The organism is Streptomyces sp. A0592 (genome assembly GCF_004795115.1).
GTDB classification, from domain to species: Bacteria; Actinomycetota; Actinomycetes; order Streptomycetales; family Streptomycetaceae; genus Streptomyces; species Streptomyces erythrochromogenes.
On the sequence record NZ_SSBM01000007.1, the window covers coordinates 1 to 112,204 of the forward strand.

The 112,204-nt window shown below is 72.3% G+C and carries 105 protein-coding genes, 1 tRNA gene and 1 pseudogene (1 of these 107 cut by a window edge); 55 read left to right on the top strand and 52 right to left on the bottom strand.

The features are described from left to right. Positions 1-74 precede the first annotated feature (74 nt). The 4 genes from E6U81_RS12595 (at position 75) to pucL (ending at position 6,425) form a co-directional block, all read left to right on the top strand. On the top strand, positions 75-446 hold the full coding sequence (locus E6U81_RS12595) for a hypothetical protein (protein ID WP_031155755.1): 372 nt from the start codon (positions 75-77) through the stop codon (positions 444-446). Positions 447-486: 40 nt separating this feature from the next. Continuing rightward, positions 487-3,783 carry a BTAD domain-containing putative transcriptional regulator gene (locus E6U81_RS12600; RefSeq protein WP_136230186.1) on the top strand — a complete coding sequence of 1,099 codons (3,297 nt, stop codon included), beginning with the start codon at positions 487-489 and terminating at the stop codon, positions 3,781-3,783. Positions 3,784-3,895: 112 nt separating this feature from the next. Beyond that, positions 3,896-5,245 (top strand): aspartate aminotransferase family protein, encoded by a 1,350-nt coding sequence (locus E6U81_RS12605; protein WP_136230187.1) that lies wholly within the window; start codon positions 3,896-3,898, stop codon positions 5,243-5,245. Positions 5,246-5,507: 262 nt separating this feature from the next. Next, positions 5,508-6,425: a factor-independent urate hydroxylase gene (pucL, locus tag E6U81_RS12610; protein WP_136230188.1), complete on the top strand. Its 918-nt coding sequence runs from the start codon at positions 5,508-5,510 to the stop codon at positions 6,423-6,425. 61 nt (positions 6,426-6,486) lie between these two features. On the opposite strand, the gene E6U81_RS12615 is transcribed toward pucL, so the two are convergent. Further along, positions 6,487-6,951 (bottom strand): histidine phosphatase family protein, encoded by a 465-nt coding sequence (locus tag E6U81_RS12615; RefSeq protein ID WP_136230189.1) that lies wholly within the window; start codon positions 6,949-6,951, stop codon positions 6,487-6,489. Positions 6,952-7,140: 189 nt separating this feature from the next. Here E6U81_RS12615 and E6U81_RS12620 point away from each other — a divergent pair, with 189 nt between their 5' ends. From E6U81_RS12620 to E6U81_RS12645, 6 genes are all read left to right on the top strand, one after another. Further along, positions 7,141-7,356 carry a CbtB-domain containing protein gene (locus E6U81_RS12620; RefSeq protein WP_031156410.1) on the top strand — a complete coding sequence of 72 codons (216 nt, stop codon included), beginning with the start codon at positions 7,141-7,143 and terminating at the stop codon, positions 7,354-7,356. Between the two features lie 63 nt (positions 7,357-7,419). Next, on the top strand, positions 7,420-8,175 hold the full coding sequence (locus E6U81_RS12625) for a CbtA family protein (RefSeq protein ID WP_136230190.1): 756 nt from the start codon (positions 7,420-7,422) through the stop codon (positions 8,173-8,175). Positions 8,176-8,195: 20 nt separating this feature from the next. After that, entirely contained in the window at positions 8,196-8,438 is a 243-nt protein-coding gene (locus tag E6U81_RS12630) for a hypothetical protein (RefSeq protein ID WP_030838987.1), read from the top strand. Positions 8,439-8,672: 234 nt separating this feature from the next. Then, positions 8,673-9,272, top strand: coding sequence for a class F sortase (locus E6U81_RS12635; RefSeq protein WP_136230191.1), 600 nt, complete (start codon positions 8,673-8,675; stop codon positions 9,270-9,272). A gap of 103 nt (positions 9,273-9,375) precedes the next feature. Further along, positions 9,376-9,753 carry a hypothetical protein gene (locus tag E6U81_RS12640; RefSeq protein WP_136230192.1) on the top strand — a complete coding sequence of 126 codons (378 nt, stop codon included), beginning with the start codon at positions 9,376-9,378 and terminating at the stop codon, positions 9,751-9,753. A gap of 57 nt (positions 9,754-9,810) precedes the next feature. Beyond that, entirely contained in the window at positions 9,811-10,029 is a 219-nt protein-coding gene (locus tag E6U81_RS12645; protein ID WP_136230193.1) for a hypothetical protein, read from the top strand. Between the two features lie 96 nt (positions 10,030-10,125). On the opposite strand, the gene E6U81_RS12650 is transcribed toward E6U81_RS12645, so the two are convergent. The 3 genes from E6U81_RS12650 to E6U81_RS12660 form a co-directional block, all read right to left on the bottom strand. Then, positions 10,126-10,530: a hypothetical protein gene (locus E6U81_RS12650; RefSeq protein ID WP_136230194.1), complete on the bottom strand. Its 405-nt coding sequence runs from the start codon at positions 10,528-10,530 to the stop codon at positions 10,126-10,128. 66 nt (positions 10,531-10,596) lie between these two features. Further along, positions 10,597-10,995 (bottom strand): Rid family hydrolase, encoded by a 399-nt coding sequence (locus E6U81_RS12655; protein WP_136230195.1) that lies wholly within the window; start codon positions 10,993-10,995, stop codon positions 10,597-10,599. A gap of 47 nt (positions 10,996-11,042) precedes the next feature. After that, complete coding sequence (locus E6U81_RS12660; RefSeq protein WP_136230396.1) at positions 11,043-11,525, bottom strand: Rrf2 family transcriptional regulator; 483 nt, start codon at positions 11,523-11,525, stop codon at positions 11,043-11,045. 125 nt (positions 11,526-11,650) lie between these two features. Here E6U81_RS12660 and E6U81_RS12665 point away from each other — a divergent pair, with 125 nt between their 5' ends. The 4 genes from E6U81_RS12665 to E6U81_RS12680 all read left to right on the top strand — a co-directional run bounded on the left by E6U81_RS12665 (position 11,651) and on the right by E6U81_RS12680 (position 16,548). Further along, complete coding sequence (locus E6U81_RS12665; RefSeq protein ID WP_136230196.1) at positions 11,651-12,478, top strand: hypothetical protein; 828 nt, start codon at positions 11,651-11,653, stop codon at positions 12,476-12,478. Positions 12,479-12,558: 80 nt separating this feature from the next. Next, a complete protein-coding gene (locus E6U81_RS12670; RefSeq protein ID WP_136230197.1) occupies positions 12,559-14,553 on the top strand; it encodes an FUSC family protein in 1,995 nt (664 codons plus the stop codon). Between the two features lie 37 nt (positions 14,554-14,590). Further along, on the top strand, positions 14,591-15,292 hold the full coding sequence (locus tag E6U81_RS12675) for a hypothetical protein (protein WP_276615805.1): 702 nt from the start codon (positions 14,591-14,593) through the stop codon (positions 15,290-15,292). Further along, the gene (locus tag E6U81_RS12680; protein WP_136230198.1) at positions 15,280-16,548 is read left to right on the top strand and encodes a HAMP domain-containing sensor histidine kinase; all 1,269 of its coding nucleotides are present in this window, start codon (positions 15,280-15,282) and stop codon (positions 16,546-16,548) included. The genes E6U81_RS12675 and E6U81_RS12680 overlap by 13 nt, the downstream gene beginning before the upstream one ends. Before the next feature lie 59 nt (positions 16,549-16,607). On the opposite strand, the gene E6U81_RS12685 is transcribed toward E6U81_RS12680, so the two are convergent. Beyond that, the gene (locus E6U81_RS12685) at positions 16,608-18,695 is read right to left on the bottom strand and encodes a PhoX family phosphatase (RefSeq protein ID WP_136230199.1); all 2,088 of its coding nucleotides are present in this window, start codon (positions 18,693-18,695) and stop codon (positions 16,608-16,610) included. A 294-nt stretch (positions 18,696-18,989) separates the two neighbouring features. On the opposite strand from E6U81_RS12685, the gene E6U81_RS41705 reads away from it, so the two are divergent. Continuing rightward, on the top strand, positions 18,990-20,885 hold the full coding sequence (locus E6U81_RS41705) for a VWA domain-containing protein (RefSeq protein ID WP_136230200.1): 1,896 nt from the start codon (positions 18,990-18,992) through the stop codon (positions 20,883-20,885). A 60-nt stretch (positions 20,886-20,945) separates the two neighbouring features. On the opposite strand, the gene aspS is transcribed toward E6U81_RS41705, so the two are convergent. Continuing rightward, entirely contained in the window at positions 20,946-22,763 is a 1,818-nt protein-coding gene (aspS, locus tag E6U81_RS12695) for an aspartate--tRNA ligase (RefSeq protein ID WP_136230201.1), read from the bottom strand. A gap of 156 nt (positions 22,764-22,919) precedes the next feature. On the opposite strand from aspS, the gene E6U81_RS12700 reads away from it, so the two are divergent. Further along, positions 22,920-25,091 (top strand): SpoIIE family protein phosphatase, encoded by a 2,172-nt coding sequence (locus E6U81_RS12700; protein ID WP_136230202.1) that lies wholly within the window; start codon positions 22,920-22,922, stop codon positions 25,089-25,091. A gap of 105 nt (positions 25,092-25,196) precedes the next feature. Here the strand turns inward: E6U81_RS12700 and E6U81_RS12705 are convergent, their stop codons facing one another. From E6U81_RS12705 to E6U81_RS12730, 6 genes are all read right to left on the bottom strand, one after another. After that, positions 25,197-26,192, bottom strand: coding sequence for a pirin family protein (locus tag E6U81_RS12705; RefSeq protein WP_136230203.1), 996 nt, complete (start codon positions 26,190-26,192; stop codon positions 25,197-25,199). A gap of 129 nt (positions 26,193-26,321) precedes the next feature. Next, the gene (locus tag E6U81_RS12710; RefSeq protein WP_136230204.1) at positions 26,322-26,723 is read right to left on the bottom strand and encodes a hypothetical protein; all 402 of its coding nucleotides are present in this window, start codon (positions 26,721-26,723) and stop codon (positions 26,322-26,324) included. A 101-nt stretch (positions 26,724-26,824) separates the two neighbouring features. Next, positions 26,825-27,775: a helix-turn-helix domain-containing protein gene (locus tag E6U81_RS12715; RefSeq protein WP_240803796.1), complete on the bottom strand. Its 951-nt coding sequence runs from the start codon at positions 27,773-27,775 to the stop codon at positions 26,825-26,827. Between the two features lie 222 nt (positions 27,776-27,997). Further along, entirely contained in the window at positions 27,998-28,453 is a 456-nt protein-coding gene (locus E6U81_RS12720; protein WP_136230206.1) for an SseB family protein, read from the bottom strand. Positions 28,454-28,535: 82 nt separating this feature from the next. Then, entirely contained in the window at positions 28,536-28,739 is a 204-nt protein-coding gene (locus E6U81_RS12725; RefSeq protein WP_136230207.1) for a DUF397 domain-containing protein, read from the bottom strand. Beyond that, entirely contained in the window at positions 28,720-29,571 is an 852-nt protein-coding gene (locus tag E6U81_RS12730; protein ID WP_136230208.1) for a helix-turn-helix transcriptional regulator, read from the bottom strand. Before E6U81_RS12730 ends, E6U81_RS12725 begins: the two co-directional genes overlap by 20 nt. Before the next feature lie 116 nt (positions 29,572-29,687). Between E6U81_RS12730 and E6U81_RS12735 the strand changes: the two genes are divergently transcribed. From E6U81_RS12735 to E6U81_RS12760, 5 genes are all read left to right on the top strand, one after another. After that, positions 29,688-29,894: a hypothetical protein gene (locus E6U81_RS12735; protein ID WP_136230209.1), complete on the top strand. Its 207-nt coding sequence runs from the start codon at positions 29,688-29,690 to the stop codon at positions 29,892-29,894. Then, positions 29,891-30,301, top strand: coding sequence for an ATP-binding protein (locus tag E6U81_RS12740; RefSeq protein ID WP_240803780.1), 411 nt, complete (start codon positions 29,891-29,893; stop codon positions 30,299-30,301). Before E6U81_RS12735 ends, E6U81_RS12740 begins: the two co-directional genes overlap by 4 nt. Before the next feature lie 67 nt (positions 30,302-30,368). Beyond that, a complete protein-coding gene (locus E6U81_RS12745) occupies positions 30,369-32,195 on the top strand; it encodes an acyl-CoA dehydrogenase (RefSeq protein ID WP_136230210.1) in 1,827 nt (608 codons plus the stop codon). Between the two features lie 158 nt (positions 32,196-32,353). After that, the gene (locus tag E6U81_RS12750; RefSeq protein WP_136230211.1) at positions 32,354-33,082 is read left to right on the top strand and encodes a hypothetical protein; all 729 of its coding nucleotides are present in this window, start codon (positions 32,354-32,356) and stop codon (positions 33,080-33,082) included. Positions 33,083-33,639: 557 nt separating this feature from the next. Next, positions 33,640-34,932 carry a M18 family aminopeptidase gene (locus E6U81_RS12760; RefSeq protein ID WP_136230212.1) on the top strand — a complete coding sequence of 431 codons (1,293 nt, stop codon included), beginning with the start codon at positions 33,640-33,642 and terminating at the stop codon, positions 34,930-34,932. 52 nt (positions 34,933-34,984) lie between these two features. Here the strand turns inward: E6U81_RS12760 and E6U81_RS12765 are convergent, their stop codons facing one another. The 6 genes from E6U81_RS12765 to E6U81_RS39780 form a co-directional block, all read right to left on the bottom strand. After that, on the bottom strand, positions 34,985-36,829 hold the full coding sequence (locus E6U81_RS12765; RefSeq protein ID WP_136230213.1) for an NHL domain-containing thioredoxin family protein: 1,845 nt from the start codon (positions 36,827-36,829) through the stop codon (positions 34,985-34,987). 572 nt (positions 36,830-37,401) lie between these two features. After that, positions 37,402-38,250: a helix-turn-helix transcriptional regulator gene (locus tag E6U81_RS12775; protein ID WP_136230215.1), complete on the bottom strand. Its 849-nt coding sequence runs from the start codon at positions 38,248-38,250 to the stop codon at positions 37,402-37,404. Positions 38,251-38,262: 12 nt separating this feature from the next. Then, positions 38,263-38,781 (bottom strand): DUF6879 family protein, encoded by a 519-nt coding sequence (locus tag E6U81_RS12780; protein WP_168714620.1) that lies wholly within the window; start codon positions 38,779-38,781, stop codon positions 38,263-38,265. After that, the gene (locus E6U81_RS12785; RefSeq protein WP_136230400.1) at positions 38,762-39,034 is read right to left on the bottom strand and encodes a hypothetical protein; all 273 of its coding nucleotides are present in this window, start codon (positions 39,032-39,034) and stop codon (positions 38,762-38,764) included. The genes E6U81_RS12780 and E6U81_RS12785 overlap by 20 nt, the downstream gene beginning before the upstream one ends. Before the next feature lie 481 nt (positions 39,035-39,515). Further along, positions 39,516-41,063, bottom strand: a complete 1,548-nt coding sequence (locus E6U81_RS12790; protein WP_136230216.1) for a recombinase family protein — start codon at positions 41,061-41,063, stop codon at positions 39,516-39,518. Between the two features lie 42 nt (positions 41,064-41,105). Further along, positions 41,106-41,267 (bottom strand): hypothetical protein, encoded by a 162-nt coding sequence (locus E6U81_RS39780; RefSeq protein ID WP_168714618.1) that lies wholly within the window; start codon positions 41,265-41,267, stop codon positions 41,106-41,108. Positions 41,268-41,383: 116 nt separating this feature from the next. Here E6U81_RS39780 and E6U81_RS12795 point away from each other — a divergent pair, with 116 nt between their 5' ends. Beyond that, the gene (locus tag E6U81_RS12795; RefSeq protein ID WP_136230217.1) at positions 41,384-41,938 is read left to right on the top strand and encodes a Uma2 family endonuclease; all 555 of its coding nucleotides are present in this window, start codon (positions 41,384-41,386) and stop codon (positions 41,936-41,938) included. A 21-nt stretch (positions 41,939-41,959) separates the two neighbouring features. Here the strand turns inward: E6U81_RS12795 and E6U81_RS12800 are convergent, their stop codons facing one another. Together E6U81_RS12800 and E6U81_RS12805 are read right to left on the bottom strand one after the other, a co-directional pair. After that, entirely contained in the window at positions 41,960-42,493 is a 534-nt protein-coding gene (locus E6U81_RS12800; protein ID WP_136230218.1) for a DUF4240 domain-containing protein, read from the bottom strand. Between the two features lie 28 nt (positions 42,494-42,521). Beyond that, positions 42,522-43,322 (bottom strand): hypothetical protein, encoded by an 801-nt coding sequence (locus E6U81_RS12805; RefSeq protein ID WP_136230219.1) that lies wholly within the window; start codon positions 43,320-43,322, stop codon positions 42,522-42,524. Between the two features lie 32 nt (positions 43,323-43,354). On the opposite strand from E6U81_RS12805, the gene E6U81_RS12810 reads away from it, so the two are divergent. Together E6U81_RS12810 and E6U81_RS12815 are read left to right on the top strand one after the other, a co-directional pair. After that, a complete protein-coding gene (locus E6U81_RS12810) occupies positions 43,355-43,858 on the top strand; it encodes an LURP-one-related family protein (protein WP_136230220.1) in 504 nt (167 codons plus the stop codon). Positions 43,859-43,985: 127 nt separating this feature from the next. Next, positions 43,986-44,348, top strand: coding sequence for a hypothetical protein (locus E6U81_RS12815; protein ID WP_136230221.1), 363 nt, complete (start codon positions 43,986-43,988; stop codon positions 44,346-44,348). A gap of 3 nt (positions 44,349-44,351) precedes the next feature. Here the strand turns inward: E6U81_RS12815 and E6U81_RS12820 are convergent, their stop codons facing one another. Beyond that, complete coding sequence (locus tag E6U81_RS12820) at positions 44,352-45,131, bottom strand: carbon-nitrogen family hydrolase (protein WP_031155846.1); 780 nt, start codon at positions 45,129-45,131, stop codon at positions 44,352-44,354. Between the two features lie 163 nt (positions 45,132-45,294). On the opposite strand from E6U81_RS12820, the gene E6U81_RS12825 reads away from it, so the two are divergent. Beyond that, positions 45,295-46,125, top strand: a complete 831-nt coding sequence (locus tag E6U81_RS12825; protein ID WP_136230222.1) for a maleylpyruvate isomerase family mycothiol-dependent enzyme — start codon at positions 45,295-45,297, stop codon at positions 46,123-46,125. 67 nt (positions 46,126-46,192) lie between these two features. On the opposite strand, the gene E6U81_RS12830 is transcribed toward E6U81_RS12825, so the two are convergent. Together E6U81_RS12830 and E6U81_RS12835 are read right to left on the bottom strand one after the other, a co-directional pair. After that, on the bottom strand, positions 46,193-47,581 hold the full coding sequence (locus tag E6U81_RS12830) for an MFS transporter (RefSeq protein WP_206309923.1): 1,389 nt from the start codon (positions 47,579-47,581) through the stop codon (positions 46,193-46,195). A 44-nt stretch (positions 47,582-47,625) separates the two neighbouring features. After that, entirely contained in the window at positions 47,626-48,276 is a 651-nt protein-coding gene (locus E6U81_RS12835; RefSeq protein WP_136230223.1) for a GntR family transcriptional regulator, read from the bottom strand. 218 nt (positions 48,277-48,494) lie between these two features. On the opposite strand from E6U81_RS12835, the gene E6U81_RS12840 reads away from it, so the two are divergent. After that, complete coding sequence (locus E6U81_RS12840; protein WP_136230224.1) at positions 48,495-49,694, top strand: DUF418 domain-containing protein; 1,200 nt, start codon at positions 48,495-48,497, stop codon at positions 49,692-49,694. On the opposite strand, the gene E6U81_RS12845 is transcribed toward E6U81_RS12840, so the two are convergent. From E6U81_RS12845 to E6U81_RS12855, 3 genes are all read right to left on the bottom strand, one after another. Next, positions 49,666-49,989, bottom strand: a complete 324-nt coding sequence (locus E6U81_RS12845) for a hypothetical protein (RefSeq protein ID WP_136230225.1) — start codon at positions 49,987-49,989, stop codon at positions 49,666-49,668. The genes E6U81_RS12840 and E6U81_RS12845 overlap by 29 nt on opposite strands. 15 nt (positions 49,990-50,004) lie before the next feature. Beyond that, a complete protein-coding gene (locus E6U81_RS12850) occupies positions 50,005-51,882 on the bottom strand; it encodes a C1 family peptidase (RefSeq protein ID WP_240803781.1) in 1,878 nt (625 codons plus the stop codon). A 212-nt stretch (positions 51,883-52,094) separates the two neighbouring features. Next, positions 52,095-52,370 (bottom strand): glutaredoxin domain-containing protein, encoded by a 276-nt coding sequence (locus tag E6U81_RS12855; RefSeq protein WP_136230227.1) that lies wholly within the window; start codon positions 52,368-52,370, stop codon positions 52,095-52,097. A gap of 104 nt (positions 52,371-52,474) precedes the next feature. On the opposite strand from E6U81_RS12855, the gene E6U81_RS12860 reads away from it, so the two are divergent. Beyond that, on the top strand, positions 52,475-53,680 hold the full coding sequence (locus tag E6U81_RS12860) for a DUF1266 domain-containing protein (RefSeq protein ID WP_136230228.1): 1,206 nt from the start codon (positions 52,475-52,477) through the stop codon (positions 53,678-53,680). A gap of 74 nt (positions 53,681-53,754) precedes the next feature. Next, a complete protein-coding gene (locus E6U81_RS12865) occupies positions 53,755-54,171 on the top strand; it encodes a PPOX class F420-dependent oxidoreductase (RefSeq protein WP_136230229.1) in 417 nt (138 codons plus the stop codon). Positions 54,172-54,250: 79 nt separating this feature from the next. On the opposite strand, the gene E6U81_RS12870 is transcribed toward E6U81_RS12865, so the two are convergent. The 6 genes from E6U81_RS12870 to pdhA (E6U81_RS12895) form a co-directional block, all read right to left on the bottom strand. Then, complete coding sequence (locus E6U81_RS12870; RefSeq protein ID WP_168714621.1) at positions 54,251-56,992, bottom strand: right-handed parallel beta-helix repeat-containing protein; 2,742 nt, start codon at positions 56,990-56,992, stop codon at positions 54,251-54,253. Between the two features lie 167 nt (positions 56,993-57,159). Further along, positions 57,160-57,924, bottom strand: a complete 765-nt coding sequence (locus tag E6U81_RS12875) for a hypothetical protein (RefSeq protein ID WP_136230231.1) — start codon at positions 57,922-57,924, stop codon at positions 57,160-57,162. Between the two features lie 283 nt (positions 57,925-58,207). Next, on the bottom strand, positions 58,208-59,143 hold the full coding sequence (locus tag E6U81_RS12880) for a GNAT family N-acetyltransferase (protein WP_136230232.1): 936 nt from the start codon (positions 59,141-59,143) through the stop codon (positions 58,208-58,210). A gap of 112 nt (positions 59,144-59,255) precedes the next feature. Next, positions 59,256-60,677, bottom strand: a complete 1,422-nt coding sequence (locus E6U81_RS12885) for a dihydrolipoamide acetyltransferase family protein (RefSeq protein ID WP_136230233.1) — start codon at positions 60,675-60,677, stop codon at positions 59,256-59,258. Between the two features lie 13 nt (positions 60,678-60,690). Further along, positions 60,691-61,671, bottom strand: a complete 981-nt coding sequence (locus tag E6U81_RS12890; RefSeq protein ID WP_136230234.1) for an alpha-ketoacid dehydrogenase subunit beta — start codon at positions 61,669-61,671, stop codon at positions 60,691-60,693. Beyond that, positions 61,671-62,879 carry a pyruvate dehydrogenase (acetyl-transferring) E1 component subunit alpha gene (pdhA, locus tag E6U81_RS12895; protein ID WP_136230235.1) on the bottom strand — a complete coding sequence of 403 codons (1,209 nt, stop codon included), beginning with the start codon at positions 62,877-62,879 and terminating at the stop codon, positions 61,671-61,673. The genes E6U81_RS12890 and pdhA (E6U81_RS12895) overlap by 1 nt, the downstream gene beginning before the upstream one ends. 326 nt (positions 62,880-63,205) lie before the next feature. Between pdhA (E6U81_RS12895) and E6U81_RS12900 the strand changes: the two genes are divergently transcribed. Beyond that, positions 63,206-63,865: a response regulator transcription factor gene (locus E6U81_RS12900; RefSeq protein WP_136230236.1), complete on the top strand. Its 660-nt coding sequence runs from the start codon at positions 63,206-63,208 to the stop codon at positions 63,863-63,865. 140 nt (positions 63,866-64,005) lie between these two features. Next, on the top strand, positions 64,006-64,428 hold the full coding sequence (locus tag E6U81_RS12905; protein WP_136230237.1) for a pyridoxamine 5'-phosphate oxidase family protein: 423 nt from the start codon (positions 64,006-64,008) through the stop codon (positions 64,426-64,428). Between the two features lie 78 nt (positions 64,429-64,506). Here E6U81_RS12905 and E6U81_RS12910 read toward each other — a convergent pair whose 3' ends face one another. Then, entirely contained in the window at positions 64,507-66,099 is a 1,593-nt protein-coding gene (locus tag E6U81_RS12910) for a protein kinase (protein WP_136230238.1), read from the bottom strand. Positions 66,100-66,329: 230 nt separating this feature from the next. Between E6U81_RS12910 and E6U81_RS12915 the strand changes: the two genes are divergently transcribed. The 10 genes from E6U81_RS12915 (at position 66,330) to E6U81_RS12960 (ending at position 78,097) form a co-directional block, all read left to right on the top strand. Further along, a complete protein-coding gene (locus E6U81_RS12915) occupies positions 66,330-67,988 on the top strand; it encodes a protein kinase (protein ID WP_136230239.1) in 1,659 nt (552 codons plus the stop codon). A 147-nt stretch (positions 67,989-68,135) separates the two neighbouring features. Continuing rightward, complete coding sequence (locus tag E6U81_RS12920) at positions 68,136-68,684, top strand: hypothetical protein (RefSeq protein ID WP_136230240.1); 549 nt, start codon at positions 68,136-68,138, stop codon at positions 68,682-68,684. Positions 68,685-68,755: 71 nt separating this feature from the next. Then, on the top strand, positions 68,756-69,406 hold the full coding sequence (locus E6U81_RS12925; RefSeq protein WP_136230241.1) for a PadR family transcriptional regulator: 651 nt from the start codon (positions 68,756-68,758) through the stop codon (positions 69,404-69,406). A gap of 25 nt (positions 69,407-69,431) precedes the next feature. Then, on the top strand, positions 69,432-70,178 hold the full coding sequence (locus E6U81_RS12930; RefSeq protein WP_136230242.1) for an ABC transporter ATP-binding protein: 747 nt from the start codon (positions 69,432-69,434) through the stop codon (positions 70,176-70,178). Positions 70,179-70,279: 101 nt separating this feature from the next. Beyond that, a complete protein-coding gene (locus E6U81_RS12935; RefSeq protein WP_136230402.1) occupies positions 70,280-73,039 on the top strand; it encodes an ABC transporter permease in 2,760 nt (919 codons plus the stop codon). A 101-nt stretch (positions 73,040-73,140) separates the two neighbouring features. After that, entirely contained in the window at positions 73,141-73,680 is a 540-nt protein-coding gene (locus E6U81_RS12940) for a bacterial proteasome activator family protein (protein WP_030014634.1), read from the top strand. A gap of 157 nt (positions 73,681-73,837) precedes the next feature. Next, positions 73,838-74,713, top strand: coding sequence for an NTP transferase domain-containing protein (locus E6U81_RS12945; RefSeq protein WP_136230243.1), 876 nt, complete (start codon positions 73,838-73,840; stop codon positions 74,711-74,713). Further along, complete coding sequence (locus E6U81_RS12950; protein ID WP_136230244.1) at positions 74,710-76,005, top strand: molybdopterin molybdotransferase MoeA; 1,296 nt, start codon at positions 74,710-74,712, stop codon at positions 76,003-76,005. Before E6U81_RS12945 ends, E6U81_RS12950 begins: the two co-directional genes overlap by 4 nt. Further along, complete coding sequence (locus E6U81_RS12955; RefSeq protein WP_136230245.1) at positions 75,993-77,093, top strand: potassium channel family protein; 1,101 nt, start codon at positions 75,993-75,995, stop codon at positions 77,091-77,093. The genes E6U81_RS12950 and E6U81_RS12955 overlap by 13 nt, the downstream gene beginning before the upstream one ends. Positions 77,094-77,119: 26 nt before the next feature. Then, positions 77,120-78,097: an NAD(P)H-quinone oxidoreductase gene (locus E6U81_RS12960; protein WP_136230246.1), complete on the top strand. Its 978-nt coding sequence runs from the start codon at positions 77,120-77,122 to the stop codon at positions 78,095-78,097. Between the two features lie 79 nt (positions 78,098-78,176). Here the strand turns inward: E6U81_RS12960 and E6U81_RS12965 are convergent, their stop codons facing one another. The 3 genes from E6U81_RS12965 to pdhA (E6U81_RS12975) are packed head-to-tail and all read right to left on the bottom strand — an operon-like array spanning position 78,177 to position 81,669. Beyond that, positions 78,177-79,517, bottom strand: coding sequence for a dihydrolipoamide acetyltransferase family protein (locus E6U81_RS12965; RefSeq protein ID WP_136230247.1), 1,341 nt, complete (start codon positions 79,515-79,517; stop codon positions 78,177-78,179). After that, positions 79,517-80,485: an alpha-ketoacid dehydrogenase subunit beta gene (locus tag E6U81_RS12970; RefSeq protein WP_206309924.1), complete on the bottom strand. Its 969-nt coding sequence runs from the start codon at positions 80,483-80,485 to the stop codon at positions 79,517-79,519. The genes E6U81_RS12965 and E6U81_RS12970 overlap by 1 nt, the downstream gene beginning before the upstream one ends. Positions 80,486-80,532: 47 nt before the next feature. Continuing rightward, entirely contained in the window at positions 80,533-81,669 is a 1,137-nt protein-coding gene (gene pdhA, locus E6U81_RS12975) for a pyruvate dehydrogenase (acetyl-transferring) E1 component subunit alpha (RefSeq protein WP_136230249.1), read from the bottom strand. A gap of 178 nt (positions 81,670-81,847) precedes the next feature. Here pdhA (E6U81_RS12975) and E6U81_RS12980 point away from each other — a divergent pair, with 178 nt between their 5' ends. Continuing rightward, entirely contained in the window at positions 81,848-82,417 is a 570-nt protein-coding gene (locus E6U81_RS12980; protein WP_240803782.1) for an Lrp/AsnC family transcriptional regulator, read from the top strand. Between the two features lie 10 nt (positions 82,418-82,427). Here the strand turns inward: E6U81_RS12980 and E6U81_RS12985 are convergent, their stop codons facing one another. Further along, on the bottom strand, positions 82,428-83,015 hold the full coding sequence (locus E6U81_RS12985) for a TetR/AcrR family transcriptional regulator (protein ID WP_136230250.1): 588 nt from the start codon (positions 83,013-83,015) through the stop codon (positions 82,428-82,430). Further along, positions 83,012-84,523, bottom strand: a complete 1,512-nt coding sequence (locus E6U81_RS12990) for a 3-hydroxyacyl-CoA dehydrogenase (protein ID WP_136230251.1) — start codon at positions 84,521-84,523, stop codon at positions 83,012-83,014. The genes E6U81_RS12985 and E6U81_RS12990 overlap by 4 nt, the downstream gene beginning before the upstream one ends. A 124-nt stretch (positions 84,524-84,647) precedes the next feature. On the opposite strand from E6U81_RS12990, the gene paaN reads away from it, so the two are divergent. Continuing rightward, entirely contained in the window at positions 84,648-86,330 is a 1,683-nt protein-coding gene (gene paaN / locus E6U81_RS12995) for a phenylacetic acid degradation protein PaaN (RefSeq protein ID WP_136230252.1), read from the top strand. 15 nt (positions 86,331-86,345) lie between these two features. Here the strand turns inward: paaN and E6U81_RS13000 are convergent, their stop codons facing one another. Continuing rightward, entirely contained in the window at positions 86,346-87,008 is a 663-nt protein-coding gene (locus tag E6U81_RS13000; protein ID WP_136230253.1) for a MerR family transcriptional regulator, read from the bottom strand. 108 nt (positions 87,009-87,116) lie between these two features. Between E6U81_RS13000 and E6U81_RS13005 the strand changes: the two genes are divergently transcribed. Further along, entirely contained in the window at positions 87,117-88,133 is a 1,017-nt protein-coding gene (locus tag E6U81_RS13005; RefSeq protein WP_240803783.1) for a hypothetical protein, read from the top strand. Here the strand turns inward: E6U81_RS13005 and E6U81_RS13010 are convergent. The 3 genes from E6U81_RS13010 to E6U81_RS13020 are packed head-to-tail and all read right to left on the bottom strand — an operon-like array spanning position 88,017 to position 90,675. After that, on the bottom strand, positions 88,017-88,799 hold the full coding sequence (locus E6U81_RS13010) for an RNA methyltransferase (RefSeq protein ID WP_136230254.1): 783 nt from the start codon (positions 88,797-88,799) through the stop codon (positions 88,017-88,019). The two genes, E6U81_RS13005 and E6U81_RS13010, sit on opposite strands and share 117 nt — an antisense overlap. Further along, a complete protein-coding gene (locus E6U81_RS13015; protein WP_240803784.1) occupies positions 88,796-90,016 on the bottom strand; it encodes an HTTM domain-containing protein in 1,221 nt (406 codons plus the stop codon). The genes E6U81_RS13010 and E6U81_RS13015 overlap by 4 nt, the downstream gene beginning before the upstream one ends. After that, the gene (locus E6U81_RS13020) at positions 90,013-90,675 is read right to left on the bottom strand and encodes a DUF5819 family protein (RefSeq protein WP_136230255.1); all 663 of its coding nucleotides are present in this window, start codon (positions 90,673-90,675) and stop codon (positions 90,013-90,015) included. Before E6U81_RS13020 ends, E6U81_RS13015 begins: the two co-directional genes overlap by 4 nt. A 213-nt stretch (positions 90,676-90,888) precedes the next feature. Between E6U81_RS13020 and paaA the strand changes: the two genes are divergently transcribed. From paaA to E6U81_RS13050, 6 genes are all read left to right on the top strand, one after another. Beyond that, positions 90,889-91,869 carry a 1,2-phenylacetyl-CoA epoxidase subunit PaaA gene (paaA, locus tag E6U81_RS13025; RefSeq protein WP_136230256.1) on the top strand — a complete coding sequence of 327 codons (981 nt, stop codon included), beginning with the start codon at positions 90,889-90,891 and terminating at the stop codon, positions 91,867-91,869. Continuing rightward, on the top strand, positions 91,866-92,150 hold the full coding sequence (paaB, locus tag E6U81_RS13030) for a 1,2-phenylacetyl-CoA epoxidase subunit PaaB (protein ID WP_030026914.1): 285 nt from the start codon (positions 91,866-91,868) through the stop codon (positions 92,148-92,150). Before paaA ends, paaB begins: the two co-directional genes overlap by 4 nt. Continuing rightward, positions 92,147-92,884, top strand: coding sequence for a 1,2-phenylacetyl-CoA epoxidase subunit PaaC (gene paaC, locus E6U81_RS13035; RefSeq protein WP_136230257.1), 738 nt, complete (start codon positions 92,147-92,149; stop codon positions 92,882-92,884). The genes paaB and paaC overlap by 4 nt, the downstream gene beginning before the upstream one ends. Beyond that, positions 92,878-93,387: a 1,2-phenylacetyl-CoA epoxidase subunit PaaD gene (gene paaD, locus E6U81_RS13040; RefSeq protein ID WP_136230258.1), complete on the top strand. Its 510-nt coding sequence runs from the start codon at positions 92,878-92,880 to the stop codon at positions 93,385-93,387. The genes paaC and paaD overlap by 7 nt, the downstream gene beginning before the upstream one ends. Beyond that, positions 93,388-94,494: a 2Fe-2S iron-sulfur cluster-binding protein gene (locus E6U81_RS13045; protein WP_136230259.1), complete on the top strand. Its 1,107-nt coding sequence runs from the start codon at positions 93,388-93,390 to the stop codon at positions 94,492-94,494. 99 nt (positions 94,495-94,593) lie between these two features. Continuing rightward, positions 94,594-95,736 carry an acyl-CoA dehydrogenase family protein gene (locus E6U81_RS13050; protein WP_136230260.1) on the top strand — a complete coding sequence of 381 codons (1,143 nt, stop codon included), beginning with the start codon at positions 94,594-94,596 and terminating at the stop codon, positions 95,734-95,736. Positions 95,737-95,813: 77 nt separating this feature from the next. Here E6U81_RS13050 and E6U81_RS13055 read toward each other — a convergent pair whose 3' ends face one another. The 6 genes from E6U81_RS13055 to E6U81_RS13080 form a co-directional block, all read right to left on the bottom strand. After that, on the bottom strand, positions 95,814-96,158 hold the full coding sequence (locus E6U81_RS13055; protein WP_078094686.1) for a rhodanese-like domain-containing protein: 345 nt from the start codon (positions 96,156-96,158) through the stop codon (positions 95,814-95,816). 85 nt (positions 96,159-96,243) lie between these two features. Continuing rightward, complete coding sequence (locus E6U81_RS13060) at positions 96,244-97,005, bottom strand: hypothetical protein (RefSeq protein ID WP_240803798.1); 762 nt, start codon at positions 97,003-97,005, stop codon at positions 96,244-96,246. Between the two features lie 187 nt (positions 97,006-97,192). After that, positions 97,193-98,620: a DUF2252 domain-containing protein gene (locus E6U81_RS13065; protein ID WP_136230262.1), complete on the bottom strand. Its 1,428-nt coding sequence runs from the start codon at positions 98,618-98,620 to the stop codon at positions 97,193-97,195. 57 nt (positions 98,621-98,677) lie between these two features. After that, positions 98,678-99,337, bottom strand: a complete 660-nt coding sequence (locus E6U81_RS13070) for a response regulator transcription factor (protein ID WP_136230263.1) — start codon at positions 99,335-99,337, stop codon at positions 98,678-98,680. Between the two features lie 9 nt (positions 99,338-99,346). Beyond that, positions 99,347-101,044 carry a sensor histidine kinase gene (locus E6U81_RS13075; protein ID WP_136230264.1) on the bottom strand — a complete coding sequence of 566 codons (1,698 nt, stop codon included), beginning with the start codon at positions 101,042-101,044 and terminating at the stop codon, positions 99,347-99,349. A 254-nt stretch (positions 101,045-101,298) separates the two neighbouring features. Further along, positions 101,299-101,381, bottom strand: a tRNA-Leu gene (locus E6U81_RS13080). A 292-nt stretch (positions 101,382-101,673) separates the two neighbouring features. Here E6U81_RS13080 and E6U81_RS13085 point away from each other — a divergent pair. From E6U81_RS13085 to pknB, 6 genes are all read left to right on the top strand, one after another. After that, positions 101,674-102,495 (top strand): DUF3662 and FHA domain-containing protein, encoded by an 822-nt coding sequence (locus E6U81_RS13085; RefSeq protein ID WP_136230265.1) that lies wholly within the window; start codon positions 101,674-101,676, stop codon positions 102,493-102,495. A 10-nt stretch (positions 102,496-102,505) separates the two neighbouring features. After that, positions 102,506-103,009 (top strand): FHA domain-containing protein, encoded by a 504-nt coding sequence (locus E6U81_RS13090; RefSeq protein ID WP_030839213.1) that lies wholly within the window; start codon positions 102,506-102,508, stop codon positions 103,007-103,009. A gap of 147 nt (positions 103,010-103,156) precedes the next feature. Next, positions 103,157-104,620 carry a PP2C family serine/threonine-protein phosphatase gene (locus E6U81_RS13095; RefSeq protein ID WP_240803785.1) on the top strand — a complete coding sequence of 488 codons (1,464 nt, stop codon included), beginning with the start codon at positions 103,157-103,159 and terminating at the stop codon, positions 104,618-104,620. Between the two features lie 28 nt (positions 104,621-104,648). Then, positions 104,649-106,073: an FtsW/RodA/SpoVE family cell cycle protein gene (locus tag E6U81_RS13100; RefSeq protein ID WP_136230267.1), complete on the top strand. Its 1,425-nt coding sequence runs from the start codon at positions 104,649-104,651 to the stop codon at positions 106,071-106,073. Then, a complete protein-coding gene (locus E6U81_RS13105) occupies positions 106,070-107,536 on the top strand; it encodes a penicillin-binding transpeptidase domain-containing protein (protein ID WP_136230268.1) in 1,467 nt (488 codons plus the stop codon). Before E6U81_RS13100 ends, E6U81_RS13105 begins: the two co-directional genes overlap by 4 nt. Positions 107,537-107,729: 193 nt before the next feature. Next, on the top strand, positions 107,730-109,769 hold the full coding sequence (gene pknB / locus E6U81_RS13115; RefSeq protein ID WP_136230269.1) for a Stk1 family PASTA domain-containing Ser/Thr kinase: 2,040 nt from the start codon (positions 107,730-107,732) through the stop codon (positions 109,767-109,769). 230 nt (positions 109,770-109,999) lie between these two features. Here pknB and E6U81_RS13120 read toward each other — a convergent pair whose 3' ends face one another. From E6U81_RS13120 to E6U81_RS39785, 4 genes and pseudogenes are all read right to left on the bottom strand, one after another. Then, complete coding sequence (locus E6U81_RS13120) at positions 110,000-110,722, bottom strand: class E sortase (protein ID WP_240803786.1); 723 nt, start codon at positions 110,720-110,722, stop codon at positions 110,000-110,002. A gap of 14 nt (positions 110,723-110,736) precedes the next feature. Continuing rightward, positions 110,737-111,540 (bottom strand): annotated as a pseudogene (locus E6U81_RS13125) (class E sortase); the annotation flags it as partial. A gap of 14 nt (positions 111,541-111,554) precedes the next feature. After that, a complete protein-coding gene (locus E6U81_RS13130) occupies positions 111,555-112,193 on the bottom strand; it encodes an aminodeoxychorismate/anthranilate synthase component II (RefSeq protein ID WP_030839242.1) in 639 nt (212 codons plus the stop codon). Beyond that, positions 112,190-112,204: the end of a hypothetical protein gene (locus tag E6U81_RS39785; RefSeq protein WP_030011120.1), read on the bottom strand. 162 nt of this gene lie beyond the right edge of the window; 15 of the gene's 177 nt are visible here — the last part of the coding sequence; its start codon lies beyond the right edge, outside the window; it ends in the stop codon at positions 112,190-112,192. Before E6U81_RS39785 ends, E6U81_RS13130 begins: the two co-directional genes overlap by 4 nt.

Consider the following 112,204-nt stretch of genomic DNA (forward strand, 5'->3'; position numbering starts at 1 on the left):
GCCCGTCGGAAATCGGCCGCCGTGACGACGGAAGCAACGCCCGGAGCCGGGCCCGCTTGCTAGAGTCCCTGCCCATGTCGATCCCTGACGACCTGCTCCGTGACATCGCCGCCATGGTCGAGTCGGAGCAGACCAATCAGATGTCCCTGACGGTCGTCGTGAACGGCGCCGTCATCACCGGCCGCCTCGCCCCCGAACGCGTCTGGCGCCAGCGGGTGGCGGAGGTCCTGCGGGACTCCGACCAGCTGGGGCCGTTCGCCGAGGTGTTCAGCTCCGCCGGAACCACGGCCGGTCATCCCGCCGACCCGCCCTCACACCTGCACTTCCACGTGGCACGCATCCTCCAGGGCCCGGTGGGCATCCCCGAGACCGGCGGGATGTACCGGATCGCCCTGGGCGACGTCAGCGCCTGGACCGTCGGGGACTTCAGCTACTCCGACAAATAAGCCGCCGCCCCGGCCCCCGCCCGCATCGCACAATGTCCGCATGCGGATCTCGATGCTGGGGGCCCTGGACGTACGGGGCGAGGACGGAAGCGGCGTCGCAGTCGCAGGGGCGCGACTGCGGGCACTGCTGATCCTGCTGGCGCTCGAACCGGGCCGCGTGGTCGCCTCCGAACTGCTGATCGACGGGATCTGGGCGGAGGAACCGCCGGCGGGCGCCGCGAACGCCCTGCAGGCGCTGGTGTCCCGGCTGCGCCGGGCCCTGCCCGGCGCAGCCATCGAGTCGCATCCGGCCGGATACCGCCTCGTCGTCGAGCCCGACGCGGTGGACGTGGTCCGCTTCGAGCGGCTCGCCTCCGAGGGCCGCGGGGCGCTGGCCCGGGACCCGGAGGCCGCCGCCCGGATGCTGCGCGAGGCCCTGGGGCTGTGGCGCGGTCCCGCCCTGCTCGACGTCGCGGGCTCCGACTTCTTCCGGGCGCCGGTGACCCGGCTGTCGGAACTGCGCACGGCGGTCCTGGAGGACCGGATCGAGGCGGACCTGCGCGTGGGGCGCGGCCGGGAGCTGACCGCCGAGCTGACCTCCCTCGTCGCCGAAAACCCCCTGCGCGAAAGGCTCGTCGGCGCGCTGATGCGGGCGCTCGTCGCGGCCGGACGGCCCGCCGAGGCGCTCACCGCGTACGCGGCCGCCCGCGGGGCCCTCGCCGAGGAGCTCGGCGTCGATCCGTCACCGGAGCTGTCAGCCCTGCACACCGCTGTCCTGCGCGGGGAAGTCCCCGCCGGCGCAGCACCGGCGCCGACGGCCGCGGCCGAACCCCCTTCGCCCGCAGCGCCGTCGGCGCCGACCGCGCCGGTCCCGCCCACCAATCTGCGCTCCGGACTGGCCAGTTTCGTCGGACGCGACGACGATCTCGCCCACGTCGCCTCCCTCGTAGGGGCGTTCCGGCTGACGACGCTCACCGGCCCGGGCGGCGCCGGCAAGACCCGGCTGGCCGTGCAGAGCGCCCGGCCGCTCCTCGACCGGTTCCCCGACGGTGTCTGGCTGGTGGAACTCGCGCCGCTGGGCGCGGAGGCCGACGTGGTGCCGGCCGTCCTGAACGCGCTCGCCCTGCGCGAGCCCGGGGCGGCGGGCGACCCGCTGGACCGGCTCGCCGCCGCGCTGCGCACCCGTACGGCCCTGCTCGTGCTGGACAACTGCGAGCACCTGATCGAGGCCGCCGCGTCCCTGGCCGACCGGCTGCTCGGCGAGTGCCCCGGGCTGCGGATCCTCGCGACCAGCCGGGAGCCCCTCGGCCTGACCGGCGAGGCGCTGTGGCCGGTCCACCCGCTGGCGCTGCCGCCCCAGGGCGCCGATGCGGCGCAGGCCATGTCCTACGCCGCGGTCCGGCTGCTGAACGACCGTGCGGTCGCGGCGCGTTCCGGCTTCGCCGTCACCGAGGAGACGGCCGCGGCGGTCACCCGGATCTGCCGGGCCCTGGACGGGATGCCGCTGGCCATCGAACTGGCCGCGGCCCGGCTGCGCACGATGAGCGCCGAGCAGCTCGCGGCCCGGCTCGACGACCGGTTCCGGCTGCTGACGAGCGGCGCGCGGTCGGCTCCGCGCCAGCACCGCACGCTGCGGGCGGTGGTCGACTGGAGCTGGGAGCTGCTGACCGGGCCGGAACGGGCGCTGCTGCGGCGGCTCGCCGCCTTCCCCGGCGGCGCCACCGTGGAGGCGGCCGAGGGGGTGTGCGTCGGCGGCCCGGTCGAGGCGTACGACGTGCTCGGCCTCGTCACGTCGCTGGCCGACAAGTCCCTGCTGGTGACCGACGGCGACGGGCGCTACCGGATGCTGGAGACGATCCGGGCGTACGGCCTGGACAAGCTCGCGGAGGCCGGCGAGGAGCGGGCCGTCCGCCGCGCGCACGCCGCGTACTTCACCGAGCTGGCCCGGGCCGCGGACCCGTACCTGCGCCGGTCCGAACAGCTGGAATGGCTCGCACGGCTCACAGCGGAGCACGACAACCTGTCCGCGGCGCTGCGCGGCGCGATAGCGGCGGGCGAGGCGCGGCCCGCCGTACGGCTGGTGGCGGCGGCCGGTTGGTACTGGTGGCTGAGCGGGCACAAGGCGGACGGCGCCCAGCTGGCGGCGCAGGCGCTGGCACTGCCGGACCGGGCGGGGGACGGCCCCGACCCCGCGGACCCCGACGGCGCGGACCCCGACGGCGCCGAGGACGCACAGGGCCGGTACGAGGAGTCCCGCGCCGTCGCGTGCGCGCTGGCCGTGCTCTTCGCGACGGCCGGACTGGGCGACGACCGGCAGACCGCGAAGCTGCTGCGCGAGGGGGTGCGGCTCGCCGGGCGGACGGAGAGCCGGCATCCGGTGGTCCGCTTCCTGGACCCGCTGGACCGGATCCTGCGCAGTGCGGCCGCGGGCGAGGCCCCGCCGGCGGACGCCTGGGAGGGTGCCCAGTCCGACGAGGACCCCTGGGTACGGGCACAGGGCCTGCTGGAGGGGGCCAAGACCCTGCTCGGGGCCGGCGGCCGTCCCGAGCGGGCGGAAACCGCGATCGCGGCGGCCCTGGCGGGCTTCCGCGGGCTCGGGGAGCGCTGGGGGACCTCCTTCGCGCTGACGCTGCTGGCCGACCTGGTGGCCCGGCGCGGCGATCACACCGCGGCGATCGGCCACTACGAGGAGGCCGTCGCGGTCCTCGGCGAGCTCGGGGCCGTCGAGGACCGGCTGTACGCCTGGGTACGGCAGGCCCAGCTGCGCCAGCTGGCCGGGGACCCGGCGGGCGGCGCCGCGACGATGGAGCGGGCGCAGCGGGCCGCGGCGGCGGCCGGATGGCCGGAGGCACTGGCCATGGTGGCGCATGGCAGGGCCGACCTGGCGCGCTGGAACGGCGAGCCGGACCTGGCCCGGTCGGAACTGGCACGGGCCCGGGAGGCGATCCGCGAGGTCGCCGTGCACCCGGTCTTCCGGGCGGTGGTCCTCGACTCGCTCGGGTACCTGGACGCGGCGGAGGTCGGGCCGGCGGCCGCCCGCGCGCACCGGGCCGAGGCGCTCGACCTGGCCCTGGCCGCCGGGCACGCCCCCACCCTCGCCCAGGTGCTGGTCGGCGTCGCGGACCAGGCGCTGCGGCTGGACCGGCCCCGGGAGGCGGCGCGGCTGCTGGCGGCGGCCCTGGCCGTGCGCGGCGGCCCCGACCACTCGCGGGCGGACGCCGCCCGGGTGGAGGACGCGGCGCGCGCCGCCCTCGGTGACGCGTACGCGAAGCACGGGGACCGCACGGGGCCCGGGGACCCCGCCGGGGCTGCCCCGGAGGCCGTACGGGAGCTCGCGCGGGGCGTCCTGGTCGGCTGATCCCGCGGCCGCGGGTTCCGCTTCCGGCAGGCGGTCGCGGGGCCGGCGCGCGCCGCGGGAGGCGCGGGGCGGCCCGCGCCGTGTCCACATCCTGGACGACTACTCTCGTTTCATGAACGCAGAAGCCGACGCCCTCACGACCGTGAAAGACGCTGACCGGAAGCACGTCTTCCACTCCTGGTCGGCGCAGGAGCTCATCGACCCCCTCGCCGTCGCCGGCGCCGAGGGGTCGTACTTCTGGGACTACCAGGGCAACCGCTACCTCGACTTCTCGAGCGCCCTGGTCTACACGAACATCGGCTACCAGCACCCCAAGGTCACCGCGGCCATCCAGGAGCAGGCGGCCAGGCTCTGCACCGTCGCGCCCGGCTTCGCCGTCGACGTGCGTTCCGAGGCGGCCCGGCTGATCGCCGAGCGCACCCCGGGCGACCTCGACAAGATCTTCTTCACCAACGCCGGGGCCGAGGCGGTGGAGAACGCCGTCCGCATGGCCCGGCTGCACACCGGGCGGCCCAAGGTCCTGTCCGCGTACCGCTCGTACCACGGCGCCACCTCCACCGCGATCAACCTGACCGGTGACGCCCGCCGGTTCGGCAACGACTCCGCGACCGCCGGCGTCGTGCACTTCTGGGGGCCCTTCGCCTACCGCTCGCCCTTCTACGCGACGACGGAGGCCGAGGAGTGCGAGCGGGCCCTGCGCCACCTGGAGGACACCATCGTCTTCGAGGGCCCGCAGTCCATCGCCGCGATCATCCTGGAGACCGTCGGCGGCGCCCCCGGCGTGCTCGTGCACCCCGACGGCTACCTGGCCGGGGTCCGAGCACTCTGCGACCGCTACGGCATCGTCTTCGTCCTCGACGAGATCATGGTCGGCTTCGGGCGCACCGGTACATGGTTCGCCTCCGAGCACTGGCACGTCACCCCCGACCTGATCTGCTTCGCCAAGGGCGTCACCAGCGGCTACGTACCGCTCGGCGGTGTGGCCATCTCGGCTGCCATCGCCGAGACCTTCGCCCGCCGGCCCTACCCGGGCGGGCTGACGTACTCCGGGCACGTGCTGGCCTGCGCGGCCGCCGTCGCCACGATCAACGTCATGGAGGAGGAGGGCGTCGTCGACCAGTCCGCGCGCACCGGCTCCGAGCTCCTCGGGCCCGGCCTGCGCGCGCTCGCCGAACGCCACCCCTCGGTCGGGGAGGTCCGCGGCCTCGGCACGTTCTGGGCCCTCGAACTCGTCCGCAGCAAGGAGACGCGCGAGCCGCTGGTCCCGTACAACGCGGCCGGGGCGGACAACGCACCGATGGCGGAGTTCGGGGCCGCCTGCAGGAAGGGCGGGCTCTGGCCGCTGATCGCGGGCAACCGGATCCACGTCGCCCCGGCCTGCAACATCGCGCCGCAGGATGTCGCGAAGGGGCTGCGGATCCTGGACGAGGCTCTGACGGTGGCCGACGCACACACTGTCTGACCTGCGGATCTGTGGGGTCGCCCAATCCGCTGGTGCCGGTGTTCGGAGGATCCGTGCGGTGGCTGACCCGCCGTGCGCATGCTGCAATCCGTGCAGGCCGCGAACGCAAAACAGGCCAAGCACCTACGGACCGGGATGCACGTCAGTCCCGGGGCGGCCCCCTCGGGGCCGAACGGCGGGGAGCGGGACGACCGCTGGACGCCGGGCGTACGGGATCCAGAAGTACGGACTCCGTGTTCCCGAGTACCCGAAGGAAGACAGCATGAGCAAGCACGTCCTGGCCCAGAACCAGTACGGCAAGGCCGAGAACCGCATCGTGAAGGTGACCCGCAAGGGCAACGACGGTTCCTGGCACGAGATCCGCGACCTCAACGTCTCGGTCGCGCTCCGCGGTGAGTTCCGCGACGTCCACCTCACCGGCGACAACGCCAACTGCCTGCCGACCGACACCACCAAGAACACGGTGTACGCCTTCGGCAAGGAGCACGGCATCGAGTCGCCGGAGGCCTTCGGCATCCTGCTCGCCAAGCACTTCGTCTCCTCGCAGGCGCCGATCCGCGAGGCCCAGATCCGTATCGAGGAATTCGCCTGGGAGCGCATCCCGGTCCCGACGCGCAAGGAGCAGCACTCCTTCGCCCTCAAGGGCCAGGAGGTGCGCACCGCGCAGATCACCTACAGCGAGACGACGGGCCTGCAGGTCATCTCGGGCCTGAAGGACCTGACGGTGATGAACTCGACGAACTCCGAGTTCCACGGCTACATCAAGGACAAGTACACGACGCTCAAGGAGGCGTACGACCGCATCCTGGCGACCAAGGTCACCGCGCGCTGGGCGCACTCGGCGCTCGCCGCCGACGACCCCGGGTACGACTGGGACCAGGCGTACAAGAAGGTCCGCAAGAACATGCTGGAGGCCTTCGCGGAGACGTACTCGTACTCGCTGCAGCAGACCCTGAACCAGATGGCCGAGCGGGTGCTCGACAACTGCCCCAGGGTCAACGAGGTGCGGCTCAACCTCCCCAACAAGCACCACTTCCTCGTCGACCTGGAGCCGTTCGGCCTCAAGAACGACAACGAGGTCTACTTCGCGGCGGACCGCATGTACGGCCTGATCGAGGGCACCATCCACCGTGACGGCGTGCAGCCGGTGATCGCGACGTCCGACTGGATCGTGGCGTAGCGGGCCCGCGCCCGTCGTGAGCCGGGCCCGGACCGCGTCGCGGGGTCCGGGCCCGGCCCCGTTACGTCCCGGGCAGCTCGTCCTGCGGCCGGCCGACGAGGAGGTTCCAGCGCCCGGCCCGTCCGGTCAGGGTGGTGACCCACTCCGGCCGCACGTCGAGCCGCCAGAAGGCCGCCGCCGGGAGCTCCAGGGCATGCACCACGGCCGCCCGTACGACGGCCTGGTCGACCTCCGCCCGGTGCGTGCCGGGGGCCAGTGCGGCCAGCTCCGCCCCGACGCGGGCGATCAGCGCGTCCACGGACTCCCCGCCCGGGGGTGCGTACCCGGGGTCCGTCAGCCAGGCGCGCAGGGCCTCCGGGGCTTCGGCCGCCACCTCGTCCAGGGTGCGTCCCGCCCACTCCCCGGTGTCCTGACCGCGCAGGCCCTCGTAGCCGGGACAGGGCCGTGCGTGACCGAAACGGCCCTGTCGGGCCGCTGCGTCCAATGGGGGGCGCACGAGGTGAACACGCACCGACTGACTCTTCATAAGGGGAGCGTAAGCGCGGTACCGTCACGAACGAGACAAGTCCACGACGACGGTACGACGGAAGATCCGGTGAGAATCCGGCACGGTCGCGCCACTGTGAATCCTCCCGGAGGGGGAGGCAAGTCAGACCCGCCACCGTCGTCGAGCGCACCACTGACCGGGACGCGTGTTCCCTCTGGAGGTTCTGCAATGGCCAACTCCGCCGTGCCCACGACGAACGCCCCCGCCATCGCCCCCATCTCGCTCTCCGCACTCGCCCCGTGGGCGGTGTTCGTCGGCGTCCTGATGCTGGTCCTGCTCTACTTCGTCGGCGCCGAGCAGGGCGCCACCGCCGTCTTCGAGGGCGAGACCATCCACGAGTGGCTGCACGACGGCCGCCACCTGCTCGGGTTCCCCTGCCACTGACCCGCTTCCCCTGCCACCGACCGCCCCTCGGCAAGGGATCCGTCCCAGCAAGGGAACCGAACCATGAACTCCGCATCCCCCCGCGCCCTGCTCGTCCGGGGCATGCTCGCCGGCCTGCTGGCCGGCGTGGCCGCCTTCCTCGTCGCGTACCTCCTCGGTGAGTCCAAGGTGGACGCGGCCATCGCCATCGAAGAGGCCGCCGCCGGGGCCGGACACGACCACGGCGGAGAGGCCCCGGTCAGCCGGACCCTCCAGGCCACGGCGGGTCTCGGCACCGGCGTCGTGCTCTACGGCGTCGCGCTCGGCGGCATCGCCGCGCTCGTCCACTGCTTCGCACTCGGCCGCATCGGCCGCTTCGGTCCGCGGGCCACGGCCGCGCTGGCCACCGCGGGCCTGTTCGTCACCGTGACCCTGGTGCCCTTCTTCAAGTACCCCGCCAACCCGCCGGCCGTCGGCGACCCCGACACGGCGGCCCGGCGGACCGCCCTCTACCTCCTGATGATCGTCCTCAGCGCGCTGCTGGCCGCCGGCGCGGTGATCCTCGGGCGGCGGCTCGCGCCGAAGCTCGGCCACTGGAACGCGTCGGTCACCGCCGGTACGGCCTTCGTCGTACTCATCGGAATCTCATACGCGGTCCTGCCCGGCATCAACGAGGTCCCGGCCGGCTTCCCGGCCGCTCTGATCTGGGACTTCCGCCTCGCGTCCCTGGCCATCCAGACCACCTTGTGGACGACTTTCGGCCTGGCCTTCGGTTTTCTAGCCGAACGGGCCCTTGTGCCCGCCCCCGCACCCAAGGAGGCTGTGCAGCCGACGAGTTGACGATGAAAGGCCGATAGTCCATGGCGACGGCGATCAGGGAATGGCGGGGCTGGACGGGTGCCGCACCCTTCTGGCTGAATTCCTTCCTGCTGCTCCTGGCTCCCTGCTGCGCCGTGACGCTGTTCGGCCAGATCGGCATCATCGCCGCCCTGGCCGCGCTCGGCGGCCTGGCCCGCCACCTCTGGTACGGCGACTACGGCCATCCGGCCATGCACCTGGCCGCCGCGCTCATGGGGGCGGGCACGGCGGCCGTCGTCCTGTGACCCCGCCGGCCGGGGTCACCGGGCAGCACTGACCCCTCACCCGTTCGGGCGTACCCGCGCCGACCCCGGCAGCCGGTGCGCCCAACCGGTGCGAGCTGCGAAGACTCCCCGATCGTGCGAAGACACGCCCGTGACTCCATGTCAGTCCCTCGTGTTTCACGGTGTGCCGATGGGCAGAGGAAGTGTCCACTGCTCACATGACCCGGCCGCACGAGCCGGACAGGAGGGAATCCCATGCCCCGCGCCAAGTGGGTCGTCGCCTCTCTGACGGTGGCTCTGCTGACCACCACCGTCGTGGTGTTGCAGCGGACCGAGGGTGCCGCGCCCGCAGCCGCGACCACCGACGACGCACTGCCCTCGCGGGCGCTGGGCCTGTCCGGCCACCGCCGCCTCGTACGGGAACTGGAGCAGTCCGGCGCGGGCCGGCCCGGGGCGGCGACCCGGCCGCGCAGGGTCGCCGCCGGACCGCTGAGGACCGTATCCGGACCCCTGCGGGCGGCCCGGCCACTGCGGTTGCGCATCCCCGCCCTGGACGTCGACGTGCCGGTCGGCGGTGAGGGCGAGGAGGCGTCCTGGGACTCCGCGGGGCCGGCGCCCGGCTCCGCCGGCACCGCCGTGGTCACCGGAACCGGGCTCCGGCTGGGGGAGTTGCGCCGGGGCAGGACCGTCGAGATCCTGCGCACGGACCGCCGTACGGCCGTGTTCACGGTCGTACGGGTCTCGCCCGGCAGGGCGTCCGGGCGGGAGGAGCCGCCCGGACGCGCCCAACTGCGGGTGATCGACGGGGAGACCGCCGTGCTGGCCCGGCTGACCGGACACCGCAGCACCAGTTGACATCTGGCGGACTGTCAGCCGAGGGGAGTGTCTTCGTCCCCCGGTCGGGGGCTTATCGAGGTCCGTCCGGGAGTCTTCCGGCGTGGCGGGGCACACCCCTCGCATGACCTGGAGGCGACACGCACGCACGGCACTGACGAGGGCGCTCACCGCGGCCTGCGTCGTGCTGCTGTGTGTGTTCGGTGCCGGTCCGGCCGGTGCGGCCGCGGCGGAGTACCGCCCTGCGTCCTCGGCCCCCGTGGAGCCCTCGGCCCCCGGCGAGCCCGCCGAGCCCACGGAGGGCCAGTCCGATCCCGCGGCCGATCCCGAGGCACGCGCGGCCGTACGGTCGTCCGCGCGCGGGCCGGTCTGCGCGCAGCGGGCCCCGCGCGCGGTGTTTCACGTGAAACAGGGCGATGCCCCGGGGCGCGGACCGCGCACGGAGGCGGCCGAACCGGCCCTGTCCCTGCGGACGGTGCGGAGCGTGGTGCTGCGCTGCTGAGCGGACCGAGTCCCCAGCGCACCCCCCACACCCCCCTGAGCACCGTGAGGTTCCGCCATGCCCATCGATCCGTACGCCGCACTGAACGCCATGCTCCGCGCCGAGGTCTCCCGCTTCGCGCCGCCCGTCCGCCAGTCCGAGCCGATCGCCCCGCCGAAGACCCCGGCACCGTCCGTAGAGGACGAGAGTGAACCGCAGCAGGCCATGGCCGCGCAGACGGCCGTGGCCTCCCGGACGGTCGGTGCGAGGACGGCGGCCGGCGACTCGGCCGCCTAGCGATCGCGCGCGGAGATGGAGGGGCGCCGGCTCCCCCGCCCTCGACCGCGGGCGGGGGAGCCGGCGCCCCTGTGAAAGCCGGGCGGGCGGTCCTGCTCAGTCCTCGTGCGTGTAGTAGCGGTAGAAGGCGGTGGCGCCGACGCCCACGGCGACCGCCAGGCCTATCACCACGGACGTGAGGATGGACTCGTCGGTGAGGCTGTGCAGGTAGCCCACCGCGATGCCGCCGAAGGCTCCGTACGCGGCGGCGTGGAGTTCGCGCATCATCCGCGGGCCGACCCTGGCCAGGCCGAACATGATCCCCGCGAAGATCACGCCGCAGAGGATGCCGTAGAAGACGTTGGCCGCGGTGACCGGGCCCTCCTGGCGTTCGATGAACGCGCACCAGACCCCGTAGACCAGTCCGAGGAGCAGCGGCCTCACGTAGGCGCCCTTGCTCAGGTGGGTCATGTCCGCCATCTGCCGGTGCTGCCTGGGGGCAGCGGGTGCCGCATGTGCCATGACGGGCTCCTCTCTCCCATCCTCCAGGGCACACCCGCCGCCTCCGACCGGCAAGTGGATCAGCGGTCAGGGCGTGCGCACCGCCACGGCATCGATCTCGAAGAGCATGCCGGGCAGGGCAAGGGAGGCGACCCCGATGAGGGTCTGGGCGGGGAGCTCGGTGCCCCAGGTGGCGTGCAGGTGCTTCAGGAGCACCTCCAGCTTCTTCTGGTCGTGGCCGACGATGTAGGTGCCGATGCGGACCACGTCGGCGGGGCCGAGGCCGGCCGCGGCGAGGGCGGTGCGGAGGTTGGCGAAGGCTCGTTCCACCTGGTCGGCGAAGTCGTCGGAGACGACGTGGCCGCTTTCGTCGGAGCCGTACTGGCCGGCTATGAAGACCTGTTCGCCGGGGGCGGAGACGATGTGGCTGTAGCCGTAGCCGGTCGGGGTGTGGAGTCCTGCCGGGTTGATGATGCTGCGCGTCATGCCGAGCTCCCTGTTTCCGTGTCCGTGCGTGCGTGCGGTGCCTGCTGCTACTGCGCGGCGAGCCAGGCGCGGAGCCGCCGCGGGGCCTCCGGGGCCTGGCGTTCGGCCTGCTGTCGGATCTCGTCGAGGTTCTGGGCCGCCAGCGCCTTGCGCCAGGCCAGTTCGGCCCGGGTCATGGCGTGCGCGATGGCGCAGTCGGCGCCGGCCGCGCCGTCGGGCGCGGGTTCGCCAGCCCCGGGCCCCTGCCTGCGGATCTCCGCGCACCGGAAGGCCTCCTCGGGCCCCTCGACGGCGGCGACCACGTCCATGAGCGAGACGGCGGCGAGCGGTCGGGCCAGCCGGAAGCCGCCGCGCGGCCCGGGGCTGGAGCTGAGGATGCCCGCCCGGGCCAGGGCCTGCAGCTGCTTGTTGAGGTAGGCCGCCGGCAGGTCGTGCCAGGCGGCGAGCCGCGCCGCCGAGACCGCACGGTCCGGTCCGCTCCAGGCCAGGTTGACGCAGCTGTGCAGCGCCCACTCGACGCCCTCGCTCATCTTCATAATCTGGATATTAGATATCCAGGATAAGGAAGGCAAGGATCCCACGCCGTCGGGCGGCCCACCACCCGCCCGCAGCAACACCGCTCGCGCCCCGGACCGTCCGCGTTTTCCCTGGTGACGTGCGCACCATCCTGTCGGCGGTACTCATCGTGCTCGTGGCCCTCCTCGTGCCCGCGAGCGCCGTCGCGTACTGGGCCGACCGCGATCTGGGCAACGCGGACCGCTACACCGCGGCCATGTCCCCCCTCGCCGAAGACCCCGCCGTGCAGGAGGTCGTCGTCACCCACACCGCCCGCGCCCTCACCGGGCAGATCGACGCGGGCCCCTTCCAGGCCGGGGTCGACGCCCTGCTCGGCGAGGCCCTGCACTCCTTCGCCGACACCCCCGCCTACCGCACGGCCTGGGACGCGGCCAACCGCGCCGCCCACGCCGCCTTCCTCCACGCGCTCACCACCGGCCGCGGCAACGCCGTCACCATCGACCTCGCGCCCGTCGTCGCCCAGATCAAGAGCGAACTCGTCGCCGACCAGGTGCCCTTCGCGGACCGCATCCCCGTGACACGGCTGTCCGTGGAGGTCATGGAGTACGACAACCTCGGCGCCCTCCGGAAGGGATTCCGCATGCTCCAGATCGCCGGCGTCTGGCTGCCCGCACTGACCGTGGTCCTGGCCGTGTCGGCCGTCGCGGTCGCCGTCCGACGGCGCCGCGCCGTCATCGCCACCGGGCTGGGACTGGCGGTCGGGGCCGGCCTGCTGTGGCTCACGGTGGAGGTGTGCCGCCGCCTCACCCTGGACGATCTGCCCGCCGACATCGACCGCGCGGCGGCCGGCGCTGTGTACGACGCCCTCACCGCGTTCCTGCGGACCACCGCCTGGGTCGTACTGCTCATCGGGCTCGCGGCGGCTCTCACCGCCTGGGTGATGGGACGACTGCGCCGCACCCCATAAGCTCGGAAGGTACAACACGCGCAGAACGGCGCAGAAGAGCCCAGAAGAACCGATTCGCGAGCGGCCGCACGGAAGCGGGAATGAGCACCGAACGCACCGAACACATATCGTCGCGGCGAGCCCGGCACCATCCGCTGGCTCCGCCCGGCTGGCTGCTCGAAGGGCTGAAGCCGACCACCGCGCCCGTCCCCTGGGCCGCCGCGGCACGAGCGGGCGTCGCCCTCTCCGTCCCGCTCGCCGTCGGCTTCGCCCTCAACGAACCCGAATACGGCGCACTCGCCTCCATGGGCGCCCTGTCCGGAGTCATCGGCGACACCGCCGACGCCTACCGGATGCGCGTCCTGAACATCGCCGTCCCGCAGTTCTTCGGCGCCGTCGGCGTGGCCCTGGGCACCCTCGTCTTCGGGCACGGCTGGGTGGCCGTCGGCGTGCTCACCCTCATCGCCCTGGTCTCCGGGATGATCTCCTCCATCGGCACGGTCGCCTCCGTGTCCGGACTGCTGCTCCTGCTCAACGCCGTGGTCGGCGCCGGGCTCCCGATGCCGCAGCCCTGGTGGATCGCCCCGCTGCTCCTGGCCGCGGGCGGACTCTTCGTCCTCGCGCTGACCCTGCTGGGCTGGCCGCTGCGCGGCCGCCGGCCCGAACGGTCGGCGGTCGCCGCCACCTACCGGGCCCTGGCGGACGCCCTGGAAGCCGCCGGCGGCCCGGGCGACCTCTACGACGAGCGGCGCCGCCGGGTCACCAAGGAACTCGACCAGGCCTACGACCTCATCCTGGGCCGCCGGGCCCGCGTGCACGGACGCAGCCAGTCGCTCGTCCGCATGCTCGCCCAGCTCAATGTGGTGATCCCGCTGGTGGAGGCCGCACCCGCCGCCCACCTGCGCGGCCGGCCGCTGCCCCCCGAGATCCCCGCCGCCGTACGGGAACTCGCGACGGCCGTGGAGGAGGGCCGCACCGCAGCGCCCGTACTCGACCTGCCCGAAGCCCGCACCCCCGCCGAACGGGCCGTCGACGCGGCGCTGCGGCACGCCGCGAAGATCGTGCACCTCGCCGAGGCGGACCCGTACAACGTGGACGACCGCCTCGGCCGGCCCGCCGCACTGAAGGTGCGCGCCCGGCGGGCCGTGCGCGACATGATGATGTCCGAGGCCTCCTGGCGCTACGGCCTGCGGCTCGCGCTGTGCATCGGCCTCGCCCAGTCGCTCGTGTCGGTCGTCGAGCTCGAACGGTCCTACTGGATCGCCCTGACCGTCACCTTCGTCCTCAAACCGGACTTCGGCTCGGTGTTCTCCCGGGCCCTGCTGCGCGCCCTCGGCACCGCGATCGGGCTCGTCGTCGCCGCCGCCGTGCTCGCCGAGGTACCGCGCGGCTGGTGGGACGTGCCGGTGATGGTGGTGCTCGGCGCGCTGATCCCGGTCTTCTCCGCCAAGGGCTACGCCTTCCAGACCGCGGCGATCACCCCGGTGATCCTGCTGCTCTCGGACCTGCTCAACCACCAGGGCTTCGACCTGATCCGCCCCAGGCTGCTGGACAGCCTGATCGGCTGCGCCATCACCCTGATCGCCGGATACCTGCTGTGGCCCGAGAGCTGGCACACCCGGATCGGGGACCGGCTCGCCGAGACCGTGGACGACGCCGCCCGCTACGTGGAACGGGCCTTCGCGCCGGCCGCGGACGAGGCGGCGCTCGCGGCGGCCCGGACCGCCCGCCTCCAGGCCCGGCGGCGGCTCTACCGCGACCTGTCGGGCGTACGCAGCGAGTTCCAACGGGCACTGACCGAGCCACCGCCGACCGGCACCCGGGCCGCCGCGTGGTGGCCGCTGGTGGTCGCCGTCGAGCGGATCGTGGACGCGTCCACCGCCGCCCGGGTCCGGGTCGACCACGGCGCACCGCCCCCCGCGGCCGAGGAGGTGGCGGCCATCGCGCGACAGTTGCGCGAACTGGCCGACCGGGTCCGCAGCAGCACCACCCCGGTACGGGTCGAGGGCGAACCGGAAGGCGACGGGGCGGGCGTCCTGGCACCCGTGCACCAGGAGCTGGCGGCGGCCCGCGCCATCACCCAGCCGGAGCGCTGACCGGGCCGGGTGGGAGCGGACGGGGGAGCATCGGAGCATGTACCGCGCCCCGGCCGTCCTGGTCCTCGCCCTGGCCCTGGCGGGGTGCGCCGACGTGGAGGGGCTGCAGAGCGAGGGCGACCTCGGCACGGTGCACGCCCCGCAGAGCCTGTGGAAGGACATCCGCCCCGACCCGCCCGACCCGGCCCAGAAGCCGGGCACGGCCTCCGTGGTGCCGGACCTGCCCAAGGTGGCGGGCCTCAGCATGCGCACGGTGAACCCGGTGAGCGTCGTACGCGCCGACGTCACCTCCGCCACCGAGCAGGACGGCGGCACGGGCCGGCTCGTCGATCCCCGGGGCGTCCAGCGGCTCGCGCTCTGCACACAGGCTGTGGACGGCGGCCCCGACTGCCCGGTGCGGCCCCCGGTCTTCCACGACCTGACAGGCAACGGCCGGGAGGAGCTGATCACCGCCCTCGACATCGACGGCCGGCTCAGCGAGCTGCGCGTCTACACCGTCCAGGACGACGGGAGGATCGCCCGCATCCTGTCAAGACGGGCAGTGCTGGAGGGGGTGGAGGTCGCCGCCGAGCACCTGGCGGTCCGAGAGCCGACGTCGAACCCCGCCTACTTCGCCGTCTCCGACTACGTGTGGGACCCGAAGGCCGGGATCATGAACCTCAGCCAGCTCACCCTCGACGACTGCGCCTCCATCAGCGGCGTACCGCTCGGCCAGGACGCACAGCGATGCACGCGCTGAGCAGCCTCCGCTGGAAGATCGCCCTGACCACCACGGCGGTGTGCTGCACGGTCGCCGCCGCACTCGGGATCCTGGTGCACAACGTGGTCGCGGCCCAGATCGTCGGCGAGGTCCGCAAGGACGCGGGCGCGGCCCTGGAGCACGCCCTCAGCCACTACGAGTACGGCACCACGCACGGCGACGTGAACATCGTCCTCGACCCGCCCCAGCTGCCCCGCCCGCTGCGCGACCTGGTCGCTCGCGGCGACACCGGCAGCATGGTCGGCGCCTACGACGGCAAACCCGTCATGTGGGGCGCCGCCCCCGCCGACAAGCAGGCCCTCGCCGTCTGGATCCCCTTCGAGGGCACCCGGGACCGGCTGCGGGACATCGACACCGCGATCCTCGCCTCCGCCGTGGTGGCCGCCGGCGTGGTGGCGCTGGCCGGCCTCTTCCTCGCCGACCGGATCAGCCGACGGCTCGCGACGACCGCCGCCGTGGCCCGCCGGATCAGCGCCGGGGACCTCGACGCCCGGGTCGGCTTCCCCACCCGCGCGGACGACAGGCGGTCGGGCCGCCGCTCCCGGGACCGCGACGAGGTACGGGACGTGGCCCAGGCACTGGACCTGATGGCGGCGTCGCTCCAGGAGCGGCTGGAGGCGGAGAAGCGCTTCACGGCGGACGTGGCGCACGAGCTGCGGACCCCGCTCACCGGCTCGCTCGCCGCGGCGGCCCTGCTGCCCGAGGGCCGCCCCAAGGAGATGATCAACGACCGGCTGAAGGCCCTGCACCTGCTGACCGAGGATCTGCTGGAGATCTCCCGGCTCGAATCGGGCGTGGAACAGGCCGATCTCGCCCGGGTGGAACTCGGCCGGGCGGTGGAGCGGGCCGTGGCGGGAGCCGGGCCCGCCGTCTCGGTACGGGTGATCCGCGACGCGGCGGTACTCACCGACCGGCGGCGTCTCGACCGGATCCTGACCAACCTGCTGGTCAACGCCCACAAACACGGCCGGCCGCCCATCGAGGTGACCGTGGAGGGCCCGGTGGTCACGGTCCGCGACCACGGGCCCGGTTACCCGCCCGAACTGATCGAGCAGGGTCCGCAGCGCTTCCGCACCGGAGACCCGGGGCGCGGACGCGGCCATGGACTGGGTCTGACGATCGTGGCGGGACAGGCGGCGGTCCTGGAGATCGCGCTGAGCTTCGCCAACGCCCCGGACGGGGGCGCGTCGACGACGCTCAGGCTTCCCGTCGGGCGTCTACCGGAGGGAAGTTGACCACGGAGGGGCGGTGTTTCACGTGAAACACCGCCCTCCGCACGGAATCAGGATCGGGATCAGACGCCGATGTTCTTGCCGTCCTTGCGCCAGACCGAGACGACGGCCGGGCGGACGATCTTGCCGGGTCCGTCGGGCCACACCGACTGCGGCTTCTCGACGGACGCGCCGTCGATCTCGCCCGGGTGCTGGACGGCCACCAGGACGCGCTTGTCCTGGATCAGCGGGCCACAGGTCTCGGCGCCGCGCGGCACGGTCAGGAACTGCTTCAGCTCGCCGCGGCGCTCACCGCTGGTCGCGACGCCGAACAGGCCGTCGTGGGAGCCGAGCTGGTTGCCGTCGGTGGAGATCCACAGGTTGCCGTGCGGGTCGAAGGCCACGTTGTCCGGGCAGGAGATCGGGCTGACCTTGTCCTTGGGGAAGCCTGCGAAGTAGGTCGCCGGGTCGTTCGGGTCGCCGGCGACCAGGAAGAGCCGCCAGGCGAAACCGTCGCCGGCCGGGTCGTCGAAGTTCTCGGCGAGCTCCAGGATCTGGCCGTGCTTGTTCAGGTTGCGCGGGTTCGCCTCGGTGGCGCCTTCCTTGCCGGGCTTGCCGCGGTCGGTGTTGTTGGTCAGCGCGACGTAGACGCGGCCGGTGCGCGGGGAGGGCTCGACGTCCTCGGGGCGGTCCATCTTGGTGGCGCCCACCTTGTCGGCGGCCTGGCGCGTGAAGACGTACACCTCCTCGGCGGTCATGCCCTCGACGTGCGAGACATTGCCGGTGGCCAGCTTGATCCAGACGCCGGATCCGTCGAACTCGCCGTCGGAGGGCAGCTTGCCGGTGCCGTCGAGCTCGGCGGCCGGGGTGTCACCGGTGAGCTTGGCGACGTAGAGGGTGCCCTCGTCGAGCAGCGTGAGGTTGTGCTCCTTCGCCGCGCGCGAATTGCCCTTCTTCATCCGCTTCGAGGAGACGAACTTGTAGAAGTAGTCGAAGCGCTCGTCGTCGCCCATGTAGACGACCGGGCGGCCGTCCTCGGTCAGACGGGGCTGCGCGGCCTCGTGCTTGAAGCGGCCCAGCGCGGTGCGCTTGCGCGGCACGGAGTTCGGGTCGTACGGGTCCAGCTCGACGACCCAGCCGAAGCGGTGCGACTCGTTGGGCTCCTGGGCCACGTCGAAGCGCTTGTCGAAGCGCTCCCACTTGCGCTCGGTGGCGCCGGTGGTCATGCCGTAGCGCTTCAGGCGGGCGGCGGCGGTGGGGTCGGTGACCTGGCCGGCGTTGCCGAAGTACTGGTTGAAGTTCTCCTCGCCGTGGAGGGTGGTGCCCCACGGGGTGGTGCCACCGGCGCAGTTGTTGAGGGTGCCGAGCACCTTGGTGCCGGTGGGGTCGACGGAGGTCTTCAGCAGCGCGCCGCCCGCGGCCGGACCGGTCATCCGGAACTCGCTGGTGGCCGTCAGGCGGCGGTTGAGCTGGTGGCGGGAGACCGCGGTCAGCTTGCCGCTGCGGTGGTCCTCCTGCACGACGACCACGGACAGGCCGTGCGCGGCCCAGGCGATCTCCACCTGCTCGCGGGTGGGGTTGGCCGGGTCGTACGCCTTGAACATCAGGACTTCGTCCGTGTACTCGTGGTTGGCCACGAGCAGCTGCTGGCGCTCGTAGTCCCCGCCGAGCGGGAGGAGGCTCAGGAAGTCGTTGTTGTAACCGAACTGACCGGCCTGCGCGGCCGCGGTCTGCTTGTCGGCGTTGAAGCCCGGGGCGCCCTTGATGATCGGGTCGCCCCAACGGATGACCACGTTCTGCTCGTGGCCCTCGGGGATGGTGACCTTGTCGTCGGTGTTCGGCGCGACGGCCTTGAAGCGAAGGCCGCGGGCGGCCTCGCCGCTCTTGCCCGCACCGGCCGCCGCAGCGTCGACGGCGGGGGCCGCGCTGGCGGTCTGCCCCGAGGCGCTGAGCGCGACGGCGGAGCCGGCGGCGGTGGCGACCGTCACGACGGCGGCGGAGCGCAGCATCGAGCGGCGGGAGTAGGCACGGGCTATGACATCGCCCGCGTACTCGTTGTCGCTTGTGTTCGGCACCTCGTGGAAGCAGGCGTCGCCACAGCGGTAACGACAGGTGAGAGCGGAACGGCCGCTCCCATGCGGGTTGCCGATGAACGGCAGAAGCTTGCGCACGAGTTTCCTCCGAGTAGCTGCGTGGCCGCCGACAACGTGTCGGAACAATCCAGCCGCGACGGTAGGCCCGGGTTGCGCCGAAGCGGCGGCGCGGGGATGAACGATTGGTGAACCCGGCACGTCGGGGCGGCAGTTCGGGAGCCGCGTGATCACCTCTGGGAGCCGGGCGCCACGAAAGGCGCCCCTGCCGAAGATCCAGCCGGGCGGCCGATAACCTTACGTGTCCACTCTGGGCAGGGATCAACCGCGCAGCACGGACAAATGACGCACGCACTCATGCGAAAGGCCTGGCCCATGGGTATTCGGAGCTTGTTGCGCAAGGTGTTCGGACGGTCTGCGGAACCGGTTCCGGAAAATTCGGACGCCACTTCGGCGGCTGTACCGAACCAGGCGGAACGCACCCCCCTGGACGTCGCCGCCGACCTCGTGGCGGCGTCCTTCGACAATCCGACGGTTCCTCCGCAGTCCTCGCGGGATCGCGAGCCCGGCACGGTCCTCACGGCCCCTGCCCCGGCCGCCGACCCCACGGTCCCGGAGGCCCGCCGCCCCTCGCCTTCGGCGAACCCCGGCCCGGAATCCCCCGCTCCCGCGGAGCCCGCTGAGGCTGCCGCCCCGGCGGAGCCGGCCGAAGCCGCCACCGCGGCAGAGCCGCAGGCCGAGGCCGCCATCGCCGCAGAGCCGCAGGCACAGGACCAGCCGGAGGCCGAGGCCGCCGCGGCGGAGCAGGCGGAGACCGCCGAGCCGGCGGCGGACGCCGCCGTTCCCGCGGAGCAGGACGAAGCCCCGGCGGAGCCGGACACGGCGCCCGCTGCGGAGCCCGCCGAGGCCGCTGTCGCGGACGAGCCGGACGCCGCCCCCGTTGCGGAGCCCGCCGAGGCCGCCACCGCGGCAGAGCCGCAGGCACCGGTGCAGCCGGAGGCCGAGGCCGCCGCCGCGGAGCAGGCGGAGAGCGCCGAGCCGGTGGCGGACGCCGCCGCTCCCGCGGAGCCGGAGGCTCGGGACGAGCAGGCCGCCGCCGATGCGCCGCAGGCGCAGGACCAGCCGGAGGCCGAGGCCGACGCAGTCGCCGGCACGGAGCCCCAGGCTGCGGAAGCCGGCACCGACACCCCGGCGGAGCCGGACACCGCGCCCGCTGCGGAGCCCGCCGAGGCCGCTGTCGCGGACGAGCCGCAGGCCCAGGCAGAGGTTGCCGCTCCTGCGGAGCAGGACAAGGCCGAGGCCGCCGCTGCGGAGACCGCCGACCCGGCGGCGGACGCCACCGCTCCCGCGGAGCAGCCCGAGGCCGCCGCGGCGGAGCCCCAGGCCCAGGGCGAGGCCCCGGCGGAGCCGGACACCGCCCCCGCTGCGGAGGAGGCCGAGGTTGCCGTCCCGGCGGAGCCGGAGGCGCAGCCCGAGGCCGACGCAGTCGCCGACACGGAGCCCCAGGCTGCGGTGGCCGACACGGACGCGCCGCAGGCGGAGGCCGGCACCGACACCCCGGCGGAGCCGGAGGCGCAGGACGAGGCCGGGCCGGAGGCCGGGGTCCAGGCCGGGCCCGCTCACGCGGCGGCAGCCGTGCGGCGGCGGGCACCCGAGGTCGCCACCGCGTACAAGGCCGCCGGCCAGGTGCTCCGCGGCAAGGGGAAGGCCGGCGCCCGCGCCAAGGTCTACCTGGTCCTCGACCGCTCCGGGTCGATGCGCGGCTTCTACAAGGACGGCAGCGCCCAGTACCTCGCCGACCACGCCCTCGCCCTCGCCGCGCACCTCGACGACGAGGCGACCGTGCACACCGTGTTCTTCTCCACGGAGGTGGACGGCACGGCCGACCTGACCCTCGACACCCACTACGGCTCCTGGGTCGAGGGCCGCCACGCCGAGCTCGGCCGGATGGGTCGCACCAGCTACCACGTGGCCGTCGAGGCCGTCGTCGAGCACTACCGCAAGGACGGCGGCGAGGGCCCGGCCCTGGTCGTCTTCCAGACGGACGGCGCCCCCGACAACCGCCAGCCCGCCCGGCAGGCGCTGACCGACGCCGCCACCGCGGCCCCCGGCATCCACTGGCAGTTCGTGGCCTTCGGTGACCACGACTCCAAGGCCTTCGACTTCCTGCGCAAGCTGGACGCCGAGAACGCCGGCTTCTTCCACGCCGGTCCCGCCCCCGCCGAACTGACCTCCGCGGCCCTCCTCAAGGGCGTCCTGGAGAAGTTCTAGCCACGGCATGAGGAAGGGCCCGGGGTCGTCGACCCCGGGCCCTTCTCGTATGCCTGCCGCTTAGCGCGCAGCGTCCGGGTGCACGGACTCCGCGACCGGCTTGGCGTCGGCCGCCTTCGTCTCGACCGGCTTGCGCAGCGCGATGTTCAGCTCGCGCAGACGGGCCTCCTCAAGGACCGTCGGCGCGCCCATCATCAGGTCCTGCGCGTTGCCGTTGAGCGGGAAGGCGATGGTCTCGCGGATGTTCGGCTCGTCGGCCAGCAGCATCACGATGCGGTCCACGCCCGGGGCGATGCCACCGTGCGGCGGGGCGCCGAGGCGGAAGGCGCGCAGCATGCCCGCGAACTCGCGCTCGACGGTCTCGGCCTCGTAGCCCGCGATCTCGAAGGCCTTCAGCATGACCTCGGGCTCGTGGTTGCGGATGGCGCCGGAGGACAGCTCGATGCCGTTGCAGACGATGTCGTACTGCCACGCCAGGATGTCGAGCGGGTCCTTCTCCTCCAGGTCCCTCATGCCGCCCTGCGGCATGGAGAACGGGTTGTGGGAGAAGTCGATCTTGCCGGTCTCCTCGTCCTTCTCGTACATCGGGAAGTCGACGATCCAGCAGAAGCGGAAGACGTTGTCCTCGAAGTGGCCGGCGCGCTTGGCCGCCTCGACGCGGACGCCGGACATGATCTTGGAGACCTCGTCGAACTCGCCGGCGCCGAAGAACACGGCGTGGCCGGGGACCAGGCCCAGGCGCTCGGTGAGGACCTTGACGTTCTCCTCGGTGAGGAACTTGGCGATCGGGCCGGTCAGGGCACCGTCCTCGCCCACGCGCACCCAGGCCAGGCCCTTCGCGCCCAGCGAGACCGCGTAGTCGCCGAGGCCGTCGAAGAACTTGCGCGGCTGGGCAGCGGTGTCCGGGACGGCCAGGGCGCGCACGTGCTTGCCGGCGAACGCCTTGAACTCCGAGCCCTCGAACACGTCGGTGATGTCGACGAGCTCCAGCTTGGCGCGCAGGTCGGGCTTGTCGTTGCCGTACTTCAGCATCGACTCGCGGAACGGGATCCGCGGGAACGGCGAGGTGACCTCGCGGCCGCCGCCGAACTCGGTGAAGAGCTCGGTCATCAGGCGCTCGATCGGCTGGAAGACGTCCTCCTGCTCGACGAAGGACATCTCCACGTCGAGCTGGTAGAACTCGCCCGGCGAGCGGTCGGCGCGGGCGTCCTCGTCGCGGAAGCAGGGCGCGATCTGGAAGTACCGGTCGAAGCCGGAGATCATCAGCAGCTGCTTGAACTGCTGCGGGGCCTGCGGCAGGGCGTAGAACTTGCCCGGGTTCAGGCGGGACGGCACGACGAAGTCACGGGCGCCCTCGGGGGAGGTCGCGGTGAGGATCGGGGTCGCCATCTCGTTGAAGCCGAGGGCCACCATCTTCGAGCGGATCGAGGCGATGACCGCCGAGCGCAGCATGATGTTGCGGTGCATGCGCTCGCGGCGCAGGTCGAGGAAGCGGTACTCCAGGCGGCGCTCCTCGTTCACACCGTCGTCGGTGTTGATCGTGAAGGGCAGCGGGGCGGCCGCGCCGAGCACCTCGACCGCGGAGACCTCGATCTCGACCTCGCCGGTCGGCAGGTCCGGGTTCACGTTGTCCGCACCGCGGGAGACGACCTTGCCGTCGATACGGACGACGGTCTCCTTGGAGACGCTGCTGAGGGCCTCGTTCGCGGCGGTGCCGGGGCGGGCGACCAGCTGCGTGATGCCGTAGTGGTCACGCAGATCGATGAAGAGGATGCCGCCCAGGTCTCGACGGTTGTGCAGCCAGCCGCTCAGTCGGACGTCGGCGGCGACGTCAGAGGCGCGGAGCTCGCCGCAGGTGTGGGACCTGTACCGATGCATCAGTCATCCAGTTCTTCGCGATACCAGGGTGGATTCAACCGTCCCAAGGTTACCGTCCGGGAGGATGGCGGGTCGGGCACTACCGTCAGCCTGCGCAAATGCGTCCGGTCACCGGCGAACAGGCACGTAACGGATATGACCTGTAAAGATGACCGGGTGCGTACCGAGGATGTCCTGGCCGCAGTCGCGACGGGTCTGTGGCGATGGGACAACGCCTCCGGGACGGTCTCCCTCGACGGGGAGGCCGCCCGGCTCCTCGGGCTGCCCGCCGAACCGGTGGTCCTGCCGGAGGTGGCCGTGCGGTCGCGCTTCCACCCGGTGGACTGGAACGAGATCAACGGAATCGTGAACCTGGCCGTCGCCGAGGGCACCCTCGCCGAGGCCCGGCTGCGGATCATGGACGTGGACGGACGCGTCATGCGGACCGTGCGCAGCCGCTCCAAACCGCTGGAGCGGTGGTCGGCCGACGGAAGCCTGGACTACGAGCTGATCGGCACCATCCAGGAGATCGCCGAGCCGCAGCCGGGCACGACCGCCGTGCACACGCCCATCACGGGCGACTGGCGGCGCTCCCGCGAGGCCTTCCTGCTGGACGCCGGCCGGGCGCTGGCGGAGGCCCGGTCCACGGCGGAGGTACTGCGGGTCGCGGCCTCGCTGTCCATGCCGGGCTTCAACCCCGACGGGCTGGCCGTCTTCGGTGTGGCCGGGGACCGGCTGTCCGTCATCGGGCACCACGGGCACGACGCCGGGGACGAGGGCCCCTTCACGGACATGCTGCTGGACACGGACTATCCGGCCGCGGAGGTCGTCCGTACCGGTCGGGCGATCTACCTGCCCACCCCCGACGACTACAAACGGCGCTTCCCGGCCACCTGGCCGCTCGCACAGCGCTTCGACCGGGTGTCCTGGGCCTTCCTCCCGCTGATCGTGGCCGGGCGCACCATGGGCGCCTGGATGGCCGCCTTCAAGCAGCCCGCGTCCTTCTCGCCCGACGAGCGGTCGGTCCTGACGACCGTGGCCCGGATGCTGGCCCAGGCCCTCCAGCGGGCCGGTGTGGCCGAATCCGAGCGGGAACTCACGACCGGCCTGCAACGGTCGATGATGCCGCAGCTCGGCCCGGAGATCCCCGGCATGCGGATCGCCGCACGCTACGTCCCCACCGGCGGCGGGCTCCAGGTCGGCGGCGACTGGTACGACATGATCCCGCTGCCGTCGGGCCGGTTCGCGCTGGTCATCGGCGACGTGCAGGGCCACGACGTGCGCGCGGCCGGGCTGATGGGCCAGCTGCGGATCGCCGTACGGGCCTACGCGTCCGAGGGGCACCGGCCGGACGCGGTGCTCTCGCGCGCCTCCCGCTTCCTCGCCGGACTGTGCGCCTCCCAGGAGTCCGGCGGCGCCGAGGACGACTCCGACGCCCAGAGCCCGAGGTTCGCGACCTGCCTGTACGTGGAGTGCGACCCGCAGACCGGAACGCTGGAGGTGGCCCGCGCCGGCCACCCCGACCCCGCGGTCCGGATGACCGACGGCACCGTCCTGATGCGGCCCACCGCCGGCGGGCTCCCCCTCGGGATCGTCCCCGACACCGACTACCCGACCACCCGGTTCACCCTGGAACCCGGCGAGACGATGATGCTCTGCACCGACGGGCTCATCGAGACCGGCGGGCACGACCTGGACACCGGCTGGGCCCGGCTGCGCGCCGTCCTGGAGGCCGACACCCACGAGGCCGGCGGCGGCCACCCGGCCGGGCACCTCGAAGCGCTGGCGGACCTGCTGGTCCAGGCCGTGCACGGGCCGTCCTCGCACCACACCACCGGGCCGCTGGCCGACCGCCGCGAGGACGACATAGCCGTGGTGCTGCTGTGCCGCGAGGGCGCGGGCTGCGGCTGCGGGACGCCGGTGGCGCACCCGGTCCGACCGGCCCGCCGCACGATGCTGACCGTGGCCCAGGCGGAACCGGAACGCATCGCGGGCGCCCGCCGGCAGGTCCGGGAGCTGCTGCACGACTGGGCCGACGAGGAGCAACTGGACTCGGTGGTCCTGATGGTCTCCGAGATGGTCACCAACGTCCTGGTGCACACGGACGGCGACGCCCTGCTGGTGGCCGAGGCGGTCGGCGAGCTGGGCGAGCGGCGGCTGCGCGTGGAGGTCGCCGACTCCAGCGACGAGCTCCCGCACAAGCGGCACCCGGGCGAGATGGCCTCCAGCGGCCGCGGGGTGCTGCTGATGGAGATGCTGGCCGACGCGTGGGGCGTGGACCCCCGCGGCGAGGGCAAGTCGACCTGGTTCGAGCTGTACGAGCAGTCCAAGCAGCCGGACACGGCCTAGCGCTGCGGCCGGAAAGGCCGCCCGACGGGACGCCGCCGGTACGACGGCACGGGCCGCGCCCCCGGGAAGGGGGCGCGGCCCGTGGTGCGTCGAGGCCCCGCGGGCCTACTCCTCGTCCGCCTGGCCCGCGCCGCGGTGGCCGAGACCGGTGCGGGCGGTGGTGGGGATGCGGCCCAGCCGACCCGCCTGGAAGTCGTCGAAGGCCTGCTGGAGCTCGTGCTTGCTGTTCATGACGAACGGCCCGTAGTGCGCCATCGGCTCCCGGATCGGTCGCCCGCCGAGGAGGACGATCTCCAGGTCCGGGGCGTTGGAGTCCTGGGACTCGTCCGCCCGCACCGTGAGGGATCCGCCCTCGCCGAAGACGGCCGTCTGCCCGGTGTGGAGGGGCCTGCGGTCCTCGCCGACCGACCCGCGCCCGGCCATCACGTACGCCAGGGCGTTGAAGTCCTCGCGCCACGGCAGGGTGATCTGCGCTCCCGGGGCGACGGTCGCGTGGATCATCGTGATGGGCGTGTGGGTGATGCCCGGGCCCTCGTGGCCGTCGAGCTCACCGGCGATCACCCGGAGCAGGGAGCCGCCGTCCGGGGTGGACAGCAGGGTGACCTTGCCGCCGCCGATGTCCTGGTAGCGCGGGGGCATCATCTTGTCGGAGGCCGGCAGGTTCACCCACAGCTGGAGGCCGTGGAAGAGGCCGCCGCTGACGACGAGGGACTCCGGCGGCGCCTCGATGTGCAGCAGGCCGGAACCTGCCGTCATCCACTGCGTGTCGCCGCCGTTGATGACTCCGCCGCCGCCGTTGCTGTCCTGGTGGACGAAGGTTCCGTCGATCAGGTACGTGACGGTCTCGAAGCCTCGGTGCGGGTGCCACGGGGTGCCCTTCGGCTCGCCCGGCGCGTACTCCACCTCGCCCATCTGATCCATCATGATGAACGGGTCGAGGTACTGGTAGTTGATCCCGGCGAACGCGCGCCGCACCGGGAATCCCTCACCCTCGAACCCACTCGGAGCGGAGACGACGGCCAGCACCTTGCGCGGGGCGACGGCCTGCGGCTCGGCCACGCGCGGAAGCGTCAACGGGTTCTCAACAGTCACTGCGGGCATGGTCAGGACCTCCTTCTGATCCGAGTTTAGTTGAAACTCGAACTTTCTGCCACACCCCACAGAACAGAGCGGCCCCCGGGGACATTCCCCCGGGGGCCGCTCTCGCCCCGACCTGCCGTTTTCCTCCGACTACGGCGTGTCGAGGCGGATCGAGTTGAACGGCGTGAGGTTGACCAGGTAGGTCACGCCGGGCGGGATCCGGTAGTTCTCGCAGTTGTCGCCGGCCGAGTCCCAGCACAGGGACCCGGTCCAGCGGTCGGTCTGATTGTTGACCACGTAGTGCCAGTTTTCCTGGTTGTAGAGGGCGTGACCGCCCCACCGGGTGTACCGGTTGGAGGGGCGGTCCCCGTTCCAGGTGGCGTTGCCGTTCGCGTCCGTCGGGTAGATGCAGACCTCCCCGGAGTTGCAGCCGTGGATCGGCGCCCGCCACTCGGCGTGGGCCGGAGACGCCGCCAGGACCCCCGTACCCAGCGCCATCACCCCCGTCGCCGCCACGGCCCCGACCTTCGTGCGTAAGGACGTACGCGCCATCGTGCTCTCCCCTGATCGGTGGGTGCGGGTTCTCCCGCAGCACCGATACTCGGCAGCCGCCGGCCCGCCCGCGATCCTTTCGGGCAGGGCCGAAGGGAGGGTCAGCCGCCGCTGTGCAGGAGGTCGGCGCCCAGGCCCGTGACCGCGTGCAGGACCGCCTTGCCGTCCCGCTCGGTGGTGATCAGGCCGGCCTCGCGCAGGGTGCGGGTGTGCTCCGAGACCGAGGGGAGGCTGATGTCGAGTTCCCGGGCCAGCTCGCTGGTCGTGCGCCGCTGCACCAGCCTCTGGAGCACCGCCGCCCTGGTCCGGCCCAGCAGCGCGTCCAGCGCGCCTTCGGCCGGGCCCGGGGAGGTCAGCGGCAGCGGGGTCATCGCCGGGTAGAGCAGGACGTGCGGCCCGTCCGGGTGCTCGGCCACCAGCGGCCGGCCCGTCCAGAACGGCGAGGGCATCAGGATCAGCCCGCGCCCGCCGAGGTGGACCTCGTAGTGCGGCGGCCGGGCCACCTCGAAGACGGTCCCGGACCAGTCGGCCGCCGGGCGCGTACTGGCGAGGCACGCCCTGATGCCATGGGCGGCCAGCAGCCGCGTGCGCCAGGCGACGTCCGCCTGGAAGGACTGCCGGATCCGGGCCCAGTGCGGGGCCACCAGGCTCTCGTGGGCCGCCGTGAGCGCGCCGCCCAGCTGGTCCCACGCCTCGCGGTCCAGGCCCCACAGCGCCCGCAGCCAGGAGTCGGGCCCGGGCGCCCGGGCGGCGGCGCGGGCCAACTCCTCGCCGGTCAGCAGCGGCGCGGCCGCCCGTACCGCGGCCAGGCCCTCCTCCAGGGTGCGCGCGTACGGCTCGACGAACGGCGGGTTGTCACCGTCCGGACGCAACAGGTCCAGCAGGGGCCGCACCCGGGAGGGGAGCTCCTGGCCGACATGCGCCCGCCAGCGGCCGAAAACCGCCGCCTGGTCGGTGCGCTGCCAGGCCACCAGGGCCATCGCCAGCTCCACCATGGGGAGCGGCCCGTCGGCGAAGGTGACGTTGAACAGGTCCTCGGCCGTGAAGTGCACCCTCAGCAATGCCGCCCCCCGTCAGGCCCGGCGCCTGGGCCGTCTCTTTCGGATCTTGTCGGTCGAGCCCGTCGTCCGGTGCCGTGCCTCGCAAGGCGGAGGGGCGCCCGTGTACTGGACGTACTCGGGTGCCCCGACAACCTGGGGGTCCCCCGGACGGAGTCCGGGGGATGAGGTGCGGTGCCGGGCGGCGCGGGCCCGGCAAGATCGGAAAGAGACGGCCTAGCCGTACATGCGGCGCATGGCGAAGTCGACCATCTGCTCGACCGCCTTCGCGTCGAAGACCATCCGGTGGTCGCCCTCCATGTCGAGGACGAAGCCGTAGCCGGTGGGCAGCAGGTCGATCACCTCGGCGCCGGTGATGACGAAGTACTTGGACTCCTTGCCGGCGTACCGGCGGAGCTCCTTGAGCGTGGTGAACATGGGGATGACCGGCTGCTGCGTGTTGTGCAGCGCCAGGAACCCCGGGGTCTCGCCGCGCGGGCAGTAGACCTTCGACGAGGCGAAGACCTGCTGGAAGTCCTCGGCCGAGAGGGATCCCGTGGTGAAGGCCCGCACGGCGTCCGCGAGGGACGGCGGGGACGGCTCCGGGTACAGCGGCGCCTGCCCGTACCCCTGCGGGGGCTGCTGGGGGGCGTACTGCTGCTGGGCACCCGGGTTCTGGTCATAGCCGTACATGGGCCGAAGCCTACCGAGCGCCTGCGACCATACCGGCCGGTACCGGCCACGGATCCCCTGCGGCTCCCCCTGCGGGGTGCGGTCAGGGGCCCTTGAGCGAGGCCACGAAGGGCCCCCAGGCCGCGGCGCCGATCATGACGACCCCGCCGTCCGGCCGCTTGGAATCCCGCACGGGGACCACCCCGGTGAGGCCGTCAGCCACCTCGACGCAATCGCCGCCCGTGCCGTTGCTGTAGCTGCTCTTACGCCAGGTCGCGGCGCTCAGGTCAATTCCGCTGCTTGCCATTTCGGTAGTCCTCTGCCGCGGCGTCGAGGAGGGCCAGGGACGCCTCCGGCGGCAAGGCGGCGGCCCTCAACAGATCGTAGGACCTGCGGTACTCCTTCACGAGGGCCGGAAAGTCGATGAGTTGGCCGCTGTGCAGGCTCTCCACGTAGACCAGGGGCGGCGCGTCCGGGAAGGTCATCAGCTTCGCCATACCCATCATGAGGGCGTGCGCGGTGGTCGTTTCCGGGACGATCTGCAGAATGGACCTGGTCCGGCGGACCACGGCCGCGATGTGCTCCAGCAGCTCCGCCATCTGCGGCGCGGGCAGGGCCGGCCGGCGGATCACCGACTCGTCGAGCACCACCCAGAAGTCGGGCGGGCACTCCCTCTCGAAGAGCTTCGCCCGGCCCATCCGGGCCGCCACCAGCGTCTCGATCGTCTCGTCGGCCGCCCGGGGCATGGCGGCGCGGCTGATCGCCCGCGCGTACGCGGGGGTCTGGAGCAGCCCCGGCACGAGCATCGGAGCCCACTCCTCGATGGTCTCGGCGAACGGTTCCATCTCCGCGACGTCCGCGAAGTACTCGGCGTACCCCGACTGCCTCGCGCGGCGCGCGTCTTCACAGCGGCGCTCGAAAAAGCCGTCCGTGCCCAGCTTCGCGTCCACGTGCCGGGCCAGGTCCAGCGGCATGCGCCGCTCGCCGCGCTCGATCTGGCTCAGGAACGGCACGCCCCGGAAGCTGCCCTCGGCCAGCTGGTCGAGGGTGAGCCCTGCGGATTCCCGTTTGTAGCGGAGTTCCGCGCCGTAGAACGACGGCACGTTCGCCGAGGCATCCGTGTCCTTGCGAGCCGGCACAACCCACCACCACCATTTGCCACTTGTCCAGCGCAACCGGAAACCCTTCCCACGGTAGGGGGTGCGGCGCCAGCCTGTGAGGGCTTCGTCACACTCCGCACAGGAACGGCAACCGCATGAGCGACCATCCCCACGACCGCGAGGCGACCGCGGCCCTCACCGCACTGCGCGGCGCGCTCGCCGCGCACGGGATCACCCTGCCCTCGCTGGACCTGCACCTCCCCTCCTACGCCGCCCGGTGCGGCCCGCCGCCCCTGATCAGCCTCGGCAACTGCAACCCGGCCACCGCGCAGCGGATCGCCGCCGCTCTGGCGCAGCCGTGAACGAGCTCGTGATCCGGCTGCCCGCCACCGCCCGGGCGGCCCCGATGCTGCGGCACGCCGTGCGGGAGCACCTCGGCGCAGGGTCCGGCGACGCCGAACTGTGCGTGACCGAGCTGCTGGCCAACGTCGTCCGCCACCTCGGCGAGGGCACGCCCGTCACCCTGCGCGTCACCGGGAACGGAAGGGCAGCCCGTACGCGGGTCGAGCTCACCGATCCCGACCCGCGCGCGTGGCCCGTACCGCGGCCGGCGGGCGAGGGCGACGAGTCGGGGCGGGGGCTCGCCCTGCTCGACGCGGTCGCACTGCGCTGGGGAGTCACGCAGGGGCACGGCGCCAAGACCGTGTGGTGCGAGCTTGACCCTGGTCACAGTCCGCACGGAAGGGTTGCCGTTATTACCGGCGGGTAGCATCATGTTGTTACCGATTGGTATGTACGAGGAACCTGTCTCCCCGAGCCTTAACGGAGCCGTCGCCATGGGGCACTACAAGTCGAATCTCCGCGACATCGAGTTCAACCTCTTCGAGGTGCTCGGCCGCGACCAGCAGTACGGCACCGGTCCGTTCGAGGAGATGGACACCGAGACCGCGAAGAGCGTCCTGTCCGAGATCGCCCGCCTCGCCGAGAACGAGCTGGCGGAGTCCTTCGCGGACGCCGACCGCAACCCGCCGGTCTTCGACCCGGAGACCAACACCGCCCCGGTCCCGGCCTCCTTCAAGAAGAGCTACAAGGCCTTCATGGACTCCGAGTACTGGCGTCTGGGCATCCCCGAGGAGATCGGGGGCACCGTCTCCCCGCGCTCCCTCGTCTGGGCCTACGCAGAGCTCCTGCTCGGCTCGAACCCGGCCGTGTGGATGTACTCCTCCGGCCCGGCCTTCGCCGGCGTCCTCCACGAGGAGGGCAACGACGCGCAGAAGAAGATCGCGCAGATAGCCGTCGAGAAGCGCTGGGGCTCCACCATGGTCCTCACGGAGCCGGACGCCGGCTCGGACGTGGGCGCCGGCCGCACCAAGGCGATCCAGCAGGCGGACGGCTCCTGGCACATCGAGGGCGTGAAGCGCTTCATCACCTCCGGTGAGCACGACATGGAGGAGAACATCCTCCACTACGTCCTCGCCCGCCCCGAGGGCCACGGCCCCGGCACCAAGGGCCTGTCCCTCTTCCTCGTCCCGAAGTTCCACTTCGACTGGGAGACCGGCGAGCTGGGCGAGCGCAACGGCGTCTACGCCACGAACGTCGAGCACAAGATGGGCCTGAAGGCCTCCAACACGTGCGAGATGACCTTCGGCGACCAGCACCCCGCCAAGGGCTGGCTGATCGGTGACAAGCACGACGGCATCCGCCAGATGTTCATGATCATCGAGTTCGCGCGCATGATGGTCGGCACGAAGGCCATCGCCACGCTCTCCACCGGCTACCTGAACGCGCTGGAGTACGCCAAGGAGCGCGTGCAGGGCCCGGACCTGGCGAACTTCATGGACAAGACCGCGCCCAAGGTCACCATCACGCACCACCCCGACGTGCGCCGCTCGCTGATGACGCAGAAGGCGTACGCCGAGGGCATGCGCGCCCTCGTCCTCTACACCGCGACCGTCCAGGACGAGATCCAGGCCAAGCAGGCCGCCGGCGAGGACGCCTCCTCCCTCATCGGCCTGAACGACCTGCTCCTGCCGATCGTCAAGGGCTACGGCTCGGAGAAGTCCTACGAGCAGCTCGCGCAGTCCCTGCAGACCTTCGGAGGCTCCGGCTACCTGCAGGAGTACCCGATCGAGCAGTACATCCGCGACGCCAAGATCGACACCCTGTACGAGGGCACCACGGCCATCCAGGGCCAGGACTTCTTCTTCCGCAAGATCGTCCGCGACCAGGGCGCCTCGCTGAACATCGTCTCCGAGACGATCAAGAAGTTCCTGGCCGAGGCCGTCGGCGGCGAGGAGCTGGCCGGCGCCCGCGACGCGCTCGCCAAGGCCGCCGTGGACCTGGAGGCCATCGTCGGCCAGATGATCGTCGACCTCACCGCCACCGGCGAGGACGTCAAGAACATCTACAAGGTCGGCCAGAACACCACCCGCCTGCTGATGGCCTCCGGCGACGTGGTCGTCGGATACCTGCTGCTCAAGGGTGCCGCCGTCGCCGCCGAGAAGCTCGCGACGGCCTCCGCCAAGGACGTCCCGTTCTACACCGGCAAGATCGCCGCCGCGAAGTTCTTCGCCGCGGAGGTCCTCCCGGGCGTCTCCGTCCAGCGCCAGCTGGCCGAGGCCGTCGACAACTCCCTCATGGAGCTCGACGAGGCCGCCTTCTAAGGCGCCCCGCCCCACCCGCAGCACTGCTGCGCCGCACCCGCACAGCGGCCGGGTCCCCCGCACAGGGACCCGGCCGCTGCCGCGTGCCCGGGCACCGTCACAGGGGCCCTGTACTGCGGCTTTCCCCGATGTCAGTCGTTCATGGGACGCTCGTACACATGAGTCCACAGGATCAGCACGGCAGCAGGGGGTACTCCGTCCCCACCGGGCGGCCGTACGCCCTCAAGGAGCTGCAGGCGAGCCTGGGCAGCCTCGGCGACCACCTGCGCGAGCTCTACGACGGTGCCCACCCCGCCGAGTACGACACCATCGCCGATGCGCTGTACGTGGCCTTCCAGACGGCCGCCGGACTGGCCCCCGCCAAGAGCTACACCGGCTGCCCCGAACACCCCAACGGCGCCCTCGACCCCGAGGCCCCCGACGGCTGGGGCCGCTGCCTCATCTGCAACGACCGCCGACGCCTCGGACAGCGCCACCGCGGCGGCCCCGCCGCCGCCCCCGCCGGCGAGCAGCGGCGCCTGGGCTACCCCGTGCCGGAGGGCCCGTACACGCTCCACGTCCTGCGCGCCCACCTGCGCACCGTCGAGGACCAGCGGTTCCATCTGAGCCTGTCCTCACCCGCCGAGGACTTCGTCCGCATCGCCGACGACCTCCACCGCGCCTTCATCGTGGCCCGCGAACTGTCCCGCCCGCGCAACGCCTCGGGCTGCTCCGAGCACCCGGGCGCCCCCATCGACCCCGACGCGCCCCCCGGCGAGGCCTGTATCTTCTGCGCCGGACGCAGGAGACGCGCGCAGCGCTCCCCGCAGACCCCGGAGATGCTCCCGCGCATCCGCCGGGGCGAGCGCAGGCAACTGCAGCGCAGATTCGAGCGGCCGCCCGGCTGAGAACCGACGGGACCGCGGATCACCCGCCCGGCACGGAGCCGGTCTCCCCCGGCGACCCGCCCGGTCCGGCCATGACGAACACGCACCCGACCCTCGTTAAGGTGAACCACTCGGCTTCCTCCCTCCCCTGACGGGGGCGAGTCCCAAACTCACGCGTGAGGATCCCTGTTCCGCCACGAACCGCCCCGCCCGAGAGGAGGACTCCCGATGAGGTCACACACCCGCTCCACCGGCAACAGCCGCCCCGGCGGCCCGAGGACCGGTCGCGGCGTTCCCGTACCGGCCGGGAGCGGTCCCGCGGACCGAGCGCAGCGACCGCAGCCGTCCGAACGTCCGCGACAGTTCCACAGCCTGCGCGTCCGTCGGATAGAAACGGTACTTGCACGACCGCCGCGCGGAGGGAACACCCACACCGCCGACGCGACGGTCGGTCACGATCCGAACACCAGCACAGGTCACAGCCTCACGCCGCGGCACACCACCGCAGCGAGGCTCCGAGCCGGAACTGCGTTTCCTCACCCGGCTGAAGCCGGGGGCTTCCACACAAGGGAAATACGATGAGCTCTCCCGCCCGCTTCGACCGCGGCCACACCGACGATCTGATGACCTTCCTGACGGCCAGTCCGTCGCCGTACCACGCCGTGGCCAACGCGGCCGAGCGGCTGGAGAAGGCAGGCTTCAGGCAGTTGTCGGAGACGGACGCCTGGGACTCGGGCACCGGGGGCAAGTTCGTGCTCCGCGGCGGCGCGCTCATCGCCTGGTTCGTCCCCGAAGGCGCCGCGGCACACACCCCGTTCCGCATCGTCGGCGCCCACACCGACTCGCCGAACCTGCGGGTCAAGCCGCTCCCCGACATGGGCTCACAGGGCTGGCGGCAGATCGCGGTCGAGATCTACGGCGGCACCCTGCTCAACACCTGGCTGGACCGCGACCTGGGCCTGGCCGGGCGGCTGACCCTGCGCGACGGCACCGAGCGCCTCGTCAACATCGACCGGGCGCTGCTGCGCGTGCCCCAACTCGCCGTGCACCTGGACCGGTCGGTGAACAGCGACGGACTCAAGCTCGACAAGCAGCGGCACATGCAGCCGATCTGGGGTCTGGGCGATCCGCACGAGGGCGACCTCATCGCGTTCCTGGAGGAGGAAGAGGGCCTGGAACAGGGCTCGGTGGCCGGCTGGGACCTGATGGTCCACTCGATCGAGCCGCCCTCCTACCTGGGCCGGGACCGCGAGCTCGTGGCGGGCCCCCGCATGGACAACCTGCTGTCCGTGCACGCCGGGGTCGCCGCACTGGCCGCCGTGTCCGGTGCCGGGAAGCTCGACCACATCCCGGTGCTGGCCGCCTTCGACCACGAGGAGAACGGCTCGCAGTCGGACACGGGCGCGGACGGCCCGCTGCTGGGCAATGTGCTGGAACGTTCAGTCTTCGCCCGCGGAGGTTCGTACGAGGACCGCGCGCGGGCCTTCGCCGGCACCATCTGCCTGTCCTCCGACACCGGGCACGCCGTGCACCCCAACTACGGTGAGCGGCACGACCCGACGCACCACCCGCGCGCCAACGCCGGCCCGATCCTGAAGGTCAACGTCAACCAGCGGTACGCCACCGACGGCAGCGGGCGCGCGGTGTTCGCCGCCGCGTGCGAGCGGGCCGGCGTCCCGTGGCAGACGTTCGTCTCCAACAACTCGATGCCGTGCGGCACGACGATCGGCCCGATCACGGCCGCCCGCCACGGCATCCAGACCGTGGACATCGGCGTCGCGATCCTCTCGATGCACAGCGCGCGCGAACTGTGCGGCGCGGACGACCCGTACCTCCTCGCCAACGCCCTGGTCGCCTTCCTGGAGGGCTGAGCCGGCGGGCCGGGCCCGCAAGGTCGCTCCTCCAGGAAGGCGGGGAGCGGTCTCAGCCCTCGTCGTCCATGCCGGCGAGGACGAGGGGCAGCCGGGCGGCGCCGTCCGCGGTGACCTTGACGGGCACGCCCCAGTCCTGCTGGTGGACGTGGCAGGCCGGGTATTCGTTGGCCGGGTCGTCGTCGCAGGACGCGGCCATCGCCGAGACGTGCAGCACGCCCTCGGTGACGTCCGGGTTCAGCTCCAGCTCGCGGAACAGGTCGGTCCCCGCGCCCTCGCCGGCCGCCAGCAGCTCCGGCGGGGTCGAGGAGACCAGCAGGCGCGTGGAGGGCCCGTACCGGGTGTCGAGCTTTTGCCCGCTCGGAGCCCGGAAGACCACGTCGAGGCGCAGCGTGCCGGGTGCCACCTCGGTGGCGGCACGCTGGGTGCGGTGGGCGACCGCGTCCACCCGTACCGCCTCCTCCGGGAGCCGCAGCCGGGTCAGGCGGTGCCGGGCGGACTCGACGACCACGATGTCCTCGCCGACCAGCACGGCGTCGCTGGGCTCGCGCAGGTCGGTCGCCAGGGTCGAGACCTGCCCGGTGGCGGGGTCGTAGCGGCGCAGCGCGTGGTTGTACGTGTCGCACACCGCGACCGAGCCGTCGGGCAGGGCCGTCACCCCGAGCGGGTGCTGGAGCAGGGCCTCGGCGGCGTCCCCGTCCCGGTGCCCGAAGTCGAACAGGCCGGTGCCGACGACGGACGTGATCGCGTAGCCGTCGTCGGTGGCGTGGACGTAGCGCAGGGCGCTGGTCTCGGAGTCGGCGATCCACAGCCGGTCCCCGGCGGCGGCGAGCCCGGACGGCTGGGCGAACCAGGCCTCGGCGGCCGGCCCGTCGTGGAGCCCCTCGTTGGTGGTGCCGGCGGCGACCTCGACGGTCCCCTCCGCCGGGTCCCAGGTCCACAGCTGGTGGACACCGGCCATGGCGATCCACACCTTGCCCTGCCACCAGGCCACGTCCCACGGCGAGGACAGGTCCACCTCCAGGGCGGGGCCGGAGGTCGGCGAGCCCTGCCACCACTGGCGCCCGGTGCCGGCGACCGTCTCCACGGCCCCGGTCTCCAGGTCCAGGACGCGCAGCGCGTGGTTGACGGTGTCGGCGACGACCACCCTGTGGTCGGGCAGCAGCGCCAGCCCCTGCGGCTCGCTGAAGCTGTCCCCGGCGAAGCCGCGCACGCCGCTGCCGATGCGGCGCACGACGCTCTCCCCGTCGGCGGCGAGCTCCACCAGCTGGTGCCGCGTCGAGTCCGAGACCAGGAAGTTCCCGCTGGGCAGGAGCAGCGCCTTGCCGGGGAAGCGCAGGTCGCTCGCGACGGGCTCGGGCGCCACGTAGGGCCCGTCCCCGCGCCGCAGCGTGCCCTTGGCCTCGTGCTCGGCCTCCAGCTCCTCGACCAGCTTCGCGATGGCGTGCGCGTGCCCCTCGCCGGCGTGCTGGGCGACGACGTACCCCTCGGGGTCGATCACGACGAGCGTGGGCCACGCGCGCACGGCGTACTGCTTCCAGGTGGCGAGCTCGGGGTCGTCCAGGACGGGGTGGTGCACCTCGTAGCGCTCGACGGCGTCGACGACGGCCGCGTGATCGGCCTCGTGCACGAACTTCGGCGAGTGCACGCCGATGATCACGACGGTGTCGCGGTGCTTCTCCTCCAGCTCGCGCAGCTCGTCGAGGACGTGCAGGCAGTTGATGCAGCAGAAGGTCCAGAAATCCACAACAACGCACTTACCTCGCAGGTCAGCGAGGGTGAGCTCCTTCCCGCCGGTGTTGAGCCAGCCGCCCTTGCCGATCAGCTCGGGGGCACGGACACGGGCACGCTTGCGGGGTGCGGGCGCAGGGGTGGGCGCCGGGGCAGCATCGTTCATCCTTCAAGCTTGCCATCCGCCCGTGAACGCAGGATCACGCCGGTGCGAACCGCCTGCTCAGGGCATGTGCTCCACCACGGCGACTTCCGAGAACTCCCGCAGGAAGGTCATGTGACCGGTCCGGCCCGTGTGCTCGATGCACATGTCGGTACACACGTCCGCGTTCCCGGTCGGCGCGGCAGTCCACTGACAATCCGGGTTCAGGCACCGTGCCGTCGCCGTCGTCTCCGCCGAGGGGTGGCGGTGCATGACGTAGCTGACGTACCGGAGCACGGCCCTCACGGTCATGTCGCTTCCCCGGGGTGCGGGTGGTTCCGGAGCTCCACGTTGCAATCACTGGCCGTGGAGTGGTCGCGCCGGTGACGGGCGTCCCGGCGCTGTGCGGCCAGGGCGGCGCAGACCCCGCAGCCAGCCGCCGGTACGGGGTCCGGGGCTGCTCTCAACGGCAGCTCTACCGTGGGTTGCGCGTACGTGATCGTCTTCACGGCCCCGCTCCTCGTTTCGTCGTGTAGCGACCACGCTAGGAACGGCGGGCTGCGACTCCCAGAAGATTGCATGAGGTTGCACGGTCGTCACCTGAGCGTCTGAATGGCGCTGGTGATCAGCGCGCGGGCCTTCGCCCCATGGACGGCCATCTCGGCCAGTTCGGTGAACGTGTCCGCGTACGCGGCAACCTCGCTCGGCTGGGTCAGCGTGAGGTAGCCGGAGACCAGCTCGACGTTGACCTGTGCCGTGTCGAAGATCCAGAACCCTTCCGCCGGCATCCGAGACCGATCGGTCCGCGTGGGCACCACGCCCAGGCTGACGCTGGGCAGGGAGCCGACCGTGAGCAGGTGGCTGAGCTGTTCCTCTTGGACGTCCGGCCCACCGAGACCGTTACGCAAGACCGACTCCTCAACCAGGAACGCGAACCGGCGGTCGCCCTCGTAGAGGACGCGCTGACGCTCCATGCGCACGGCGACGGCATCGGCCACGTCATCGACCTCGACCCGCCTCCGCTGAACGGCACGCAAGACGGCTTCCGTGTAGCCGTAGGTCTGGATCAGGCCCGGAACGAACCACGAGGAGTAGGCGCGGAACCGGCGGGTTCGCTCGAAGAGCGGGAGACGGGCTTCCTGGGCCTGCTTGAGCCCAGTGCGCTCCATGCGCCGCCACCCGACCCACATGCCTTCGACCGTTCGCAGCGAGGCGATCAGGTCGTCCGTCTGCCCTTCGGCCCCGCACGCGCGGCACCAAGCCCGGATGTCGTCGGCGGACGGAGGCGTACGGGCGTTCATGATCCGGGATGACTTGGACGGGTGCCATCCGCAGAGCCGGGCGAGATCGCGCCCGTTCAGGCCGGAGTCCCGGCATAGCTCAGCGAGTCGGTTCGCCAGCGCCTGCCGGGCCTGCTGAGCACTCGAAGAGGGAGAGACAGCCATGGTGGTGACCGGTCAGCGCGGCTTGTACTCCTCGTGCGGGATGGCGCGTTGCCAGACGGCCTCGAACGCCGTGGTGCACAGGTGGACCCGCGCAGGATCGTCGGTGTACTCCCGCCCGTCTTCGTCCAACTGGCCCTCTCCGGTGAAGTGGTGGAAGAGCGCTTGGCTGCCGTCGAAGACCCAGAAGTCCGTACCTGGCAACGCCAAGTCCGTCGTCTGCCGGCGGGGCAGCCACCGGACCATCTCACCCGCAGCGAGATTGGTGAAGGTGCAGTCGTACTCATAGCGCACGTAGTCACTGATCGGCTCGGACACGATGCGGACCCGGCGGACCGCCACTCCGCGCGCCGTGGCAGCACTCACCGCGTCGTGCCAGCCGCCCCACCACGACGACCGATCAGCCGGGTCCAGCCGTTTACCCTGCTGCCAGGCAAGGAACTCCGGGTCATCGAGCATGTAGCTGTCACGCAACTCAAGATGCACGGCCGAGTGCTGCGCGCGGGCCAGTGCGTTACGCGCGGGTGGCTGCACTTCCGGCTTCTCCGTTCTCGTCCGGGCGCGGGATGTACTTCAGCATCACCGCAGGGAGCCTGATGATCGTCTCGTGGTCCGGCACGTCCGTGGAGTGCCCGGGGATCGAGCCAATCTCCTGGCAGGCCTTCACCTCTTCCGACGTCGCTTTGTACGACTGGATCAGCAGGTCATTGGTCTCCTCATCAAGCCAGATCGTCGGGGACTCGTCGGTCGGCGTGTTCGGGATGATGCCGAGGAACCTTAGGTTCACGATCACTCCAGGTGTCGAGTCGGTTGCACGAACGTGCACGAGCCTCACTCCTGTGGCTGACCGGCGCAAGAGGGCGTCAGGACAAGCTTGTTGGTTCACGGCGCGGGTACGACGAAGCCCCCGACAGCCACCCAGCACGGGCAGCCACCGGGGGCTCCAGCAACCCTTCGCACAGCCTATCGAACCCTTAACGGGGGCGTTCCCAAGGTCTCAAAGAGGCCCTTTCCCAGTGGCCGCAAGCGTCGGCAGTCCAAAAACGGAGCCGCACCCAGGGCGCATTTTCCGAGCTGGGGCCGGGGTCGCGGTGAGGGCTGCGCCTGAACTTTGGACATCCCGGGTGACGAAGTGACGGAATGACGATTAGTTCTGATCCACTCATGGAAACAACAACACTTCTATAAGAGGTAACCGGGGGAGAGCATCATTTCGTCGCTTCGTCACGCGTGTCCGCTGCCGGCAGCTGGAGGGGTTACGCCGGTGCTCAGGTGGCGCTGTCGGTACGCAGCTCCGCCCAATGGATCTGGATGCGTTGCTCAGGGATGATCCGCTGTCCGCGCACTCCCTTGGTCACTTCAACCCGGTCTATGGCGAGTGACAACCTGCCGCGCCGGTCTTCGTTCGTCGCCTCAGCCCACGCCTCACGCAGGATGAGTCCGTCGAGCATCGGTGACACGTCCACAGACGGCATGGGCAGCTTACGAAGATCGGTGCCAAGCCCTTCGATGCGCCCCCTCAGGCGCTCTGCAAGCCGGTTGTAGCGCTCCACGGCTGCGGGGCCACTGAACTCACCGCGCACGTATCGCGCGTCCTCCAGGTCGGCGAGGCGGGCTTCCTCATCCTGGATCTCAGCAGTAAGCGCATCACGTTTCGCGAAGGTCTCCGGGTCTACACGGTGCACCCAGCGATCTGCGATCGCGACAAGCAGCGGGTCGTCCGGTTCGAGCGCTGGGAGCTTGGTGAGGAACTGTTCCGTCACGTACTGGTCAACCGCCTCAGCCAGCGCCGACGCTCCGATGCACTGATTGCCCGCGCGGCGAGCCATGCACTGGTAGCTGCCTCCCACACGGTGCATCCGGCGACCGCAGCCAGGAACCGCACAGAAGACGAGTCCCGTGAGCAGCGCCGTTCCCTCGGGCTTCGGCCGCCGCTTTCCTGCGTGCACGAACGTCCTGGATTCCAAGGTGCGGATGATCTGTTCACGCTCTCCGACCGTGATGATCCCCTCGCCGATCTCGACGGTGTCCAGAGTCTCGGGATCGCGGTACGGAAAGACCCTGCCCGTGTACTTCCGCTCACCGTCGTCTGTCTCGACGGTCTCAGTCTCCGGCATCAGGCCGGCGAGCGCAGGAGAGCGCAGGAGCTGCATGATGCTGGCCGCGTTCCACTGCCCGCCCCTGGGCGAGAGGATCTCGTACTCGTTGAGGAGTCGGGCGATCTTGACCAACGATGTGCCGGCAAGCGCTTCATCCGCGATCAGCCGGGCGTAGACGGCGTGCTCCGGGTCGTGGACGAGCTTCTTGCTCTTCGGGTCGATGAGCAGCCCGTACGGAGGCTGACCGCCGATCCACTGCCCCTTGCTGCGGAGGTAGCGCTTCGCGTGCCCGACACGCGTGCCGAGATTCTTCGACTCGGACCGGGCGAACTCGGCGAGCATCGCCACGACCATGCGCGCCGAGTCGTTCGAGGTGTCGAGACCGTCCACGACTGATACGAGACGGCAGCCGGCCTTCTCGATGTCGTCCAGCACCTTGCCGACCTGGCCGATGCCCTTGCGGGACAGGCGGTCCAGTTTCCAGACGATCAGCGTGCCGACAACGCCTGCCGTCACGGACGCCAGCGCGGCGTCGAAGCCCTTGCGCTCAACGGTCTTGTATCCGGAGCGCCCTCTGTCTATGTGGACCTTGCGGACGGTCAGTCCGTTGTGTTCGGCCCAGGCACGGCAGTCGGCTTCCTGCCGTTCGATTGCGGTCTTGCCGTCCCGGTCAAGAGACAGGCGGAGGTACAGGTCACAGATCGTGTCTTGGTGCACACACTCAGTGTGAAGAAGAGTTCGGTGGTTCGTTGTCGATTTTCAGAAATCGAGAATGGTGATACGTCCCCGCAGGTCGGCGAGGGTCAGGTCCTTCCCGCCGGTGTTGAGCCAGCCGCCCTTGCCGATCAGCTCGGGGGCACGGACACGGGCACGCTTGCGGGGTGCGGGCGCGGGGGTGGGCGCCGGGACAGCATCGTTCATCCTTCAAGCTTGCCACTCCTCTCCCCCCACCCCCACGGGTGACCGCCCGCCGCCACACGGTCGCAACGAACGGGTGTGTGGGAGCCTGGCGACGGGCGGCGAAGGAGGCTTCCGGCATGACCACCGCGCACGACTACAGCGAGGGCATCGATCCCGAACGGGCGCTGAAGTACGCCATCCAGCACCACAGCGGAGACCGCACTGAGATCGTCGAAGGGGTCATCACCAACGTGACGCCGAGCTGGGACCACGAGCGGGCGGCGAAACTCGTACGTCGCCAGATCGCAGCGAGGGTGGACGATCTCGGCTGCGTCGAGGGCTCCGGCAACCTGGATCTGCCCGGTTCGGCCAACTGGTACGTCCCGGACATCGCCGTGGTGCCGGAAGATCTCGCCCAGGGCGGGGGTGCACTGCTGCCCGATCAGACCCTGCTGATCGTGGAGATCACGTCCAAGTCCAATGCCGAGACCGACCGGGTCGTGAAGCGCAGGCGGTACGCCGAGTACGGGGCGCCGCTCTACCTGCTCGTCGACCGGCTGGAGCGGTCCGTCACCGTGTTCGCCGAGCCCGGGAGCCTTGGGTACACCAAGGTGGACGGCCCGCATCCGTTCGGGACGGTCGTGCGGCTGCCGGAGCCGTTCGGGATCGACCTCGACACCGGTGGGCTCTGAGCAGTCGCAGCCGCCGTATCGCTACGCGTCGTCGAACAGGGCGCTCAGGCGGGGCAGGCGGGTGGCCAGTTCGGCCGCGTCGTCGAAGTCGAAGTCCCAGGACGGGTCCAGCGGCGGGTAGCTGATCGTGAAGGAGTCGGCCGGGAGCTCGCGGCCGGTGGCGCTCCTGTACGCGCTCCAGGCGATCGAGAGGGCCGCCTCGTCCCACAGTTCCAGGCCCTCGGCCGCCGCCTCGCGGACCGCGGGGTGCTCCGCGAGGGAGTCCGGGTCGGCCAGGGCGGCGTCGAAGACGGCCCGGCCCTGGGTGAGGAGCCAGCCCCGGAAGTAGTCGAAGCCGTCGTCCGAGCAGCCGCCGTTGATCATGTAGGCCGCGGCCCAGAGCGGGCTGCGGTAGGACTCGGCGAGCAGGTCCCACAGCACCTGCTGGGCCGCGGCCACCTCCGCCTGCGGACGCGCCGCGAGCAGCTCCGCGGCCCGCTGCGCCACCACGTCCCCGTCTTCGCCCTCGCCCTCGCGGGCCGTCTCGATCAACTGCCAGAACGTCTGCTTGTCCATGGGACGAGCCTGGCACCCGGCACTGACATCAGCCGAGGAAGGAGCGGAGTGATCCGGTGAGCGCGGTGACGAAGGCGTCCTGGACGGCCGCCGGGAGCAGGTCCAGGGACAGGTACGGGTTGAGGTCCTCCAGCTCGACGAGGAGCAGTTCGCCGGAGGGCGCCCGGCAGGCGTCCACGCGCTGGATGCCGTGGGAGAGGGTGTTCCACTCTACGAAGGCGCGGGCGAAGGCCAGGTCCTCCCCGGTCGGTTCGTAGACGCTCAGCTCCCAGCGGCGGGCCGGATCCGGGGCGTGGAGCGCGTACTGGAAGGTGTCGTCGACGAAGTAGAAGGACACCTCGTACGCGAAGTCGATGCGCGGCTGGATCAGCACGGCCCCGGCCTCGCCGGCCGGTGCCGCGGTGAAGGTGAGGCCGATGGAGTCGGCGCCCTGCTTCGGCTTGACCACGTACTCGGGCACCTGCGGCAGCTCCGCGAGCCGGGCCGGGTCGTCGACGGTCGGGATGACCGGGTAGCCGGCGGCGGTGAGGTCGAGGAGGTATTGCTTGCCGGCCATGTCGGCGCGGCCGGTCAGGGGGTTGTAGACGGGCGTACCGGCGGCCAGGGCGGCGGCGCGGAAGGCGTCGTACTCCTCCTGGTAGTGCAGGACCGGGCCGCTGTTGCGGACGATCACGGCGTCGAAGCCGGGCATCAGGGCGCGGGCGTCGGCGGGGTGGCACAGGGCCAGATCGAAGTGCTCGCGCAGGCGCGAGGTGAGGAATATGTCCTCGTCGCAGTAGCGGCGGCCGCGTGCGGGGTACGCCAGGTCGGTCACATAGAGGAGTGGCATGAGGGAAACCTATCGCGGGCACTGATCAGCGCATGAAATACCTCGTTCGGGACAAAATGCTGGCCATCGGGGACGACTACTGGATCGAGGACGAGGACGGGCGGCACGCCTTCCTCGTCGACGGGAAGGCGCTGCGGTTCCGGGACACGCTGGAGCTGAAGGACCCGGACGGCCGGATCCTGATCACCCTGCGGGAGAAGCTCTTCGGTTTCCGCGATGCGATGACCCTGGAGCGGGACGAGCAGCGGCTCGCGGTGATCCGCAGGAAGCGCTTCTCGCTGCTGCGCAACCACTTCCGCGTGACGCTGGTCGAGGGCACGGAGCTCGACGTGAGCGGGCGGATCCTGGACCGGGAGTTCAAGGTCGAGTACGACGGGGAGCTGCTCGCGCTGGTCTCCCGGCAGTGGTACCGGGTGCGGGAGACGTACGCGGTGGACGTGGTCCGGGAGGACGCGGACGCGGCGCTGCTGGTCGCGGTCGCGGTGTGCGTGATCCGGATGGCGGAGAAGGAGCGGGAGGACGCCCTCCCGGACTGAGCGGAAGTGAGTACGCGGCCTGCGGGGGAATGAGCATCCGCGCTCATGCCGCGGTGGCGGGCCGGCGGCGAGGATCGTGTACGTCCGACAGACCACGGCCAGCCCGGCACGGCGGAAGGAACTCACGGTGAACCCCAGCACCCACGCGGCCCTCTACGGTCCGTGGCAGCCCGCACAGCCCCCGCGCAGGGAACGGCCGGTCGCCGTCGTGCTCGCCGCCCTGCTGTGGGTGGTCACCGCCCTCTCGGTCTCCTTGATCGGCGGCCTCGCCTGCATCGTGCTGCTCTGGACCGCCGCGGCCGGGGAGCCCGCCGCGGGCGCGGTCGTGCCGCTCCTGCTGATCCCGGCGGGGGCGGGCGCGCTCATCGCCCTGGCCCGCACGTCCCGTCTCCGCGCAATGGCCGCGTCCACGCGGATGCTGGTCCTCGGCGCCGTCGCCTGCCCAGTCCCGGCCGCCCTCGCGCTCTGGTTCTGGACCCTGACCGGCTGACCGTCAGCGGCCCAGGCGGCGGTCCTTGAGCGCCGGGAACTGCGCGCGGGTGTCGGCGACCTTGGCCGGGTCCAGGTCCACCGTGAGGACCTCCTCGCCCGGGCCCGCCTCGGCCAGCACCTCGCCCCACGGGTCCACGACCAGGCTGTGTCCGGCCTGCTCCACTCCCGCGTGCGTGCCGGCCAGGCCGCACGCCAGGACGTACGACTGGTCTTCCACGGCGCGCGCCCGGCTCAGCAGGGTCCAGTGGGAGCGGCGGCGCGCGGGCCAGCCCGCAGCGACGATCATCGTGGTGGCCCCGGCGTCGACCAGGCCGCGGAACAGTTCCGGGAAGCGCAGGTCGTAGCAGGTGGCGATGCCGAGCGTCTGTTCCGGCAGCTCCACCGTGGTCAGGGAGTCGCCGGCGGACATGAGGACCGCCTCGCCCTGGTCGAAGCCGAAGCGGTGGATCTTGCGGTAGGTGGCGGCCAGCTCGCCGGCCGGGGAGAGGACCAGCGCGGTGTTGTAGAGGGAGCCGTCGCCCGCGCGCTCCACGACCGAGCCCGCGTGCAGCCAGACCCCGGCGTCGCGCGCCGCCTTGGCCATGACCTCGTAGGTCGGCCCGTCCAGCGGCTCGGCCTCGGTCTCGAACTGCTCGTAGGCGAAGGCGCCGACCGTCCACAGCTCGGGCAGCACGACGAGATCGGACTCGTCCTGTTCCCGTACGAGATCGGCCACGCGGGCACGTCGGGAAGACACCGACTCGCCCTCGTTCACTGCGATTTGGATCAGCGAGGCGCGCACATTACCACCGTCCTGGCGTTCAAGCCGTCAACTCGGGCCTACGAATCGTCACACGAAAGCACTGCCGGGGTGCTCACAGGCAGCGTAGTTTTGGAAACTGAGTCCACTGCATCCGAAACGCGCCACTGCACGACGCCACTGAACAGCACCGCGAGGGGTCCCGTTGACCGTCCATCCGCATCCCAGTCTTCAGCCCTATGCCGACGCGTGGACGCACTCGATCGAGGCGATATCCGAGCTGGTCCTCCCCCTGGCGGAGGGCGAGTGGAACCGGGCGACGCCGTGCCCGGGCTGGTCGGTCCGCGACGTCGTCTCCCACATCATCGGCATCGAGTGCGAGCAGCTCGGGGACCCCCGGCCGATCCACACCGTGGCTCGGGACCTGCGGCACGTGGTGGACGAGTTCAGCCGGTACATGGAGGTGCAGGTCGACGTACGGCGCCACCACACCGCGCCGGAGATGACCTCGGAGCTGGAGTACACCGTCATCCGCCGTGCGCGGCAGCTGCGCAACGAGAAGCGGGACCCGGACACGATGGTGCGCGGTCCGCTGGGCGACCAGGTGACCCTGGAACAGGCTCTGCGGCTGCGGGCGTTCGACGTGTGGATCCACGAGCAGGACCTGCGGTGGGCCCTGGGGGCGCCGGGGAACTGGGACTCGCCGGGCGCGTACGTGGCGCGGGACATCCTGCTGGCCGGGCTGCCGAAGGTGGTGGCGAAGCGGGCGGGGGCCCCGGCGAACTCGGCGGTGGTGATCGACGTGCACGGACAGCTGGAGTTCATGCGGACGGTTCGGGTGGACGCGGACGGCCGTGGCACGGTGGACAAGTCCCCCTCGCTCGGTCCGGCGGTGACGCTGACCCTGGACTGGGAGACGTACGTGCGGCTCGCGGCGGGCCGGGTGCGGGCGCACACGGTCGCCGACCGGGTGAAGGTGGAGGGCGACGCGCAGCTGGCGGAGGCCATCCTGACGCAGTTCTCCGTGACCCCGTGACCCCGTGACCGCGTGACCGCGTGGGCCTGGCCGGGCGGCGGACCGCTCAGCAGACGGCGGCAGCGGCCTACGGAGTCTCACGCCCTGCTGATTCCGGCAGGGGACACGCGGTGGACCGCGGCCGCGGTTCCGCATCCGGCCCGGGCTCCTGCACCGTCGCCGGTGCGGTCGCCTGCGCGGGGACGGTGACGCGGCGGCGGTCCGCTTCGCGGGACAGTGCGCGGCGGCGCAGGCTCAGGATGCGGCTGACGCCGAGCGCTTCGAGCACGAAGACCGTCGAGAAGGCGATGCGGTAGTCGTCGCCGGTGGCGTCCAACAGGACGCCCACCGTCAGCAGGGTCGTCATCGAGGCGATGAAACCGCCCATGTTGGTGATCCCGGAGGCGGTGCCCTGGCGCTCGGCCGGGTTGGCCGGGCGGGCGAAGTCGAAGCCGATCATCGACGCCGGGCCGCAGCCGCCCAGCACCAGGCACAGGGTGATCAGCAGCCACATCGGTGCGTGCCCGCCCGGGTACGCGAGGACCGCCCCCCACAGCAGGGCCGTCACGCCCACCGTCCCCAGGGCGAGCGGTATCCGCGAGGACTGGCGGCGGCCGATGATCTGGCCGTAGACCAGCCCGAGCGCCATGTTCGAGGCGACGACCAGCGTCAGCAGCCCGCCCGCGGTGCCGCGCGTCAGCCCCTGCGCCTCGATCAGGAAGGGCATGCCCCACAGCAGCAGGAACACCATCGCGGGGAACTGCGTGGTGAAGTGCACCCACAGGCCGAGCCGGGTGCCCGGTTCGCTCCAGGACTCCTTGATCTGGCGGCGCACGAAGCCCGAGCCGCCGCCGGTGCGCGCCGCCGGCGGCGGCTCGTGCCCCTCCGGGTGGTCGCGCAGGAACAGCGCCAGCGGCACCAGGACCACCAGCCCGGCCGCCGCACTGCCGGCGAAGGCCGCGGTCCAGCCGACCCCGTGCAGCACGGGCGCGAGCACGAGCGTGGAGACGAGGTTGCCCGCCATGCCGACCAACCCGGCCAGCTGCGCCATCAGCGGCCCGCGCCGGGCCGGGAACCAGCGGGTGCCGAGCCGCAGCACGGAGATGAAGGTCATCGCGTCGCCGCAGCCCAGCAGTGCCCGGGCGGCGAGGGCGGTCTCGTACGAGGGGGCGAGCGCGAAGCCGAGCTGCCCCGCGGTGAAGAGCACCGCGCCCAGGGTCAGCACCTTCTTGGTGCCGAGCCGGTCCACCATCAGGCCGACGGGGACCTGCATGCCCGCGTAGACGAGGAGCTGGAGCAGGGAGAAGGTGGACAGGGCCGAGGCGCCCACGTGGAAGCGGTCCGCCGCTTCGAGGCCGGCCACGCCCAGGCTGGTACGGAAGATCACCGCCACGAAGTAGACGGCGACGCCGATGCACCAGACGGCGACGGCCTTCCGGCCGCCCGGCGGGTCCTCGGGACCGGCGCCCCGGGCCACCGCGGCCACCGCCGTCGGCGGGGTCGGACCCGGCCGGCCGGCGCTCACAGACCCGGCCCCCGCACCAGCGACTCGACCCGGCCGATGTGCCCGCGCACCGCCGCGGCAGCCGCCCCGGCGTCACCGGCCCGCAGCGCGTCCAGGATCTCGGCGTGCTCGGCCAGCGTCCGCTCCAGCCGCTCGGGGTGGGCGTGCAGCAGGGCCACGCCCATCCGCAGCTGCCGGTCGCGGAGTTGGTCGTAGAGCCGGCACAGGATCTGGTTCCCGGCGCTGCGCACGATCTCGGCGTGGAAGCCCCGGTCCGCCGCCATCATCGCGGCGAGGTCCCCCGCCGCGGCGTGCCGGCGCTGTTCGCCGAGCAGCGCTTCGAGCCGGTCCAGCAGGCCGGCCGGGGCCGGCACGGCCCTGCGTACGGTGAACTCCTCGACCAGCAGGCGGGTTTCGAGGACGTCGTTGATCTCCTGCGCGGAGACCGGCAGGACCAGCGCGCCCTTCTTCGGGTACAGCTTCAGCAGCCCCTCGGTCTCCAGGCGCAGCAGGGCCTCGCGGACCGGGGTCCGGGACACCCCGACCGCCTCGGCGAGTTCGCCCTCGGTGAGGAGGGTGCCGCCCTCGTAGCGCCGGTCGAGCACACCGTGCTTGACGTGCCGGTAGACGCGTTCGGCGGCGGTCTCGGTGCTGGTGGCGGCTGGCATGCGCACAGCATAGATACAACAGGGGTGCAACCCGCGGCACCGTCCGGGATGTGGACCCGCGCCACGGCATCGGCCCCCTGGCCGGGCATCGGCCCCTGGCAGGAGACGGACCCCGGCCTTCTCCGACCTCGACCGCCGCCCGCCTGCACCGAAGGATGTACCCCGCCTTCGTCCACCCGCAGGACGTACCCGGCTGCCCGCGCCGGGAGCCTGGAGTCATGGCCGACACCCTCGCCCCGGTGGTCCGCACGACCACCCGGCTCCCCCTGCTGGACGTCCTGCGCGGCGCCGCCATCCTCGGCACGCTCATGACCAACGTCTGGATCTTCGCCTCCCCCGGCTCGGAGTGGAGCGTGCTCCAGGGCGGGATGAAGGTGCCCGACGCACTCACCGACCCCTCCGCCGCCAACATCGCCGAAACCGTCTTCCGCTTCCTCGCGGACGGCAAGTTCCTGGCCCTGCTCACGGTCCTGTTCGGGGTCGGCCTGGCCATCCAGTTCGACTCGGCCGCCCGCCGCGGCGAACCGTGGCCCGGCCGCTATCCGAAGCGCGCCGCCTTCCTCTTCGTCGAGGGCACCGTCCACTTCGTCCTCGTCTTCGCCTGGGACGTGCTGATGGGGTACGCCGTGACCGCGCTGCTCGTCGCCTGGCTGCTGGCCCGCTCGGAGAAGGTGCGGCGCGTGGCCCTGTGGACGGCCGGCGGCGTGCACCTGGCACTGGTCGCGCTGGTGACCCTGGCCTCGATGAGCGCGTCGGACACCTCGCCGGAGGGACCGGACGGGCCCGACCCGGCCGCCGTCGCGCTGTACGCCCACGGCGGCTACGGCGCCCAGATCGCCTTCCGCCTGGAGAACATCGGGGCGTTGCGCATCGAGCCCGTCTTCTCCTTCGGGCTGCTGGTGTTCCTCTTCCTCCTCGGCGTACGGCTCCACCGCGCGGGCGCGTTCACCGCCACCGCCGAAGGCCGCCGCATCCGCAACCGGCTGGCCGCCTGGGGGCTGGGCCTCGGGCTGCCGCTGAACGCCGCGGCCACCCTCGGCGGCGGGGACTTCTTCGTCCTGGGACGCTACGGAGCGGCACCCCTGCTCGCCCTCGGCTACATCGGCCTGATCGGCATCGCCCTGGACCGGATGTGGATCCCCCGGGCCGTGACCCGCTCCCTCGGCTGCGTCGGCCGGACCGCCCTGTCCTGCTACGTCGCCCAGAACGTGCTCTGCATGCTGCTCTGCTACGGCATCGGGCTGGGCCTCGCCCACCGGCTGGCCGGCGGCGGCCCCTGGTGGGTGATGGGCCTGTGGGCGGGCGTGGGCGTGGTCCTGGCCGCCGGGTCGCGGCTGTGGCTGAGCCGTTTCGACCGGGGCCCGCTGGAGGCCCTCCAGCACGCGGTGCTCAGCCCGCGCCGCCGCTCCCCGGCCTGACCTCCACGTCCAGCACGAACTCGTCGTACGGGGCCTCGTCCGGGTAGGGCGGCCGGACCTGTGCGAAGCGGATCCTGGCCCGGCCCCCGCCCGGGGGCCGGGCGCTGACAACGTAGCTCAGCTCCACCGCCGCCCCCGGTTGCGCGGCGCCCCGGGCGGTCGGCCCCGGCGCCACCGACACCACGTCCGCGTCCCCCGTGACCTGCCAGGTCCACACGTACCCGCGCGCCCCCCGCCCGGTGAGCCGCAGCTCGTACGGCTCTCCGGGGCTCAGCACGACACTGCGTACCTCCACGCCCGCACGGTCCTCTCAGACGGGGCCGATCACCGGCCCTTCGTGCCAGCCCGCGCCGTCGCGCCACCAGTGCTGGAGGCGGCGGTCGGTGCGCAGGACGACGACTTCCAGATTGAACCCGAAGCTGCCCTGGAGCATCCCGGTGACCGAGGCGACGTCGTGGCCGAAGACCGCGCCGAGCTGCCAGGGGGAACCGCCCGCGTTGCCGCGCCACCAGTGCTCCACCTGCCCGCCGGCCACCGCCACGCACAGTTCGTAGTTCCCGGCGGTGTCCTCGTCGGCGGCCCCGTACTGGCCCTCGATCAGGCAGGGCGCGGACGTGGCCGGCCTACCGCTGCCGAAGACCTCACCGGCCCGCCAGGCGAAACCGTCGGGGTCGTCGCGCCACCACAGCTGCATGCGGCCGTCGGTGCGGGCGGCGACCAGGTCGAGGTGGCGGGAGCGGGTCTGGACGAGGGCCGGGCCGTAGTGGGCGATGCCGGAGGCGAAGCGGCCGCCGTCGTTCCAGGTCCAGGGGGCGCCGTTGATCCGCCACCAGTGGTTCAGGCGGCCGTCGGCGGTGCGGACGACCACCTCGAAGTTGCCGGGCTTGCCGTAGTCGCTCTGGATGAACGCCGGGGTGGAGCCGACGGCCGCGTCCCCCGGGCCGAAGACGCCGCCGTCGCGCCACACCGCCGCGGACTGCTCGTAGTACCAGTGGCGCAGCCGGCCGCCCGTGGTCACGTGCAGGGACTCCATGTTGCGGTTGTAGGTGGTCCCGGTGAAGGCCGGCTGGCCGGAGGCGTCGCCGGCGAAGACGCCCGCGCGGGCCCAGGCGAAGGGCGCGTCGCCCTCGCGCCACCAGTGCTGGAGTCTGGCGCCCGTGGTGGTCGCCAGGAGCTCGAAGTTGCGGTGCGCGCGGCCGTTGCCGCTCTCGTAGATGTTCCCGGTGTGCAGGCGGCGCTTGGTCCACGGGTCGGGGTTGGTCCCGCGCAGCCCGCACTTGGCCCAGTGGTCGATGTCGACCTCGCCGTAGGCGATCCGGCCGTAGCCGCCGACGTGGTAGCCGGTGCCCCAGGAGTTCTTGAACAGCCAGCAGCCGGCCGCGTCGTCGTAGCCGACGACCAGCACGCAGTGGCCGCCCGCCAGCCGGTCGCTGGTGCGGTGGTAGACCCCGGAGCCGAGGCCGAAGAAGTCGTCGTAGACGTCGAAGCAGGCGGTCAGCGGGCCGACGGTGTCCAGCCACACCTTCTGCTGCTCGACGTCGCCGAGCCGGACGTAGTCGGAGATCCGGACGGTCCGGCCGGACCGGTCCCAGCTGGGCGTGTACTCGGCGCGCCAGGCGTCGCGGCGGGCGGCCGGCAGACCGGCGGGAGGGGTGCTGTACGGCCAGCAGTCCGGGTCGGCGAGACCACCGTTGGCCTTGATCCAGTCGAGGGCGGTCTCCGGGTTGCTGCCCTGCCCGCAGCTGAAGCGCAGGCCGTCGTGGACGTCCCCCTCGGAACGCTCGGCCCACACGTCGTGCTCGATGCGGGCCATGGACTCCACCAGGCCGGCGGCGCCGAAGGCCCAGCAGGAGCCGCACGGGTTCTGGTCCTTGACCTTGGTGATCCAGGGCCGGCCCCAGCGGTTGCGCCAGTCCACGGCGGCCGGCCGGGCCCCGGCGACCTGGTCCCGCCCGGCCGCCCCGGGCAGCAGCCCGTGCGCGGCCCGGCGCCGGGTCAGGTGCGGGTTGCCGCTGGCGTGCCCGACGATCTCCCGCAGGTCGATCGTGCCCGCGTCGGCGGCGGACGTGAGGTTCGCCCCGGGTTCCAGGCCGAGCGAGGGCCGCGGTACCGGCTCGTCGTCGGCCAGGTGCTCCAGGACCGACCAGCGCGCCCCCCGCGCGATCAGCTGCGCACGCAGCTCCCCCACCGATTGAACAGACTCCTGCGGCATGGCGGCCCCCCAGCTGCAACCGTTCGGATCCGAGATCCGGGGAGCGTCCCTCCGCCGCCGGAGCCCGTCAAGGGGGTCCGCACGGTCGCGCGGTGGCACGAGGGGGGCGTGCCGAAGCCCCCGCCCGGCCCCACCTCACGGGCGGCGGGTTCGGAGCAGCGTTGGGGTTGCGAACGCTGTTGGGCGGGTCACCGGTCGGTGAGGGCCTGCCGGACCTGGGCCAGGGACGGGTTCACCATCGGCGGGTGGCCGGCGACGACCACCGTCGGGACCGTCTCGTTGGCGTCGGCCACCCCGCGGACGAAGGCCGCCGCGTCGGGGTCCCGCCAGATGTCGACCTTCCGGTACGGGATCCGGGCCGCCCGGAGCTGTGTACGGAGCTTGATGCAGAAGACGCACCCCGGCCGCCAGTACACGGTGACGGCCGCGTCGCCGCCGGACCCCGTGAAGCCGAACCGCCGCATGCCCCAACCCCCTTGGCCTGTGTCCCACCTGCCCGGACGACAGTACCCGCGGGAAGGCGGAACGGGCCGGCCGGGCCGGTGAGGGGTCCGTATAAGGTCCCCGTATGGGCACCTGGATCGCGCCGAGCGTCATCGAGAGAGAGCTGTACGAGGCCAAGAACGCGGGCGACTGGGCCGCGTACTTCGACGTGCTCGCACGCGCCCAGCTCTACCTGGTGCAGCCCCGCGTGCAGTCGGACGCCCATCCCGACTCGATCTTCTTCCACCCCACCCCGGACCGGATGCTCGTCGTCCACACCGCCGGCATGCTGCCCGTGCCCACCCCCGAGACGGTCTTCGAGTCCCGGAGCCTGGGCTGGTTCTCCAAGGTGTGGGCAGCCGACGACCCCGCCTTCCTCGCCGTGAACCCGGGCTCGCCCGTCGAGGCCTACCTCACCACCACCCCCGCCGACCTGGCCCGCTGGCGCGCACACGCGGACGCCGCGCCCTTCTACGGCCTGCCCGAGCTCAAGGTCCACGCCCTGTTCACCGGCGGTCCCCTGCACGGGGACATCGCGCACGGCCTCGCCGTCGGCAGCCATCTCGCCGTCAGCAACGGCGATTTCTGGAACGCCCTCGCCTACCACGGCAGCGGCTACCAGCACGAGCGCCGCCGCGTCGCGAAGAGCTGGGGCATCACCGACCGGGCCGACTGGCTCGCCACCCTCGAACAGCTGCTGAGCACCACGGTGGTCAGCCCCGTATGGGAGTTCGCGCTCCGCGTCCGCCGCGTCCTCGCCTCCGACTTCGCGGGACCCGTGGACGTCGAGCACTGGCGGCACGCCGCCGAGGCGAGCATGCGCCGCAACGCCGAACGCTCCGCCGAGCCGCAGCTCACCCCCGACGGGGTCACCGTCGCCCGGCCGCGCCCGACCGCCGAGGTCGAGGGGGAGATAGCCGGCGTCAAGCGCCTGATAGGCCGGATAGCCCGCTACGAACAGCGCTTCCGGGCCGACGGGCTGCTGCCCGAGGACGGCTGGGTCCGCTCCGTCGAGGCCTGGGACCTCGGCCGCGCCTCCCAGATGGCCCGCTGGGGCATCGGCTGCCGCTACGGCACCCTGCACGAGGCGGAGAAGGCCGTACTGCGCGCCGGGGAGGCGGCCCGCCAGACGTACCGCTCGTGGGAGGAGTTCTCGGCCGGGTACGTCCTCGGCCGGTGCCTGCACTTCGACGAGGAGGAGTTCGGCACCTGGTACACCGGTGCCCTCGCCGCCCACGTCACGCTGACCACCGACCCCGCCAGCCCCTGGCGCAACATCCCCTGGAAGTGACCGACCTCGGGTAGTCGCCGGCCCGGCCGGCATCCGCCCGCGCCGCGCGGCGGCCCGCAACTAGCCTCGGCTCCATGACTGTTGAGCTGAACGAAACGGTGCGCGGGCTGCTCGACGCGCCGCACCCCGCCGTCCTGTCGACCATCAACCCCGACGGGAGCCCGCAGAGTTCCGTGATCTGGGTGACCCGCGACGGCGCCGACCTGCTCATCTCCACCGAGCAGGGCCGCCGCAAGGAGCGCAACATCGTCCGCGACGGCCGGGTCGGCCTGACCGTCTTCGACCTGGCCAACCCCTTCCTCTACGCCGAGATCCGCGGCACCGCCACCGTCACCGAGGACGTGGGCCGCGCGGTGGCCGTCCGCATCGCCGAGGAGTACATGGGCCCGGGCGCCGGCAAGGAGTACGCGGACGCCCCGCCCGAGGACGTCCGCGTCGTCGTCCGCATCACCCCGACCAAGGTCCTCGGCAACGCCGCCCGGCAGGGCTGACACCGCCCCGGAACGGCCCGGAGCCCCGCCCCCGCGATGCGACGCGGGACCGGGGCTCCGGGTGGGACGGGTGCGCGGACTAGCCCTGGCTGAAGTAGCCGAGCAGGTCCGTGATCACGTGGTTCGGGCCGCCCCAGCTGTTGCCGATGCTGACCTTGCCGTCCCCGACCGGGGTCGTCACGTGGTTGGGAACGGTCAGCCCGGGCAGGGTGCTGAGGCTGCTGGCCTCCGGCCGGGCGGAGCCGAAGCCGTACGCGGTCAGGAAGCCCGCGGCGGTGGTCTCGGTAGCCGTCAGGTTGAGCACCGCGCCCACGGCGCCCGCCGGGAGGCCGGACACGGTGGTCGTGGCGCCCGGGGCGAGCTTGCCGGCGGTGCGGGTGTCGGCGAGGCGCTTGGGCACGACCGGGGTGAAGAGGGCCTTGCCGTCCTTGCCGTAGTAGCCCACCGCGTCCACGATCAGGTGCGTGGAGCCGGCGTTGTTGTAGAGCGTGACCGTCCCGTCGGGGCCGACCGGGAGGATCGCCTGGTTGGACTTGTCCCTGCCCGGCTCCGGGTTCAGGTTCGAGGTGGTGGGCCGCTTCGCCGGATCCGGGTGGGCGATCACGTGGGTGTTCTCCGTGGCGCCCGTGCTCGTCAGGTTCACGGCGACGGCGGTCGCGTCCGCCGGGATGCCGTGCACGCCCGCGACCTTGACCGTCCGGGACTTGCCGGCACCCAGCGCGCCGCCCGCGGTACGGGTGTCCGCGAGCCGGGTCGGAGCGACGGGGCTGAACCTCTGCCCGGCGTTCGGCTGGTAGTACCCCACGAAGTCGACGATGAGCGCGGCCCGGCCGGTGTTGAGCTGGGCGTGCACCGTGCCGTCGGGGCCCACGGGGACCGTCACGGTGTTGGACGAGGTGCCGCCCGCCTTGATGTTCAGGCTGGAGGTGGCGGGGCGCGACTGCCCGCTCGGCCACACGGTGAGGTGGCCGTCCTGGGTGGCGTCGGTGAGGGTCACGTTGAGGACCACCGAGGCCATTCCGGCCGACAGGGCGTGCCCCGGCACGGTCGTGCCGACCGGCAGGACCACGCGGTGCTCGTAGTTGCTGTGAACGGGAGTGCCGGTGGTGCGGGTGTCCAGCACGCGGAAGGGCTCGACGGCCACGTAACCGGACGGTGCGTAGTCCACCCGTACGTTCTGGGTCGCCGAGGACGTGGCGCCCTTGACGTCCCGGACGGTGAGGGTGATCTTGTAGTCGCCCGGACGGTCGTATTCGTGGTCCACGCCGCTCAGGCCGCTGCGGTGCTCGCTCCTGCCGTCACCGAAGTCCACATCGAAGCTGTCCACGGGCCACGGCGCCACGGTGTCGCCGCTGCTGACGGAAACGGCGAGGGGACCCCGTCCCCCGATCGGGCTGGTCGAGTTCGGCAGCTCCGGCCGGGCCGTGAAACGCGCCGTCAGCGGAGAGGGGGAGGTGACCTTGGCCGACCAGCTGTCGAAGACCTTCTCGCCGATGCCGTTGACCGCCATCAGCTTCACGTCGCACGCGCACGGCGTCGTGAAGACGTGCTCGGCGGTGACCGCCTTGGTGACGACGGGGGCCGTCCCGTCGCCGAAGTCGAAGTGGTAGGTCAGTCCGGCGGGCCACCGGGCGTCCGGCACGGCCGTCGCCCTGACCGTCGTACCGGCCGGCGCCCAGGGCTGGTCGAGGTCCAGCCGGACGCCCAGCAGCCGGTCCTGGGTCTCGCGTGCACCCCGGTCGATGTACCCGCCGTCCTTGCCGGTGTTCGCGATGCTCGGGTCGTCCGCGACCGGGCGCTGCGCGATGTCGGTGGGAAGCACGCCGGGCGCCGTCGGGTCACCGGAGTCGATGGCCGGTGAGGTGGTCCAGGAGTCGACGTCCGTACCGGGCGGGGTCAGGAGGTCGTGTGCGCCCTGGCCCGTCGCGGCCTGGAACGCCGCGGCGGTCGTGTAGGCGGTGCCCGCCCACCTGTAGGCCGGGACCTGGCCCGTGTGGTCGTGGGTGATCAGGTTGGAGTCGGCCCGGACGCCCGGGGCCGCGTCCGGTGACACGGCCAGCGTCGCCGCCCGCGGCTGGTTGTCGGCGCATGACGTCCGGGAGGCCGCGTGGATCACGTTGTTGAAGACGGCGGATCCGGCGGAGTTCCCGTCGACCGCGACGCGCGAACCGCAGTCACCGTGGATGGTGTTGTTCGTGACGGCGGTGCCGGGAGCGTCCTGTACCGAGGCGCTCACCTCGTCGCGGCGGCCGGCGATCTCGTTGCGGCCGACCACGGTGCGCTGTGAACCGCCCTCGATCCGGACCGCGCTCAGGGTGCTGCGGGTGACGCGGACGTCCTTGCTGCCGTCCGACACCGTGACGCTGAAGCCGGTCGTCGAGATGTGCATCCGGTCCAGCTCCACGTCGGTGGAGCCGCTGACCCGGAGGTTGCTGTCGATCTGCAGGCCGCGGACCACCACGTGGGAGGCGCCCTTGACGGCCAGGCTGTTGTCCCAGCCCAGGAGCACCCCGTCACCGACGAAGGAGATCGGCTTGCCGGGCTCCCCCGAGCGGTCGAGGGTGAGGTTCTCGTCGTACCCGTCGTAGCGATCACTCGGCGCGATCCGCACGGTCTGGCCCGGCGCGACGATCCGGGCTGCCGCCCCGATCGTGCAGAACGGCACCGCCTGCGTACCGGCACCGGCGTCGCTGCAGTGGGCGTCGGCCGTGTGGTTCACGTAGAGGTCGGAGGGGGTCTCGGCCGCTGCAGCGGCGCCCGGGACTCCGAGAAGAGTGACGAGGCCTGCGGTGAGCAGGGTCGCCACGCGTATGGGACGCACCAGAAGGAATCCTTCAGAAAGAGGAGACGGGGAGTCACGCAAGGGCGCGGCGCCGCACGACTGGATAAAAGCCTTGTCCCCCAGTGGCAGCCGGGCGCACGCGGACCTGCGAAGACTGCGGTCATCATCCACGGTGGGGCAGCCGATGTCACCCCCGGTCCGTGCACCTACGGCAGCAGGGGTCCGACCCGGGTCCACGCGTCGACCGAGGCCGCCGGCGGGGCGTCGTCCGGGAGGTGGGGGCGGACCGCCGTCAGCCATGCGATCAGGTTCTTGATGCGGCGCAGGTGGCGGATGCGGTGGTGGGGGAGGTCGCGCCAGACGCGGCCCTGCGCCGCCGCCTGGGCCGGGGTCAGGTCGATCAGCGCGAGCAGGTCCCGGCACAGGGCCACCGGGTCGCCGCCGCGGTCCGGGCCGAACTGCTGGATCAAGTAGCCTCGTACGCAGGCCAGTTCGGGCGCCGCGACCAGCTCCGGCGTGCCTTCGGCCGCCGCGCAGCGGTGGGTGGCGGCCAGCGCCACCCGGCCCCAGCGCAGCCGGATCCCGTCCGGCAGCCGGTCGTCGCGCATCCGGACGCCGGCGAGCACGCGCAGGGTCCGCGGATGGGGTTCGTCCCCCAGCGGCGGATCGGTGGCCAGCCAGGCCTCCAGGTCCTCCAGCGAGTGCCCGTCGGGCGGCACCGAGGTCAGCACCTGTCCCCGGGAGAGCAGCGCGACCATGGCGCCGCTGAAGTGGACCTTCGCGGTCTGCCCGGCGTCGAAGGAGCCGACGGGCCGTCCGTACCGCTCGATGTGGCGCAGCCCCATCCGCGACGCGCCCACGGCGTAGACCTGCCCGGCACGGGCCACGCCGCCGATGCAGCGGACCACGCACACGCCACCGGTGACGTCGGCCTCCTCGACGGAGTAGACCTGCAGTTCGGCGATGGACACCCCGGCCCCCTTCCCCGGGCGGCAGGTTACCTGCCGGGGGTGGGGGCCGTGCTCACACGGAGCCCTGGAGGTACACGCGGGTGCGGGTGACGGCGGAGGCGGCGGCCGAGAACCCCGGGCCCGCCGTCCCACCGGTCGGGGAACCGCGGCAGGTCCAGTCGCAGCACGACGCCCGAGCCCCGGCCGTCCGCGTGCACCGACCGCAGCCGGACGCCCGTCGGCTCGGGCACCTCGTGCTGGTACGGCGCGAGGGCCGGCGGGCCGTGGACGAGGTCGGCCCAGTTCACCGCGCCGGGGCTTCCAGCACGAGGCGGATCTCGGTGACCTCGTAGCCGGCGCGGTCGAAGGCCGCGGCCATCGGCAGGTTCACGGTGTCCGTGGTCGCGGTGATGCGCTCGGCGCCCTGCGCCGCGTGGAAGCGGGTGATCTCGGCGAGGATCTCGTCGATCAGGCCCCGGCCGCGCTGCTCCGGTACGACGCCCAGGTAGCCGACGTTGCGGTGGTACGGGGTCGCCGAGGGCACGGCCAGACCGGCGAGGCGGCCGTCGGGCAGGTGGGCCAGGCGCCACCAGGAGCGCTCGCCGGGGCAGTCGAGGTAGAAGTCGAAGTCCTCGCGGGCCAGCTGCTCGGCGTCCATCAGCTCCAGTTCGTGCCGCGTGGCCAGGTCGAGGCTGCCCCGGGAGAGCCGGACGAAGGCGTCCAGCATCTCCTCGTCGGTGCCCTCGCGGAAGACGAGGCGGCCGGTGGGCCCGGCCGTCCCGGCGGCCGGGGTCCACTCGTAGCGCAGGCGCTCGATCTCGCGGGTCAGGCCGGTCCGGTACGCGGCCTCCCGGCGCCAGGCGACCGCCGCGGCCAGCTCGGGGTCGGCCCGCCAGCCGCGGGGCAGGGAGACGTTGTAACCCGGGAGCCCCCCGAAAGCGGCGTGACCGGCGTCCAGCAGCCCGGCGGCGACCGCGGCGGGGTCGGCCACGCCGGCCCGCACCTGGAGGCAGTCGAGCGCGATCGGCTGCTCGCTGTCGGCCCGGCCCCACCACAGGGCGCGGGCCAGGATCTCCCCGTCCTCGTCCTCCGCGGTCCAGATCCACTCGGGGCGTATCCGGTTGCCGGCGAGCTCCTCGCGGATCTTCTCGCCGGTCAGGGCGGGGACGGGGCCGTCGGCGGGGTGGGCGACGGCGCGGTCCAGGTGTGCGGGGTCTGCGGTGGCAGCGCGAAAGAGCATCCGCCGATGATCACACGGTGCCTGCCGGCCGACCAGGGAATTCGGGCCCGGGAACGGCCGACGGCCGGCCTCCTCGGGGGGAGACCGGCCGTCGGCTGCGTGCTCGTGTCCGCTACGACCAGGTGATCAGCCGGCGGGGGTGTTCCAGGACCGCCGCGATGTCGGCGAGGAACTTGGAGCCGAGCTCGCCGTCGATGAGGCGGTGGTCGAAGGACAGCGCCAGGGTGGTGACCTGACGCGGCTTGACCTTGCCCTTGTGGACCCACGGCTGGAGCTTGATCGCGCCGACCGCGAGGATCGCGGACTCGCCGGGGTTCAGGATGGGCGTACCGGTGTCGACGCCGAAGACGCCGACGTTGGTGATGGTGATCGTGCCGTTCTGCATGTCGGCCGGGGAGGTCTTGCCGTCGCGGGCCGTGGCGACCAGCGAGGACAGGGACTCCGACAGCTCGCCCAGGGTCTTGGCGTGGGCGTCCTTGATGTTCGGGACGATCAGCCCGCGGGGCGTGGCCGCCGCGATGCCCAGGTTGACGTAGTGCTTGAGCACGATCTCCTGGGCCGCCTCGTCCCAGGACGCGTTGACGTCCGGGTTGCGGCGGATGGCCACCAGGACGGCCTTGGCGATCAGGAGCAGCGGGTTGATCCGCAAGCCCGCGAGGTCCGGGTCGGCCTTGAGCTCCTGGACCAGCTTCATCGTGCGCGTCACGTCGAAGGTGATGAACTCGGTGACGTGCGGGGCGGTGAAGGCCGAGCCGACCATGGCCTGGGCGGTGACCTTGCGGACGCCCTTGACCGGGATACGGGTCTCGCGCGCCGACGGGTCGGCCGCCGGGGCGGCGGACACCGCGACGGCCTCGGCCGCCGGGGCCGGGGCGGCAGCGGGAGCCGCGGCCGCGGGCACGGCCTGCGGGGCGATCGCCGCGGCGGCCGCCGCGTGGACGTCCTCCCGGGTCACGACTCCGCCGTCACCGGTCGGGACCACCGAGGCCAGGTCGATGCCGAGGTCCTTGGCGAGCTTGCGCACCGGCGGCTTGGCCAGCGGACGCTCACCGGTCGGCTGCGCCGGGACCGCGGGCGCCACCGGGGCGGCGGGGGCGGCGGGGGCCGCCGCCGGGGCCGTGGTGCCGTTCTGCGCGGCAACGGCGGGCGCCGGGGCCTTGCGCGGCCGGCGCTTGGTGGAGGACTCGGCGACGCCGTAGCCGACGAGCACGGGCTGGCGGGCCGCCGGGGCGGCCTCCTCGGCCTCGGCGGGGGCGGGGATCTCCTGGGCCGGGGCCTCGGCGGCCTCGCCGGAGCCGGTCTGCACCGAGATGATCACCTGGCCGACATCGACCGTGGTGCCCTCCTCGAAGAGGAGAGCGTGCACGACGCCGTCGAACGGGATCGGCAGCTCGACGGCGGCCTTGGCCGTTTCGACCTCGCAGACGACCTGGCCGTCGGTGACGGTGTCACCCGGCTGGACGTACCACTTGAGGATCTCGGCCTCGGTGAGGCCCTCGCCCACGTCGGGCATCTTGAATTCGCGGATGGTCATGGAACGTGGCTCCTCAGTACGCCAGCGAGCGGTCGACGGCGTCGAGCACCCGGTCCAGGCCCGGCAGGTACTCGTCCTCCAGGCGGGCCGGCGGGTACGGGGCGTGGAAGCCGCCCACGCGCAGTACCGGCGCCTCCAGGTGGTAGAAGCACCGCTCCGTGATGCGGGCGGCGATCTCCGAGCCCACGCCGAGGAAGACCGGCGCCTCGTGGACGACCACGAGCCGGCGGGTCTTCTCCACCGACGCCTGGATCCCGTCGAAGTCGACCGGGGACATCGAGCGCAGGTCCAGGACCTCGACCGACTTGCCCTCCTCGGCGGCCGCGGCCGCCGCCTCCAGGCAGACCTTCACCATCGGGCCGTAGGCGGCCAGGGTGAGGTCGGAGCCCTCGCGCACCACCCGGGACTTGTGCAGCTCGCCCGGGATGGCCTCGGTGTCGACCTCGCCCTTGTCCCAGTAGCGGCGCTTCGGCTCGAAGAAGATCACCGGGTCGTCGCTGAGGATCGCCTGCTGGAGCATCCAGTAGGCGTCGCTCGCGTTCGACGGGGAGACCACCTTCAGACCCGGGACGTGCGCGAACAGCGTCTCGGGGGACTCCGAGTGGTGCTCGACCGCGCCGATGGCGCCGCCGTACGGGATGCGCACCACGACGGGCATCTTGATCTTGCCCAGGGCGCGTGCGTGCATCTTCGCGAGCTGCGTGACGATCTGGTCGTACGCGGGGAACACGAAACCGTCGAACTGGATCTCCACGACCGGCCGGTACCCGCGCAGGGCCAGGCCGATGGCGGTGCCGACGATGCCCGACTCGGCGAGCGGGGTGTCGATGACCCGCTCCTCGCCGAAGTCCTTCTGCAGGCCGTCGGTGATCCGGAAGACACCGCCCAGCTTGCCGACGTCCTCACCCATGATCAGGACCTTCGGGTCCTGCTCCAGGGCCTTGCGCAGCGACTCGTTGAGCGCCTTAGCGATCGACATCTTCTCGACAGCCATCAGTGACCCTCCTCGGCCGACTCGAAGGACGCGAGGTAGGCGGCGAACTGCGCGCGCTCCTCGTCGACGAGCGCGTGCCCGTCCGCGTAGACGTTCTCGAAGATCGCCATGGTGTCCGGGTCGGGCATGGCGCGCACGGCCTCGCGCACGCGCTTGCCCATGGCCTCGCTCTCGGCCTCCAGCTCCTCGAAGAACGCCTCGTCGGCGCCGCCGCTGGCCAGCAGGTGGGCCTTCAGGCGCTGGATGGGGTCCTTGGACTCCCAGGCGGCCCGCTCCTCGTCCCGGCGGTACTTGGTCGGGTCGTCGGAGGTGGTGTGCGCGCCCATGCGGTACGTGAACGCCTCGACCAGGGTCGGGCCCTCGCCGCGGCGCGCCCGGTCCAGGGCCCAGCGGGTCACGGCCAGGCAGGCCAGGACGTCGTTGCCGTCGACGCGGACGCCGGGGAAGCCGAAGCCCTGCGCGCGCTGGTAGAGCGGCACGCGCATCTGGCGCTCGGTCGGCTCGGAGATCGCCCACTGGTTGTTCTGGCAGAAGAACACCACGGGGGAGTTGTAGACCGCGGAGAAGTTGAAGGCCTCCATCACGTCGCCCTGGCTGGACGCGCCGTCGCCGAAGTAGGCGATCACGGCCGCGTCCGCGCCGTCCTTGGCCACGCCCATCGCGTATCCGGTCGCGTGGAGCGTCTGCGAGCCGATGACGATCGTGTAGAGGTGGAAGTTGTTGAGGTTCGGGTCCCAGCCGCCGTGGTTCACGCCGCGGAACATGCCGAGCAGGTTCGTCGGGTCGACCCCGCGGCACCAGGCCACGCCGTGCTCGCGGTAGGTCGGGAAGACGTAGTCCGCGTCGTTCAGCGCCCGGCCGGAGCCGATCTGCGCGGCCTCCTGGCCGAGGAGCGAGGCCCACAGGCCCAGCTCGCCCTGGCGCTGCAGGGCGGTCGCCTCACCGTCGAAGCGGCGGGTCATGACCATGTCGCGGTACAGGCCGCGCAGGTCCTCGGTGGTGATGTCTGCGACGAAGGATGCGAACTCCGCGTTTTCCGCGTTGTCGACCCGGTCCCCTTCGGGCGTCAGCAGCTGTACGAGCTGAGGTTCGGCGTCCTGCGTCCTAGCGGTGGCAGCGGCGGGCTTGGCGGCGCTCGCCGCGCCTGCCGCCCGCTTGGTGCCGCTGCTGCGTCGCGGCTTGCGCGCGGCAGTGCTCTCCACGGTCACTTGTGCTCCTCCGTCGGTCCGGCACCCGGGTTCTCCGGGGTCCAGTGCGGCTCACCTGCATCCGTAACGAGCGCACGGGGTGGGTGCGCGTCGCGTACGGGATTCAGGCGTGACAGGCGTCCCGGCGAGTGCCCTGCGCAATGCACGTTACCCAGTGCGCCGCATAACTGCGAAACCCCGTTTGACCTGCGTTTTTGCTTGGATTTCCAAGTAAATCCGCAGCGACGGGAACAACCACTGGTCACAGCCTTGCAGGGGCCGGGAACAACGGCACGTTATCCCGGGTAACTCCGGCAGGGAAGAGGTGAGTGTGTGAAACTGACTTCGTGCGCGAAGACGGAAAAATCAAGGTATTCCTCCTGGACGACCACGAAGTGGTCCGTCGGGGCGTCCACGAGCTGCTGTCGGTCGAGGAGGACATCGAGATCGTCGGCGAGGCCGGTACGGCCGCCGACGCACTGGTCCGCATCCCCGCCACCCGGCCCGACGTGGCCGTCCTCGACGTCCGCCTGCCGGACGGCAGCGGGGTGGAGGTGTGCCGCGAGGTGCGCTCCCGGAACGAGGACGTCAAGTGCCTGATGCTGACCTCGTTCGCGGACGACGAGGCCCTCTTCGACGCGATCATGGCCGGCGCCTCGGGCTACGTACTCAAGGCGATCCGCGGGAACGAGCTGCTCAGCGCCGTGCGTGACGTCGCCGCCGGCAAGTCGCTGCTGGACCCGGTGGCCACCGCCCGCGTGCTGGAGCGGCTGCGCGACGGCAAGGGCGGCAAGGGCGACGACCGCCTCGCCAACCTCACCGAGCAGGAGCGCAAGATCCTCGACCTGATCGGCGAGGGCCTGACCAACCGCGTCATCGGCGAGCGCCTGCACCTGGCCGAGAAGACCATCAAGAACTACGTCTCCAGCCTGCTGTCCAAGCTGGGCATGGAGCGCCGCTCCCAGGCCGCCGCCTACGTGGCCCGCCTCCAGGCCGAGAAGCGCTGAGCCGTAGCGACCGGGGCCGCCGTCCTCTTCGGGCCGGCCCGCGTTCCACGGCCGCGGTGTTTCACTCGGGACCAACGTCCCCGGTCGTCGGGGCGGGTTCCTCTTTCCCGGCACGGTGCCGGTGGCGGACAGTGGACGGCATGTCCCCAGAGGATCACCACGCCCTCGAACTGCTGCGCCGGGTGCCGTACGGCCGGGTGGCCACCAGCATGCGCGCGCTGCCCTTCCTCGCACCGGCCCGCCACATCGTGGTGGACGGCCGGGTCGTCCTGAGAATGCACGCCGGTTTCGGCCACCACCAGGCGTGCAACGGAAGCGTGGTGTCCTACGGGGCCGACAATTTCAATTCTCCGGACCCCCGGCTCTGGTCGGTGCAGTTCACCGGAACGGCGCAGGTCATCGAGCCGACCACGGCAGAACTGGAACTCTTCGGTCCGGGTCCGCATTTCGTGAACGGCGAGGTGTTCGACCCCGTCCACATGCGAATCGAACCCCAGTTCAGCACCGTTCACTCGCTCGCCGGGAACGGGAATCCCGACCGGCTCTGCGGGCACTCCCTCTGACGGGGCGCCCATGCGGACGGGCCCGGCGGAAATCGATTCCGCCGGGCCCGTTCCGTGCTCGCTCCGCGCTACTCCGCGCTACTCCGCGCTGTCGGGACCCGGCGGCGGCTGGGACTTCGTCGCCGTCGCGGTCGCCGTGGCCGTCTTCGTCGCCGTGGCGGTCGCGGTCGCCGTGCTGCTCTTGGTCGCCGTCGCGGTGGGCGACGCCGTCGCCGTGGCCGTGGGCTGCTGACTGGCGGTCTGCGTCCGGGTGCGGGTCGCCGGCGGCGGGGTGTCGTTGTTCGTCGGCGTGTTGTCCGTGGTCTGGCGCGACTGCGTCGGGTTCGGCGAGTCGGACAGGCTCGGCTTGGCGCTGGGGGAGGTCTGGGTGGTGCCCGGATCCTGCTTCTCGCCGCCCTTGCCGCCGCCCACGCTGTTGACGGCGTAGGCCACGCCGCCCGCGATCGCGACGATCGCGAGCACCGCGAACAGCCACATCTTCCAGCGGCCGCCGTTGCCGCGCCGGTCGTCGTAGGCCTCGTAGCCTCCGCTGTGACCGCCGCCGTGGCCTCCGGGACCGCCGGGGAAGGCCGTGCCGTCGTCCGGGTTCAGCGGCGGCACCATCGGCTGCTGGAACTGCGAGGTCGAGGCGTTCGCGGGGTACCCGTGCCCGCCGCCGGGCCCGCCCACCGGCATGGCCGTGGTGGCGGCGGCGCCGCCGCGGCCGTGCGGCAGCGCCATGGTGACCGGGCCGGTGTTCCAGGTGCCGGTGTTCGGGCCCTGGTCGTGCAGCATCTGGAGCGCGTACTGGACCAGCCCGCGCATCTCCTCGGCACTCTGGAACCGGTCGTCCGGGTCCTTGGCGAGGGAGCGCATGACCAGGCCGTCGAGCTCCTGCGGGATGTGGTGGCCCTCCGGCAGCTGCGAGGGCGGTACGGGCGCGTCCTGGACGTGCTGGTAGACCACGGAGAGCGGGGTCTCGCCGGTGAACGGGGGCCGCAGCGCGAGGAGTTCGTAGAGCAGGCAGCCGGTCGCGTACAGGTCGGAGCGGTGGTCGACGGCCTTGCCGAGGGCCTGTTCGGGCGAGAGGTACTGCGGGGTGCCCATGACCATGCCGGTCTGGGTCATCGTCGCCTGCCCGCCGTGCAGGGCTCGGGCGATGCCGAAGTCCATCACCTTCACGGCGCCGGCGTCGGTGATGATGACGTTCGCCGGCTTGATGTCGCGGTGGACGATGCCGTGCTGGTGCGAGTACGCGAGGGCTTCGAGCACGCCCGAGACGATGATGAGCGCCTGCTCGGGGCCCGGGGCCTCGGCGCTGATCAGGAGGTCCCGGATGGTGCGGCCCTCGACCAGCTCCATGACGATGTAAGGGACGGTGTTCGGGCCGACCCGGTCCTCGCCCGAGTCGTACACGGCGACGACGGCGTGGTGGTTGAGTCCGGCGACGGACTGCGCCTCGCGCGTGAAGCGGGCCTTGGAGATCGGGTCCTCGGCCAGGTCGGCGCGCAGCAGCTTCACGGCGACGGTGCGGCCCAGGCGCACGTCCTCGGCGGCGAACACCTCCGCCATGCCGCCGCGGCCCAGTCGGTGCGTCAGCCGGTAACGGCCGTCGCCCACCAGGCCACCGTCGCCCCAGTGCTCAGGACCATCGGTCATCCCGGCGCCGTTTCCCTCGGGTTCGGGTGCCATCAGTCCTCGCCGTCGTCTCTCTCGGCCGCCGCTCAGCGGTAGTCCTCTTTATTGGTGCTCCGGTGAACGCTACAGCCTCCGAACCGGTCACCGTTCGGACAAGGCCACCCTGTGCACGTGTGGTCACGGAACGGGCACCTGGCTTGACGTGTGCTTGCCCTGGGGCAGACTGGGCGCCACGTGCGCCCGGCCAGAGGCGTGAAGGCACATCCCGAGGGGAAGCAACAGTCATGAGCCAGGACGGCACTCAGGGCCAGTACGCGGGCGGCTCTCTGGCCGGTGGCCGTTACCAGCTAAGGGACTTGCTGGGTGCGGGCGGCATGGCCTCTGTATACCTCGCGTACGACTCGGCGCTGGACCGGCAGGTGGCCATCAAGACCCTGCACAGCGACCTCGGCCGGGAGCAGTCCTTCCGCGAGCGCTTCCGCCGCGAGGCCCAGGCTGTAGCGAAACTGTCGCACACGAACATCGTCTCGGTCTTCGACACCGGTGAAGGCGAAGTGACGTTCGGCGGCGGGCGCTCGGGCGACGGCGCGGTGATGCCGTACATCGTCATGGAGTACGTGGAGGGCAAGCCGCTCGGCTCGGTGCTCGAAGCGGACATCCGGCAGCACGGGGCCATGCCGGCGGACAAGGCGCTGAAGGTGACGGCCGACGTGCTCGCCGCCCTGGAGACCAGCCACGAGATGGGGCTCGTCCACCGCGACATCAAGCCCGGCAACGTGATGGTGAACAAGCGCGGCGTGGTCAAGGTGATGGACTTCGGCATCGCCCGCGCCATGCAGTCGGGGGTCACCTCGATGACGCAGACCGGCATGGTCGTCGGCACCCCGCAGTACCTCTCCCCCGAACAGGCCCTGGGACGCGGCGTCGACGCCCGCTCCGACCTGTACTCGGTCGGCATCATGCTCTTCCAGCTGCTGACGGGGCGGATCCCGTTCGACGCTGACTCGCCGCTGGCCATCGCGTACGCCCACGTGCAGGAGGAGCCGGTCGCGCCGTCCTCCATCAACCGGTCGGTGACCCCGGCGATGGACGCCCTGGTGGCCCGGGCGCTGAAGAAGAACCCGAACGAGCGCTTCCCCACGGCCGCGGCCATGGGCGACGAGGTCGCGCGGGTGCTGGGCTCCGGGCAGACCGGGGCGCCGGTCATCGTGCAGGGCCAGGGGCCGCTGAGCAGCGGCGCGGGCGTGTCCTCGGCGGTGTTCCCGCCGGTGGAGTCCGGCTTCCAGGCCCCGCCGCAGTCGGTGCAGCAGCCCTACCAGGCGCCGCACAGCCCGACGCCGGCCCCGTACGCGCCGACGCCCGCCCCGCAGCCGCACGCGCAGGGCGGCTACGCCTACCCGCACACGCCCCCGCCGCAGGCGCAGTACGCCCCGCAGACCCCGCCTCCGTACACGATCTCCCCGACGGGCGCGGCGGGCCCGTCGGGCTCGGGCGGCGGCAAGCGGAACATGCCGGTGGTCGTGGGCGCCGTCGCGGTGGCGCTGCTGGCGGTCGGCGGCCTGATCGCGGCGATCTCGATGAACGGGGACGACAAGGACAAGGGCGGCACCACGGCCGATCCCGGCGCCTCCACGTCCGCGTCCGCGAAGGCCGGGTTCAAGGGCCCCGACGTCACGCGCACGATCGACGCCAAGAAGTGCTCGGAGCCGGTGAAGCACTACAGCGAGGCCGGCAAGTACTCGGCGCCGGACCTCAAGTACAAGAACCTGCTCTCCGTGAAGGCCTGCATCCAGGCCTCGGGCGGCAAGTACACCATCGTCCCGAAGGACGAGGCCGTGTACGGCAAGGACACGGTGCTGAGCCAGACCCCGGCCGCCGGCGACAAGATCAACAAGGAGGGCACGGAGTACACGCTCACCGTGTCCACCGGCAACCCGGAGTAGCCGCTCCCGGCGGCCTGCACGACACACCGGCATCCCGGGCACCCGATAGGGCGCCCGGGATGCCGCTTTTGCCCCACTATGTAAATCTGAGCGCATATCGCTGACTCCAGCGAGCACGCCGGCCGCTCGGGACGGGAGGGGCTCCCCGTGATCCAAGGCTTCCGCCCGTCGCACTGGCTCGCCTGCGCCGCGCTGGCCGCAGCCGCCCTCGCACCGGCCGCCTCCGTCCACGCCGGCCCCCTCGCACCGGCCCACGCCGACCGCACCCACGCCCACCGCGCCGCGCCGCCCGCGGCCCAGCCGCTGCGCAACGCGGCCGACGAGGGCGACGAGGGCGACGACGCCCGCGAGGAGCTCGCGGGGAGCGCCGCCGGGGTGGGCCGCGAGCGGCCCGGCCGGCCGGTCGGCGCGCCCGCCGATCCGGAGCTGCTGATCGCCTCCCGGCCGCTGCCGGTGCGCCCGCGTACCGAGCCCACACCGCCGCCGCCCCCGCCCTCCCCGCCGCCGCCGCAGAGGCCCTCCGCCGCCGCCCCGACAGCGCGTGACAGCGTCACCGCGCTCGACACCGCCCTCGACACCGAGCCGAACGACCGGGCGGCGGACCTGGCCGCGCACATACTGCCGCTGGGCACCGGATTCGCCCTGATGGGACTGGGTCTGGGCTATCTGGGCCTACGGCTGCGACGGAGCGCGTAGCGGCGTTCCCCTTCCGAAGTACGCCCGCCGATGGTTGCCCTGCGTGAACATACTCGGTATACATACCGAGTATGTCGATCCGTCACGGGCTACTCGCCCTCCTGGAACGGGGTCCTCGGTACGGCTCCCAGCTGCGCACCGAGTTCGAATCCCGGACCGGCTCCACCTGGCCGCTCAACGTCGGGCAGGTCTACACGACCCTCGCCCGGCTCGAACGCGACGGCCTCGTCGCACCCGACGGCGAGGACACCGCGGGACACACCCTCTACGCCATCACCGACACCGGGCGCGCCGAGCTGCGCGAGTGGTACGAGCGCCCCGTCGACCGGGCCAACCCGCCCCGGGACGAGCTGTCCATCAAGCTCGCCATGGCCGTGGGCGCCCCGGGAGTGGACATCCGCGCCGTCATCCAGTCCCAGCGGCACGCCACGATCCGCGCGATGCAGGACTACACCCGACTCAAGGCCACCGCGCTCGCGGCGGTCGAGAGCGGCCGGTCCGGCGAACGCGACGACGTCGCCTGGCTGCTCGTGCTGGAGCAGCTGATCTTCCAGACCGAGGCCGAGGCCCGCTGGCTCGACCACTGCGAGGCCCGGCTCGTCCGGCTCTCCCTGCCGGCCGACCGGAGAGCCGCCGTGCCCGAACCGCCCCAGGCCGCCGTCGAGACCCCGGCCCCGACCACCACCACCCGGCCCCGCACCGCCCGTACGCGGCGCGCCTGAACCACCGTCCCAGGGGGGACCCCTCATGCCCGACCAGCGCCAGCCCCAGCAACCCGTACTGCAGTTGGAGCGGCTCGTCCGCACCCACGGCAGCGGCGCCACCGAAGTGCACGCCCTGCGCGGCATCGACCTCGCCGTGTACCCCGGCGAACTCGTCGCCGTCATGGGCCCTTCCGGCTCCGGCAAATCCACGCTGCTCACCCTCGCGGGCGGCCTCGACGTCCCCACCGGCGGCCGGGTGCTGGTCGAGGGCACCGACATCACCGCGGCGAGCCGCAAGCAGCTCGCCGCGCTGCGCCGCCGCAGCATCGGGTACGTCTTCCAGGACTACAACCTGATCCCGGCCCTCACCGCCGCCGAGAACGTGGCCCTGCCGCTCGAACTGGACGGGACCTCGGCCCGCAAGGCCCGCGCCGCGGCCCTCGCGGCGCTGGCGGAGATGAACCTGGGCATCCTCGCCGACCGCTTCCCCGACGAGATGTCCGGCGGGCAGCAGCAGCGCGTGGCCATCGCCCGCGCCCTCGTGGGCGACCGCCGCCTCGTCCTCGCCGACGAGCCCACCGGCGCCCTCGACTCCGAGACGGGCGAGTCCGTCCTCGCGCTGCTGCGCTCCCGCTGCGACGCCGGCGCGGCCGGGGTCCTCGTCACCCACGAGCCGCGCTTCGCCGCGTGGGCCGACCGCGTGGTGTTCCTGCGCGACGGCAGCGTGGTCGACGAGACCCTGCGCAGCCACGCCGACTCCCTCCTCTCCGGGCAGGCGGGCGGCCAGTGACCTCCTCGCCCCAAGGCTGGTACCACTCCTGGGTCGCGGCCCTGCGCATCGCCCGCCGCGACGCCTGGCGCGCGAAGGGCCGCAGCTGCCTGGTCCTTTCGATGATCGCCCTGCCGATCGTCGGCGTCAGCGCCGCCGACCTCACCCTGCGCAGCGCCGAACTCTCCCCCGACCAGGCCGTCAGCCGTGTGGTCGGGGCCGCCGACGCCCGGGTCGCCACCTCGCACGTGGGCGGCCCGATCTACCAGGTGCCCGACGGGTCGAACTTCGCGCCCGTCGGCAGCTTCGACAGCAGCGACGCCACCTCGCGACCGCAGGAGGAGACCCCGGAGCAGGTGGCCGCCGCGCTCCCGCCCGGAAGCCGGCTGCTGAAGGACTCCAGGGGCTACGGCAAGGTCCGCACCCAACACGGGCTGCTCGAAACCGACCTGCGCGAGACCGATCTGCACGACCCGCTGGCCAAGGGGTTGTTCACGCTCGACCGCGGCCGGCTGCCCGAGCGGGCGGGCGAGGTCGTCGCGACCAACGCCTTCCTGGAGAACTCCGGCATGTTCGTCGGTTCCTCGGTCACGCCGCGCGGAACCACCGCCGCCTACAAGATCGTCGGCGCTTACGAGCTGCCGGACGACCTCAAGAAGGTCCAGATCACCGCAGCGCCCGGGAGCCTGATCGGCCCCCTCGACCAGGCGCTCCAGACCTCCGGGGGCACCGGGGTGATCTGGGAGGACTCCTACCTGGTCAAGGTGGGCGGTGACGGTTTCACGTGGAACATGGTCCAGGCGGCCAATGCCAAGTCCCTCCTCGTCATATCCCGCGCGGTCGCCAACGATCCGCCCGCCGACGCCGACGTCCCCCTCTACCGGCAGGAGCCCAAGAAGCAGTTCGAGGGCGGCGCCGGCAACGCCACCGAAATGGCCATCCTGGCCACGATCGTGGGCCTCGCCATGCTGGAGATCTGCCTGCTCGCCGGACCCGCCTTCGCGGTCGGCGCCCGCCGCTCGCGCCGCCAGCTCGGCCTGGTGGGCGCCAACGGCGGCGACCGGCGCCACATCCGCTCCATCGTGCTCTCCGGCGGCCTGGTCATCGGCGCCGTGGCCGCGGTCTCGGGCACCGCGATCGGCATCGGTCTGACGGTGGCGCTCCAGCCGGTGCTGGAGGAGCAGCTCGGCAACCGCTTCGGCGGTCTCGACTTCCGCCCGCTGGAACTGGCCGGCATCGCCCTGCTCGCGGTGGTCACCGGACTGCTGTCCGCGATCGTCCCCGCGGTCACCGCCTCCCGGCAGACGGTCCTGGCCTCGCTGACCGGCCGCCGCGGGGTGCGCCGCTCCAACCGGGTGCTGCCGGTCGTCGGCCTGGCGGCCGTCGCCGCCGGAGCCGGGATCGCCCTCTACGGCAGCGCCGCGGACCTGGGCTCCGCCGTCGTGGCGGGCGGCAGCGCACTGGCCGAGCTCGGCATCGTCGCCCTCACGCCGGTCCTGGTCGGCCTCTTCGGGCGCCTCGGCCGCTGGCTGCCCCTGTCCCCGCGGCTCGCACTGCGCGACGCCGTGCGCAACCGGGGGCGTACGGCCCCCGCCGTGGCCGCGGTCCTGGCCGCCGTCGCAGGCACCGTCGCGGTGGCCACGTACCAGCACAGCAACGACATCCAGAGCCGCCACGAGTACCGCGCCGACCTGCCGCACGGCACCGGCCAACTGCTGACCTCCGAGAACAGCGCCTACAAGGAGGTCCCCGCCCTGCGCGAGTCCCTCACCAAGCAGCTCCCGGTGGCCCTGCGCGCGGACGTGGACCGGCTGGTCGTCGGCAAGCCGGGCTGTGAGGAGTACACGCGGGACCCGGACTGCGGCGAGGCCCGGATCATCACGCCCAAGGACCAGCGCTGCCCGCTCTACGAGGGCCCCGGGGGCTCCGCTGACTTCAGCGCGGAGGAGGCCCGCCGGCTGCGCCAGGACTGGCGCTGCAAGGGCGCGATGCGAGGCACGCGGTACGCCACGGTGGTCGCCGACGAGAAGCTGATGAAGGTGCTCCAGGTCAACGACCCGGGCGCGGTGTCCGCTCTCCAGCAGGGCCGTGCCGTCGCCTTCGACCAGCGGCAGGTCAAGGACGGCAAGCTGACCCTGCGGATCATCTCCGGACCGGACGCGGAGGACTCCCTCCCGGGGCCCGCGAAGGAACCGGTCGGCGTGGACAAGATCATCCCCGTGCACCTGGTCCCGGACGGCACCGAGGGCTGGGGCCTGGACCTGGTCCTGCCGCCCGCGGCGGTGCAGGCCGCGGGGCTGGCCACGGCACCGGTCGGCTCGTACTTCTCCCTCGACGGAGCGGCCTCCTCCGAGCAGCGCCAGCGGATCAACGGGGACATCGACCGGATGGGCGTGGACGCCTCCCTGCAGATCGAAGCGGGCTACGAGGGCGACGACAGCCTGGTCCTGCTCGCCCTGACCGTCTTCGCCGGCCTGGTCACCATCGGCGCGGCCGGTATCGCCACCGGGCTCTCCCAGGCCGACGCCGAGGCCGATCTGAAGACGCTGGCGGCGGTGGGCGCCCCGCCGCGGGTGCGGCGGACGCTGAGCGGCTTCCAGTGCGGGGTGGTGGCCCTGATGGGCGTCGTCCTGGGTTCGGCGGCCGGAATCCTGCCCGCGGTCGGCCTGCGCCTGGTGCAGCGGCGGGAACTGGAGGCGTTCGCCCAGCGCGCCGTCGACGACGGCTACTCCCTGGCGGGCGAGTCCGTTCCGTACGTGCCGATCGCCGTGCCGTGGGAGACCCTCGCCGGGCTGCTCGTCGTGGTCCCGCTGGGCGCGGCCCTGCTGGCTGCGCTGGTCACCCGCTCCAGCGGCGCGCTGGCCCGTCGCGCCGCGGGCTGAACGCGGGGACGATTCCCCGGGCTGGTGCCCCCGTACAGGGTGGATCACGACTGTACGGGGGCACACCGTGTGAGAACGAAGGTGTGCGAGAGAATGACGGCATGGAGATGCCGAGGAGTGAACGGTCGCAGGACAGTCCCCCGCACGTCCTGATCGTGGGACAGGACGGGACGGCGGTCGGCGACGCCGATGACGAGTCGCGCGAGGTCCCGGTGACGGAAATGGTCGAACAGCCCGCCAAGGTCATGCGGATCGGCAGCATGATCAAGCAACTCCTCGAAGAGGTACGCGCCGCGCCCCTCGACGAGGCGAGCCGGGTCAGGCTCAAGGACATCCACGCCGCCTCCGTGAAGGAGCTGGAGGACGGCCTGGCCCCGGAGCTCGTGGAGGAACTGGAGCGCCTGTCCCTCCCCTTCACCGAGGAGGCCATCCCCTCAGAGGCCGAACTGCGCATCGCGCAGGCCCAGTTGGTGGGCTGGCTGGAGGGCCTCTTCCACGGCATCCAGACCGCACTGTTCGCGCAGCAGATGGCCGCGCGGGCCCAGTTGGAGCAGATGCGCCGCGCCCTCCCGCCCGGCGGTCCGCACGACGACGACGAAGACGGCGGCCACGGCGCGATCCGCTCGGGCCCCTACCTCTAGCCCCCGGCGGTCCGCGGACAAAGCGGGTCGGAGTCCATGCCCGGGCGTGGACTCCGACCCGCTTCCACGTTCCCGGGGCCGAACACCGCCCGGGCGGGATAAGCCTTCCGTAAGTCCGGCTCCGCGCCGGTGACATGGTCCGCGCATACTCATGGGCATGAGCTACGACGCGATCGTGCTGGCCGGCGGCGCCGCGCGGCGACTCGGCGGGGCGGACAAGCCCGCGCTGAGCGTCGGCGGACGGGCGCTCCTCGACCGCGTCCTCGACGCCTGCCCGGACGCCCGGAGCACCGTCGTGGTCGGCGGCCGACGGCCCACCGCGCGGCCCGTGCGGTGGACCCGCGAGGACCCGCCCGGGGGCGGCCCCGTGGCTGCGCTGGACGCCGGGCTGCGCGGGACCGCCGCCGAGCTGGTCCTCGTACTCTCCGCGGACCTGCCGTTCCTGGACCGGGACACCGTACGGGCCCTGCTGGCCGCACCCGATGCGCACGGCACGGACGGGGCGATGCTGCGGGACCCCGACGGCCGGGACCAGCCGCTGGTCGCGGCCTACCGGGCCGAACCCCTGCGTCGCGAGATCGCGCTGCTCGCCACCGAACACGGCGGCCTCGCCGGGCTGCCGCTGCGCGCGCTCACCGCGGAACTGGAGCTGACCGCCGTGGCGGCTCCGCCACTCGCCGCGTTCGACTGCGACACCTGGGACGATCTCGCCGCCGCCCGCGCCCGGATCAGAGAGCATGGAACCGTGCTGGACCAATGGATCACCGCCGTCAAGAACGAGCTGGGCATCGACCTCGCCGTCGACACCAAGACCCTGCTCGACCTCGCCCGGGACGCCGCCCACGGCGTCGCCCGCCCCGCCGCGCCGCTGACCACCTTCCTGGTCGGTTACGCGGCCGCCCACGCCGCCGCCACCGGCGCCGACCCCGCCCAGGCCGTCGCCGAGGCCTCCCGCAAGGCCGCCGACCTGGCGCTGCGCTGGGCCGCCGAGGCGGAGACCGAAGCCGCCGCCGAAGAGAACGGCTCGGGATGACCCCCACGAACTCCGCCGAACAGGCCCTTGAGGAGGCCCTGGCCCTGGTCAGCCGCGCCCCGGAGGGTGGCGGTGCCGGCGGCCACCGGGCCGTCTCCTGGCCGCGCGCCCGGGAGGCCGCCGCCCACGCCGGGGCCGGGGTGCGGGCACGCACCCACGACGTCCCCCTCGCGGACGCCCTCGGCGAGGTGCTGACCGCCTCCCTGGACGCGCTGACCGACCTGCCGTCCTTCGACACCTCCGCCATGGACGGCTGGGCCGTGGCCGGCCCCGGCCCGTGGCACGTCCGCGAAGGCGGCGGCGTCCTGGCCGGCTCCGGCCGACCGGAGCCGCTCGCCGACGGCGAGGCCGTCCGGATCGCCACCGGTGCCCGGATCCCCGCCGACACCACCGCCGTCATCCGCAGCGAGCACTGCCGTGAGGCGGGCGGGCAGCTCTTCGCCGAGCGGCCCGTCGCCACCGGCCAGGACATCCGCCCGCGCGGCCAGGAGTGCCGCTCGGGGGACCTGCTGCTGCCCGCCGGCTCCCTGGTCACCCCCGCCGTGCTCGGGCTCGCGGCGGCCGCGGGATACGACCGGCTGACCACCCGGCCCCGCCCCCGCGTGGAGATCCTGGTGCTCGGCGACGAACTGCTCACCGAGGGCCGCCCGCACGACGGGCTGATCCGCGACGCCCTCGGCCCCATGCTGGAGCCCTGGCTCACGCGCCTGGGCGCCGAGGTCACCGGCACCCGGACGCTCGGCGACGACCCGGCCGGGGCGGCCGCCCTGCTGAAGGCCGTCACCGCCTCCACCGCCGACGTCCTGGTCACCACCGGCGGCACCGCCTCCGGACCCGTCGACCACGTCCACCCCGTACTGGAGAAGGCCGGGGCCCGGCTGCTCGTCGACGGGGTGGCGGTCCGGCCCGGGCACCCGATGCTGCTGGCGCGGATCGGCGACCGGGCGGACGGGCGGCACGTGGTCGGGCTCCCCGGCAACCCCCTCGCCGCCGTCTCCGGGCTGCTGACCCTCGTCGAGCCGCTGCTGCGCGGCCTCGCGGGCCGCCGCCCGCGCCCGCGCTACACGGCGACCGTGCAGGGCGACGTGCCCGGGCACCCGTACGACACCCGGCTGGTACCGGTCCGGCTCGACGACGAGCAGGCCGTACCGCTGCGCTACCACGGCCCCGCGATGCTGCGCGGCGTGGCGGCCGCGGACGCGCTGGCCGTCGTACCGCCCAAGGGCGCCCGGTCCGGACAGGAGCTTGAGGTCCTCGATCTGCCGTGGGCTTCGGGAGGATGTTTCACGTGAAACTGCCCGGACAGGACGCCATGGCCCGCGAGGCCGACGAGAAGCTCGTCTCGCGGCGCATCAAACTGCCCAAGCGCATCGTCGAGCACCCGCTGCGCCAGGTCGCCAAGCGTCTCCTGATGGCCTTGTTCGTCCTCTTCCTCACGGTCTTCATCGTGTGGCTGGACCGCGACGGCTACCACGACAACGCCAACGAATCGGTCGATCTCCTCGACTGCTTCTACTACGCCACGGTGACGCTGTCGACGACCGGCTACGGCGACATCGTCCCCTACAGCGACAGCGCACGGCTGATCAACATCATGCTGATCACGCCGCTGCGCGTGCTGTTCCTGATCATCCTCGTCGGTACCACCCTCGAAGTCCTGACGGAACGGACGAGGGAAGAGTGGCGGCTGAAGCGCTGGAGGAAGAACTTGCGCGAGCACACGGTCGTCGTCGGCTTCGGCACGAAGGGCCGCTCGGCCCTGCAGACACTGCTGGCCACCGGCCTCTCCAAGGAGCAGGTCGTCGTCGTCGACCCGAGCGCCAAGGTCATCGACACGGCCAACGCCGAAGGGTTCACCGGCGTGGTCGGCGACGCCACCCGCTCGGACGTACTGCTGCGCGCCGAGCTCCAGAAGGCCCGTCAGATCGTCATCGCCACGCAGCGCGACGACACGGCGGTCCTGGTCACGCTGACCGCCCGGCAGCTCAACCGCGGGGCGAAGATCGTCGCCGCGGTGCGCGAGGAGGAGAACGCCCCGCTCCTGCGCCAGTCCGGGGCGGACGCGGTCATCACGAGCGCGAGCGCGGCCGGCCGGCTGCTGGGGCTCTCGGTGCTCAGCCCGAGCGCGGGCACCGTGATGGAGGACCTGATCCAGCAGGGCAGCGGGCTGGACCTCATCGAACGGCCCGTCCGCAAGGCCGAGGTCGGCAAGTCGGTGCGCGACACCGAGGACCTCGTCGTGAACGTGCTGCGCGGGCACCGGCTGCTGCCGTACGACGACCCGCACGCGAGCCCGCTCCAGCTGACGGACCGTCTCATCACCATCGTGCGGGCGGTACCGCCCACCGCGGCGAGGACGACACTGGGTCCTGCCGAGTAGCCGCGCCGTGGCGTAGCCTCCGGGCCATGCATGCGATCACCATCGAGCAGCCCGGCGGCCCCGAGGCCCTGGTCTGGGCAGACGTTCCCGATCCGGTACCGGGCGAGGGCGAGGTCCTCGTCGAGGTCGCGGCGAGCGCCGTGAACCGCGCCGACCTCCTCCAGCGGCAGGGCTTCTACGATCCGCCGCCCGGCGCCTCGCGCCACCCGGGCCTGGAGTGCTCCGGGCGGATCGCCGCGCTCGGGGCCGGGGTGTCCGGCTGGTCGGTGGGCGACGAGGTGTGCGCCCTGCTGGCCGGCGGCGGGTACGCGCAGCGGGTGGCCGTGCCGGCCGGTCAGCTCCTGCCGGTCCCGGCCGGGGTGGACCTGGTGACGGCGGCGGCGCTGCCGGAGGTCGTCACGACGGTGTGGTCCAACGTGTTCATGGTGGCCGGACTGCGCCCCGGCGAGACCCTGCTGGTGCACGGCGGAGCCAGCGGCATCGGGACGATGGCGATCCAGCTCGGCAAGGCGGTGGGCGCGACGGTCGCGGTCACGGCGGGCGGCCCGGAGAAGCTGGCCCGCTGCAAGGAGCTGGGCGCGGACGTCCTCATCGACTACCGCGAGCAGGACTTCGTGGCCGAGGTGCGGTCCGCCACGGGCGGGGCCGGGGCGGACGTGATCCTGGACATCATGGGAGCCAAGTACCTCGCGCGGAACGTGGACGCCCTGGCCGTCAACGGCCGGCTCGCGGTGATCGGACTGCAGGGCGGGGTCAAGGCCGAGCTGAACCTCGGTGCGCTGCTGGCCAAGCGGGCGGCGATCACCGCGACCTCGCTGCGGGCGCGGCCGCTGGAGGAGAAGGCGGCGATCGTCGCGGCCGTCCGGGAGCACGTGTGGCCGCTGGTGGCCGCGGGCCGCGTCCGGCCGGTGGTGCACGCGACGTTCCCGATGCGGGACGCCGCCGAGGCGCACCGGGTCATGGAGTCGAGCACCCACGTGGGCAAGCTGCTGCTCACGGTGTGAGCGGGCTTGCGGGCTCCGGCCCCGGACCCCGCGCGCCGGCGTTCACGGCGCGGGGTCCGGGGCCGGAGCCCCTGCACGGCTACAGGGTGCGCAGGAGGACCGCCGGGGACTCCACGCAGTCCGCCACGTAACGCAGGAAGCCGCCCGCCGTACCGCCGTCGCAGACCCGGTGGTCGAAGGTCAGCGACAGCTGGACGACCTTGCGCACCGCCAACTGGCCCTCGTGGACCCACGGCTTGTCGATGATCCGGCCGACCCCGAGCATCGCCGCCTCCGGGTGGTTGATGATCGGCGTGGAGCCGTCGACCCCGAACACCCCGTAGTTGTTCAGGGTGAAGGTGCCGCCCGTCAGGTCGGCCGGGGCCAGCCTGCCGGAGCGGGCGAGCTCGGTCAGCCGCGCGAACTCCGCCGACAGGGACTCCGGGTTGCGGCCCTGGGCGTCCCGGACCACGGGGACCACCAGGCCCCGCTCGGTCTGCGCGGCAAAGCCCAGGTGCACCGACGGGAGCCGGACGATCTCCTTGGCCGCGAGGTCCACGGTGGAGTTCAGCTCCGGGTACTTGGCCAGCGCGGCCGTGCAGATCCGTGCCAGCAGCGCGAGCACCGAGATCTTGGGCCCGCCCACGGCGTTCATCGCGGCCCGGGCCGCCATCAGCTCGGTGGCGTCGGCGTCGACCCAGCAGGTGGCGTCCGGGATCTCGCTGCGGCTGCGCGACAGCTTCTCGGCGACCGCACCGCGCAGGCCCTTGAGCGGGATCCGCTCGCCCTGCGCCGCCACCGCCGCCGCCACGGGGGCGGGAGCCGGGGCGGGAGCCCGCAGCGCGGCCAGGGCCGCCTCGACGTCGGCCCGCAGGATCAGGCCCTCCGGTCCGGAACCGTGCAGCGCGCGCAGGTCCACCCCGCCGTCCTTGGCGAGCTTGCGGACCAGCGGCGAGATGACGGGCACCGGCCCGGCGGGAGCCACGGGAGCGGGCGGAGCCACCGGAGCCGCGACGACCGCAGCCGGAGCCGCAGCCGGAGCCGCCGCGGGCGCCGACACCGCGGCGGTGACGGGTCGCACCCGTCGCCGACGCGCCGGGCGCGAGTGGTCGGAGCCGTAGCCGATCAGCGGCCGGGGCGCATCACCGGAGCCTTCGGCCTCGGTGACCTCCGCCGCCCCGTCGGGCACCGACTGCGCGCCCACCGCGACGGTGATCAGCGGGGCGCCGACCGGCAGCTCCTCGCCCTCCTCGCCGAACCGGGCGGTGACCACGCCGCCGTAGGGGCAGGGCACCTCCACCATCGCCTTGGCCGTCTCGACCTCGACGACCGGCTGGTCGATGGCGACGACGTCGCCGACCGCGACCAGCCACCGCACGATCTCGGCCTCGGTCAGGCCCTCGCCGAGGTCGGGCAGCTTGAATTCCATTACCTGCGGCATCAGTTCTCCCACTGCAGGCGGGCCACGGCGTCCAGGATCCGCTCGACGCCGGGCAGGTGGTGCTTCTCCAGCATCGGCGGCGGGTACGGGATGTCGAAGCCCGTGACCCGCAGCACCGGGGCCTCCAGGTGGTGGAAGCACCGCTCCGTGACGCGGGCGGCGATCTCCGCGCCCGGCCCGCCGAAGCCGCCGGCCTCGTGGACGACGACCGCACGCCCGGTGCGGCGTACGGACTCCACGACCGTGTCCTCGTCGAAGGGGACCAGGGAGCGCAGGTCGACGACCTCAAGGTCCCAGCCCTCCTCGCGGGCCGCCTCGGCCGCCTCCAGGCAGACCGGCAGCGAAGGCCCGTAGGTGATCAGGGTGGCGCTCGTGCCCGTACGCCGGACCAGCGCCTTCCCGATGCCCGGGACGACCGCCGGCGTCTCGGGCGACCAGTCCGCCTTCGACCAGTACAGCCGCTTCGGCTCCAGGAAGACCACCGGGTCGTCGCTGGCGATCGACGCGCGCAGCAGCCCGTAGGCGTCCTCGACGGTCGCCGGGGTCACCACGGTCAGGCCGGGGGTGGCCACGTAGTACGCCTCGGAGGAGTCGCAGTGGTGCTCCACACCGCCGATCCCGCCGCCGTACGGCACGCGGATGGTGATCGGCAGCGGCATCGCGCCGCGGGTGCGGTTGCGCATCTTCGCGACGTGCGAGATCAGCTGCTCGAAGGCCGGGTAGGCGAAGGCGTCGAACTGCATCTCCACCACGGGCCGCAGCCCGTACATGGCCATGCCGACGGCCGTGCCCAGGATTCCGGCCTCCGCGAGCGGGGTGTCCGTGCAGCGGTCCTCGCCGAACTCCTTCGCCAGGCCGTCCGTGATCCGGAAGACGCCGCCGAGCGTCCCGACGTCCTCACCCATCACGTGGACCGTCGGGTCCTCGGCCATCGCGTCGCGCATCGCCCGCGTCAGGGCCTGCGCCATCGTCGCGGGCTTGGCCCCCGTCTTCGCGGACTTCGCCGCCACCGTCGTCACGCCTGGTCCTCGGCTTCCAGCTCGGCACGGAGCATGGCCGCCTGCTCGCGCAGGCGGTCGGTCTGCTCCGCGTAGACATGCGCGAACAGGTCCATCGGGTCCACCACCGGATCGGCGTTCATCCCGTCGCGCAGGGACGCCGCCATCACCTCGGCCTCGTCGCGCGCGGCCGTGATGCCTGCCTCGTCGAGGATCCCGCGCGCGGTCAGCTCCCGCTCCAGCAGGTCGATCGGGTCGTGCGCCTTCCACGCCTCGACCTCGGCGTCACCGCGGTAGCGCGTCGCGTCGTCGGCGTTCGTGTGCGCCTCCATGCGGTACGTGACGGCCTCGATCAGGGTCGGGCCACCGCCGGCCCGGGCCCGCCGGACGGCCTCGGACAGCACCTCGTGCATCGCAGCGATGTCGTTGCCGTCGACCAGCCGGCCCGGGATGCCGTACCCGACACCCTTGTGGGCCAGTGTCGGGGCGGCGGTCTGCTTGGCGAGCGGGACGGAGATCGCGAAGCCGTTGTTCTGCACGAGGAAGACCACCGGGGCCTGCCAGACGGCGGCGAAGTTCAGCGCCTCGTGGAAGTCGCCCTCGCTGGTGCCGCCGTCGCCGACCATGGCGAGGGCGACGACGTCGTCGCCGCGCAGCCGGGCCGCGTGCGCCAGGCCCACCGCGTGCGGCAGCTGGGTGGCGAGCGGGGTCGAGAGCGGGGCTATGCGGTGCTCGCGCGGGTCGTAGCCGGTGTGCCAGTCGCCGCGCAGCAGGGTCAGCGCCTGTACGGGGTCCAGTCCGCGCGCCACGGCCGCCAGCGTGTCGCGGTAGCTCGGGAAGAGCCAGTCCTGGTCCTGGAGGACCATGGCGGCCGCGATCTCGCAGGCCTCCTGCCCGACCGTGGAGGGGTAGACGGCGAGCCGGCCCTGCTTGGTGAGCGCCGTGGCCTGGGCGTTGTAGCGGCGGCCGCGCACCAGTTCGGCGTAGCACCGGCGCATCAGCGCGGGGTCGAGGCGGTCGGCCGCCTCGGTGCCCAGCACCCGGTAGGGCTCGGCGTCCGGGAGCAGCGGGGCGGCGTCCGTACGGGGCCTCCAGGCGGGCGGCGGGGTGGAACGGTGGGACGCACCGGCACCGGGCAGCTCTTGGACCGTCATGGCGGCGTACACCTCCTCGTGGGAAGCGGGCAGGGGGTGCCCCGGGTGTGAGGCCCCTCACCTACCGATTGTTCGGTTGTCCGCGCAATTTGGCTACAGGCGGCTCCAGGCTGTGGACAAACTGGCGCCGGGGCCCTGGGATGGATGCAGGACGTCCAGAAGAGGGAGGCATCGGGCAATGCCGGATGAACAAATGGCCGGAGCGGGTTCCGCGCCGGTCGCACCGGGGACCGCACCGGGAGCCCCCGGGGTCCCGCCCGTCGCACCCCGTCCTCTGGACCCGATCGACCGGTCGATCATGCGGCTGCTCCAGGCGGACGGCCGGGCGTCCATACGGTCGGTGGCCGAGCAGGTGCACGTCTCGCGCGCGAACGCGTACGCGCGGATCAACCGGCTCATCGACGACGGGGTGATCCGCGGGTTCACGGCCCGCGTCAACCACGAGCGCGCGGGCCAGGGCGCCTCGGCCTACATCACCCTGAAGATCGTCCAGAACTCCTGGCGCACGGTGCGCGAGCAGCTGCGCGAGCTCCCGGGCGCCGCGCACATCGCCCTGGTCAGCGGTGATTTCGACGTGCTGCTCCTGGTGCACACCCCGGACAACCGGACCCTGCGCGAGCTGGTCCTGACCCGCCTCCAGGCCATCCCGGAGGTCCTCTCGACGCGCACCCTGCTGGTCTTCGAGGAGACGGACCTCCTGGACGCGGGGCCGGGCCCGGCCGGCGGCCCCGCGATCGCCGAGGAGTAGCCCGTACGGGTCAGCGGCTCGTGCGCAGGCCGTCCAGGGCCATGGTGACCACCGCGTCGGCGAGCTGGTCCTGGCCGGCTCCCGGGTGCGGGCGGTACCACTCGACCAGCGAGTTCACCATGCCGAAGAGGAGGCGGGTGGCGAGGCGGATGTCCACGTCCGCCCGCAGGTCGCCGTCCGCGGCGGCGGCCTTGAGCAGGTCCGCGACCTGGTGGTCGAACTCGCGGCGGCGCTCCAGCGCCCACCTCTCGGTGCGGGTGTTGCCGCGGACCCGCAGCAGCAGCGTCACGTACGGCAGCTCGCAGACCAGCACCTCGACCGTGCGGCGCGTGACGTACTCGACGCGGTCGACGGCGCGGCCGCGGACCGCCCCCGGCTCCTCCAGCACCGCGAAGAGCCCGTCGAGGGCGCGGCTGACGGCCCGCCGCAGGAGCTCCTCCTTGCCCGTGACGTGGTGGTAGATCGAGGACTTCGAGATGCCGGCGGCCTTGGAGAGGTGCTCCATCGAGGTGCCGTCGTAGCCCCGCTCGTTGAAGACCTGGACGGCCACGGACAGCAGGGTCTCGGGGGTGTAGGTGTCGCGCTTGGCCGTGGTCACTCCGTGCCCTCCTCGTCGCCCGCCGCGTAACCCAGCTTGAACAGCGCCAGCGAGGGCGCGTACCGGCCGCCGGGGCAGCGCTCGTCGAGGTGGTGCAGCAGGTCGTAGGCCCAGTCCTGGCCGAGCCGGCCGTGCCATTCGGAGGGGCCCAGAGGGTAGTTGACGCCGAGCCGCATCGCGGTGTCGATGTCCTCGGCGGAGGCCACTGAGCGGGCGACGGCGTCGGCGGTGAGGTCGATCAGCATCGCGACGGTCCGGGCGACGATCATGCCGGGGACGTCGCCGATGACGGAGACCTGCTTGCCGAGCTTCTGGAACAGGCCGATCGCCTCGGAGAGGGTCCGCTCGCTGGTGTCCGCGCTGGCGGACAGCGCGATGCGGGTGGCGCCGCGGTAGTCGAGCGCGAGGTCGAAGTAGACGACGTCCGCGAACTCGACGGAGGTCTTGCCGTCCGCGAGGACCAGCTGTCCCTCGCCGGGCAGTTGGATGTACGGGCCCCCGTGCTCCGCGGCCGTGACCGCGATCCCGGCCTCCTCCAGCAGGTCGGCCAGCTCGGCGGCCGGGCCGAGGTCGCCGACGACGGTCACCTTGTCCGGCGCCTCCTCGGGCCCGGCGGTGTGCGGCTGCGCGGCGGCCGCGTCCGGGCCGTACGGGTACCAGCCGTGGCCCGACTTGCGGCCCAGGCGGCCCGACTGGACCAGCCGGCGCTGCGCGAGGGACGGGGTGAACTTGGGGCTGCGGAAGAAGGACTCCCACACGGAGCGGGTCACGGCCTCGTTGACGTCCTGGCCGATCAGGTCGGTCAGGGCGAAGGGTCCCATCTTGAAACCGCCGCTCTCGCGGAGCACGGCGTCGATGGTGGCCGGGTCGGCGCCCTGCTCCTCGTACACCGCGAAGGCCTCGGCGTAGAAGGGGCGGGCGATCCGGTTGACGATGAAGCCGGGGGTGTCGGCGCAGCGGACCGGCGTCTTCCCCCAGCCGAGGACCGTGCGGTACCCGCGCTCGGCGGCGGCCGGGTCGGTCGCCGAGCCGCTGACCACCTCGACCAGCGGGAGCAGCGGAGCCGGGTTGAAGAAGTGCAGGCCGAGGAAGCGGCCGGGGTGCGCGAGGCCCGCGGCGAGCTCGGTGACGGAGAGGGAGGAGGTGTTCGTGGCGAGCAGGGCGTCCGGCTCGACCACCTCTTCGAGAGCGGCGAAGAGCGCCTGCTTGATCCCGACGTTCTCGACGACGGCCTCGATGACGAGGGCGGCCCCGGCGAGGTCCGCAAGGGCGCCGGCGGCCGCGATCCGGCCAACCGCCTCCTCGGCCTCGGCCCGGTCCAGACGGCCCTTCGCGGCCATCCGCTCGACACGGTCCTGCACGATCCCGACGCCGTCGGCGGCGAGGGAGGCGTCGATGTCGTAGATCAGCACGCGGTGACCTGCGAGAAGGGCGACCTGGGCGATGCCCTGGCCCATCGTGCCCGCGCCGACGACCGCCACAGTGCGGGACCGCTCGATTGCTGTCATGTCCTGATCCTCCCGCACCGACTTATCCACAGGTCCGCCGGGCCCTCTTGTCCCGACCGATCGTTCGGTTACTCTAACTCCAGTCTGCTCTCCTTCGCCCGGCTCAACGAGGAGTTGGTCCCTGATGGCCGCCGAGCTCACCGTCCCCCAGCTGTCCGCCAAGCACCGGCCCACTCTGGACCAGGCCCTGTCGGCGATCCGCAGCCGTGCCTACTGGTCCCCGCATCCCGAGCACCCCAAGGCCTACGGCGAGACCGCGCCGGCCGACGGGCTCGCCGCCTTCGAGGCGCTGCGCGGCACCCGCATCGACCTCGGCCAGCCCGGCACCGACGGCTGGACGGGCTCCGAGAAGTCCCCGTACGGCCCGGAGCTGGGTGTCGAGTACCCGCACGTGGACCCGGACGTGCTGCTGCCCGCGATGAAGGCCGGCATGGCCGCCTGGCGCGACGCCGGACCCGAGGCGCGCGCCCTGGTCTGTATCGAGATCCTGGCCCGCATCTCCGCCCGGACCCACGAGTTCGCGCACGCGGTCATGCACACCAGTGGCCAGGCCTTCATGATGGCCTTCCAGGCGGGCGGCCCCCACGCGCAGGACCGCGGCCTGGAGGCCGTGGCCTACGCCTACGAGGAGCAGACCCGCGTCCCGGGGCAGGCCGACTGGTCCAAGCCGCAGGGCAAGAAGGACCCCCTGGAGCTCGGCAAGACCTTCACGGCGGTCCCCCGCGGCATCGCGCTCATGATCGGCTGCAACACCTTCCCGACCTGGAACGGCTACCCGGGCCTGTTCGCGTCCCTGGCCACCGGCAACCCGGTGCTGGTCAAGCCGCACCCGCGGGCCGTGCTGCCGCTCGCCCTGACCGTGCAGGTGGCGCGGGAGGTGCTCGCGGAGGCCGGCTTCGACCCGAACCTGGTGGCGCTCGCGGTCGAGCGTCCGGGCGAGGGCATCGCCAAGGACCTCGCCGTCCGCCCCGAGATCAAGCTGATCGACTACACCGGCTCCACGGAGTTCGGCGACTGGCTGGAGGCCAACGCCCGGCAGGCGCAGGTCTACACGGAGAAGGCGGGCGTCAACACCGTCGTCCTGGACTCCACCGACAACTACAAGGGGATGCTGGCCAACCTGGCCTTCTCCCTGTCGCTCTACAGCGGCCAGATGTGCACGACCCCGCAGAACCTGCTGATCCCGCGCGACGGCATCGCGACGGACGCCGGCCACAAGTCCTACGACGAGGTCGTGGCCGACCTCGCGGCCTCGGTCGGCGGCCTGCTCGGCGACGACGCACGGGCGAACGCGCTGCTCGGCGCGCTGGTCAACCCGGACGTCAAGACCCGCCTGGAGGCGGCGGCGGCGCTCGGCGAGGTCGCGCTGGCCTCCCGCGAGGTCACCAACCCCGAGTTCCCGGACGCCGTCGTCCGTACGCCGGTGATGGTCAAGCTGGACGCCGCCAAGCCGGACCCGGAGGCGCCCTTCCTCTCCGAGTGCTTCGGCCCGGTCTCCTTCGCGGTGGCCGTGGACTCCACGGCGGACGCGCTGGACCTGCTGCGCCGCACCGTGCGCGAGAAGGGCGCCATGACCGTGGGCGCCTACACCACGTCCCCGGACACCGAGCGGGCCCTGGAGGAGGTCTGCCTGGAGGAGTCCGCGCAGCTCTCCCTGAACCTGACCGGCGGGGTCTACGTCAACCAGACCGCGGCCTTCTCTGACTTCCACGGCTCCGGCGGCAACCCGGCCGCCAACGCCGCGCTGTGCGACGGCGCCTTCGTGTCGAACCGCTTCCGCGTGGTGGAGGTTCGCCGCCAGGCGTAGTCGCACGACCGTCGTTCAGACGTCGGACGCCTCCGCCCCGAACGTGCGGGCGGAGGCGTCCACCTGCGCCATCCTGCGCAGCGCGGCGAAGACCGCGTCGCCCAGCACCGTGCCGACGACCGCCGCCTCCACCAGGTCCTCGCGGGCCACCCGCCGGGCGACGTAGTCCAGGTCCGTGCGGCCCACCCGCTCGGCCGCCTCCGCGTAGTCGTCGAGGAGTTCCACGAAGCCCACGTGCCCCACCCGCCGGACCGAGGCGAGCGCGGCCACCAGCGCCTCGGCGGCCTTGTTGGTGCTCGCGATCCGCCAGCCGCGCTCCTCGATCAGCCGCACCACCCGCTCCCGCGCCAGCACGGTCTCGGCGTCCGCCGCCCCGCCCGCGCCGTCGCGCCCGTCGCCGTATGCGGGCACCAGCCGTGCGGCCGCCTCGCCCAGCAGGTCGTGCACCGGCTGCTCCTGGTCGTCGACCGCCACGAGGACCTCGCGGATGGCGGCCACCGACAGCCCGCCGACCTCCAGCAGCGCACGGACCAGCCTCAGCCGGCGCTCGTGCGCGTCCCCGTAGCTGGCCTGGTTGGGGCTTGTCAGCTCCCCGGCGGGCAGCAGCCCCTCCCGCAGGTAGTACTTGATCGTCGGCACCGGCACTCCGGTCCGGCGGCTCAACTCTCCGATGCGCACGTGCGTTCACCCTGATTTCTCTTGCCCGGTTCACCTCCATCATAGATAGTGGCACTATCAGATAGCAGGCAGCGTCGCTATCCATTCATTACGGGGGTATGAATGCTGATGTCGTCCTGGCGTACCCGGCACCGCCCACTGGTGGTGTTCGCCCTGCTGATGGCCTTGTGGGCGGTCGGCTCCGCCGTCGCCCTCGTGGTCGACGACCGCGTACTGACGGGGGCGCCGATCTGGGCCAAGCCGTTCAAGTTCTCGGTCGCGTTCGTCGCGTACTGCCTCAGCCTGGCCTGGATGATCTCGCTGCTGGGCGAGGAACGGCCGCGGCTGCGCCGGACCGCCTGGTGGGCCGGCACGGTCGTGGCCGTCGCGAGCGCTCTGGAAATGGTGCTGATCACCCTGCAGGTGCTGCGCGGGGTGCGCAGCCACTTCAACAACGCGACGCCCTTCGACGCCCGGGTCTTCTCACTGATGGGCAACACCGTGGCGGTGCTGTGGCTCGGCACGCTCGTCGTCGCCGCCCTGCTCTGGCGGGCGCGGATCGCCGACCGGGCCACGACGTGGGCGATCCGGATCTCCACGGTGCTCGCGCTGACCGGCGCCGCCCTGGGCTTCCTGATGGCCCTGCCGACGCCCGAGCAGCAGCGCCGGGAGGCCGCCGGGACGGAGCTCGCGGAGAGCGGCGCGCACAGTGTCGGGGTGCCCGACGGCGGCCCCGGAATGTTCCTCACCGGCTGGTCCACCGTCGGAGGGGACCTGCGCATCCCGCACTTCTTCGGGATGCACGCCCTCCAGCTGCTCCCGCTGCTCGTGCTCGTCCTGGCCGCGCTCGCCCCGCGCCACGCCCGGCTGCGCGACGAACGGGTGCGGGTGCGGCTGGTCCTCGTGGCCGGTGCGGTGTACGCGGCGCTGCTCGCCCTGCTGACCTGGCAGGCGCTGCGCGGCCAGTCCCTGGTCCACCCGGACGGGGCGACGCTCGGCGCTGCCGCGGCGATCCTGGCCGGGGGAGTCCTAGGAGTCCTCGCCGCCCTGTCCGGGGGCCGCAGGGGGGCCGCCCCAGTGGAAGAGGGCCATGGCCACGCTGGTGGCGAGGTTGTAGCTGGAGACCTGGGGGCGCATCGGCAGTGACACCAGGTGGTCGGCCCGCGCGCGCAGCTCGGGGGAGATCCCGTGCCGCTCCGAGCCGAAGGCCAGCAGCGCGTCGTCCGGGAGGGTGAGGCCGCGGATGTCCGTGCCCTCCGGGTCGAGCGCGTAGAGCGGCCCGGGCGGCAGCTCCTCCAGCGCGAGGCGCTCGACGGTGGTGGCGTAGTGCAGCCCGGCCCCGGCCCGGACCACGTTCGGGTGCCAGGGGTCGAGGTCGCCGCGGGTCACCACGCCGGTGGCGCCGAAGCCGGCGGCGAGGCGGACGACGGCCCCGACGTTGCCGAGGTTGCGGGGGTTGTCGAGGACGACGACGGGCGCCGGCCTGGGCATCCGCCCCAGACCCGCGAGGCCCGCCGCCCGGTCCGGCCGTACCGCGAGGGCCGCGACCCCGGTGGGGTGGACGCGGGGCAGCAGCTCCTTGAGCACGGCCGGCCGCACCAGGCGGGCCACGTCGGCCTCGACGTCCGGAGCCAGCTCGCGGGCCAGTTCCCGTACGGCCCCGGGATCGTCGGCGACGACCATGCGCACGTCGGCCCCGAAGCGCAGCGCGTGCTTCAGCGCGTGGAACCCGTCGAGGAGCACGAGGCCCTCCCGCCCGGCGTCCTCCCGCCACTGCCGCACCGTCTCGCCCGCACCTGCCCGCTCGCTCATCCCCCGACCCTACGGCCCTCCGGTTCCGGTTCCGGATCGGGCGCCGGATCGGGCCCGGGCTCCGCACGGGCGCCCGGGACCGCGCCGACCCCGCCGCCAGGACCCCGCAGGGGGACGGCCCTCCGCCGGGCGGCGATCCGTGCGCCGAGCCACACGAGGAACCCGGTCGGCAGGAAGACGGCATCGGCGGCGATCATCGCCAGCGAGAAGAACGGCAGTCCCAGCAGCACCGCGATCCCCGCGTGCTCCATGATCATCAGGGCCAGCAGGACGTTCTTGATCCGCCGGTTGAAGAGCGTGAACGGGAAGGCCACCTGCACCGCCACCGTGCCGTACGACAGCAGCATCACCAGCGTCCCGCTGCCCGCCAGCAGGTCGGACAGCGCCGGCCACGGGGTGAAGTAGTCCAGCCCCAGGGGGTAGTACAGCGCCGTCCCGTCCTGCCACCGCGAACCCTGGATCTTGTACCAGCCGGCCGTCGCGTAGATCAGGCAGACCTCCGCCATGATCACCAGCATGCCCGCGTTGTGCAGCAGGTTGGCCAGGACGTCCAGGGCCGCCCGCCCCTCGCCCTCGGGCTCGTACCGCTCGACCAGCCACCACAGGCCGCAGACCACCCACAGCGCGGCGAACGCCGCGAGCCAGCCGTGGCTGAACCGCCCGGTGGCCGCCCCGTACGCGAAGACCGCCCCCAGCACCCCCCACAGCACGGGCCCGGCCGCCCCGGCCGTCGCGGTGCCCCGCGTACGGGCCCTGCGCGCGTCCAGCGACCACACCTGCGCACACCGGGTCAGCACCAGGTAGATCGCGACCAGGTGGATGACGTTGTCCCCGCCGTCACCCATGAACACGCTGCGGTTCTGCAGGGACAGCACGCCGATCATGAACACCACGGACGTCGCCCGGGTCCGCCAGCCCAGCAGCAGGCCGACGCTCGCCAGCACGGCCACGGCGTAGACGGCCTCGAACCACAGTGCCGAGCCCGACCACGTGAGCACGGTGAAGGCGCCGTTGGAGTCGAGCAGCCGCTGCGCCAGGTCCTGGCTCCACGGCCCGTCCGGGCCGTACAGCTCGGCGCGGTGGGGGAACTCCCGCAGCAGGAAGAAGAGCCAGGTGCCGGCGAAGCCGATGCGGACGACGGCGCTCTGGTACGGGCCCAGCGCCTGCCCGCTGACCTTGGCGACGGCCCGTGCCAGCGCGGCGCGAGCCCGTCTCACACCTTCCACCACGGCAGCTCCCGGTAGTAGGTCTGGGTGTCGGTGGTCTCGCTGCTCCACTTCGGCGCGGGCACGGCCGTCGTCGCCGAGCGCATCTGGATCCGCAGGATGCGCCCGCCCTCGTGGTTCGGGGTGAGCCGGTTCATCGCGATCCGCCGTAGGTACTCCTCGGAGAGTTCGCCGCGCTCGCCGAGGGCCTTCTCGTCCTCGTCGTGGGAGCCGGTGTAGAAGTCCCAGGCCCGGCGCAGCTCGTTCTGCTCCGTATGGCTCGGCAGCAGGCTGTGCCGGATCGCCGCGCCGTCCTCGGCGCTCAGGTCCCGCCAGCCGGTGGTGATCAGCTCGCCGCCGGCGGACCGGACCTCGGCGCGCACCTCCACGGCGATGTTCTGCTGGAGCGGGTTGGGCGCGAAGAGCTTCCAGTTCTGTTCGAACTCGGGATAGATCCAGGCGTCGATCGTCCGCGCGTGCTGCTTGCTCACCGTGTTGGAGGGGGCCACGTGCAGGAAGACCAGCGCGAGGTGCGTGCACGCGGCGATCCCGACGGCGCCCAGCGCCAGGGCCGTCACGACCCGGTACGGGGCGGACAGACCGGCGATTCCGGGCGCCCTGGGGGGTCGCGGAGCGGCCTCTTCGGCGAGCTCGTGCCCGTTCGAATCCATCCCGCCCCGATCGTCCGGCGTCCACAGGGTTGACCACAGAGGTTGACACCCTACGGGCCGCCGTCTCACCATTGAAGCGAATGAACCGAACGATCGGTCGGTCGGGTGGACGGACGACCGGCAAACACTGACAAGGGGCCGGAAATGGTGGCAGTGACCCCGGAAACGGGCCCGGACACGGCCCTGGGGACAGACGGGACGGACGGGACGGACATGACGGCTGACCTGGGCGCACAGCTCGCGGCGGCGTTCGACGCCGCCGTGGCCGCGGACGAGCGCGTGGAACCGCGCGACTGGATGCCCGAGCAGTACCGCGCCTCCCTGGTCCGACAGATGGCGCAGCACGCCCACTCCGAGATCATCGGCATGCAGCCCGAGGCCAACTGGATCACCCGCGCGCCCTCGCTGCGCCGCAAGGCGATCCTGATGGCCAAGGTCCAGGACGAGGCGGGCCACGGCCTGTACCTCTACAGCGCGGCCGAGACCCTCGGCACCAGCCGCGACGAGCTCCTCGACAAGCTCCACTCGGGGAAGCAGAAGTACTCCTCGATCTTCAACTACCCCACCCTGACCTGGGCGGACGTCGGCGCCATCGGCTGGCTCGTGGACGGCGCGGCGATCACCAACCAGGTGCCGATCTGCCGCTGCTCCTACGGGCCCTACGCCCGCGCCATGGTCCGGATCTGCAAGGAGGAGTCCTTCCACCAGCGGCAGGGCTTCGAGCTCCTCATGGCCCTCTCCAAGGGCACCGAGGCCCAGCACGCCATGGCCCAGGACGCGGTCGACCGCTGGTGGTGGCCCTCGCTGATGATGTTCGGCCCGCCGGACGACGAGTCGGCGCACTCGGCGCAGTCCATGGCCTGGCGCATCAAGCGCCACTCCAACGACGAGCTGCGCCAGCGGTTCGTCGACATCGCCGTCCCCCAGGCCGAGTCCCTCGGCCTGACCCTGCCCGACCCGGACCTGAAGTGGAACGAGGAGCGCGGCCACCACGACTTCGGCGCCATCGACTGGGCCGAGTTCTGGGACGTGCTCAAGGGCAACGGCCCCTGCAACGAGCAGCGCATCGGCCAGCGCCGCCGGGCCCACGAGGAAGGCGCCTGGGTGCGCGACGCGGCCGCCGCGTACGCGCAGAAGCAGGCGGAACAGCAAGCGGCGAAGCACGCCGGACAGAACGAGGAGGCACGGGTATGACGCAGAACTGGCCCCTGTGGGAGGTGTTCGTGCGCTCGCGCCGCGGCCTCTCGCACACGCACGCGGGAAGCCTGCACGCCCCCGACGCGGAGATGGCCCTGCGCAACGCCCGCGACCTCTACACCCGGCGCAACGAGGGCATCTCGATCTGGGTGGTCCCCTCCACCGCGATCACCGCCTCCTCGCCGGACGAGCGGGACCCCTTCTTCGCCCCGTCCGCCGACAAGCCGTACCGGCACCCCACCTTCTACGACATCCCGGAGGGAGTGAGCCACCTGTGACCGGCACCGACACCCACGCCGCCACCGTCACCGCGGCGGCCCTCGCCCTCGGCGACGACGCGCTGATCCTCTCCCACCGCCTCGGCGAGTGGGCGGGGCACGCCCCCGTCCTGGAGGAGGAGGTCGCCCTCGCCAACATCGCGCTCGATCTGCTCGGCCAGGCCCGCATCCTGCTGTCCATGGCCGGCGACGAGGACGAGCTGGCCTTCCTGCGCGAGGAGCGGTCCTTCCGCAACCTCCAGCTGGTCGAGCAGCCGAACGGCGACTTCGCCCACACCATCGCCCGACAGCTCTACTTCTCCGTCCACCAGCACGAGCTCTACGCGGAACTCGCCCGCGGGGAAGGCCCGTTCGCCCCGCTCGCGGCCAAGGCCGTCAAGGAGACGGCGTACCACCGCGACCACGCCGAGCAGTGGACACTGCGGCTCGGCGACGGCACCGACGAGAGCCATGCCCGCATGCAGGCCGCGCTGGAGGCCCTGTGGAAGTACACCGGGGAGCTCTTCCAGCCCATCGAGGGCGTCGACGGGCTGGACTGGGCCGCCCTTGAAGAGCGCTGGCTGGCCGCACTGACCGACGTCGTCGAGCGGGCCGGGCTCACCCTGCCCGAAGGACCGCGCACCGGCGCCTGGGCGGCCGGGTCCGGCCGCCAGGGCCTGCACACCGAGTCCTTCGGCCGGATGCTGGCCGAGATGCAGCATCTGCACCGCAGTCACCCGGGGGCGTCATGGTGACCACCGCCGACGTCCCGACCACCCGCCTGGAGGCCGAGCTGGCCGAGCTGGCCGGATCCGTCCCGGACCCCGAGCTGCCGGTGCTCACCCTCGGCGAGCTGGGCGTGGTGCGCGGTGTGCGGATGCACGAGGACGGCCATGCCGAGGTCACCCTCACGCCCACCTACACCGGCTGCCCGGCCATCGAGGCCATGTCCGCCGACATCGAGCGGGTCCTGACCGGCCACGGCATCCCCGAGGTGCGGGTGACCACCGTGCTGGCCCCCGCCTGGTCCACGGACGACATCAGCGCCGAGGGCCGGCGCAAGCTGGCCGAGTTCGGCATCGCCCCGCCCCGGCCGCACGCGGCCGGGGGGCCCGTCCCGGTGACCCTGTCCGTCCGCTGCCCGAACTGCGGATCGACCGACACCGAGCTGCTGAGCCGCTTCTCCTCCACCGCGTGCAAGGCGCTGCGCCGCTGCACCGCCTGCCGCGAACCGTTCGACCACTTCAAGGAGCTGTAGATGGCCGCCCCCCGCCACGGCGCGTTCCACCCGCTGACGGTGGCGGAAGTCGACCGGCTCACCGACGACTCGGTGGCGCTGACCCTGCGGGTTCCCGAGGAGCTGCGCGAGGACTACCGGCACGCCCCGGGCCAGCACCTGACGCTGCGCCGCACCGCACCCGACGGCGGCACCGAGGTCCGCCGCACCTACTCGATCTGCTCGGCCGCCCCCACGGCGGACGGCCCGGGCCCGGCGCTGCTGCGGGTCGGCGTGCGGCTCGTGGAGGGCGGCGAGTTCTCCACGTTCGCGCACAAGGAGATCGCGGCCGGCGACGTACTGGACGTCATGGTCCCCGCCGGGCGCTTCGTCCTGGACCCCGCCGCGGCCCCCGCCTCCGGGCACTACGCCGCGATCGTCGGCGGCAGCGGGATCACGCCCGTGCTCTCGATCGCCGCGAGCCTGCTGGCCGCGCGGGCCGACGCCCGCTTCTGCCTCGTGCGCAGCGACCGGACGGCCGCTTCGACGATGTTCCTGGAGGAGGTCGCCGACCTCAAGGACCGCTATCCGTCGCGGTTCCAGCTGGTCACGGTCCTCTCCCGGGAGGAGCAGGAGTCGGGACTGCCCTCCGGCCGGCTGGACGAGGAGCGGCTGGCCTCCCTGCTGCCCGCGCTGCTGCCGGTGGCGGAGGTCACGGGCTGGTTCCTGTGCGGGCCCTACGGCCTGGTCCAGGGGGCGGAGCGCGCCCTGAGCTCGCTCGGCGTCGCCCGGACCCGGGTGCACGAGGAGATCTTCCACGTCGAGGACACCACCCCCGCACCGGCCCGCGCAGCGGCGTCGGCGGCGGCCACGCACGGCCGGGTCACCGCGCGGCTCGACGGGCGCTCCGGCACCTGGCCCGTCCAGGACGGCGAATCACTGCTGGACGCGGTGCTCCGCAACCGCGCGGACGCCCCGTACGCCTGCAAGGGCGGCGTCTGCGGTACCTGCCGGGCGTTCGTGGTGTCGGGCGAGGTCCGGATGGACCGCAACTTCGCCCTGGAGGCCGAGGAGACCGACGCCGGCTTCGTCCTCGCCTGCCAGTCGCACCCGGTCACCGAGGAAGTGGAGATCGACTTCGACCGCTAGTCCCTGCCCCCGGTCCCTGCGCCGACTGTCCTCCCCTGTCCATTTTCAGGAACGTGTTCTATCTTGACGCACCGTCAGGTCAGAACGGGAGGACAGGCAGTGGACTTCACCTTCACCGAGGAGCAGCGGGCCGCCGTCGAGGCGGCCAGGGCCGTGTTCGCGGACGTCGCGCCCGACGGCGTGCCCAGCCCCGCGCTCACCCCGGGCGCCGTCGCCGACGACTTCGACCGCCCGCTGTGGGCCACGCTCGCCGCATCCGACCTGCTCGGCCTCGTCCTCGCCGAGGAGCACGGCGGCGCGGGCCTGGACACCATCGCCCTGTGCCTCGTCCTGCGCGAGGCCGCCCGGGTACTGGCCCGGGTCCCCCTGCTGGAGCACTGTGCGACCGCCATGGCCGTCCAGGCGCACGGCAGCCCCGAACTGGCCGCCGCCCTGCTGCCCGGGGCCGGACGCGGCACGCTCGTCCTCACCGCGGCCGCGCACGGACGATCCGGCCACGACCCCGCCGAACTCGCCGTCACCGCACGGCTCGACGGCGAAGCCTGGCTCCTGGAGGGCACCCAGACCGCCGTCCCCTGGGCGCACACCGCCGACTGGATCGCCGTACCGGCCCACACCGGCGAGGGCGAGTCCGTCCTCGCGCTGGTCCCGCGCACCGCGGAGGGTCTCGCCCTCGCCGAGCAGGTCTCCACCAGCGGGGAGCGGTTCGCCGAACTCGCCCTGGACGGCGTACGGGTGGAACGCAGCCACCTGATCGACAACCCGGAGGCCTGGGAGCGGCTCCGCCAGGTCCTCACCACCGGCACCTGCGCCCTCGCGCTCGGGCTGGGCGAGGGCGTCCTCGACATGACGAGCCGATACACCAGCAAGCGCGAGCAGTTCGGCTTCCCGGTGGCCACCTTCCAGGCGGTCGCCGTCCAGGCGGCCGACCGCTACATCGACCTGCGTGCCATGGAGGTCACCCTGTGGCAGGCCGCCTGGCGGCTCGACGCCGCCACGGGGGGCGCCGGCGGTCCGCTGCCGAGCGCGGGCGACGTGGCGGTCGCCAAGATCTGGGCCTCGGAGGGCGTGCGCAGGGTCGTACAGACGGCCCAGCACCTGCACGGCGGCTTCGGCGCCGACACCGACTACCCACTGCACCGCTACCACGCCTGGGCCAAGCAGCTGGAGCTGCAGCTGGGCCCGGCGGCCGCGCACGAGGAGGCCCTGGGCGACCTACTGGCCGCCCACCCCCTCGCCTGATCCGCCTGAGCCTCCCGGCAGCCCCTAGGCCGTCTCTTTCGGATCTTGCCGGGCCCGCAAGATCCGAAAGAGACGACCTAGAGCACGAAGGCCGGGTTCCCGTTGTCCGTCACCATCGGGCGCCCGGCACCGTCCCAGGCCTGCATCCCGCCGTCGACGTTCACGGCGTCGATGTCCTGGCGCACCAGGTACTGGGTGACCTGCGCGGAGCGCCCGCCGACCCGGCACATCACGTACACGCGGCGGCCGTCCTCGACGGCCTCCGTCAGCTCGCCGAAGCGGGCCACGAAGTCGCTCATCGGGATGTGCAGAGCGCCCTCGACGTGCCCGGCCGCCCATTCGTCGTCCTCACGGACGTCGAGGACAAAGCCTTCGGAGGGCACCGCGGCGGCATCCACCGAGGGAAGCGGTCCGAAGTTCATAACTGTCGCCTTCTCTCTTCACCAGGTCTGCGGCCAACCTATCCGACCCGCAGCCCCGGCCACGTCCGTACGGGACGCCCCGCGCTCACTCGGCGGCGAGCTCGGCCGCCAGCTCCGCCTCACGCTCGGAGACCTGCGCCAGCAGCTGCTCCGCGATCTCCTCCAGCAGCCGGTCCGGGTCGTCGGGAGCCATCCGCAGCATCGACCCGATCGCGCTCTCCTCCAGCTCCTTCGCCACGAGCGACAGCAGCTCCTTGCGGCGCGCCAGCCACTCCAGCCGGGCGTACAGCTCCTCGCTCTCACCGGGCGCGGCCGCCTCGGGCACCGGCCCGGCCGCCCACTCCTCGGCCAGCTCGCGCAGCAGCCCCTCGTCGCCCCGCCCGTACGCGGCGTTGACCCGCGCGATGAACGCGTCGCGGCGCTCCCGCTCGCCCTCCTCCTGGGCAAGGTCGGGGTGGGCCTGGCGGACCAGCTCGCGGTAGAGCCGGCGCACCTCCTCGGAGGGCCGCACCCGCTCCGGCGGCCGCACGGGCCGGTCGGTGAGCATCGCGGCGGCGTCGTCGGAGATGCCCTCCGAGCCCAGCCAGTCGTGGAAGAGCTCGTCCACCCCGGGCATCGGCATGACCAGCGAGCGCGCCTCCCGGGCCCGCCGGAGGTCCTCGGCGTCGCCGGTGCGCGCCGCCTTCGCCTCGGCGATCAGCGCGTCCAGCTCGTCGAGCCGCGTGTACATGGGGCCGAGCTTCTGGTGGTGCAGGCGGGAGAAGTTCTCCACCTCCACGCGGAAGGTCTCCACCGCGATCTCGAACTCGATCAGCGCCTGCTCGGCGGCCCGCACGGCCCGCTCCAGGCGCGCCTCGGGGCGTTCCTCGGGGCGCTCCTCACCGGTGACGGCGGAGTCGCCGGATCCACCGGGGACTGTCTGCTCAGGCTGCTCGGTCTGCTCGCTCACCCGGCCAGGGTACGGCCCGCCCGCGCGGGCGATGTTTCACGTGAAACATCGCCCGTCGCGCAGCGACCTGCGTGACCTGCGCGACCTACACCCCGGTCTCCGCGGCGATGCGGCCGGCCCGCACCGCGGCCACCAGGTCGGCGTGGTCGGCCTCGGTCCGGTCGGCGTAGGCCACGGCGAACGCCGCCATCGCCTGGTCCAGCTCTTCGTTCTTCCCGCAGTAGCCGGCCAGCAGCCGGGGATCGACGCTGTGTGCGTGCGCGCGGGCCAGCAGCGCTCCGGTCATCCGCCCGTAGTCGTCGATCTGGGCGGGGGTCAGGGCCGCCGGGTCCACGCTGCCCTTGCGGTTGCGGAACTGGCGGACCTGGTACGGGCGCCCCTCCACCGTGGTCCAGCCCAGCATGATGTCGGAGACCACCTGCATCCGCTTCTGCCCGGCCACCACCCTGCGGCCCTCGTGCTCCTCGGGCGGCGAGGTGAAGCCCAGCCCGGGCAGGTGCGGGAGCAGCACCGAGGGCCGGGCCTCCTTCACCTGCAGGACCAGCGGTTCGCCCCGGTGGTCCAGCAGCAGGACCACGTACGAGCGGGTGCCGACGCTCCCGGTGCCCACCACGCGGAAGGCCACATCGTGGATCGCGTACCGGGCCAGCAGCGGCAGCCGGTCGCCCTGGAGGGTCTGCAGGTAGGGGCCGAGCGAGGCGGCCACAGCTGCCGCCTCCCCGTCCGTGACGCGGCGCAGGACGGGCAGAGCGTCGACGAAGCGGCGGCCGCCGTCCGGTCCTGCCTCGGTCGACTTGGTGGCGAACCGCGCGGAGGTGTTGTTGCGGGCCTTCTCGGAGACCCGCTCCAGGGTGCCCAGCAGATCGCGGGCGTCGGCGTGCGAGACCAGTTCCTCGTCCGCGATCGCGTTCCAGGCATCGAGCGCGGGCAGCTTGGCCAGCAGGCGCATGGTCCGCCGGTAGGCGCCCACGGCGTCCAGCGCAGCCGCCCGGCAGGTGTCCTCGTCCGCCCCGGCCACCCGGCCGGCCAGCACCAGCGAGGCCGCCAGCCGCTTGAGGTCCCACTCCCACGGACCGAACACGGTCTCGTCGAAGTCGTTCAGGTCGATGACGAGCCGGCCGCGCGCGTCCCCGTACAGGCCGAAGTTGGCCGCGTGCGCGTCGCCGCAGATCTGCGCGCCGACGCCCGTCACCGGACCGCCGGACAGGTCGTGCGCCATCAGCCCGGCCGCCCCGCGCAGGAACGCGAAGGGATTCGCGGCCATCCGGCCGACCCGTATGGGCGTCAGCTCGGCCACCCGCCCGGCGTTGGACTCCTCCACCGCCCGCACCGCGTCCGGCCGTCCGGCCGGCATCGTGAAGCCCGCGTGCGCCGCCCGCGGCACACGGGCGCGCAGCGCCTTGCCCGCCTCCTTCGGCGAGTCCGCCGCCACGCGCGGCGCGAACCCCGCCACGTCCGGAATCCGCTCTCCCGCTGTCGCCGCCATCGGTGCCGCCCCCACCCGTTCGTTCATGTGATCGCTTCGAGAACGGGCTGACCGTATCGACAGCCCGGCATCCCTGGCCAGCGGCTACAGCCCGGCGTCCCTGGCCAGCAGCGCCGCCTGGACCCTGTTCTCGCAGCCCAGCTTCGCCAGGATCCGGCTCACGTACGTCTTCACGGTGGCCTCGCTCATGTGCAGGCGCCGGCCCGCGTCGGCGTTGGACAGGCCCTCTCCGAGCAGCGCCAGCACGCCCCGCTCCCGCTCGCTCAGCTCGGCGACCTGCCGGCGGGCCTCCTCGCCGCGCGCGGCGGCCCTGCCCGACGCAAGCTGGTCCACGACGTGCCGGGTGGCGCCCGGCGAGAGGTAGGCGTCCCCGGCCGCGGCCGCCCGGACCGCCCCGATCAGCTCGCCCGGCGCGGAGTCCTTCAGCAGGAACCCCGCCCCGCCCTGGCCCAGGGCGCGCAGCACGTTCTCCTTCTCCCCGAAGGTGGTCAGGATCAGGGCCCGCACCTCCGGCGCGGCCCGCCGCAGCTCGCCCAGCGCGGTCAGGCCGTCCATCACCGGCATCTGGATGTCGAGCAGCATCACCTCGGGGGCGTGCGAGCGGGCCAGTTCCACCGCCTCGCGGCCGTTCGCCGCCTCCGCGACGACCTCGATGTCCGGTGCCGAGGTCAGGATCATCCTGATCCCGGCCCGGATCAGCGGCTCGTCGTCGGCGATCACCACTCTGATCACTTCGGCTGTCACCCCGTGCTCCTACTGCTTGACCTCGTACGCCTGCTTGTCCACGAGCTTGCCGTCCAGGAAGCAGAAGCGGAAAACCAGGTCCGTGGTCAGTGTGCTGGGCTGATGGTCGGCCAGCAGCACCAGGCACTGCGCGCCCTCCGGCCGCGGCGGCCCCTTCCGGTCGGCCCCCGCGGTCAGGAAGCTCGCACCGCTCGGCAGCCGCCCGCGGACCGAGCTCTCGCTCTCGCCGACGTGCACGGCGTCGTACTCGTCCCGGGCGATCATCGAGTCGCTCGCCGAGTCCATCAGCATCACCGCCGCGGCGACCATCACGATCACCAGCACCACCACCGTCGCGAAGGCGATCCCGCAGCCCACGGCGATTCCGCCGGCGCGACTGGGAACCCGTACGGCCAGGTCCCGGTCCACCGCGGCCCAGTCCATCGGCTGCTGCTCGCCGCGCAGCCCCCGCACCTGGGGCCGGGTGCCCTTCTGTGCCTGCGCCTGCTGTCCGAAATCGTCGGCCACGTCCTGGGCGCCGGCCGGCTCCGTGCCGTACGGCAGCACGCCGGCCACCCGGAATCCGCCGCCGTCGGCGGTGCCCGCGTGCACCATGCCGCCGACCAGCCGGGCCCGCTCGCGCAGCCCCGTCAGGCCCTGTCCGCCCGACACCGCGTCCTCGTCCGGTCCGGCCGAGGGCCCGTTGGCGATCTCCACCACGAGGGAGTCGTCCTCGTACCGCAGCTCCACCGTGATCGGCGCCCCCGGAGCGTGCTTGTAGGCGTTCGTCAGCGCCTCCTGCACGATCCTGTACGCGGCGTGGTCGCAGGCCGCGACCAGTGGCCTCGGGCGCCCCGAGGTGGTCAGCCGCACCTCGGTACCCGCGCCCCGGGCCGCCTCCACGACCCCCGCGATCCCGGCCACGCCGCGCGCCGCGGGCTGGGCCTCCTCCACCGGCGGGGGCGCCTCCACGCCGTCGCGCAGGATGCCGACGACCTCGCGCAGTTCGTGCATCGCGGACACCGAAGCCTGCCGCAGGACGCCCACGGCCTCCCGCTGACGGTCGGTGAGCTCGGGATCCACCTCCAGCGCACCCGTGTGCACGGAGATCAACGCCAGCTGGTGGCCGAGGCTGTCGTGCATGTCCTGGGCTATGCGCTGGCGTTCACGCAGCCGCGCCTGCCCGGCGACCATGGCCCGCTCGCGCAGCAGCTGGCCGTTGCGCTCGTGCAGCGCCGCGAGCAGGGTCCGGCGCTGCGACCAGTACCGGCTGGCCAGCCCCGGCATCACGGTGACCGCCAGGAACATCAGCGTGGAGAACACGATCACCAGGAGCGGCCGCATCAGCGACCACTGGTCCAGGACGCTGAGGGCGATCGACGCGGCGAAGGCCAGCGTGAAGGCGCCGAGCGCCCGGCCCACGCCGACGATCCGGCGCCCGGCCGACCAGCCCAGCAGCGGCAGGACGAAGAACAGCCCCGGGAGGGCGGTGCTCAGCGCCGAACCCACCACGAGCGTCGTCGCCGGCAGCCGCCGGCGCAGCAGGGCCAGAGCCACGACGACGACGGTGCCCAGCAGCATCCGCTGCCCCGACCCCCGGTCGAGTTCCTCGACGCCCAGTCCGAGGATGGCCAGCACACCGGCGAGGGCGAGGTCCCCCGCCAGCATCCGCCGTGTCCACGGCTCGGGGCCCCGCAGCCAGTCCCAGCCCGCTCGTGTCTTCGCCATCACATCCACGCGCCCGACCCTAGACACCCGGTCTCCGCACCGGCCGTCCTCTTTCGTCTCATCCGCGGTGACGAAAGTCGGATCCTGCGGGAGCAGTTGACTCCGTACGCCCCTGCGGGGGTTTCCGCCGTGACCGACGCCACACGCCCGGCGCCGAACACCACCCGCCGGTGCGTTCCGCGTCACGCGCACCCGGTCGCGGGCAAAGCGAAACGGCCGCCACCGCTTTCGCAGTGACGACCGTCTCGTCGATGTGGGCGAGGGGGGATTTGAACCCCCACGTCCCGAAGGACACTGGCACCTGAAGCCAGCGCGTCTGCCGTTCCGCCACTCGCCCGAGCAGCGTCCCAGTGGTCTTCCCTTTCGGGCCGTTCCCCTGGCGACGTCGAAACATTAGCACGTGGAAGGGGGTGGGTTCACATCGCTTTCCCCGGGGGCATACGCCCCGGCGTGGACTGCCCCTCCCGCACTCCGCTCCCGGTGCGGGACACTGTTCCTCGGGCGCCCCTACGATCCCTTGTGAGGACCAACACTCGTCCTCACAGGAGCGATGGGGAACCACCCGAATCCGCCACGCGTGGATACGATCAGTAAGCAGTACAGGGCGACAACGACGGAGGAGGTGCCCCATGGGAGTTCTGAAGCGGTTCGAGCAGCGACTCGAAGGTCTGGTGAACGGCACCTTCGCCAAGGTGTTCAAGTCCGAGGTCCAGCCGGTGGAGATCGCCGGAGCCCTCCAGCGGGAGTGCGACAACAACGCCACCATCTGGAACCGCGAGCGGACCGTCGTCCCCAATGACTTCATCGTGGAGCTCAGCGCCGGCGACTACGACCGCCTGAGCCCCTACTCCGGGCAGCTCGGCGACGAGCTCGCGGGCCTCGTCCGCGACTACGCCAAGCAGCAGCGGTACAGCTTCATGGGCCCCATCAAGGTCCATCTGGAGAAGGCCGAGGACCTCGACACCGGGCTCTACCGGGTCCGCAGTCGTACCCTCGCCTCCAGCACCTCCCAGCCGCAGGGGGCACCTCCGTCCCCGGCGAGCGGCTACGGCTACCCGCCGGTCGCCGCACCGCCCATGCCCGCCGGTCCGCCCCCGGGCGGACCCGGCGCCCGCCGGCCCGCCCCCGGCGGCCCCGGCTCGGCGGCCCCGGCAGCGGGGTCCGGCGGACCGCGGAGGCACTGGATCGAGATCAACGGCACCCGCCACCAGATCTCGCGCGCCACGCTCGTACTCGGCCGAAGCACGGAAGCCGACGTGCGGATCGACGACCCCGGCGTCTCGCGCCGGCACTGTGAGATCCGGACCGGAACGCCCTCGACGATCCAGGATCTCGGGTCCACCAACGGCATCGTGGTGGACGGGCAGCACACCACCCGCGCTACGCTCCGCGACGGCTCGCGGATCGTCGTGGGCAGCACCACCATCATTTACCGGCAAGCCGAAGGGTGAAGCGGGGGCAATGTCAGAGCTGACCCTGACGGTCATGCGGTTGGGTTTCCTGGCCGTTCTGTGGCTGTTCGTCATCGTGGCCGTCCAGGTCATCCGCAGCGATCTCTTCGGTACGAGAGTGACCCAACGCGGCTCGTCCCGCCGCGGCGGCGCCGGCGGCGCCCCGCAGCAGGGTGGCGGCCGCCAGGCCGCTCCTCCGCAGCAGCGCCAGCGTCGCGGTGCGCCGACCAAGCTCGTCGTCTCCGAGGGCATCCTCACGGGTACCACCGTGGCCCTCGCCGGACAGACGATCACCCTGGGCCGCGCCCACGACTCCACGATCGTGCTGGACGACGACTACGCGTCCAGCCGCCATGCCAGGATCTACCCCGACCGTGACGGCCAGTGGATCGTCGAGGATCTCGGGTCCACCAACGGCACGTATCTCGACCGGACCCGGCTGACCACCCCGACGCCCATTCCGCCGGGCGCACCGATCCGCATCGGCAAGACCGTCATCGAGCTGCGGAAGTAGTACGAGAATGAGCGAGCGGAGCGAGCGCGCGGCGGTGATCCGTGCCACCGAGGACACGGACACGGGCGCGCTCCCGACCGGAGGGTGGGCAGTGTGGCTCGAGACCGGTTGTACCCGGAGGAAGCTTCGTCGACAGGGCAGGTGCGCATGAGTCTGTCCCTGCGGTTCGCAGCCGGATCCCACAAGGGCATGATCCGCGAGGGGAACGAGGACTCCGGTTACGCCGGCCCGCGTCTCCTGGCGATCGCCGACGGCATGGGAGGCCAGGCCGCCGGCGAAGTCGCGAGTTCCGAGGTGATCTCCACCCTCGTGCAGCTCGACGACGACGTGCCGGGCTCCGACATCCTCACCTCCCTCGCCACCGCCGTGCAGCGCGCCAACGACCAGCTGCGCGTCATGGTCGAGGAGGACCCCCAGCTCGAGGGCATGGGCACCACCCTCACCGCCCTGCTGTGGACCGGCCAGCGCCTGGGCCTCGTCCACGTCGGCGACTCCCGTGCCTACCTGCTCCGCGACGGCGTCCTCACGCAGATCACCCAGGACCACACCTGGGTGCAGCGCCTGGTCGACGAGGGCCGCATCACGGAGGAGGAGGCGACGACCCATCCGCAGCGCTCCCTCCTGATGCGCGCGCTGGGCAGCGGCGACATCGTCGAGCCCGACCTCTCCATCCGCGAGGTCCGCCCCGGCGACCGCTACCTGATCTGCTCCGACGGGCTCTCCGGCGTGGTCTCCCACCAGACGCTGGAGGAGACGCTCGCCGACTACCACGGCCCCCGCGAGACCGTGCAGTCCCTGATCCAGCTCGCGCTGCGCGGCGGCGGACCCGACAACATCACCTGCATCGTCGCCGACGTCCTCGACACCGACAGCGGCGACACCCTCGCCGCCCAGGTCAGCGACACCCCGGTGGTCGTCGGTGCGGTCGCCGAGAACCAGCACCAGCTCTTCGACGGCGGCAACGCCATGCAGACCCCGGCCGGCCGCGCCTCCGGGCTCGGCCGCCAGGCCCCGCCGCCCGCGGGCTCCTTCGGTCCCCCCGGCAGCGGTGACGCCTCCGGCTACGGATACGGCGACCACGGCCAGGGCGGCGGCGCCGGCTACGGCTCCTTCGGCGAGGCCGACGGCTACGACGGCGGCTCCGGCTACGAGGACACGTACGACCACCCCCGCAGGCGCCGCAGCAAAGGGCGCAAGTGGACCACCCGCACACTGACCCTGCTCGTCGTCGCCGGTGTCATCGGCGGCGGCCTCTACGCCGGCTGGCGCTGGACCCAGACCCAGTTCTACGTCGGCGTGAAGGGCGAGCACGTCGCACTCTTCCGCGGCATCAGCCCGAAGCTCGGACCGCTGGAGCTCTCCAAGGTGGAGACCGACCGCCCCGACATCGAACTGAAGTACCTGCCGCCCTTCAAGCGGAAGCTGGTCGAGGCCACCATCAGCGAGGGCAGCCTCGACGGTGCCCGCAAGAAGCTGGACGACCTCGGCGTCCAGGTCTCCGCCTGCAAGAAGGACGAAGAGCGCAGAGGCGCCGAGGCGCAGAACACCCAGACACCCGGCCCCAGCCTGACTCCCGAGGAGCAGCAGCTGGTCGGCCTGTGCGGAAAGTAGCCCGCGGGCACAGGGGGCCTGCCACACCATGAGCGTTGTCACCAATACGACCACCATCGGCGCCATCGAGCTGCCGAGCCGGCGGAACACCGAGCTCCTGCTGCTCGCCTTCGCCGTGGTCATCCCGATCTTCGCCTACGCCAACGTGGGTCTGGCGATCCACGGCAAGCTGCCCCCCGGCATGTTCGTCTACGGGGCCGGCTTCGCCGTCCTCGCCGGCATAGCGCACTTCGTCGTACGCCGGTACGCGAAGTACGCCGACCCGCTGCTGCTGCCGCTCGCCACCCTGCTCAACGGCCTCGGCGTCGTCCTGATCTGGCGCCTGGACCAGTCGGAGCGGCTGCAGAACCTCGCCAAGCGCAGCTTCGGCGCCTTCTCGCCCTCCGCGCCCCGCCAGATGATGTACACGGCCCTGGCGATCGCCCTGTTCGCCGCCGTGCTGCTGATCCTCAAGGACCACCGCGTCCTGCAGCGGTTCACGTACATCTCCATGGCCGGCGCGCTGGTGCTGCTGATCCTGCCCGTCGTCCCGGGCCTGGGCGCCGACGTCTTCGGCGCCAAGATCTGGATCAGCGTCGGCGGCTTCTCCATCCAGCCCGGTGAGTTCGCAAAGATCGTCATCGCGATCTTCTTCGCCGGCTACCTGATGGTGAAGCGCGACGCGCTCGCTCTCGCCAGCCGCCGCTTCATGGGCCTCTACCTGCCGCGCGGCCGCGACCTCGGCCCGATCCTGATGATCTGGGCGATGAGCCTGCTGGTCCTGGTCTTCGAGAACGACCTCGGTACCTCGCTGCTCTTCTTCGGCATGTTCGTGATCATGCTGTACGTGGCCACCGAGCGCACCAGCTGGATCGTCATCGGCCTGCTGATGTCGGTCGGCGGCGCGGTCGTGGTGGCCTCCTTCGCCAGCCACGTCCAGGCCCGCGTCAACGCCTGGCTCGACCCCTTCGGCTGCTACACCACCTCGGGCGCCTGCGAGCAGGTCGGCCAGTCGATCATGAGCTTCGGATCGGGCGGGGTCCTCGGCGCCGGGTGGGGCCAGGGCAACTCCGACCTCATCGGCTTCGCCGCCAACTCGGACTTCATCTTCTCCACCGTCGGCGAAGAGCTCGGCCTCTCCGGTGTGATGGCCTTCCTCCTGGTCTACGGGCTCATCATCGAGCGGGGCGTCCGCACCGCCCTCGCCGCCCGCGACCCCTTCGGCAAGCTCTTCGCCATCGGCCTCTCCGGCGCCTTCGCGCTCCAGATCTTCGTCGTCGCCGGCGGAGTCATGGGGCTCATCCCCCTCACCGGCATGACGATGCCCTTCCTCGCGTCCGGCGGTTCCTCCGTCCTCGCGAACTGGATCCTCATCGCCGTCCTCATCCGGATCAGCGACACCGCCCGCCGACCGGCACCGGCCCCGGCCCCGTCCCCCGACTCCGAGATGACCCAGGTGGTCCGCCCGTCATGAACAAGCCCCTGCGCCGCATCTCGCTGTTCTGCGGGCTGCTCGTCCTCGCGCTGCTGATCCGGACCAACTGGCTGCAGTACGTCCAGGCCGAGGAACTCAGCACGCGCAAGGAGAACCGACGGGTCCAGATCGCCCAGTACGCGACCGAGCGCGGCAACATCATCGTCCAGGGCGAGCCGATCACCGGTTCCACGGTCACCGACGGCAGCGACTACAAGTACAAGCGCACCTACACCGACGGGGCGCTCTGGTCCCCCGTCACCGGGTACGCCTCGCAGGCCTTCGGCGCCACCCAGCTCGAATCGCTCGAGGACGGCATCCTCACCGGCAACGACGACCGGCTGTTCTTCGACCGCACGATCGGCATGTTCACCGGCGACAAGAAGCAGGGCGGCAACGTCGTCACCACGCTCAACCGCGCCGCGCAGCAGGCCGCCTTCGAGAAGCTCGGCACCAAGAAGGGCGCGGTCGCCGCCATCGACCCGCGCACCGGTGCCATCCTCGCGCTCGTCTCCACGCCCTCGTACGACCCGTCCAGCTTCGCCGGAAACTCCAAGAGCGACGAGAAGGCCTGGGTCGAGCTGAAGGACAGCGAGGACAAGAAGCTCGTCAACCGCGCCCTGCGCGAGACCTACCCGCCCGGCTCCACCTTCAAGGTGGTCACCGCCGCGGCCGCCCTGGAACACGGCGTCGTCCAGGGGATCGACGACCCGACGGACACCCCCGAGCCGTACATCCTCCCGGGCACCAAGACCCAGCTGCCCAACTCCCACACCGGCTGCGAGAAGGCCAGCCTCAACGAGGCGCTGCGCATCTCCTGCAACTCCGTCTTCGCGAACCTCGGCGACAAGGTCACCCGCGACAAGATGGTGGAGACGGCCGAGAAGTTCGGCTTCAACAACGACAAGATCGACACTCCGGTCCGCGCCTTCGCCAGCGTCTACGACAAGAAGATGGGCAGGGACGGCAACGCCCAGAGCTCGATCGGGCAGTTCAACACCGCCGCCACCCCGCTGCAGATGGCCATGGTCACGGCGGCGATCGCCAACGACGGCAAGCTGATGAAGCCCTACATGGTGGACAACCTCACGGCCCCCAACCTGGACATCATCGAGAAGCACGAGCCGCAGGAGATGAGCCGGCCGCTGTCCGCGGACAACGCGCAGAAGGTCCAGCAGATGATGGTCAACGTCGTCGACAAGGGCACCGGCGAGAAGGCCAAGATCAAGGGTGTGGTCGTCGGCGGCAAGACCGGCACCGCCCAGCACGGCGAGGGCAACAAGAAGCGCCCGTACGCCTGGTTCATCTCCTACGCCGAGAACGCCGACGGCACCTCGCCCGTCGCCGTCGCCGTCGTCATCGAGGACAGCGAAGGCACCGCCCGTGACGACATCAGCGGTGGCGGTCTCGCCGCCCCCGTCGCCAAGGCGGTCATGGAAGCGGTGCTCAACGGCCAGAAGTGAACAGGGGATCACGGGCCGGCGACGTGACGTACGTCACTGAATCCGAACCGGATCCGAGCGTACGGTACCGGTCCAGTATCAGCCTGTGGCCACGAACCGATCACGGACGATCGGCCGGTAGCCTTTGCGCGAACAGCACACCGCCGGACCACACACAGGTGCGGTCGGGACTGACGGAGAGGGCTGCAACGTTATGGAAGAGCCGCGTCGCCTCGGCGGCCGGTACGAGCTGAGCCACGTGCTCGGCCGCGGTGGCATGGCCGAGGTCTACCTCGCCCACGACACCCGGCTCGGCCGTACCGTCGCCGTCAAGACCCTGCGTGCCGACCTCGCCCGCGACCCGTCCTTCCAGGCCCGGTTCCGGCGCGAGGCCCAGTCGGCCGCGTCCCTGAACCACCCGGCGATCGTCGCTGTCTACGACACCGGCGAGGACTACGTCGACAACATCTCCATCCCGTACATCGTGATGGAGTACGTCGACGGATCCACGCTGCGCGAGCTGCTGCACTCGGGCCGCAAGCTGCTGCCCGAGCGCACGCTGGAGATGTGCATCGGCATCCTCCAGGCGCTGGAGTACTCGCACCGCGCCGGCATCGTGCACCGTGACATCAAGCCCGCCAACGTGATGCTGACCCGCACCGGCCAGGTCAAGGTCATGGACTTCGGCATCGCCCGTGCCATGGGCGACTCCGGCATGACGATGACGCAGACGGCCGCCGTCATCGGCACCGCCCAGTACCTCTCCCCGGAGCAGGCCAAGGGCGAGCAGGTCGACGCGCGCTCCGACCTCTACTCCGCGGGCTGCCTGCTCTACGAACTGCTCAGCGTGCGGCCCCCGTTCGTCGGCGACTCCCCGGTGGCCGTGGCGTACCAGCACGTCCGGGAAGAGCCGCAGCCCCCGTCGAACTTCGATCCCGAGATCACGCCCGAGATGGACGCGATCGTCCTCAAGGCCCTGGTCAAGGACCCCGACTACCGCTACCAGTCGGCGGACGAGATGCGCGCCGACATCGAGGCCTGCCTCGACGGCCAGCCCGTCGCCGCCACCGCCGCCATGGGCGCGGCCGGCTACGGCTACCCGCACGACCAGGGCCACGGCTACGGCCCGCAGGGCTACGACCAGCCCACCACCGCCCTGCGCACCGCCGACCCCGGCGCCCAGACGTCGATGATGCCGCCCATGCCCCCGGGCGAAGGCGGCTACGGCTACGGCGACCAGGGCCACGGCGGCTACGACCAGGGCCCGAACCGGCGCCAGAGCCAGAAGAAGAGCAGGGCGTCCACCGTTCTGCTGGTGGCGGCCGGCATCCTCGTCCTGGTCGGCGCCATCCTCATCGGCCGAGCCCTGTCCGGGAACTCGGCCGACAACAGGCCCACCGTGCCCAAGCTCATCGGCCAGACCCTGGAAGCCGCGACGAACAGCGGCGTGAACTCCAAGGTCAAGGTGGTCAAGGGCGCCGACGAGCCCTGCGACGACCAGCCCAAGGGCAATGTCTGCAAGCAGGACCCGGTGGCCGGCACGAAGGTCGACGAGGGGGCCACGGTCACGGTCACGATCTCCTCGGGCGCCCCGAAGATCTCCGTCCTCGACGTGCTCAACATGAAGTACGAGGAGGCCGAGAAGGCGCTGAAGGACAAGGGCTTCCAGGTCGACCGCAAGACCCAGGAGTCCGACCGGACCCCGGGGACCGTCCTGGAGCAGAACCCGAAGCCCGGCTCCGAGGCGGAGAAGAACAGCGTCATCGTGCTGACGGTCGCCAAGGAACAGTCCAAGTCCGAGGTCCCCGACCTCAAGGGCAAGACCAAGGACGAGGCGGAGAAGGCCCTCAAGGCGGTCAACCTGCGACTCGGCAGCGTCACGGAGTCCGACCAGCCGGGCGCCGCTCCGGGCACGGTCATCTCCCAGCAGTTCTCGGCCGGTCAGCAGCTCGAACAGAACAAGGCCGTCGGCATCACCATCGCCAAGGCGGCGCAGGCGACGGTCGTCCCGAACTTCGCCGGCCGGACCCTGGGCCAGTACAAGAACGACCTGCAGCGCGCCAACCTGCGGCTCGGCATCGTCGCCGGCCCGTCGGACGACAACGCGCTCGTGGTCAACGCCGACCCGCAGCCCGGTACCCCCGGCACCTCGGGGCAGGCCGTCAACGTGGCCACGATCGCCGGTCAGCAGGACGGCGGGAACAACAACGGCGGCCTCTTCGGAGGCCTGTCCGGTGGCGGCGGCCGCCGCTAGCACGGGACGCGGCACAGCGCGGCGAAACGGGTCCGGCCCCTCTCGGTATGAGAGGGGCCGGACCCGTTTCCGTGCGACCGGCGGGGTGGCCTTGCCGTGACCGGCGTACGCAAGGCCGCCAGACGGCCGCCTGCGGGCCCGGCCGGGGATTCCGGGGTTCCTGTGCCTCTTGGGGCTCCGGGGGCGCCGTAGCGGCTCTCAGGGCTCTCGGGGGGCCGTTCGGGCCTGCCTCAGCGCAGCTCGGCCGGCAGGGTGCGCTGCGCGTCCACCTTCTCCGTGCGGACCAGCTCGCCCCACACGATGTACCGGTACTTCGAGGTGTAGACCGGCGTGCAGGTGGTGAGCGTGATGTACCGGCCCGGAGCGGTCTTCCCGGACTCCTTGGGGACCGCGTTGATCACGTCGGTGTTGTACTTCGAGGTCTGGCGCAGCTCCGCGAAGACCTTGTAGACGTACCAGGTGTCCCGGGTCTCGAAGACGATCGCGTCGCCGTTCTTCACCTTGTCGATGTTGTGGAACTTCGCCCCGTGCCCGTCGCGGTGCGCGGCGAGCGAGAAGTTGCCCTTCTCGTCCCAGGGCAGCGCCGACTTCACGGGCTGCGTGTAGTAGCCGGCCACGCCGTCGTCGAGGGTGTCCGGCTCCGTGCCCGCCTTGACGAGCACCTCGCCGTTCTTCATCGCCGGCACGTGCAGGAAGCCGACCCCGCCGCGGGTGTCGAGCGCCCCCGGCCCGGCCTGCTCGGCCGGGTTCTGCCACTGCTGGCGGATCTCGTCGCCGCGCGCGGCGGCCTGCCGGTCCGCGAGGACGTTCGTCCACCACAGCGAGTAGGCCACGAACAGGCCCAGCACCAGGCCCACCGTGATCAGGACCTCGCCCAGCAGGCTCAGGAACCCGGCGAGCACACTGCGGCTGCCGGCGGGCGGGGCCGCGGCGCGGCGGCTGGCACGTGACACTGCTTGATTCGTCCTTAGCTGGTCAGCGCGGGCGGCAGGCCCTGGCTGCGGGGGCGTTCCTCGGTCATCCTGCCCCATACGATCATCCGGTAGGTGCTGGTGAACTCCGGGGTGCAGGTGGTCAGCGTGATGTACCGGCCCTCGGAAGTGAATCCCGAGCCCTCCGGAACGGGCTTGATCACCCCGACGTTCGTCGGCGGCGTCTGCGCGAGCGACGAGGTCATCTCGTACGTGTAGTAGGCGTCCCGGGTCTCGACCACGACGGGATCCCCGGGCACCAGCCGGTTGATGTAGCGGAACGGCTCCCCGTGGGTGTTGCGGTGCCCGGCCACCGCGAAGTTGCCCTGCTTGTCGGCGGGCATCGCAGTCTTCAGCGCACCCTCGCCGTAGTGCCCGACCATGCCCCGGTCCAGGACCTTCGGCTTGCTGATCCCCTCGGCCACCGGGACCTTCACGTCCAGCTTGGGGATGTGGAGGATGGCGAAGCCCTGGCCCGGCTCGAAGGCCGTCACGGGCGGTGCGGCGGCCCCGCCGTCCGGCTGTCTCTCCCAGGTCTGCCGCAGCGAGCCCGCGGCGCCGTTCGCCGTCCGCTCCGCCACCAGGTTCGTGTACCAGAGCTGGTAGGCGACGAACAGCAGCATCACCAGGCCCACCGTGATGAAGAGCTCCCCGCCCAGCCGGCTCGCGATGACCGCCGGGCCGCCGGACGCCGGCCGCTTGCGCCGCCGCCCGCCCCGCCTCCGGGTGTTTCTGGCGGCCCGTTTCGCGGCCTCCTGAGCTGCCCTGCGTCGCGCGGCCCGGCCCTCGGTGGGCGCGGACGGCGCGACCGTCGTCACGCGACGGCCTTGCCCACCACCGGGGCCAGCCCCACCGAGCGTTCCACCGCGCCGGCGTCCCCGCACCGGACCAGCCAGTTCGCGAGCATCCGGTGGCCCCATTCGGTCAGCACCGACTCGGGGTGGAACTGCACGCCCTCGACGTCGTGCTCCCGGTGGCGCAGGCCCATGATGATCCCGTCCTCGGTCCGGGCCGTGACCTCCAGGACGTCGGGCAGGGTCTCGGGCTCGGCCGCGAGGGAGTGGTAGCGGGTCGCGGTGAACGGCGAGGGCAGCCCCTCGAAGACGCCCAGGCCGCCGTGCACCACGGGCGAGGTCTTGCCGTGCAGCAGCTCGGGGGCCCGGCCCACGACGCCTCCGTAGGCGACCGTCATCGACTGCATGCCGAGGCAGACGCCGAAGACGGGGACGCCGGTGTCGGCGCAGTGCCGGACCATGTCGACGCAGACGCCGGCCTCCTCGGGCGTGCCCGGGCCGGGGGAGAGCAGGACGCCGTCGAAGCCGTCCTGCGCGTGCGCGAGGGCGACCTCGTCGTTGCGCAGCACCTCGCACTCGGCGCCGAGCTGGTAGAGGTACTGGACCAGGTTGAAGACGAAGCTGTCGTAGTTGTCGACCACCAGAATGCGTGCGCTCACGGAGTGGCTCC

Bases quoted from the DNA above. Each gene is read 5' to 3' on its own strand.
- E6U81_RS12595 (WP_031155755.1), top strand. From the start codon at position 75: ATGTCGATCCCTGACGACCTGCTCCGTGACATCGCCGCCATGGTCGAG.
- E6U81_RS12600 (WP_136230186.1), top strand. From the start codon at position 487: ATGCGGATCTCGATGCTGGGGGCCCTGGACGTACGGGGCGAGGACGGA.
- E6U81_RS12605 (WP_136230187.1), top strand. From the start codon at position 3,896: ATGAACGCAGAAGCCGACGCCCTCACGACCGTGAAAGACGCTGACCGG.
- pucL (WP_136230188.1), top strand. From the start codon at position 5,508: ATGAGCAAGCACGTCCTGGCCCAGAACCAGTACGGCAAGGCCGAGAAC.
- E6U81_RS12615 (WP_136230189.1), bottom strand. From the start codon at position 6,951: ATGAAGAGTCAGTCGGTGCGTGTTCACCTCGTGCGCCCCCCATTGGAC.
- E6U81_RS12620 (WP_031156410.1), top strand. From the start codon at position 7,141: ATGGCCAACTCCGCCGTGCCCACGACGAACGCCCCCGCCATCGCCCCC.
- E6U81_RS12625 (WP_136230190.1), top strand. From the start codon at position 7,420: ATGAACTCCGCATCCCCCCGCGCCCTGCTCGTCCGGGGCATGCTCGCC.
- E6U81_RS12630 (WP_030838987.1), top strand. From the start codon at position 8,196: ATGGCGACGGCGATCAGGGAATGGCGGGGCTGGACGGGTGCCGCACCC.
- E6U81_RS12635 (WP_136230191.1), top strand. From the start codon at position 8,673: ATGCCCCGCGCCAAGTGGGTCGTCGCCTCTCTGACGGTGGCTCTGCTG.
- E6U81_RS12640 (WP_136230192.1), top strand. From the start codon at position 9,376: ATGACCTGGAGGCGACACGCACGCACGGCACTGACGAGGGCGCTCACC.
- E6U81_RS12645 (WP_136230193.1), top strand. From the start codon at position 9,811: ATGCCCATCGATCCGTACGCCGCACTGAACGCCATGCTCCGCGCCGAG.
- E6U81_RS12650 (WP_136230194.1), bottom strand. From the start codon at position 10,530: ATGGCACATGCGGCACCCGCTGCCCCCAGGCAGCACCGGCAGATGGCG.
- E6U81_RS12655 (WP_136230195.1), bottom strand. From the start codon at position 10,995: ATGACGCGCAGCATCATCAACCCGGCAGGACTCCACACCCCGACCGGC.
- E6U81_RS12660 (WP_136230396.1), bottom strand. From the start codon at position 11,525: ATGAGCGAGGGCGTCGAGTGGGCGCTGCACAGCTGCGTCAACCTGGCC.
- E6U81_RS12670 (WP_136230197.1), top strand. From the start codon at position 12,559: ATGAGCACCGAACGCACCGAACACATATCGTCGCGGCGAGCCCGGCAC.
- E6U81_RS12675 (WP_276615805.1), top strand. From the start codon at position 14,591: ATGTACCGCGCCCCGGCCGTCCTGGTCCTCGCCCTGGCCCTGGCGGGG.
- E6U81_RS12680 (WP_136230198.1), top strand. From the start codon at position 15,280: ATGCACGCGCTGAGCAGCCTCCGCTGGAAGATCGCCCTGACCACCACG.
- E6U81_RS41705 (WP_136230200.1), top strand. From the start codon at position 18,990: ATGGGTATTCGGAGCTTGTTGCGCAAGGTGTTCGGACGGTCTGCGGAA.
- aspS (WP_136230201.1), bottom strand. From the start codon at position 22,763: ATGCATCGGTACAGGTCCCACACCTGCGGCGAGCTCCGCGCCTCTGAC.
- E6U81_RS12705 (WP_136230203.1), bottom strand. From the start codon at position 26,192: ATGCCCGCAGTGACTGTTGAGAACCCGTTGACGCTTCCGCGCGTGGCC.
- E6U81_RS12710 (WP_136230204.1), bottom strand. From the start codon at position 26,723: ATGGCGCGTACGTCCTTACGCACGAAGGTCGGGGCCGTGGCGGCGACG.
- E6U81_RS12720 (WP_136230206.1), bottom strand. From the start codon at position 28,453: ATGTACGGCTATGACCAGAACCCGGGTGCCCAGCAGCAGTACGCCCCC.
- E6U81_RS12725 (WP_136230207.1), bottom strand. From the start codon at position 28,739: ATGGCAAGCAGCGGAATTGACCTGAGCGCCGCGACCTGGCGTAAGAGC.
- E6U81_RS12735 (WP_136230209.1), top strand. From the start codon at position 29,688: ATGAGCGACCATCCCCACGACCGCGAGGCGACCGCGGCCCTCACCGCA.
- E6U81_RS12745 (WP_136230210.1), top strand. From the start codon at position 30,369: ATGGGGCACTACAAGTCGAATCTCCGCGACATCGAGTTCAACCTCTTC.
- E6U81_RS12750 (WP_136230211.1), top strand. From the start codon at position 32,354: ATGAGTCCACAGGATCAGCACGGCAGCAGGGGGTACTCCGTCCCCACC.
- E6U81_RS12760 (WP_136230212.1), top strand. From the start codon at position 33,640: ATGAGCTCTCCCGCCCGCTTCGACCGCGGCCACACCGACGATCTGATG.
- E6U81_RS12765 (WP_136230213.1), bottom strand. From the start codon at position 36,829: ATGAACGATGCTGCCCCGGCGCCCACCCCTGCGCCCGCACCCCGCAAG.
- E6U81_RS12775 (WP_136230215.1), bottom strand. From the start codon at position 38,250: ATGGCTGTCTCTCCCTCTTCGAGTGCTCAGCAGGCCCGGCAGGCGCTG.
- E6U81_RS39780 (WP_168714618.1), bottom strand. From the start codon at position 41,267: ATGAACGATGCTGTCCCGGCGCCCACCCCCGCGCCCGCACCCCGCAAG.
- E6U81_RS12795 (WP_136230217.1), top strand. From the start codon at position 41,384: ATGACCACCGCGCACGACTACAGCGAGGGCATCGATCCCGAACGGGCG.
- E6U81_RS12800 (WP_136230218.1), bottom strand. From the start codon at position 42,493: ATGGACAAGCAGACGTTCTGGCAGTTGATCGAGACGGCCCGCGAGGGC.
- E6U81_RS12805 (WP_136230219.1), bottom strand. From the start codon at position 43,322: ATGCCACTCCTCTATGTGACCGACCTGGCGTACCCCGCACGCGGCCGC.
- E6U81_RS12810 (WP_136230220.1), top strand. From the start codon at position 43,355: ATGAAATACCTCGTTCGGGACAAAATGCTGGCCATCGGGGACGACTAC.
- E6U81_RS12835 (WP_136230223.1), bottom strand. From the start codon at position 48,276: ATGCCAGCCGCCACCAGCACCGAGACCGCCGCCGAACGCGTCTACCGG.
- E6U81_RS12840 (WP_136230224.1), top strand. From the start codon at position 48,495: ATGGCCGACACCCTCGCCCCGGTGGTCCGCACGACCACCCGGCTCCCC.
- E6U81_RS12855 (WP_136230227.1), bottom strand. From the start codon at position 52,370: ATGCGGCGGTTCGGCTTCACGGGGTCCGGCGGCGACGCGGCCGTCACC.
- E6U81_RS12860 (WP_136230228.1), top strand. From the start codon at position 52,475: ATGGGCACCTGGATCGCGCCGAGCGTCATCGAGAGAGAGCTGTACGAG.
- E6U81_RS12865 (WP_136230229.1), top strand. From the start codon at position 53,755: ATGACTGTTGAGCTGAACGAAACGGTGCGCGGGCTGCTCGACGCGCCG.
- E6U81_RS12880 (WP_136230232.1), bottom strand. From the start codon at position 59,143: ATGCTCTTTCGCGCTGCCACCGCAGACCCCGCACACCTGGACCGCGCC.
- E6U81_RS12885 (WP_136230233.1), bottom strand. From the start codon at position 60,677: ATGACCATCCGCGAATTCAAGATGCCCGACGTGGGCGAGGGCCTCACC.
- E6U81_RS12890 (WP_136230234.1), bottom strand. From the start codon at position 61,671: ATGGCTGTCGAGAAGATGTCGATCGCTAAGGCGCTCAACGAGTCGCTG.
- E6U81_RS12905 (WP_136230237.1), top strand. From the start codon at position 64,006: ATGTCCCCAGAGGATCACCACGCCCTCGAACTGCTGCGCCGGGTGCCG.
- E6U81_RS12910 (WP_136230238.1), bottom strand. From the start codon at position 66,099: ATGGCACCCGAACCCGAGGGAAACGGCGCCGGGATGACCGATGGTCCT.
- E6U81_RS12915 (WP_136230239.1), top strand. From the start codon at position 66,330: ATGAGCCAGGACGGCACTCAGGGCCAGTACGCGGGCGGCTCTCTGGCC.
- E6U81_RS12925 (WP_136230241.1), top strand. From the start codon at position 68,756: ATGTCGATCCGTCACGGGCTACTCGCCCTCCTGGAACGGGGTCCTCGG.
- E6U81_RS12930 (WP_136230242.1), top strand. From the start codon at position 69,432: ATGCCCGACCAGCGCCAGCCCCAGCAACCCGTACTGCAGTTGGAGCGG.
- E6U81_RS12935 (WP_136230402.1), top strand. From the start codon at position 70,280: ATGATCGCCCTGCCGATCGTCGGCGTCAGCGCCGCCGACCTCACCCTG.
- E6U81_RS12940 (WP_030014634.1), top strand. From the start codon at position 73,141: ATGGAGATGCCGAGGAGTGAACGGTCGCAGGACAGTCCCCCGCACGTC.
- E6U81_RS12945 (WP_136230243.1), top strand. From the start codon at position 73,838: ATGAGCTACGACGCGATCGTGCTGGCCGGCGGCGCCGCGCGGCGACTC.
- E6U81_RS12950 (WP_136230244.1), top strand. From the start codon at position 74,710: ATGACCCCCACGAACTCCGCCGAACAGGCCCTTGAGGAGGCCCTGGCC.
- E6U81_RS12955 (WP_136230245.1), top strand. From the start codon at position 75,993: ATGTTTCACGTGAAACTGCCCGGACAGGACGCCATGGCCCGCGAGGCC.
- E6U81_RS12960 (WP_136230246.1), top strand. From the start codon at position 77,120: ATGCATGCGATCACCATCGAGCAGCCCGGCGGCCCCGAGGCCCTGGTC.
- E6U81_RS12965 (WP_136230247.1), bottom strand. From the start codon at position 79,517: ATGCCGCAGGTAATGGAATTCAAGCTGCCCGACCTCGGCGAGGGCCTG.
- E6U81_RS12970 (WP_206309924.1), bottom strand. From the start codon at position 80,485: ATGGCGCAGGCCCTGACGCGGGCGATGCGCGACGCGATGGCCGAGGAC.
- pdhA (WP_136230249.1), bottom strand. From the start codon at position 81,669: ATGACGGTCCAAGAGCTGCCCGGTGCCGGTGCGTCCCACCGTTCCACC.
- E6U81_RS12980 (WP_240803782.1), top strand. From the start codon at position 81,848: ATGCCGGATGAACAAATGGCCGGAGCGGGTTCCGCGCCGGTCGCACCG.
- E6U81_RS12990 (WP_136230251.1), bottom strand. From the start codon at position 84,523: ATGACAGCAATCGAGCGGTCCCGCACTGTGGCGGTCGTCGGCGCGGGC.
- paaN (WP_136230252.1), top strand. From the start codon at position 84,648: ATGGCCGCCGAGCTCACCGTCCCCCAGCTGTCCGCCAAGCACCGGCCC.
- E6U81_RS13005 (WP_240803783.1), top strand. From the start codon at position 87,117: ATGTCGTCCTGGCGTACCCGGCACCGCCCACTGGTGGTGTTCGCCCTG.
- E6U81_RS13010 (WP_136230254.1), bottom strand. From the start codon at position 88,799: ATGAGCGAGCGGGCAGGTGCGGGCGAGACGGTGCGGCAGTGGCGGGAG.
- E6U81_RS13020 (WP_136230255.1), bottom strand. From the start codon at position 90,675: ATGGATTCGAACGGGCACGAGCTCGCCGAAGAGGCCGCTCCGCGACCC.
- paaA (WP_136230256.1), top strand. From the start codon at position 90,889: ATGACGGCTGACCTGGGCGCACAGCTCGCGGCGGCGTTCGACGCCGCC.
- paaB (WP_030026914.1), top strand. From the start codon at position 91,866: ATGACGCAGAACTGGCCCCTGTGGGAGGTGTTCGTGCGCTCGCGCCGC.
- paaD (WP_136230258.1), top strand. From the start codon at position 92,878: ATGGTGACCACCGCCGACGTCCCGACCACCCGCCTGGAGGCCGAGCTG.
- E6U81_RS13045 (WP_136230259.1), top strand. From the start codon at position 93,388: ATGGCCGCCCCCCGCCACGGCGCGTTCCACCCGCTGACGGTGGCGGAA.
- E6U81_RS13055 (WP_078094686.1), bottom strand. From the start codon at position 96,158: ATGAACTTCGGACCGCTTCCCTCGGTGGATGCCGCCGCGGTGCCCTCC.
- E6U81_RS13065 (WP_136230262.1), bottom strand. From the start codon at position 98,620: ATGAACGAACGGGTGGGGGCGGCACCGATGGCGGCGACAGCGGGAGAG.
- E6U81_RS13075 (WP_136230264.1), bottom strand. From the start codon at position 101,044: ATGGCGAAGACACGAGCGGGCTGGGACTGGCTGCGGGGCCCCGAGCCG.
- E6U81_RS13085 (WP_136230265.1), top strand. From the start codon at position 101,674: ATGGGAGTTCTGAAGCGGTTCGAGCAGCGACTCGAAGGTCTGGTGAAC.
- E6U81_RS13090 (WP_030839213.1), top strand. From the start codon at position 102,506: ATGTCAGAGCTGACCCTGACGGTCATGCGGTTGGGTTTCCTGGCCGTT.
- E6U81_RS13095 (WP_240803785.1), top strand. From the start codon at position 103,157: ATGAGTCTGTCCCTGCGGTTCGCAGCCGGATCCCACAAGGGCATGATC.
- E6U81_RS13100 (WP_136230267.1), top strand. From the start codon at position 104,649: ATGAGCGTTGTCACCAATACGACCACCATCGGCGCCATCGAGCTGCCG.
- E6U81_RS13105 (WP_136230268.1), top strand. From the start codon at position 106,070: ATGAACAAGCCCCTGCGCCGCATCTCGCTGTTCTGCGGGCTGCTCGTC.
- pknB (WP_136230269.1), top strand. From the start codon at position 107,730: ATGGAAGAGCCGCGTCGCCTCGGCGGCCGGTACGAGCTGAGCCACGTG.